The sequence below is a fragment of the Pseudomonas fluorescens genome, from assembly GCF_000802965.1.
In the GTDB taxonomy this organism is placed as follows: Bacteria; Pseudomonadota; Gammaproteobacteria; order Pseudomonadales; family Pseudomonadaceae; genus Aquipseudomonas; species Aquipseudomonas fluorescens_A.
The window spans coordinates 57672-173014 of sequence record NZ_JSAK01000002.1; the positions used below are offsets into that span (position 1 = coordinate 57672).

Here is a 115343-nt window from a genome sequence, read left to right on the forward strand (position 1 = left end):
CGGTTTCGGCGCGGGCCAGCACGGCGCTGGAGTTGAAGATGTTGAGACCCTTGTTCTCCATCGCGCCCATGTTGAAGTCATTCACGGCAACGATCATGAAGATGTCCAGGTCATACTCGCGACCGTAGACTTCTTCGTCCCAGCGCATGGATTTCTTCAGGCTGTTCATGGCGTGCTGGCATTTGTCGATGTTTTCCGGCTCGACATAAATGCGCAGCGCCACGGTGCGCTCGGTCATGGTGGTGAAGGTGTCTTCGACGCACCACAGATCGCCGGCCACCAGCGCGAACAGGTAAGCCGGTTTCTTGAACGGGTCTTCCCAGGTCGCCCAGTGTCGGCCGTCTTCGCCGGGACCGGAGGCAATCGGGTTGCCGTTGGACAGCAGCACCGGATAGCTGTGCTGCTCGGCGACCACCGTGGTAGTGAACGTGCTCATCACGTCCGGGCGGTCGAGGTAATAGGTGATCTTGCGGAAGCCTTCGGCCTCGCACTGGGTGCAGAACATCGTGCCGGACTTGTACAGGCCTTCGAGCGCGGTGTTGGTTTCCGGGTGGATCTTGACGCTGGTATCGACCGTGAACGTGGTGCTGGCCGGATGCAGGGTCAGGTGATTCTCGGACAGCTGATACTGCGCTGGAGTCAATTCCTGATCGGCCAGAGTGACCGACAACAGTTCAAGCTGTTGGCCATCCAGCACCAGCGGCGGCAAGCCCGGGCCGCGCTCTGGGTTGCGGCGCATCACCAGTTGCGCATGGACCAGGCTGTGGTCCTCGAACAACTCGAAGGTCAGGTGCGTTTCGTCAATCAGGTACTCAGGCGCCTGATAGTCCTTGAGGTAGATCATCTTCGGTTGTTCGGTGCGCATGCTGGAGTCCTTACTGATGCACGGCGAGCTGATAAGCCGTGTATTTACGAATGTTGATCACGCCGGTATCGAAAATCAGGTATTGGCCCTTGATCCCCATCAGCGTGCCTTCGGCAATCGGATTCTTGTCCAGGTTGAAGCTGACGATTTTCGCCGGGTACTGCTCGACCGGAAAGCGGATTTCGAGCGGTTCGACGTCGGCAATGGTCTGGATTGCCTGTAGGCCGAATCGTTCCTGCAACCCTTGCAGACCCTCAGCGCAGCTGTCGAACAACTGGTCACGGATCTGCGGCAGATCCACCGACACTGCGTCGCCCTTGAGCAAGGCACGCCAATTGGTCTTGTCCGCCACCTGGCTGCGGAACAGGTCTTCGACGAAGCCTGATTGCTGACGGGTCGCGACGCGCATGATCGGCAACGCCTGACTGGCGCCCTGATCGATCCAGCGGGTCGGCAACTGGGTGGCGCGGGTGATCCCGACTTTTACCCCGGACGAATTCGACAGATAGACGATGTGATCCGTCATGCAGAACGTCTGGCCCCACTCCGGCTCGCGGCAGGTGCCGGCGTCGAAGTGGCAGCGTTCCGGGCTCATGATGCACACATCGCACTGGGCCAGTTTGGTCATGCACGGGTAGCAGTAACCCTGGCTGAAACTGGTTTTGGTCTTGCGTCCGCAATGAGTGCAGTGGATCGCCCCCAGGTATTCCAGACGCACCGTGGTGCCGATCAACGGATTGACCGGAACCTCGACGTCGCCCAGGCGAAATGCGTATTGCACGTGCGGCCCGTCCAGGCGCGCCGACATTTTACTGATTGCACCGCGGCCAATCTCGATCAATGGATGGCATCCGACTTGAACAGGATATTCGGCACTTGAATCGACTTGGAGCTGCATTCCTGCGGGCCCATGTAGCCAGTACGCTCTTCCTCGGGAAGATTCTTGATTTCCCAGGCGATCATCGCTTGCAGCGACAGTTCGCGTTGCTCGGCGGTGAGTTTGCCACCGTCGGACCATTTACCGATTTCCACCGCCAGTTTCAGGCTCTGGTAGATGTCGGGGGTGATGTTTTTGATCATTTCGTTAAAAGAGGACATTGGGTCTCCGCGCTCTTTAATTCACATAACTATTCAGGCGGCCAGTTTACGGCGGTTGTACAAACCACCCAACAAACCGGTCAAGCATCCGACGAGCAACCCGCTGACATGGGCCGCGTTGGCAATTTCACCGAAGCCGATCATCGAGACCAGCCCGGACAGGCATAGCAGCAGCCAGATCAGCATCATCGCCAATACCCCACGGGGCAGGCGATAAGCGGTGTTCGGCGATAAAATCTGAAAGATCCAGCAGTGCCCGAGCAGGCCGTACAGCACCCCGGACAACCCGCCAAACAGGGTCGGGCCGCTGAAAACAAACTGGGCAAAATTGGAAACGAGGCTGAACAGCAAGGTCAAACCAATCAGGTTGACACTGCCCTGGCGCGATTCGATACGCCGTCCCAGCTCCCAGTACCACATGCCGTTCATGGCCAGGTGCAAGATACCGAAGTGGATCAGCATCGGCGTCACCAGTCGCCACCACTGCCCCGCCGCCAGGCTATCGGACAATGGCACGAAATGGATGTACTCACCGACGACGCGGTAATCAAGGAAGGTCAGCCAGCGCATCGTGTCGAGGTTGTCGCCCAACAGCGTCACTGCGCCGACGATAATGGTCAGCAGCAATACCAGTGTGGTCGCCTTGCCGTGCCGAACCTGCGAGGCGAAACTTGGCCGGCGTGTCGGATGCGTCACGGGAATGTTCAGTTTTTCATCGGGATCGCCCGCCGGAAAGCGCTCGTACAACACGCGCACGTCTTCGCTGATGTTTGCCGGCACCCACAACACTTGCTCGCCTGCCTCTTCGCTGACCCGATGCGGTACCTGCATACGCTGCAGCAGTTTGACGAATCCGCTCAAATCCACCGCCAGCGGCAGACGCAATACGGCGATGGCACTCATTGCAGTACCTCCGGTCGCTCGACATCGACCCAGACGAATTTATGTGGATCAAGACGGCTTTCCTGATCCAGGCGGTAGGCGACCAGCTTGCCGTAAAGCACGGCGCTGTAATCCAGGCAGGCCAGGTTCGGCCGGATTGGCGCCGGTTTGCCGCTGCGCCAGTAATGGCCGACGAACAGTAACGGCTCATCGACGCCATAGCGCAGCAAAGTGTTTTTCTCGGAAGACGTCAGTGGCGTACGGGCCACGGGGTCCGGCAAGGCGTCTGGCTGGAACACGATGTCTCCGTAAGTTTGCGGGTCGTCTTCCCAGAATTTGGTGCGGAAGAACGAACGCGTCAGGCCGTCGCCGCTGGTCATGGTCAGGCCATGGGGCAAGCGCATGTCGGTGCCGCGCAGCAACCGGTCGAACACGGTGCAGGCAAAACTGCCCGGGATGGCCGACGACTGAAGGAAATGTTCGTCGACGCACCCATTGGGGAACAGCGCCCGCAGCGGCTCGATCAGGCCGGCATCCCAGCAGGCGTGCACCACGCGGAAACGCCCGGCATCGACGAATAACGGTAGCTCATAGAACCACTGTTGGAAGTCGTGCCAGTCACCCGGGTGGTTTTCGAACTGAGTCAGGGTTTCATGCAACAAACGAGCATGGCGCGGGGTGTGTTCACGCACGAATTGTTTGCCACTGCCGGGCAGTGCCGGTGTGGCCCAGCCCAACGCGTTGAATTCATGGTTGCCCATGATGCACAACGCCTGACCGGCCTCGACCATGTCGTGAACAATGTGCAGCGCTTCGCGAATCCGCGGGCCGCGGTCGATGATGTCACCGACGAATACCGCCATGCGCGAGGCATGGCGCCAGACACCACCGTGTTTTTGATAACCGAGCCGGTCGAGCAAATGCTCAAGGGTCAGAGCGCAACCGTGCACGTCACCGATCAGGTCGTAGCTACGCGCGGGATCGAGCATCAGTCGCCTCCACCACCCAACTTGCTGCCCCAGCCGAGTTTGGTTCGGCAAACTTCATAGTAGTTGTGGTCGAGCGGGTGAATCAGCCGCAGCTTCTGGGCTTTTTTACTGACGGTGATGGTGTCACCGGGCGCGCAGGTGAAGTGGTTCTGCCCGTCACACGAGACTTGCGGGTAGATCTGCATATCCTTGGACACGACGATTTTCAGCTCACTGTTGCCATCGACCACAATCGGCCTACCCGACAAGGTATGGGGGTACATCGGCACAATCACAATAGCGTCGAGCTTGGGATGCATGATCGGGCCGCCCGCTGACAGCGCATAGGCGGTCGAACCGGTTGGCGTGGCGACGATCAGGCCGTCGGCCTTCTGGCTGCAGACGAACTGGCCGTCGATATACAGCTCGAACTCGATCATGCGGGTCGATTTGCCCGGGTGCAACACCACGTCGTTCAGCGCATCGCCCTGACCAATGGCCTCGGCGTGGCGGCGAACTTCGGCCTGCAAGAGAAAACGGTTTTCCACCAGATAGTGGCCGTCGAGCACTTCGGCGACTTTGACTTCCAGCTCATCAGGGCGGATGTCGGTGAGAAACCCGAGGCTGCCCCGGTTGATACCGAGCACTGGAATATTGTGCTTGGCCAGCGCACGGGCCGCGCCAAGCAAACTGCCATCACCGCCCACGACAATGACCATGTCACAGACTTCGCCGAGCATCTTGCGCGACGAGGTTTGCAAACCATGGCCCGGGAGCACTTCGGCGATGGTGTCTTCGAGGATCACGTGCAGGTGACGATCGAGCAGAAAGCGCTTCAGTCGGCGGACGGTATCCAGCACCTGAGAGCTGCCCAGGCGACCGATGATGCCGATATTACGAAATTGCTCCATGGGGCCCCTAAGCTCTGCGACGGCGAAAAGCTCGATTATGGGCGAAAGCGCGAGATAGACAAAATCCTTTCAGCCTCAAGGTGTGCTCGCGATTCGGGCTATGCTCGCAAGATGATCCTATTTCCAGATTTGCTGCAGTTACCCCACCAGTTGCGCCACCCCGAAGTGCGCGACCTGGCGTGGGTCATCCTGGCGCCGCCGATGCTCGGCGCCACGCCGTGGCCGCAACGTCATCCGCTGGCCGGCAGCGACTGGGTGCAGGCCCCGGAACGCCTGGAACACTGGCTGCGAAAGCTCGATCGCGACAGCTATGGATTGCTGCACTGGCTGGCCCAGGCGCGTACCCGGCGACTGGGTTTGTATTACGAACGGCTATGGCAATTCGCCGTGCAACACGCGCCCGGCATCGAGTTGATTGCCGCCAACATGCCGATCCGCCGAGAAGGCCACACGCTAGGCGAACTCGATATGCTACTGCGCGATCGCGACGGCGTGCATCACCTGGAGCTGGCGATCAAGCTTTACCTCGGCCCGCAGAACGGTGACGGACACGACACTGCCCAGTGGCTCGGCCCGGGTTGCCACGACCGGCTGGACCGAAAACTGGCGCACCTGAGCCAGCATCAACTGCCGATTTCCGCGCGCCCGGAGAGCCGCGAAGTGCTGGCGGCGCTGGATATCCAGCAGTTCAACGCCCATTTGTGGCTGGGTGGCTATTTACTCTATCCATGGCCGGGGCAGGCGGCCTCGCCCAATGGCGCGCACCCGCAGCACTTGCGCGGTCGCTGGCTGCATCAAAAGGATTGGCCCGAGTTTTCCGCGCAAAGTCCTCCCGGCCGTTGGCAACCCCTGCCCCGTCATGCCTGGCTGGCGCCGGCGCACTATCCTGCGGATCAAACCTGGAGCGCTGAACAGTTGGATGCCTGGCTGAATGAACTGGAGCCGCTGGCACCGGCGCAATTGCTGGTGCGACTGACGGAAAATGCTCTGGGCGATTGGGAGGAAGCGGAACGATTGTTTCTGGTGGCGGATCTTTGGCCGAATGTGCCTGGGCAAGGCTCTTGAAAGATCGCAGCCTCCGGCAGCTCCTACATGGAATGCGTACACCTGTAGGAGCTGCCGAAGGCTCGGGCCGCGTTCGGACGATCTTTTGATCTTGATCTTACATTTACAACCGAATCACATGCCCTTCCACCGGCGCAATCTGCCCATGAAACAAACGGGAAATAACCACCTGCGCCGCTTCGTAACCCTGACTTTCTATAACCTTCATTAACGGCGGTTCACTGCCCGTCACTTTCTTGAAAAACGCCAACAAGCCCGCACCAATATGCTCACTGACCCCTTCCGGCCCCCAATCGGCATTGCGCTTGCGGATCTGGATCGGCGCAAAAAAGAACACCGGTTGCGGTCCCTCTATGGCCGTCAACCGAGCCTCATCGGTACTTTGCGCGGAACCGGCGAAGCAGCTGTAGAGCAACTGCCCGGCAAAATGCTGGTGCACCCGATCGCGTAAATCGAGGTCGCCGGAAAAGTCCACGTACAGCGTCGGACGGTCATTGGGCAGGCTTGCCAATTGCGCGTAAGACACCGTTCGCTCATAACAACCAAGCGTTTCGACAAAAGCTTTATTGCCGGCGGAGGTCAGCGCGACCCGTTCCAGACCCGGATGATTACCCAGGCAAACCGCGGTGCCATAGGCGGTTTTGCTCGAGGCGCTGGAGAACACCAGTCGAGTGGCACCGAAGAACTGCTTGTCCTGCAAAAAATCCGCGAGCATTGAAGAAGTCAAAAACAGCGGTTTGAGCAGAATCTGCAGGTTTTCGGTTGCCGGGCTGTAGTACGAATCCCAACTGCAGCGGGTGTATTGGTTGTAGGCCGAGGTCAACCCGAGTCGATGCTCGGCGCCGTCGTAGAAACCCCGTTCCGTCACCCGTTCCGGACGCATCCACAAATGGCTCGCGATCGGGAAATACCCGTAGAAGCGCTCCCCAACCTTGATCCCGGACACGTCTGACGCCACGACATCAGCGAATCCCCAGGCCGGAACGTGGCCCCATTCCGCCAACCCTGTGGGAAAGAATCCCCAGTAGTTCATCGAATTGCCATAGGCGGCGTAGGTAATGTTGTTGGTCGTCAGTGCACAACGATCAATCTTCAAAATCACCTCGCCGGCCGCCGGAACCAGGCTTCGTTGCTCCTGTTCGATCCGGCTCTGATCGAGGGCGTTTTTACAGGTTATCAGCCGTGTTACCGTGCTTGAACTTTGCATCCTTCAGTCTCCTGCTGCGCAAATGTGGCGGGTAGCACCAGAGTAAAGCCAGCCGATGAAGAACGGGTTCGGAAACACCAAGGGCAGCGCGCCCACCCTCAATCCCCGTGCAAAACCGCTGAAACGGCCGACTCAGGCTAGGGCGATTTTCACTGTCGAAGCGATTTACCAGGCGTTTGTTCGGATTTGGCAAAGGGATGGCTGGACCGGTTTGACCACCCGGGAAGTGGCACTCGAAGCTGGGGTTGCGATTGGCACGCTGTACGACTATTTCCCGAGCAAGGAGGCGCTGCTGTCCGGTTATATCCGGCATCGACTGGATGCTTTGTTACGGCAGATGGATGAGTTGATTGTGCAAGCCAACGAGCTGGACTGGCGCACCCGGATCAAACGCCTGATACGTCTGACCTGCGATCCCGACGACGACCACCAGCCACTGTTCAACCATGCCGTGCTGCTCATCGAACACCAGTTCGCCGAACCCAAACATCATCGAAGGGTGTTCGATGAACTGTCGCAGAAATGGCACGAAGCCTTTGCGGCGTGCAGTGACTTGCCGGTGCCGCCCTCGCAAGCCACCGTCGACGCGTGGGTCATCATGGCTTGGGGCGGCCGGCGTTATTGCGTCACCACGCAACCCGCGGCGGGGCAAACCGCCGCATGGTTGTCGGAAATGGAAACGATGATCTTTAGCCGACTGGTCAGCGCTTCGTAAGCCGCAGCATCAAAGCTTTTTGTGCTGCTCGACCCACTTCCCGTAGGCATCGATGAATTTCTGCAAGAACGGTCTGACGGATTCGGACAGGTTACCCGCCTCGTCGAACGCCGAACCGGCACCACCGAGGTAGGCTTCCGGTTGCTGCATCATCGGTACATCAAGAAACACCATGGACTGGCGCAAGTTGTGATTCGCGCCGAATCCACCGACCGCTCCCGGCGAAACACTGATCACCGCACCCGGCTTGCCACTCCAGGCACTCTGGCCATAGGGACGCGAACCCACATCGATGGCGTTTTTCAACGGGGCTGGCACCGAGCGGTTGTATTCAGGGGTGACAAACAGCACTGCGTCGGATGAGCTCACCTGTTGTCGGAAAGTACTGTAGGCTGCCGGCGGTGCAGCACCATCGATGTCTTCGTTGTAGAGCGGCAGATCACCGATTTCGACAATGCTCAGCTTGAGGTTGGCCGGTGCCAGGTCCGCCAGCGCCAGGGCTACCTTACGGTTGATTGATGCTTTGCGCAGGCTGCCGACCACTACGGCGACGTTGTAGACATTGCTCATGGAAGACTCTCGATTGTCCGTGGGGGGAGCCTGTAGTTATAGATGATCAGGCGACGGTTCAACCAGTGAACGTAGGTATATCTGCGTCCTGATTATTTTTTTTATGTAGGAAAACTTACCGTACTCGGTGGCGGTCTATCCAACCGCACATTGAGTGATTTATCTCCAGAGGTTCTAAGCAGATGGCAGCAGTACTCGTCGGTCAGTTCCATGCAAGAGACGCGGAAGGCCGCATTTATTCCGTACATGAGTTCCAGGAATCCACCCCGCCGGCAGACGGATTCGCCCCCGTCACCACGTACAAGCTGGCCATTGGCGATCGTGTAAACAAGGTTGATGAAGATCAATTTCTGCTGGTGCAATCGGGCGTGACCATCATCCGTGAACCGGTTACGAACGTCACTTCATAACTCGACGTTATGAGCAGAAGTCATATGCGCAGACTTGGGTTAGGATTCAGCCACTGACTCCTTTCACTCGCTGAACATGGACTTCACGCATGCGCTTACGACATATCGAAGTGATCCAGGCGCTCCTGCAGACCGGTCACCTGGGCACCGCCGCCGAATGGCTGCAGTTGCCGGTGGCCGAAGTCGAGCGCATTTTGCGCGACGCCGAGGATCAGTTGGGTTTCATGCTGTTCTCCAGCGTTCGCGGACGCTTGCAGGCTACGCGTGAAGCCCGGGCGTTGCAGGTCGAAATGACCCGCGTCTACGATGCGCTCGAACCGCTGCAACGTCTGGCCAGCAGTCTCAAGCAATACCTCGCCCCGCCGTTACGCATCATCTGCACCCCGCCCCTGGCCCAACAATTGTTGCCGCAAAGCATCGCTGCGCTGCGCCGACGACTGCCCGACGCGCCTTGTACGCTGCAGAGCCAACCCACTCGCGATATCGTTCGCAGCTTGTTGCTGCGTGAAAGCGATCTGGGCCTGAGCCTGCACGATCCCGAGCACAGCGATATCCATTGTCAGGCGATTGCTCAAGGCAAGCTGCAACTGCTCGCCCCACACGGCTGGCTGCAACCGAAGCAGAAATACATCTCGCTACAGGACCTGGCGGGTCAAGCGATGGTCGGCCTTGAAGGTCATGACCCGCTCAGTCCGGCACTTGAAAACAAACTGCAGGCGCTGCGGCCGGCGCCGGTCATCCAGACCCGGGTTCAGACACACCAGATGATGCGCAGCATGGTCGAGGCCGGTGAAGGCCTGGCCATTGTCGATCCCTTCACCGCCCTCGGCGCCAAGTCGGCGGGGCTCGATGTTTGCCCGCTGGCGCCAGCGGTGCCGGTCACCCTCTACGCCCTGACCCTGAAGAACGACGAGCCCTCACCCGCCATTCAGAGCTTGCTGGCGATCATCACGGAACAAGCCGCGGCGATGCTGGCGAGCTGAGCGGATTTTCCAGCGGGTTATCGAACAATCGATACCAGAACAGCGCCACTTCGGCCGTATTGGGATCGATGCCGCGATAGCGCAGGTGATCAATGCCGCCAATCACATAGCCGCTGCGCTCATACAACCGACAAGCCCCAAGATTGTTGTTCTGGGTTTCGAGCATGATGCCCGGCAGCTTCTTCTTGCGACTCCAGAACTGCGCCACATCCAGCAACGCCTTGGCCACGCCATGGCGTCGTGCCGGGGCATGCACCGCCAATTCGTCGATGTGGGCAAAGCCGTTCCAATTGGTGCTGATCACCAGATGGCCCACGGGCTCATCGTCCAGATACGCCATGAAAATCGCACTGTCGGCGGCGTCGCGAAAGCTGCTGAACTCCTCGGGATCGATGCCATAACACTTGCGATAAGGGGTGATCGGCGTGACCCGCCACTGCTCCACCGGCTGACCTATTTCGGGTGTGCCGTAGGCGGCAACTTCAAAACTGAAATCACTGCCCCAGATATAAGCGGCAAAGCCTTCGTCGGCCACGCGCACCGACAGCCCTGGGTAATTCGGATTTATAACCGGTTGCATACTGGGAAAGGTCCTCATTCCTTGATGCAATCGACGGTGTAGTGCCGTCCATTGCCCTCGTCTTCGTGTTGCAAGCCGTGCACGTCAGCGACGAAACCGGGGAAGCTGCTATCGAACGTGCGAGCAAACGCCAGGTAGTCGATGATCGAGCGGGTCGACTCGGTAAAACGTTCGCCGGGCATGATCAACGGAATCCCGGGCGGGTACGGTACCAGCATGACGGCAGCGATACGCCCGTCCAGAGCATCGATCGACACCGCTTCGACTTCGCCACGCACCAGTTGATCATAGGCGTCAGCTGGCTTCATGGCGATTTCCGGCAGCACCGTGTACATGCGCTTGAGATGCTTGGCCGTGGCATTGCTGCGATAGCAGGCGTGCAGTTGATCGCACAAGTCGCGCAGGCCCATGCCCTGATAGCGCGCGACATTCTGTTGCGCCACACAAGGCAGGCAGGCGGCCAGACTGACGTTGGCGTCATAACTGCGTTTGAATTCGAGTAACTCGGTGAGCAGCGTGCTCCATTTGCCTTTGGTGATGCCCATGGAGAACAACACCAGGAACGAATAAAGGCCGGTTTTTTCCACCACCAGCCCGCGCTCCCAGAGGAATTTGCTGACGACGGCGGCCGGAATCCCACGCTCACTGAGTGCGCCGCCCGCGGTCAGTCCCGGCATCACCAGGGTGACCTTGATCGGATCGAGCAACACGTAATCGTCAGTGACGCCGCCAAAGCCGTGCCAGTCGGCCTCCAGTTGCAGCAGCCAGTCTTGGGTGACAACCCGGTCGATGCCTTCCACCGAAGGTGGCTGCCAGATGGAAAACCACCAGTCGTCAGCGGCGATGTGCTGGCGCAGATTGGCCAGCGCCCGGCGAAAACTCAGGGCCTCATCGAACATTTCCTGCAAGAGCGAACGCCCGGCCCCGCCTTCCATCATGGCCGAGGCGACATCCAGCGAGGCGATGATGCCGTACTGCGGCGACGTCGAGATGTGCATCATGAAGGCTTCGTTGAAGCGATCACGGTCAAGCTGCCGCGCGCCGCCGTCCTGCACATGGATCATTGACGCCTGGCTGAACGCCGCCAGCAGTTTGTGGGTGGAATGGGTGGTGAACACCAGCGGGCCGTCGTCGCTGCGGGACGTGCCCATACCGTAACGCCCGGCAAAAAACTCATGGAACGCCGCATAGGCGTACCAGGCCTCGTCGAAGTGCAACACCTCGACACTGTTGCCCAGTTGCTGCTTGATCAGCTCAGCGTTGTAGCAGAGCCCGTCGTAGGTCGAATTGGTGACGACTGCAAGTTTGACCTTGGGCGCCCGGCCTCGGGTCAACGGGCTGGCGTCGATCTTGGCCTGAATCGACTCCACACTGAATTCACTCAGCGGGATCGGGCCGATAATCCCCAGTTCATTACGTTCCGGACACAGGTACAACGGAATGGCACCGGTCATGATGATCGAATGCAGCACCGACTTGTGACAGTTGCGATCCACCAGCACCAGGTCATCGCGAGCGACCATGGAGTGCCAGACGATCTTGTTGGCGGTCGACGTACCGTTGATCACGAAGAAGGTGTGATCAGCGCCGAAATTCCTTGCCGCGCGGGCCTCTGCTTCTGCCAGCGGGCCGGTGTGATCCAGCAAGGAACCGAGCTCTGGCACCGACACCGACAAATCCGACCGCAGGGTGTTTTCCCCGAAGAACTGGTGGAACGCCTGCCCCACCGGACTTTTATGATACGCAACGCCACCGCCGTGACCGGGGGTGTGCCAGGAATAATTGGAGTCGGCGGTGTGTTGCACCAACGCCTTGAAGAACGGCGGCAGCAGGCCATCCAGATACTTGCGCGCGGCGCGGGCAACCTGGCGGGCGAGAAATGGCACGGTGTCTTCGAACAGATAAAGGATGCCGCGCAGTTGATTAAGCTCAGCCATCGCGTCGGCGGGGGCGTTTTCCAGGGTCACCTGTTCGCCCAGGGCGAAGATCGGCAGATCAGGGGCTCGCACGCGCGCCAGGCCAATCAGCTCGGCCATATTCTGTAACAAATGAGAATGGGCGCTGGCGTCTTCCGCTGCGATCAACATGCACGAAAGGCCGTGATGGGTCGAAGCCACCAGGCGCCCTTCGGTGTAATCCACGGCAGAGACAATGCTGAAACCTTCTTGCTCCAGCTCCCGGGCAATCCCCCGAACACGATCACCGGCGACGGTGTCGGCCTTGATGTCGCGGTGGACGATCAGGACCGGGAATTTCAAATCTTTGTACATGAGGCTCAGTATCCTGAGGCGGCAGACCAGAGCCTGCCAATCACCTCAGGGTAGAGGGTTGGAGCGGATGTGGCGAGCGGGATGCCCCATCCCGGACGATGAACGCACCCTTTTGTGGCGAGGGAGCTTGCTCCCGCTCGGCGGCGCAGCAGTCGTAAAACCTGCGAATTTTCTGTCACTGGAAAAAATGCGGGGGCCGCTTCGCGACCCAGCGGGAGCAAGCTCCCTCGCCACAAAAGCGTGTGCTTCTAAGCCTGAGCTTCAGCCTGAGCTTTGGCTTCAGCCAGTTGCACCCACAGCGCCGGAGCACCGGCGGATTTGGCAATGACTTCCATACGCGCCGCGTGTCGGGCCAGATCGTCTTCGCTGGCGCGGATGATGCGCGTTGGCTGACGGTCGGCTGGCAGGCGTCGGATTTCTGTGGCCGAGTTATCCGCACCTTCACCGGAGCCATTACCATCGGACGCATTCCCGGCCAACGACAGACTGGTCTGCCCGCCGGTCATGGTCAGGTAGACGTCGGCAAGGATCTCGGAGTCGAGCAAGGCGCCGTGCAGTTCACGACCGGAGTTGTCGACGCCATAGCGTTTGCACAAGGCATCGAGGCTGTTGCGCTGCCCCGGGTGACGTTCCCGGGCCATCATCAGGGTGTCGAGGATCGAGCAATGCTGCGTGATGTCAGCGCGATCCTGCTGACCCATCAGGGCGAATTCGTTGTTGATGAAGCCAACGTCGAACGCCGCGTTATGGATGATCAGCTGCGCGCCCTTGATGAACTCGAAGAATTCTTCGGCCACTTCAGCGAAACGCGGCTTGCCCACCAGGAATTCGTTAGTGATGCCGTGGACGCCGATGGCGCCTTCATCACTTTCGCGGTCCGGTTGCAGGTAAACGTGGAAATGCCGGCCGGTCAGGCGCCGACCGATCAACTCGACACAACCGATTTCGATAATCCGGTGGCCGTCGGTTACCGGCATGCCGGTAGTTTCGGTATCGAGTACTACCATCCTGTTAGCTACATTTTTGTAAACCGTCATCGATTCGCCGCCTCTAAATACGCGTCGAATCTTAACATATCGTCAGAGAAATACCGCAAGAGCTGAGGATCAGATGTAAACAGCGATTGACATTCTCTTCCACTACGCAGAGGTGTAAATATGAAATATACGATTAAGACCTTTATTGCGAATGGTGGCGAACGGTTCTCTCAACTCTACGACGCTGATACCCCTGGCTTCCCTTTGTTTTATCCAACCGCTTTCATTTCCCGCTCCATCAGGCCCTCCACTACGCACGAAACTCAAAAGGTATACCTTGCAGCGATAAAAAGAGTCTGTGAATGGGAATCCCGAAGGCACATTGATCTTTCCAAACGATTCCATTCCCGTAAATTTCTCAGCACCGCGGAGGTTGACGACCTCACAAGCTATCTGCGCGCCAGAAAATCTAGCGGCAAGGGAGATGTCATTAGCAACACTAAGTACAACACTTATCTTGCTTACGCAGCAGGGTATATCCGCTGGCTCACGCAAGAGGTTATAACCGACTTCAACACGTACGACGTTAGGGATGCAGTAAAGGAGCAAAACTCAAAGCTTCTGGGAAGAAAAAGGCGCAAGGCCGGTTCAAAAGCCGCAAGAGAGCAGCGAATTATCACGTTGAAACTACGTGCCGAATCTCGGAACCAACTGTTGGACCTGTTCGACCGCCCCTTTGACAACCTTCTGCTACCGCGAAATTCAGGTGCCAGACTTCGCAACGTTGTGATGCTGCGTGCTCTCTATGAAACGGGAATGCGGTTCGGCGAGCTACTAAGCCTGAAACTTAAGCATTTCATCGAAGCCGCTGGCGGCGATAGCGCGTACTTAGACATCGAGCGTAACCACCACGATGAGTTCGACACCAGGCTACATCAGCCAGTCGCCAAAACTCTGGGGCGCAGGGTACCAATCTCGGAAGGCCTCGAACAGCAGTTAATAGAGTATCGAAATAATTGGCGAGCAGAGATATTGAATGTTGGTTTTTCGGAAGAGGATTTCATTTTTGTTGTTCATCGTCGAGGGCGTAGTCAAGGTCAAGCGCTTCCTAAGACAGCATTTGGTACAGGCATTGCCAGCCTCAAGCGAGTTTTTAACGCGATTATTCCAGTTCACCCTCACCTCTTAAGACACGACTGGAACTACCGTTTTTCGCAATTAGTGGATAGCGAAGCCATCCCATTTGAAGAGGAGCGAACCCTGAGAGAGCAACTGATGGGTTGGGTACCAGGTTCGACCATGTCAAGGCGCTACGATCGCCGCCATATCGAGGAAAAGTCGCATGAAATAGGCCGAAAAATCGCTTCCGATACGGCGAGAACTCCAGCATGACCAGCAGAGGATCTTCAATAAAAACACCCCCACTATTTGATGTGGATACCAAGCGCACTGAACGTCCAGAGACGCAGGACGGAGTATTCTATTGGGATGGGGATACTCTTGTTTGTACGGGACAGCGCAGGTTCTTTATGGGCAAAGCACTTTCACTGCTGAACTCCTCCCTTAAATCTTCGTTCAAACAGAACATCATCTCATTTTTAACGAATGGCACTTATGGATCGCGTACTTGCGTAAGCATAACTGGGTCGCTTCTTACAAGTCTGAATGCATACCCTACCCGATCCTTTAACACTTCCTGGTTAGCAAAGGCATTAACACACTCGTCGTTCCTAAGAAGTAAAAAGGCTATAACACTTTTTTTTCTCCATTGGAAGGAGCACGACAGCAAGGTGATCAGCCAGAACGCTTTAAAATTACTGGATGATACTGCACCCTTTCGCGCAGGGCCGGGCAATGTACTTTCCGACGACCCGAATAAAAGCTGGCTCACCAACAATGAATATGACAGCTTGCTAAGAGCCATCTGGTATAACTACGACTGCAACACTGTCGGCACCCAAGCCACGCTCATGCGACTGCTGTCGATGCAATATGCAAGAAGACCCCTACAGTTTGCACACCTCAAGGTCGGTGACATATTTGACAACGACGGATCGGATATCTTTGCCCCTACAGGAAAAGTAATTAGCTTTCCTGGCGTTAAAGATCAGGGGGCCGAAATAGATTTTCGTGACAGCAAATTTGAATATCACGTTCTCGCGGATCACCTATGGAATTTATGCTTAGTTCAACGGCAAGAAATAAAAGAACTTTTTGAATACATGATAGGCTTCTCACTCACGAACGACCAACTACTCAACCTCCCATTTTTTTGCAGCGAATTACGGATCAAACAGGCTTTAGAGATCTTTGCAGACAAGCAACATAGTAACCTTATCGACAATTTAGACAACGCACTTTTTCACCTAAAAAAAATGCAGATCATTAATATTCTCTGCTGGAGAACTAACAGCCCTACTACCGACTATGGCGCAGCGAATCAAAAATTATCAACGTCGCGACCCCCTATCAGTCCACGCACAGGCCATACAATAATTATCAATGCTACGCGAATGCGTCATACACGGGCGCGACAACTCGCCCGAATGGGGATACCCAAATACATGCTTTCCCACTGGCTTGGTCATACGTCGGAGATGTCGTTGGCTGCCTATTACAACGATCCCGCGGAACAAGCGCGTCAACTCGATAAAGCAATGCAACCGGCACTTGCACCACTTGCAATGGCTTTTGCAGGAACCTTGATCGACTCTGAAGATCAGGCAACAAGGGCCAGCGACCAGACAAGCAAATTAGAATTCGTTCACCAAGGAGAACTGAAAAGCGTTGGCCATTGCGGCAAATACAGTTTCTGCGCAACGACCTCAGTGCCAATCCCCTGTTACCGATGCAAATTCTTCGAACCTTTGGTAAATGCTCCACACTCCGAAGTATTGTTTGCTCTTGAGCGGCGGCAAGCTGCGGAGGAACAAGTGTTAAAAATTGGCAGTCCACGGAACCTGTTAATCCCCATTGATCTTTCAGCAGACATTCGAGCTGTCAAAAATTGCATTGAGCACTGCAATGCGCGCAATGCCAAAAATGAGATAAATCCATGATCACCCAATTCAGGCCAAATCGCGAAATCTCTACGCAACACAACCTCACTAATTTCATCGCCATGGCCAGAGACAAGCTGACGCTGTGGTCTGATATAGACGGTTTCGCCTGGGATTCGTGCAGATGGCCAACAAATAAATCAACCATCCGCTTCTTCAACTTTGAAAATAGAGACCTGCCCCCTCGCAAGGCTCCTGAAACGCATCAAATGATGCATCCTGCTTTTGTTGACGTTGCTAAAGCTTACCTACGCTATACAAATACTGTGCGCCCTCAAAGCATGGTCACAGCTCAGATGCGAGCACTTCGAGTCATAGAGTTTGTCTTACGCAATGATATGCCAATACCTGACATAACCAAATTTGAAGAGCGACACTGGAATGCGATCATCAACACCGTTGAAGATCTACCTTCTCGAGCAGCTATTTGCGCTAAGACACTCAATGTACTTAATAAACTAGCCGAGCTTTTCATCCTAACTGCCGATCCGCGCTTTTGGACAAATCCTTACGTGGGTATGCAAAGTGACAAAGTCCTCAATAGAAAAAAGACGTTGGGCGAAACGGGATCGGATAAGGTACCAGATCAGGACGCCTTACTGGCTATTGCTGAGGTTTTTTCACAAGGCACAAGTGAAACGCAAAACCACACCGATGTGATGGTTACCTGTGTAACAGGGCTTCTGATGAGTGCCCCCATGCGCATTGGTGAAACCCTGCGCCTGCGCATCGACTGCTTGCGCGATGACATCGACAAAAATGGAGAACGCCAGTATTACTTCGCCTACTGGGTACCGAAATCGCGGCAATTTGCCCGCAAAGCTGTACCACTGACTATGACACCCGTCGCTATCGAATCCATAAAACGGCTGAGCGAAATAACAGAAGAAAGCCGATGTCTGGCCCGCTACATGGAGACTGAGCCACAGCATTTCTACCGACACTCAAACTGCCCAAATATTGCTGACGACGATGAACTCAGCAAAAATCAACTGATGCAAGCACTAGGCTATTCGACCCTAAGCAGCTGCCGAAGTTTTATAAAGAAACTCACCGGAAACTCCAAATTAACTGGCTTCACCCTGGATTCCTTATGGCAAGTTGTGCTTAAAGAGCACCATAGAATCAACCCGCATTTCCCTTACCAAGAACCCCCGCGCGATTCGAAGCAAGCACCTCTCCGCATGTCAGAATCCCTAATGTGTTTCCGTAGATATCAACTAACATGGTCTTATAAACCCAGCCCGGTACTACTCATACCTTACACCAATGGTACTTATGGAAGCTACTTGGAAACTGGAGACGCAAAAGCAAAAATAAGAAACTTCTTTCGCAGGAACGGTTACAGCACCATCAAGGTTAACTCCCACAGCTTCCGTCACCTTCTCAACAGACTCGGGCGTAACAACGGTATATCCGTTGAAATGCTTACCCAATGGAGTAGCCGCGCCACTATCCAGCAGACTCGAACTTATTTGTACGACGACCCAATAAAAGCTGCGGTGAAAGGCGCTGTCTTGCTAGGTTCAATTCAAGAGCAAGAACCTTTGAAACCGATCACGAATGAGGACGCAGAACTTTATGGACAGGGGCCTTTCCATCGCAGTCGCTATGGAATTTGCCGACGTAGTTGGAGAGCCGGACCCTGCAACAAGTTCGCCGACTGCCTCAATTGCTCAGAACTGCTTATGTGTAAAGGAGACAAGATAGCCGCCCAAATCATTCAAATGGATCGTGACAACCTCGTATGTACTTATACGGCCGCCCTACATGCAATAGCTCAAGGCGAGCGGGCTGCGTCGAGATGGACTGAAAAAGCAGGACCACAGATAGAAAAGCTCGATGAACTCCTGGCTATCTTGCATAATCCTGAAATACCTAACGGCAGCCCTATCGAAATAGCCGGGGAAGACTTTAGTCACGAGAAATTGATTGTGTCGGAGAAGGCTCAAGTAGCAGGCATAAAATTGCTAGAAAGACATGAATTGCGCAGCACATATGGCGATGACCTACTGGCATGCCTAGAGTTACTTCGGAGTAACGATAATGCCTAAAATAATCACAGAACAACATGAAATAAGAATCGCCCAGATGATCCGAAACTGGCCAGCCGAACATGCATTGGACTGGAACGCAGTCTGCGGTGGCGCTCAAGGCGTTTTGGGATGGGATAACCCGCCAACACGCCAGGCGCTCGACAAGAAAATAGCGATAAGAGTCGCCTATAAGAACAAGAAACAACATTTGAGGAAAGAAAAACAAAAGCTTTCGGAAATGCCAAGGCCACGGAGCACGCTGGATGCTATGAAGAAGATCTTCAAGCTTCAGGCAGAGAATGATGAACTGAAGGCAGAGATTGCCAAAATGGCCGAGATTGCAAACCGATTCATCTACAACGCAACTATTGCAGGCCTTTCACGAGAGCGACTGATGGCCCCTCTTCCGACAATCCGTGAGTCATTGCCACGCAAAATTTGAATTCAGCTATCTCGCTGAGCTTCTCTATCGCCCTACGATGAAGGAATCAAAGGTCACGCCTCTCACCTTTTTCGACGATTGATGGCGGATCCAGAAGTTGAAGCTCATCTTGCACGCGCGATAGAAATGTCCTGATATCGCCGGTTGCCTCTTTCCGCATATAGCACGCAGCCACCAAGGTGACCGGATGGATGTCGAGAGCGCTGCAAAGATCGTCCAGCTTATCAAGAGTTGGGCTCGTGCCACCTCGCTCGAGCAAGCTTACATTCGTCCGGCTGCTCACAAGCGCAAAATCCTCCTGCGTAAGGTTTTTCTGAAGGCGGACCTGTCTCAGCGTAGCGCCAAATGCTTTTCTCAGTTCCATTTTGCGATCTCACAAAAGGAACGATAAAGCGTCATTGCACAATATATGACTACAACATATATTTGTCATTTGTGATTCGGAGAGGCTTGCCATGAACCAAGAACGTGGACGATCGATGATCTTTTCCAGCCTATTCAATGACGATTTTCTAGCACGCCACTTCGTTCGACAGACAGTAATGTGTCCGTGGTTTTATCTGCAGGCGGAGGTTCGTGAAGGCAATGAATTCGTGGGGGAGATGCTCATGGTCTCTTCGTTTGATTCACTCAAAGACATCCTCGAGCAGCAGCATGACTCCTTTCGGGTCCGGTCAATCCAGTATGTCACCCCTGGTTTTGTCAACAAAACTGGGCAGTGGTGTATGGAGCCACTTCTGGAGGCGAGCGAAGCGCTCGGTCAGAGTGGAGAGCAGATACCCATTTTGACTGTTGCGGGTCGAACGTATTCGCAAATGGACATCAGCACTGAGACAGACTTCTCAAGCGTTAAGGTATTGTTCACCCACAAAACGGATAAACATGACTGATTTTCTGTAGGCAGCCTCTGCCTGAGTCGAAGAGGATTGCCTTGCCCTTTTAGCTCTGCCCTACTCAGATACGGTTTACAACAAAATCTTGTCCACAGCGATGCTGGGCACAAAAAAATGGTCACATAAACCAGGGATTCCTTATTTTTCAATCATCGGCAATCAGCCACGTGGCGAGGGATCGTCCAAATTCCCAGCGCGTTTCAAGGGCATGCCGGCGAAAGCGGTTCCTTCTACCTTGCTAAAAACATCAACAGCGTCGACGTTAAAAAAACTACGATACTTGGACGTTTTTTGCAGACGCTCAAGTTTGGCTCGGGCATTAGCTACGGTATCACTAGTGCTTTTAGAGCTCATTCATTGCTCCTCTTTGCTGTAAAGTACCGTAAAACAAAACCTGACGGAGATCATTCGATACGCGACTCGGAAATTAGGTCGTCCCAACATTCAAAACCGTCACTTTTTTCGGCGACGTACTCCTCGCGCAGTTAAATCAAAACTCAATCCTGCGAGTGGACCGCTAGGTTCTTGATCCGGATGAAAATGAAGCAGGCTTTCCAGTAACTTGTAATCCAGTTTATTAGGTCTATTGAGTAATTGGAGGGCCTCGCCGTCATCAACCTCCGCCTCTGATTCACTAACCCCGCCTTCCGGCACCAACGATTCAGGGCTAGTCAAATAAAGAGCGAGCAATTTATGGTGCGGGTAGCGGTTCTCAAAATGCTTGACCAGCCCCTTGAAAATGCTTTCACCCGTGGGTGTGCCAGCAACTCGGCGAATTACATAATCAGCGATTGCTAAGCGCACCTCGATCTCGTTTGAATCGAGTGGAAGATCCTCATACCCATCTTCAAACCGGCTATAGGGGCGATATCCAACGGGCTTGTCAGTCATCGTTCAGACCTCCTGCACGGGGTGATTTTGATAGGCCAAAAGGCCGAACACGAGATCCCGGCATTACGATTGGAGTGATCGCTTTTGCGGGATTTCGACGCTACCTGCAAAGTACTTCAACTCCGAAACAAATGAAACCACCGGAATCTTGTGTACGACCAGCGAAATCCAGCAGAGGACGCACTGCGCTCTCTTTCAAGCTGGAGGCTTCTGACACCCCATCAGCTTAGGTTTTCAACCAGCTAGTGGGGCGTCACATGGGTGATCTGAGCAAAACGTGCTGTAGAAGCTAGCTTTGACGAGATATTGATGATCAAGCGTCGAGCCAGGGACAGACTTGTTGATGCCGTGTACGCACTAGGTCGTGAAAGCCTTGAGCTTGCAGCGGATTATGTCAAAGCGGCTCCACATGGCATCTCACCAATTCCACGGCCACAACGATATAGCTGTTTCGAAAACGAGGAATTAATACCACGATAGCTCTACAAACTTATTAGCCGATAAATGGTAACTAATGGCTGAATTCCAGCGCCTGGACACCACTGAAAGGTTGGGTTTGCGAAAGCCAACCGTGTTGTGTTCATCCAAGTGTGCTCTCACCTACCTTGCTCAACGCAGGAACCATTATTGATGAGGCTCAAGCCAGCCCCTCCAACAGACCATCCTCGCGTAACATGTCAACTATCATCTCTTCTTCGATAGCATAGACACCCCGCGAAGTTTTCCAGACCAGTTTTTTTTCCTGCAGTGCCATGAGCGTTAGCTGCACATCTGACACCTCAACCACTGGGACGTTTGTAGCGACACCAGCTTTCTGTATCGCTTTGGCATACAACTCCATAGTCAAGCATTCGAAGGGCGCGAAACGCTCGCCCTTTGCACCCATCACACGAATGACTGCAGACTGCAATGGAGTGAGGCTATGAATCACCGTCTTAAAATTCGCGTTGAGTGCTACAGCTTGCGCTCGGACAAGCTCGGCAAAACGCACCAGGATGGTTTTGGTGTCCACGGTGACATCGAAGCGGATACCGTCTGCGGCTGCGCTGAGAAGCTCAGGCCGATAACCGCTCTCTCGAAACAACTGGAATACATCTGAAGAGTCGAGATCTTGTGGAAGTTCAAGTCCCTTGCAGTACCAATCAACGAAGTCTTCATCCAGCATTGGGAACTGCACCATTAAAGCCCCAAAAAACGCCTCATCGCTGCTGTTTCGAAGCATGGCAAGCTTATTTCGGTTCGATCCGATGCAAACGATACGAAGACCATAATGCTGCGAACTGTTAAGTTCGTCTCTGGCCGCCTTTAGCGCAAAAAGCGCTGCGACGCCTTCGTCTGACGTGATCGCATGTTGGGCTTCGTCGATTATCAGCACTATGAGTTGTTTCGACTCATCGGACAGTGCTTCAAACGCCTTGGTCAAATCAATTACTTTCCCGAGCCCAATGTTGTTCACGTCAAAATTAACGCGAGCGACACCTACCGTTCCCAACCCGGATGCAACCGCCAATTGGCTGATGAGTTTCTCGTTAAGTTCAATAGCTTCTCGGACAGTCTCGACGATGACAGTTCCTGGATCTTTCGTCAGGTCCTTCCAAAGATCGGCGTACAACACAATGGCTCCGGCGTCCTCCAAGGCAGGCCACAAATCTTCGCGGGCAAAAGTGGACTTCCCGGTTCGGCGTGGTGCTGTCAGAAAGACACCTGACCTGGCAGCACTGCCCACTACTACTTGCGTTATCAGCTTAGTGAGCCGTTCAGATAGCGCCCGTCGATGGTAAAAATTCTTCTGCGACATTGTTGGCCTTTGATGGGATCCATAGGGAATCAAAGAATTGAAGCCCTAATTTGAGCGGGATCTCGCATCGCGTCCAGTCAGCGTTGAAAGTAACTATATTTTAACGGTCAAAAAATCAGCAAAAATAATGGACTCAGTTCCACTTTATCTTTTTTTGACCAGACGCGCAGCGCTGACCAACCCCTCCAGCCAATCCTGATGCCCATTGATCATCGGGTTCGGTCGCGCCATGGCGAGTTCTTTGGCGGGTTTTCCCTTCTGGGTTTCTTGGGTGAGGATTCGAACTCGACCACCCGACAAATCTTCTATCAGCCAAGCATGGTGTACATCCAGGCGGGTGTCGCCCTCGCCCGCCCAGCCGTGCCAGGCTATCCGTCCCGGCTTACCTTCAACAGGCGGTAAAAACTCATTGCACTGTGCTTCAACAGGAAATCCGAAGGTTTCAAAGTAAAAGCGCGCACCGTCTTTCAGTTCAGGACCTGGGGCATTATGAAAATGGACGTTTGCGGAGTTGGCGTAATAGCTAGGCCACAGAGAAGCCTTGCTAAGGAGTGGCCAGATATCGGCAGCGCTGAGACCAGCGACGATGATTTCGTTAGAGGCAAAGTTTTCCGTGAAACCGGGTAGAAACCCTTCCGGCCAGATGATCTCGTTCATGTCCAACGCTCAAAATTAATGGATTGACACCATAATGAGTGCGAGCGTCATATAGAGCAAATCGCCATTCTAAATCTTGAGCATCATGAAATCTGATATCAGGCATCTCGATCTCAATCTACTCAAAGCCCTGGATGCACTGCTAGATGAACGCAGCGTTACCCGCGCCGCTGAGCGATTGTCACTGTCCCAACCCGCCGTTAGCGGCATGCTTACCCGATTGCGAGAAAGCTTTGGTGACCCACTATTCGTGCGAGCACAACGGGGCATTGTGCCCACTCTGCGGGCTGAGCAACTGGCTATTCCAGTCAAGCAACTGCTAAGTAATATAGAGTCTATCCTGCAGCCACAATCCTTCGACCCGCTCACTGCCACTATGACGGTATCGCTTGCTTCCACCGACTACGCCCTGCGCGCGATTGTTGTGCCTTTCCTTGGTTCTCTCAGAATGCTTGCACCACATATTCGTGTAGCCGTGCACCCCGTCGATACTCAACAACTCCTCGGTCAGTTGGATCGTGGTGTTATCGATCTGGCGCTGGTCACACCGGAAGACACAGCTTCCGGCCTACATTCAGCGCTGCTGTTCGATGAACGCTACGTCTGTGTCATGCGTACGGGTCACCCTGATGCGGTAGGCGAGACCCTTGCCTTGGAGCGTTTTTGTGCCCTTGATCATGTCCTGGTCTCCTCCTCTGGTGGATCTTTCCAAGGGGTGACCGATCAGGCACTCGCTCGTATCGGTAAGTCGAGGCGTGTAACCATCTCAGTGACCAGCTTCCTGGTTCTTTCCGAAATTCTGCGAACCACCGACTTGATCGCAGTGGTACCTCGGCGTTTGGCGATGCACTCCGCAGGTCTTGCCATTCTTGAACCACCGGTTGAGATTCAAGGCTTCAGCAAGACCGCAGCTTGGCATGAGCGTACCCATCACGACCCGGGTCAGAAATGGCTTCGCTCGCTGCTGATTGATATCTGTACAAAGCTGAATTGAGCTCTCAGGCAGCCCTTAGTTTCGCTACTAATAAAGTTCAAGGCCTAGGTTTCCGGTAGGAGCTAAGTTATCCACGTAGCGAACTATTACGCAGGCATAACGAAGAGTTCGTGAAAATAATTTTCCCGCTCATCGCGTTATCTTTTTTTTGCAAAAGCGTTGGCTGATTGGACAAAACTCTGACCAATCAGCGGATTCCATTGCACACCAGATTTGGCTTCTACACCTGGCTTTAGGCGCTGAGTTTCGTCGTAGTCACTCCATGGGTGCATGAACAAGGGCTCAGTGCTATCCAACGTCTCTAGGCGCTCCGCAAAGCCAGCGAGGTAAGCCACACGATCTTCAGCAGTCACACGGCCTGGCATCCATGCGGCAAATGGCGGTAGGACAGAGAAGCCGGTGTAAGCTAGGAGACCGTTGTGAATTGGCCAAAGTACATGCAGCAAATCCCCATCGATCCCGTTCGGCTCATAGAGCGTCGATGCTGTCCCAGTCGTCAGGCAAAGCATCGCCTTCTTGCCCTTGAACAAGCCCGTGTCGTATTTGCGACCGGCTGCATAGGCAAAGCCACGACTGAATACGCGATCGCACCAGCCCTTCAAGATCGAAGGCATTGAGAACCACCACACAGGAAAGTGGAACAACACCAGGTCAGCCTCAGCGACTTTCTGCTGCTCACGAACAACATCAGCACTTTGGCTATTCTGTACAAACGCGTTCTCTTGCTCACGTGAGAGATCCAAAAACTCCGCATTCTCTCGGTCAGCAAAATCTGCTGCAGACAGCACTGGATTCCATCCCATAGCGTAGAGATCGCTGACGACAACGTCGTGACCCAGGCCGGTCAACGTTTCCACCGCTGTGTTTTTTAGCGCTGCGTTGAATGATGCCTGCTCCGGGTGTGCATAAACGATTAGGGCTTTCAATGTGTACCACTCCGGCCTTGAAAGGAGGACTCAAAAACTTGAGCGATAAGCCCACACATGTCTGTAATGTCAATCGTTCAGCTTAAAGGCACGTCGAGCGTTCTCTGCTAAAAATGAGCGCTGCACGTCCTCTCCTAGATTTAATGCGCTAATCCCTTCCAAGCAGTCGGCAGGCGTCAACATAGGATAGTTAGTCCCAAACAATACCTTGTTTTTCCCCGCGCCTCGCATATATGCAACGAGCTCTGCAGGAAAACGTGATGCTTTGTAGGCTGATGTATCCACATAGACGTTCGGGTGTTTCATCATCAGAGAAATCATTTCAGACACCCAAGGAAACCCAATATGCCCGCCGACGATCCGCAGCTCCGGAAATTCATGCGCAACGTTATCCAAGTAAGGCATAGGCCGACCCGGTTCCGAAGGTCGCATCGGCCCTGCATGCCCGACTTGCAGGCAAAACGTAATGTCTAGCTCGATGCATTCGGCATACAACGGATAGTATCGGCGATCGTCCGGAGGCAATCCCCAAAGCCATGGGAGGACACGTAAACCCTTGAAACCAAGATCCCTGACACAACGGCGCAATTCTCTCACTGCGTCCATCGGTCGGCAGATGTCGACGGAGGCAATTCCAACGATTTGATCGGGATGCGCAAAAACTGAAGCTGCGATTTCATCATTGGTGATCATGGGGCCCAATGGCCCCCACCAAGCGCTAGCAAGTACTTTCGCCACACCTTGATCACGAAAGGTATCGAGCGCCTCGTCGAAGGTTATGTCCGGATTATCCTTCGCTAGCGCTTTCCAGGCCGTGGGCCATCGTCGCAGCGAATCGAACATAGGGTCCTGTAGGTATGCTTTGTTAGGGAACTGCATCCAGGCGTCGATAATTTCCAAAGCGTCTCACCTCTAAAATTTAAGATCGGTGGTTCCAGCAACGACCAAACAAAACAAGTCGGGTCCTTGAGACCCGCCCCGGGCCAGCTTTGTCTTGACATTATTGACGTGAGCGGTGCTGTTACATTTACTCAATTCAAAAGGCGAGCCGTGTTTCGATCAGATACCCATGATCTCCCGACGTCTTCTATCTTGCGCTCGACGATTGCCCTCCTCGCTCATCCCGGTTGGTAACTCCTGGTCTAGCAGGGTTGTTCGAAGCTCAATTTGTTGAATCACAGAGTCTTGCAAGGCCTTCTTGGACATAGCGTAAGCCACATTGCAATCAGGAGTGATGCAGCGGGCATAGGCGATTGCCGTGGAAAGCAAATCCTCCTCTTCGACCACCTCATGGAAGAACCCAAGCTTCTCGGCCTGTTCCAGAGAGTAGAGTTCGCCTTTGAGGGTGGTCAGAGCACCGACCTGGTTGCCCAGCGCGTATTTGATGATTTCAACATAGGCGGCGGGCATCGGAATGCCGATGGGAACTTCGTTTAAACCGAACTTGGCTTTTTTCCGAGCTGCAATCCGGAAGTCGCAATCCAATGCGGTAATCAGGCCACCCGCGATGGCATGCCCGTTGATTGCAGCGACCGTTGGTCTTGGGTATTGGAAGATTCGCAGATTGGTCGCACGGTATTCAGCGTACCACTGGCGAATACGTTCTTTGTTTTGGCTGCCGAACACGTCAAAGCTGTACTTGAAATCAATGCCGGCTGAAAAAACGTTTCCTTCTCCCGTCAGGATGACCGGCAACTCGCTAAACTCTTTTTCAAGCCGGTCGAAAGCGTCATGCAGATCCTTGAAGAAGGCGTCATTTTGCACGTTAACTTTATTGGTGTTCATGCGCACAACCGCGCACTCATCGACGACCTCAATTTGCCAAGCCATGTTAATTCTCCTCATCAGCTGCGCCTGCAAGCGGCGCAGTCATTAATTCACTCAAGTCCTAACTGATTGTGCGAGCATCTGGAAGTCATGCTGCGGTGTTAACACACCGCCAACGTGAGCTCCTCTTCCATCATTTCGCGCATCTTGAATTTCTGTACCTTTCCAGAAAGTGTCATTGGGAATCCGTCAACAAATCGTATATAGCGAGGGATTTTGTAACGTGCGATCTGTCCGTCGCAGAATGCTCGGATGTCGTCTTCACTGATCGACGCGCCCGCGCGCGGAACAATCCAAACGCATAGCTCCTCACCGTATTTCCGGTCAGACACACCAATCACTTGGGCGTCCTGGATGGCCGGATGTTTGTACAAAAATTCCTCGATTTCACGTGGTGAGATGTTTTCGCCACCACGAATCACCATGTCCTTGATGCGGCCTGTGATGCTGACATAGCCTTCTTCATCCATGGCGGCAAGGTCACCGCTGTGAATCCAGCCGTCGGCATCAATTGTCTGGGCGGTCTTTTCCGGGTCATCCCAATACCCCTGCATAAGCGAGTAGCCACGAACACACAACTCACCAACGGTGCCTATCGGGACAATGGCACCTGACTCTGGATTGATAATTTTCGCTTCCAGATGCGGGTGCACCCTACCAATGGTCGATACCCGCTTTTCAATAGGTGTTTCGCTAGTGCTTTGATAGCTGGCGGGGCTTGTTTCAGTCATTCCATATGCGATGGTCACTTCGCGCATGTGCATGTCACGCTCGACTCGCTTCATGACCTCGATCGGGCACGCTGTACCCGCCATGATGCCTGTGCGCAATGTCGACAGATCGAACTCCTGAAAGCGTGGATGATCGAGTTCTGTGATGAACATCGTCGGAACGCCATGAAGTGCCGTGCAGCGTTCGTTTTGGACTGCCTGAAGGACCGCCACCGGATCAAATGAATCGTTAGGATAGACAATGGCTGTGCCGTGGGTCAGAGCAGCTAGGTTGCCCACCACCATTCCAAAGCAGTGAAATAGAGGCACCGGTATGCAAAGTCGATCAGTCGAGGTCAGCTTCATGGCTTCCCCGAGGAAAAATCCGTTATTGAGTATGCCGCGATGCGTCAAGGCTGCGCCTTTCGGCGAGCCGGTCGTTCCGCTGGTGAACTGAATATTGATCGGATCGGTATTCTTAAGTGTTGCACCAATATGCCGGACGCTTTCATCTGCCGGATCGCCCGCAGCAATCAGGTCGCTGAAGCGCATGAAACCGGGAACCTGCTCTTCACTCAGTTGAATCACTGTTCGCAAGAACGGTAGTTTGACCGCATCCAGCATTCCAGGCGTTGCGCTGTCTATTTCAGGCGCGAGACTCCTGATCAACTCGAGGTAATTGGTGGTCTTGAAGGTCGACAGGGTTATTAGTGCCTTGCAACCCGCCTTGTTCAAAGCGTATTCGAGCTCGGAGGCCCGGTAAGCAGGGTTGAAATTGACGAGGACGAGGCCAATCTTGGCCGTCGCTAGTTGGGTAATCAGCCACTCGGCACTGTTGTTGGCCCATATGGCCACACGATCACCGGGCTTTAGCCCAAGGCTCAAAAACGAGCTCGCCAGCCGATTGGTCTCACATTGCAGCTGGGAATAGCTATACCGGATATTCTGATGACATGAGACCACCGCCTCATTTTCGGGAAATTTGGCAGCTATTTCGTCAAAAAAAACACCCAAGGTTTTTTCTATCAGTGGGATATCGGTAGCGCCACGAGAATAGCTGTCTTTTATTTTGCTCATTTTTATTGTCTCAACCTTGATTCACTTGAATTTCTAGTACTTCCCAATTCAGGTAGAGCGACAGCTCATTCCACTCATTGGTATCAACGAACATCCGGCTTAGAAATCGCAGCGTCCCACTTGCTTCAATGTACGAGTGTGGAAGGTCGTATAACATTGGCGATATTGACGTTTTTTGTGCCAGTTACGCCAAGCTAGAGCGCCGCTTGCGACTCGACTTGAATCTCGAGACCAGAGCATGGTTAGACATTCTCTGGCCGCGAGCACTCAGGGGTTACCAAAGTGGCAAGCTGTAGCTGACGATCAAACGGTTTTCATCCAGGTCGCTGAGGAAGTTGCTGCGTGTGGTGGCGTTGCGTAGCTTAAGTCCGAGGTTTTTCAGCGGGCCGCTCTGAATGACGTATCCAATGTCAGTATTGCGTTCCCAAGTCTTGCCTTCACTGAGCCCTGCGCCTCGATCGACGTTGTCACCGGAAAGATAACGGGTCATCAGTGTCAGCCCAGGCACGCCGAGGGCTGCAAAGTCGTAGTCGTAACGAACCTGCCAGGAGTGCTCGTCCTGGTTGCCGAAGTCGTTGATCTGGACCTGATTGATCAGCGCATCATCAGCACCGTTTACAAAGGCAAAGCCGGTGTCGCCGCTGAGGTGCTGGTAACCAGCACCGAAACCGTGCCCGCCGAGCTTGTAGGTAAACAGGGCTCCCAACGCATCGTTATCGACATTACTGCCGCCGTCACCGCCGGAATGGGCAAAACGGATATCAGACTTGAGGCTCTGCCCATCTCCTAACGGTAGCTGGTGCACCAGATTAACGAGGTGCTGTTTGTAGATGCCGTCGAGGCCCCCGTAGTAGTAACTGGTGGCGAGTGACGGATTCCATTGGTAGCGACCGCCACCGAACAGGAACTCATTGCTGCTCTTGGTCTGGCCCAGCACGATGTTTCGCTTACCACCGTTAAATACAGTGAGCTCCTCATTGTTGGAGGAATCCCGCTGATTGACTCGATCGATACGACCAAGATCCAGGTTCAAACCATCAATCTCATTGCTATTGATCCACGCACCCCGAAAGGTTTGTGGCATCAAGCGTGAATCGTTGCGCATCAACGGCGGTAAAATTGGCTGAAGGGTGCCGAGCTTGAGGGTGCTTTTTGACACGCGCAATTTGCCAGTCAGACCGGATTCGCCGTATTCGTCCTTTGCGCGCTTGGGCGCGCTGCTGTTGGTTTTGAGCAGACCTGTTCCGACCCGGTCGGGGCTGGAGTCAAGCTTCACACCGAGCATACCGATGGCATCAATGCCAAAACCAACGGGGCCTTCCGTATAACCGGACTCTAGGCGCAACATGAAACCTTGCGCCCATTCCTCCGCTTTGTTCTGCGCGGCACCAGCCTGGCGAAAATCACGATTCATATAGAAATTACGCAAATCGAGAGTGCCCTTGCTGTCCTCCAGAAAAGCTGCACTGGCTGACCCTGCGATGCCCATAGCTGTTCCCGTGCAAAGCATATGGATGATAGTTTTCAAGTTGTACTGCATGGAAAGTCTTCCTCTCGCTATTGTTATTGTTATTGCTGTTTTTTGTTGTTGTACGACCGATATGCACGTGCGAGCGCTGCCGAGATAACTTTCTCGACTTCACTTAAAACTCGAAATTCCATTTACTAATACAAGACATGAGCGTGAGCTCAACGGAATAATCCGGCCCTCAAATACTCGAATAACTTAATAGTTGAAAGAAACGATGTAGCGATACTTATTTTGCCGTCATCCGTAATGCTCCATCCAGGCGAATGACCTCGCCATTGAGCATCGGATTCCGAATGATTGATTCCACCAGTTGAGCGTACTCACTGCCACGTCCAAGGCGCGATGGAAACGGCACGGTCTTACCGAGGGAGTCCTGCACATCCTGCGGCAAACCCAGCAACATCGGAGTCTCGAAAATACCTGGAGCAATGGTCATGACCCGAATACCGAAACGTGCCAGCTCGCGGGCGATCGGCAGAGTCATGCCTACGACGCCTGCTTTGGACGCCGAATAAGCCGCCTGCCCGATCTGCCCATCAAACGCCGCCACTGAAGCCGTGTTGATGATTACTCCCCGCTCACCTTCTGCATTCGGAGTGTTTTTGCTCATCACCTCGGTGACCAAACGAATGGCATTGAAGGTGCCTACGAGGTTGATCATGATCCCGCGAGTGAAAGTGCTCAGTGCATGAGGGCCTTCCTTACCCAGAACCTTCTCCCCTGGTGCAACACCGGCACAACTGATCAATCCATGTAGAGCGCCGAATCGGGTCAAGGAAACATCGATGGCCGCTCGTGTTGAGTCTTCATCGACAACATCAGTGTGGACAAATAGCGCCGCGTGTCCCAGCTCATCCGCCAGCGCTTCACCGGCAGATACATTGAGGTCCGCGAGCACGACCTTGCCGCCGCCTTCCACCATTTTTCTCGCGGTAGCCGCGCCAAGACCCGAAGCACCACCGGTGATGAAAAAAACGGAACCTTCGATATTCATTAGAGTTCTCCAGAGGGGTTAAACAGATACGCCGAAGTTAGCTTTACGCCGCTGGCAAAAGGCGCTAACGCCTTCTTGAAAGTCAGAGGTCGCAGACATTTCAATAAACATTGCTTTTTCGGCTTCTAGCGCGGTTTGCAGGTCGTGATCCAGTCCGTCGCGCATCAGGCGCTTAATCCCAGCCTGCGCCGCAACAGGTCCATTGGCTAAGCGATGAGCCATGGCAAGTCCTGCCATCTGTAGCTCATCAGCTGGAACGACTTCAGCAACCAGTCCGATATCTTGTGCCTGGCGGGCATCCAGTTTCGGATTCAGCAGAGCGATCTTCATTGCCCTGTGCAAACCAACATGCCGTGGAAGGTGCCAGGTCCCACCGCCATCCGGGGTAGCACCAATGGCGCTGTATGCCATGAGAAAGCTTGCATCCTCTGCAGCCACAATCAGGTCGCAAGCCATGGCAAGCGAAAGGCCAAAACCGGCTGCCGATCCGCTGATCAAGCCCAGCACAGGACAAGGCAGTTGCGTCAGCCCGATGACGGCCTCATTTACAGCGCTGATGAGTTGCTCCAACTCTGCGGCGCAGGCGGCTTTCGAGACTTTGAGCAACGTATCGAAGTGCCGGACGTCCCCTCCCACCATGAAATGTGCCCCGCTACTGCGCAACACAACAACCCGAGGTGGATCGGTGATGAGCGTGCGTACAGCGTCTCTCAGGGCAAACCCCATGGAGAGATCGAAGCTGTTGCGCGTTTCTGGCCGATCGAGGGTGATAAAAGCGAGTGCCCCTTGACGTTCAAGGTGAACGAGCAAGCGCTTAGGCGTGGGAGTGTTCATTTTCTTCCTCACTGGCGTCACTGATTTGTGTTGCTGATGCGCTCGGCGAGCAGCTCAAGCCTGTCGCCGCCCCAAAAAAGCTCGCCGCGATACACGAAGGTGGGGGCTCCGAAAACGCCCATGCTCTCGGCTCTTTCGGCTGCCGCCGTTAAGTCTCGCTGTGCGTGCTGCTCGAGGTAACGGTGCCAATCCGAGGCCTTCAACCCCGCGCTGATCAGGGCTGCCTGAATCTGCGCTGCGGACTCCAGATCGAACTCCCGTTGCCAGAAAGCAGCCAACAACGGGTGACAGAACTCCCAAAGCCGATTCATCGACTTGGCGAACAACATTGCCTGGCTAGCAAGCGCCGCATCCCAGAGCTTTGTTGTTGCATGGATCGTGACCCCCTGCTGCTGAGCGAGCCGACGGCAATCCATATATAGATACTTCAATTTCGAAACTTCTCGACTCGAGCGCTGCTCTACCTCACCGCCATACGCAGAGCGAAAGTCGGTGATGTAAGGCCACCAGTCAAAGGTCACTCCACTGCGTTTTGCGAGCGAAAAAACCGGTTGTAACGCAAGGTAAGAGTAGGGACTTCGCAAATCGATAAACACGTCCACTACCGGATCATCAGGTTGGCTCATGGTCCGCTCCTACCCCGCCCGAAACAGGTTGTGCTTGGCTTGCTCCGAAGTAGTGACGTCGACCCAACGATCCTTCAAAAGCTCGATTGCTTGCCCGACTGCTGGCCGGCTACGCACCCTGCCGTACCAGGCTTTTACGTTCGGAAAGTCATCGAGCGTGATTCCCGTCATCTTGTGAACACGGATCCAAGGGAAGCACGCCATGTCTACGATGGAGTAATCACTGCAGATGTACGCTCTCGTTTCGAGCCGATCATCCAGGATCTTTAGAAGACGCTTGGTCTCGGTCTGATAACGGGTAGTTGCGTAGGGCACCTTTTCAGACGCATATCGAAAGAAATGTTGAGCCTGGCCCATCATCGGCCCCAGCCCTCCCACCTGCCAAAACAACCACTGCAGGACTTCTATGCGCTGACGCACATCCTGTGGCAGGAAGCGTCCCTCCTTCTCCGTCAGGTACATCATGATGGCTCCGCTCTCAAATACTGTTACCGGTCCGCCGCCATCAGAGGGCGCGTGGTCAACGATCGCTGGAATCTTCCCATTCGCGTTGATCGCCCTGTAGCTCGGCGTGTGCTGAGCACCGCTAGTAATGTCGATTGGTACAACCTCATAGGGGATCGCCAACTCCTCCAGCAGGATGTGCAATTTATGCCCATTAGGGGCTGGCCAGCTATACAGTTCGATCATGAGATTTCTCCAACAACAGATACGCGTTCTTCCCGCTGACAGTTCATGTTTGCTCTAGTCAGCTGCGACCGTTCAAGGCGGTCGCAGCAGATGATCAGCTACAAACTGAGGCGTTTAGCGGGCGCAGAATCTCGTCGTAATCATCCAACGAGGGAAACGTGAGCGACGGCCGTTGATCCAGCGTCAGCAAGTGCTGGCGGTACTGTTCCAGGTATTCCAGCCGCGCCTCTTGGCTGATGTAAGGCACGTGGAACGCCACAAAGGGTGGCAAGACGGTCAGGCCGACATACCCGAGCACGCCGCGCTGTATAGGCTGCAACAACGCTTCAAGTTCGCCATGCACCGCACCAGGACCGAACATATGGTCTTGACCTCCCAGAGAGAACGCGAGCATTGCTTTCTTGTCCTTAAGGCCACCACGGTCATAGATCCTGGCTCCTCCGTAGCAGTAGCCCGAGATGAAGACGCGGTCGAACCAGCCCTTCATGATCGCCGGCATGCTGAACCAGTAAATCGGGAAGTTGAAGATGATCAGATCGGCCCACTTGATCTTGTCCAGCTCTTCAAGAATGTCGGATGCCAACGTTCCGGTGCTGTAGCCGTTGCGTTGCTCCAGCGCATAAACAAGATGATCGCTATTAGCACGCTGGTGGAAATCGTCAGCGCTGGCCACGGGATTGAATTTCATTGCATATAAATCAGACACGATTACGTCGTGTCCCTGTCCGCTTAATGCTTCAACGGCAAGGTTCAGCATCGACGTATTGAATGACTGAGGTTCGTTATGGGCATGGACGATCAATACGTTCATGGGAGCTCCTGTGAGTGACTATGAGGTCACTGTACGGAACAGGCAGTCAGTGCTAAATTGGCATTATTGACTAATAACATGCGGATTTTGCCAACATGAAACCGGCTCCTCTTCGTGCAGCAATTCTTGCCCTTGATGGGTGCTATGCCTCGAGCCTCGCTGGTTTTGGCGATGTGCTGCATGTCACCAATGCCCATTTGAGTCGACATCAACATAAGACGGGCACTGCGATGGCACGCTCGTTTTCGTGGCAATTCGTTTCGCACAAAGGCAGGCCGGTAACCGCGTGCAATGGGCTTTCGCTAAATACCGCCGTACCGCTCCCTGAAGAAAAGCTCGATATCATCTTCATCCCTGGCCTGTATTACTCTGGGCATGATGGTTTCGAACGTATGCTGGAAGCGGCCGAGCCGCAGCGCGAATGGCTCAAGGCGCAATGGCGTGAGGGCGCAGCGCTGGCGGCGAATTGCACCGGCACTTTTCTGTTGGCAGAAACCGGACTACTGCAGGGTCGCCAAGCCACAACCACCTGGTGGCTGGAAAGGTTGTTTCGCGAACGCTACCCGGGCGTCAACTTGCAATTGAGATCAATGGTGACAGAGCAAGATCGTCTCTGGTGCGCAGGAGCCTCTGCGTCTTACTTGCTGCAGGCCGTGCGAATGGTGGAGCATTTTTGCGGCGCGAATACGGCCACGCTGACGGCCAAGACCATGCTGATTGATACTAGCCAGACGACTCAACTGCCCTATCTGCCGCTCCAGATGGAAACCGTGCACAGCGACACGATGGTTGCCAAGGCACAGCACTGGCTGCTGAAACATTTCGCCGAGGAAGTGAGCCTGCCAGAACTGGCCGCTGCGCTCTCTGTCAGCGTTCGGACCCTGATCCGTCACTTCAATAGCGTGCTCGGAACTACTCCCCTTACCTACCTACAGAACTTGCGCATAGAAATTGCAATGACCCTGCTCGAAAGTGGTGATCTCAGTATTGAGGAAATCGCAAATCAGGTCGGCTACCAGAATGCCAGTTCATTCACACGGCTGTTTCGCAAGCAGGTCGGGGCGACACCCGCGGCTTACCGCAGTCGGTTTACGTCAATGGCGATGGTTTAGCAGTTTTCATTCGGTACGGGCGAAATTGCGAATTTGCGCTCCACATGGCCACCCGCATGCATTCAGGCTGATCGGTCATTTGCACTATATTTCACCTATGCCCCGTAGTTTTGACCTTCATGCTCTACGGTAGAAGGCTCGACATCGCTGCCAATGGTGGCGACAGGCAGAGATCGGCTGATTCTGTTGAAAAAGTCGGATTTTCAAATGGCCTGAACTCAGGCACGACCACCACCGGAGAACCTACTCACCACATTGAGTGGTTTTTCGGCCCTTCGGTGACCTTTGCTGCTCTGTTATTGGGTTAATTTGAGGTTTTTTGCTTGGTGCAGGCGCACCTATCCCGTGACTGGTGGCCCTTGAGATGAAAATTTGGCCAGCCGTCGCAGGTTCTGCACCGCAGCGGCCAGCGTGAATTCATCCGTCGCGCCACTCATGCCACGTAGCCGCAGGCGATCCAATTTCAGGATGCGCTTGAGGTGGGCAAACAACATTTCGACCTTTTTACGTTCGTGGCGAGAGCGCTGATATGCCGGCGTTGCTGCAATGCGCCGAGCCACATCGCGAGCGGCTTCATGGACGCTGCGAGCGATCTTGCGGAACGCAGTGTTCGGGCAGCACTTGGCTTTCATCGGACACGTAGCGCAGTCGGTCTGCCGGGATCGGAAGATGATGGTGTTGGCTTTGGTGACGTGTGAACGCTCATTCTTGAAGGCTCGCCATTCGCTGCGCAATGGGTTGCCGGCCGGGCAGCGGTATTCCTCAGCCTCTTCATTCCAGTGGAAATCGTTACTCGAAAAACTGTCGTTCTTGCGCTCGGTTTTGTCCCACACCGGCACATGCGGCTCGATGTCTTTTTCCTCCACCATCCAGGCCAGCATCGGAGCTGTACCGTAAGCGGTGTCGCCGATGAGGCGCTCTGGCTTGATGTCGAACTGCGCTTCGACCCGTTCGATCATGGTCTTGGTGCTCTCGACTTCTGCGGTTCGATGAGCCGGTGTGGGTTCCACATCCATGATCACGCCGTGCTCGGTATCGATCAGATAATTCGTGGAGTAAGCGTAGAAAGCTGGGCCGCCTGGAGCAGCGGTCCAGCGGGCTTGAGGATCCGTCAGCGACAGGCGTTTCGGTAGCGTTTCGGCCAAAGCCTCTTCATCGAGGCTTTCAAGGTACTCACGCACGGCGCGGGAGCTCAAGGCCGGATCGCTCCAGTTGACCGGTTCATCACCCGGTACGCCGCGCTGCCGACTCGCATCCGCTTTGATGATGCTGGCGTCCACGGCAAAGCCTTCGCCCTTGACCAGGCCGGCGTCCATGCAGCGACGCAACACTTCATTGAACAACCAGCGAAACAGATCGCTGTCCCGAAAACGGCCATGTCGATTTTTCGAAAACGTCGAGTGGTTGGGGACTTCATCTTCAAGGCTCAACCGGCAGAACCAGCGATAAGCCAGGTTCAAATGGGCCTCTTCGCACAACCGCCGTTCGGAGCGGATGCCATAGCAATAGCCGACGATCAGCATGCGAATCATCAGTTCTGGATCAATCGACGGACGCCCAATCGGGCTATAGAAATCGGCGAGGTAATGGCGCAGGTCGCTCAGATCAAGACACTGATCAATGCTGCGCAGAAGGTGATTGGCTGGGATGTGATCTTCAAGGTTGAACGAGTAAAACAGTCGCTCCTGCCCACTCGATAACTGTCCCATCATGCTGTGTGATCCCCCTCCGGCCAATGCGGAGATTTTGCCGGAGGCCAGCCAGGGGAGCTACTTTTTCAACAGAATCGGCTAAAAGCTGACACTCACTCCATTGCGGGACAAGGCCGCGGCATGGAAAGTCAGTGCCAGCAGGGTACCCATGTCATAGCAAATTGGGAGACGATGTACGTATACACACGCTCGCCCTCGTCGGGTTCCTGCTCTGACCGCAGGGGCTGTTGTTACGGAGATGAAATGACGTTTCCCCCCTTGCACAATTTTAAAGTGTTCGAAAGCGTAGCCCGCTTGGGCAGTCTGGCAACAGCCGCGATTGAGTTGCACGTCACCACTGGCGCAGTGAGCCAGCAAGTCAAAGCGTTGCAGGCCAGCCTCGGAATAGAGCTGTTCGAGAAGCGCGGTCGTCAACTTGTGCTGACCGCCAACGGTCGACTCCTACAAAAGCATGTAGCGAACGCAATGAGCGAAATCAGCAACGCGGTGGCATCAATGCAGACCGGTTCCGCTGCAGAGCAAGAGGTCGTCGAGATCACCTTGTCCATTCCCCCTGCGGAGGGAGTGGAGTGGCTGACCACGCCGCTGCTGCGCTTCATGGAGGCGTCGCGCTCGGTGCGGGTGAGCGTGATCACCGCCCCGGGCATACCGCAAGTAGACTGGCGTCGCGCCGATATCGCGGTGGTCTACGGTTCTCCGCCATGGCCAGGCTTATGGTGGCGTCTGCTGCACGGCATTCGCATGACGCCAGTCTGCAGTCCGCAATTCTTGCGAGGGCCGAAAGCCATTCGGGAAGTGCCTGACTTGGCTCGACACCGCCTTCTACACGAAGACAATGAGCGCCAGTGGCAGCAATGGCTGGCCGATGTTGGCATCAGTCGTATCGGCGAAGAGGATATCTTCTTTGAAGATTTCGGCATGGTCTTGCAGGCAGCACGGGACGGTTTCGGCGTGGCGCTGAGCGATGAACTCGTTTCCGCCCGCGATCTCGATGAAGGACGATTAGTGCGACCGCTGTCGATCACCGTGCCTGCGCTGCACAATTACTATGTTACCTGTTCCGAAGCAGCGCGCGAACGCCCGGAAATCCGGGCGTTCATCGACTGGTTACTCGCTACAGCCGGGCAGCCCGATCAGTAACCGTAGCCACGACCATCAGTAAACTGGATGTTGGTGAGAATGCTGATGTCCTTCTCCACCTTGTAAAGCTCGGAACTCTTGATCAGTTCCGGATCGCTGAACGCTTCACCCTTTGCGCGCCCCGCCAGGATCAGAGCCATCTTGTCGCGAATCGCCTGTACGTCCGCGTAGGTCATGGCTGGCACCTTGGTTGGATCCTCGTCCGCATGAGCGCCATAGATGGCGGTCTTCTCATTGATAACCTTCAGCGTGGCGTCGAGAGAAGCAACGTAGTCTTTGAGATTTCCTGCCAACAGCCAGGACGGGTAGACGTGATCCCCGGCCAGCAAAATGTTGTGCGTCTCATCGAAGAGTGCCACTTCGTCCCGCGTGTGACCGGGCACGCTGATCAGACGCACCTTCAGACCACCAAGGTCGATGGTCTCGTCTGGCTGTATTAGCCGCGCTACCTTGAAGGGCGGTACGACCATGTGATCGAAGTTGCCCAGGTAAACCGGCTCAGGAACACGGTAGAAGTCATCCTTTCCCCTGAACTGACGAGTGAAGGGCGTATCCACCAAATAGATGCTTTTAAAATTGTGCAGGCCGCCAAGGTGATCGAAATGCAGGTGTGAGGGCAGCATCGAGAGCGGCTTGTTAGTGATTTTACGAGCCACCGAAGTGATGTCTTCTTTCTGATTGGCCCCCGAATCAAACATCAATGCCTGATCCTCCCCCACCAGCAAATACGAAAAGTTCTTCTGGTAGTAGTTGGGTTCGCCGATGGCGTAGAGGAAGTTCGATAACTTATGCACCACAAAGGCCGGGCTTTGCGCAGTGGAGGCTTCCTGGGCCTGTATGGCAAATGGCGCGGAGAGGATAACGGAGGAAACTAGGGTCAGGACTTTTACGAGTTTGCGCATGGCGTGCGAACCTTTTCTCTTATTGTCAGCGGATGGCAGAGTGCTTTCTGCAGTGCCTATCTGACTGGCTACCGGTGCGCACATCAATGGATGATTTTTAAAGCAGGACACTTCAGTTCAACTAAAGCGTGTGTCGAACCGTCAGCTACCTTTTCGATCTCTGAAAGTAAAAGTCGAAGATCGACCCCGTTCAGTCTACTGAGCGCAGCTGAGATAGAAGGCATCGCCCCTTCAAATTATCCATCATATGAATAATGCATGTGAAAACATGTGATTTCCATAATTCCTGTGGATTGGAGAGTATTTGCCCATCGAAACCAGCCATCTCCAAAGGGGAATGCCATGTTCAGTAAGGCAGTAGCTCTCGCACTTATCCCGGTGGGTACCGCATTGCTGGCAGGCGCAGTCCTGCCCTTCCAGGCCGCCAGTAACGCAGCCGTGGGCCGAGCGTTAGGGCACCCGCTTTGGGGGGCGTTAACGTCGCTGTTCGTCAGCTCCGTTGTGGTGGTGATTGCACTGTTAGTCATGCGGGTAGCTGCGCCGGATGTCGGCAAGGCTTTGCAGGGATCCTGGTGGTTATGGATCGGCGGCATTTTGGGTGCCGTGTACGTAGGCAGCGCAACGGCCATCACTCCCCAGCTAGGGGCTAGCGGATTTCTACTGCTCGTCGTCGCGGGACAGATTTTGGCTTCCGTCCTGGTTGACCATTACGGATTGATGGGACTTCCCAACAAACCGATCACTTTCACTCGACTGGCAGGGGTCGTGCTCATCTTTGGAGGTGTATTGATGGTTCAGGGTATCGGCACTCCAACGGTTGATAACAGCGCTACCCAAATCAGCAAGTAACCCGCTCTACCCGTTTTATGTAAACCCGCAACGCAACCGCAACTTTCTGACTCACGATAGGAGATACAAAGATGAACTTCGTAAAACTTCAGTTCAGCGATGGCCGTCCCGATGTTGAAGGTATCGATAGCGTCAACGCTGTCTTGCGCAGCGTGGGTGTGCGCGCCAGCACTGTCTCGATTCCCGAAGAAGCCAAGCCGATTCTCAAAGGATCGCTAATTAACGCCATCAGTGAAGAAGATCAAAACAAGCTGCTTTCAATATTCAGTCTCAACCGTGCTGAACTGTTGGAGCAAATCCACCTCGCAGGCCGTACTCCTGAGGTGCACCGTGGTGGCTACCTGGGTACTCGTGAGGGAGATACCGCGCCCTATCCAAAAGTTTACGACATGAAAGCCATGACCCCAGAGATGCGGACTTGGGCTCTGAATCGTTATGGTCGTCTTCATGTAAACACTTCGGAAAATGGCGCGGGCATTGATGAAGTGATGACGGTGGTATCCGGTGGTGCTTTCACCTGGATGTTTGTGCTGTCAGATGGCGTCCTCGCACGTCTGACTGTGCATGAGATCAATCCTGAAGGGCCTGCCGTGCGCCTCAGCTATCCAGGCTTCGGCATGCACGCCGGCTACATGGATCCGCACCAAGGCGTTATTGTTGCCTACGCCCATGGGCCGGAAAGCTTCACCATTCGCTTCGATGAACCCAGTGTGGCGCATGCCGAGTTGCTCAATACCAATCCTTGGGTCGACTTCTCGGGTGAGGTGCCTCAACTGTTTTCGAAGGTCAACTGAGTCGTCGAACTTGGTGCACGCATCGTGAAGAGTGCCCATCTGAAGATTCGAAACTGGATGGGGACTCAAATCAGTGATCCGACAGGAGTGATCGTAATGCGCAGTTTTTCAATTCAACGTATCGACCATGTTGTACTGCGGGTGCAGGACATTGAGCACAGCCTGGCTTTCTACACATCCGTACTGGGATGTGATGTCAAAAAGCGCCGTGACGACCTTGGCATGATTCATCTGAGCGCAGGGACATCCATGATTGACCTGGTTGATGTGAACGGGCCGATCGGTCGTCAGGGTGGGCAGCCGGCGGGTAAGCAAAGACACAATGTTGATCACTTCTGCCTTCGCGTTGCGCCGTTTGATGAACAGGCCATTCTCCGCCACTTGGCTGCTGCCGGTGTCTCTGCTGAAGAGGCCGTGATGCGGTATGGGGCGGAGGGAACAGGTTTGTCGATTTATCTCAATGACCCCGATGATAATCAGATCGAGCTGAAAGGCCCTGCCCTGCAACCCTGACGGGATGTCAGCCTGGCTGAGAGCATTCGAAAACTGCTTCGCGCAGCCAGCGATGTGCGGCATCCCCCTCTTTCCTGGCGTGCCAAGCCTGCTGATAGGCGAATCGGGGGATATCAATGGGCGGGTCGAATTGCCGCAGCGATTTGTGATTTCGCATCGGGCCTACCGCGCGACTGGCGACCGTAAGAATCAAATCAGTACCTGCAAGCACGTCGACTGCAGCGCTCCAGTGGGGCAATGCCAAGGCAATGTGACGCTTCAAACCTTGGGTGGCCAACGCCCGCTCAATCTCATCGTTCGCATCAGGGCGCAGCGCGAGCATGACATGCGGGCGAGATAGCCAATCATCCAATGAAAGCCCCCCTTGCGCGGGCAGTACTTTTTTGTCGGCGAGACAGATGAATCCTTCGGAAAAAAGATCTTGTAGCGCAATGGCACCCGGAACTTCGGGGAAGATGCCCAATGCAAGGTCGAGCTCACCGTCCAGAAGCTGAGAAATCATCATTTCTCGACTGGCCTGGCTGATGGCCAAATCAATTCCCGGCGCTTCATGGCGAATTTTCCGGGTAAGCGGAGGCAGAAGGATTCGCGCGGCATAGTCCGATAGCGACAATCTGAAACGACCCTTTGCCGTTGATGGCTCAAAGGCGGGAGCGCCCAACAGCGAGTTCAGGTTGCCCAATGCATCCTGAAGCGGCTGAGCCAAACTTTGTGCCCTTGCCGTTAAAACCAATGACCCGTTGCGCCGTATGAGCAAAGGGTCATCGAAATGGGCTCTGAGCAAGCCGAGAGCATGACTGACTGCCGGCTGGCTTTTATGCAGCCGGACAGACGCTCGCGTGACGTGTTTTTCGGCCAATAACGCATGAAGTGTTACCAGCATATTGAGGTCAATCCTGCGCAGTTCATCCATTGAATGAATACTCGAGTCGCTAGGTAGTGAATTCAATCAATTTAACACATGAACAGGCACGTACGCCGAACGCTGAGCGACCTGTCTAACGGAGAAATTTATGGTAGGCAAAACAGCGCTTTATCTTTTTTTACCAATGCTGACAGCCTTCATGGCGGGCACGCTGATCCCGATACAAGCCGCTAGCGGCGCCACGCTGGGACGCATGCTCGGCCACCCTTTATGGGGAGCCGCTGTCGCGCTCAGCATCGGCGTCGTTGCGATAATGATAGTGGTCGTCCTTATGCGCTTGCCCGTGCCTGACTTCCAAAGTGCAGTACGCGGCCCGTGGTGGATGTGGATCGGTGGTGTGACAGGGGCCGTTTACGTGGCTACTTCCTTAGCGCTACTACCAAAAGTCGGAGCGAGCGGGTTCCTGCTGTGTGTAATAGCCGGGCAGATGATTGCAGCGCTGCTACTCGACCACTTTGGCCTGCTCGGATTGACGGCAAAGCCAGTCAGTTTTGGGCGTTTGATGGGTGTGGGAATCATGCTGCTTGGCCTGGTCGTCGCACAGCTCTGCAGTCTTGGTGTTTCACAGTCTGCATGGAAGGACAAAGAAGTGCTTACAGAGCAAGTGTCGGATAGAAATACGTTGAATTAAGGATGCAGGGGCATCGCTTGAGTCGACTGGCGGCTCTGCACCCAGCTAATCGAAGCCCCCTGCTCCTATCGTCCGCTTTGGCCGTTTTCTGTCAGTGCTGACAGGCAGCTATGGGTCCAGGCTGTGTGAAAACTCCCGCAATTGTCTAATCTTCTGATCGTCGAGATCGTAGCGGGGGCGATCATGAAGCGATTTATTGAAGGTGAGGCTCGGACGCAAGTCACGTTGCTGCCGGAGTGCCTGGACGATTACGTGACCCAAGAAAATCCAGTCCGTGTGGTCGACGTTTTCGTCGATGAACTCGACCTGGGCGCACTTGGTTTTGAGGGCATCGATCCTGCCGCAACGGGTCGTCCGGCCTATCACCCAGCGGTGTTGCTGAAGATCTATATCTACGGCTATCTCAATCGGATTCAGTCCAGCCGCCGACTTGAACGTGAGGCCGAGCGCAACGTCGAGTTGATGTGGCTAACGGGGCGTTTGGCTCCGGACTTCAAAACCATTGCCGACTTTCGCAAAGACAACGGCAAAGCCATTCGCAGCGTATGCCGCCAGTTCGTAGTTCTTTGTCGCAACCTCAATCTCTTCTCCCAATCGATCATCGCCATCGACGGCAGCAAATTCAAAGCCGTCAATAATCGCGACCGCAACTTCACTCAGGGCAAGGTGAAGGCACGCATGCAGCAGATCGAGCAGAGCATTGATCGATATCTGGCGGCTATGGATTCGGCGGATCGGGCAACGCCCGAAGTGGCCGAGGCCAAAGCAGAGCGGCTTAAAGAAAAGATAGAAACACTGAAAAAAACAGATGCAGAAACTCAAGGAAATCGAGGCGCAGCTCCACGAAAGTCCAGACCAGCAGATCTCCCTCACCGATCCAGATGCACGCTCAATGGCCACGAGCGGCCGAGGCACCGGAACGGTTGGCTACAACGTACAAACCGCTGTCGACGACAAACACCATTTGATCATTGCCCATGAGGTGACCAACGTTGGCAATGATCGCGGGCAGCTGAGCAATATGGCGAACCAGGCGCGTGAAGAAATCGGAGCTGAATCGCTAACGGTGGTGGCCGACCGAGGCTATTACAAAGGTCTGGAAATCCTTGCTTGCGAGCAAGCTGGCATCACTACCTTCGTACCGAAACCCCTCACATCTGGCAGCAAAGCGGAAGGCAGATTTGGCAAGCAGGACTTCATCTATCTTGCGGCGTCGGACGAGTATCGATGCCCTGCGGGGCAGTTACTAACCAGGCGACATTCGTCGACGGAAGACGGCATGTTATTGCATTGTTATTACTTCACAGGCTGCCAGTCCTGCTCAATGCAAAAGCAATGTACGACGGGTAAGGAGCGCCGTGTGAAGCGCTGGGAACATGAGTCGGTAGTCGACGCGATGCAGGTTCGGCTAGAACATGATCCAGCGATGATGAGGGTTCGTCGACAGACCGTTGAACATCCTTTTGGAACGCTCAAGTGCTGGATGGGAAGTACTCACTTCCTGACCAAAACCCTGCCGAGGGTGAGCACTGAGATGAGCCTTCACGTGCTCGCCTACAACCTCAAACGAATGATGAGCATCTTCGGCATCGCAGGACTGCTTGAGGCGATCAGGGCGTGAACCCAGCCGCTTGGCTCGCAAGTTAGAAGCCGTTTGGGCCGCTGACGCGGCCCAAACGGCATTACGAACGTCTACGTCACTAACTAAGCTAATTCGCGCTTTCGCCCGCTGATTCCATAGGCAACCCTCGCGACTCTCATTTTTGAGGTGTTTAGCGCGTTTTCACACAGCCTGGGTCGACTCCTGCCCCTTCACGACAGGCAGAACTCGGCCGATTCTGTGGAAAAATTCGAATTTTCAGTTGGCCTGAACTCAGGCACGACCACCACCCAAAACCGACTCACCACGTCGAGTGGTTTCTCGGCCCTCCGTTGATCTTTGCTGCTCGACTATCAATCAGACAACTGGGCAGTCTGAGTTCTATTGCCGAGATATTGCTCGATCCGCGCCACTGCTTCAGCCAGTCGCTCAATGCTAGTGGTATATGAAAAGCGGACGTATCGCTCCGGCTCATTCGCACCAAAATCCAGACCCGGTGCAATAGCTACCGACGCCTGCTCAAGTAAGGTCATTGCGAAATCAAAACTGTTGTCCGTGAATGCGGAACTGTCAGCGTAGATGTAGAACGCGCCTTCAGGCTTGGCTACAACTCGAAATCCTATCCTTGTCAGTTCGGCCGACAGGTAGTCCCGACGGCGCTTGAACTCCATCCGCCGCGTCTCGATTAAATCCAGGGTTGCGGGCTCAAAAGCGGCCAGCGCTGCGTACTGAGCCGGTGCGGAGGGGGAAAGAAACAGATTTTGGGCAAGTTTTTCAATATGCCGGGTGAATTCTTCCGGCACCACAAGCCAACCCAAACGCCAGCCTGTCATCTGAAAGTACTTGGAGAAACTTTGTACGATCCACACATCGTCACAGCATTGCAGCGCGGTGGACGTCTCATGGTCGTAGGTCAAACCCTGGTAAATCTCGTCGAGTATGAAATGCCCGCCTTTCTCACGGATACAATCTGCGAACGTTTTGATCTGATCCAGACTGAGCATTGTGCCTGTCGGATTGGCCGGAGAAGCAAGTAGCACCCCGGCAGTGGCTTCGCTCCAGTTTTCTTCGATATCCGCAAGCATTGGCTGGAAATTGCTTTCTTCGCCTACAGGGATTGACTTCGGTACGCCCTCAAAGATACGAACAAAATTGCGATTGCAAGGATAGCCAGGATCCGTCAACAGCCATTCTTTGCCCGGTTCTGCCAGGCAGGCCAATGCGAGCAGCAATCCGCCCGAGGCTCCAGCCGTCACAATAACGCGCGACGCAGGGACTGTTACGCCATATCGACTCTGGTAGTAATCAGCAATCGCCTCTCGCAGCTCAGGGATACCAAGTGCGGGAGTGTACGTAGTTTTGCCATTGGCAATGGCAGCCTGGGCGGCGGCGATGATAGCTGGCGGTGTAGCAAAGTCAGGCTCACCGACTTCCATGTGCACTATATCCAGCCCTTCTGCTTCGAGTCGTTTCGCTCGCGTCAGGATGTCAATGACGTGAAAGGGGGCGACATCGTTCATGCGCGTAGCAACGAGCTGTTGTTCAATAGATGATTTCACACTTTATCCTCCGTAGAGATAGGTCGGGTGCAGGGCAGACTTTCAGTCTGAGCCTGCACCCAATGCTGACGCCCTCCACTTTCACCAAGCACTTGCTGCTCAACGATTTGGTGGTCACCAAGCGTCTGCAGGGTCATTCGGAAAAAGTAGAAACGGCAGCTTCTGGACGCCTAGCGTTCAGGCCACTTTTTTCAGTGCGATCACACGGCCTCGCACGACATCCAACAACACGGCTTCACGTTGAGTTGCCAGCTCCATGGCCTTGGCCCTGACATGGCCGTAACCGCGGATCTGTTCAGGCAACGACGCAAGTTCAACCATCGTGTCGTAATGAGAAGAACTTCTGCCCTCTTCCAGCACCGACAGGATTTCGGCAATCACCGCTTCGTAACGTTGAATCAACGCGCGCTCCTGGCGCCGTTCGGCGGTGTAACCGAATACATCCAGCGGCGTACCTCGCAATCTCCGCAGTTTGGCAAGCACGCGGAAAACCGGGACGATCCATGGTCCAAACTCGGTTTTCTTCGGAAGTCCAGTGTCTGGATCGCGACGGGCCAGGAGCGGCGGTGCAAGGTTGAATACCAGCTTGTAGTCACCCTCAAACTGCTGGGAAACACGATCAAGAAAACCGCTTTCGACATGAAGACGGGCAACCTCGTACTCGTCTTTGATCGCCAACAGTTTGAAGTAGTACCTTGCCACTGCTTGTGTCAGGTCAGTACGCCCTGCAAACAGCTTTTGCTCGATCCTGCGTACACGCTCCAACAAGTCGGTGTAGCGTTGCGCATAGGCGGAATTTTGGTACTCCACCAAGAACTTGCGCCGCGTTTCGATCACTTCGTCATCGGACTTCACAGGAGCAGGCGACACACCTGCGCGCTGCGTTGTTTGTTTCGCGGCGAGCAATTGCTCCACGGCTTTTGGGTTTACAGCGGCCTGACGTCCCCAGCGGAACGCTTCCGTGTTCATTTGTTTGGCGGCACCATTCAGATCAATAGCCGATTCAATGGATGTCGCGCAGAGCGGTATCAGTCCGCGCTGATAGGCAAAACCGAGCATGAACATATTGGCTGCAATACTGTCACCGAGCAGCGCGGTGGCTATACGTCCCGCATCAACAAACTCGGTGTGTTCCTGCCCTACTGCGTCGACGATATTCCGGCGAAGATCATCTGCGGGGTATTGCAGATCCGCGTTACGAGTAAATGCCCCAGGCATTGTTTCCTGAGTGTTGGCCAGTATGAAGGTATTGCCGTGACGCGTTGCTGCCAGAGTTTTGGAGTTGCCCGCAACAATCAAGTCGCAACCCAGGACCAGATCCGCGCCCCCCGCTGCAATGCGGATGGTCTTGATCGATTGTGGATCTGGTCCGAAGCGCAAATGGCTCCATACCGAACCACCCTTCTGAGCCAGACCGGCCATGTCGAGCAAACCGCAACCTCGACCTTCGAGGTGAGCCGCCATTCCCAGAATGGCTCCAATAGTGACGACGCCCGTGCCGCCCATCCCAGCCACTAGAATGCTATAGACCCGATCGTCGATGCTCGGGCGAACCGGTTCTGGTAGCAGTGGTGCGGCCTGACCTTGCGTTGCGCGCTCGGGCTTGCTCAGGCTCCCCCCGACCACACTGACAAAGCTGGGGCAGAAACCGTTGACGCATGAAAAGTCTTTATTGCAGGAAGATTGGTCGATCGTCCGTTTGCGACCGAATTCCGTCTCCAGCGGCTGCACCGATACGCAATTGGATTTCACGCCGCAATCTCCGCACCCTTCGCACACCAAATCATTGATGACGATTCGTTTGGCTGGATCAGGAAAGGTTCCGCGCTTACGCCGGCGCCGTTTCTCAGCGGCGCAGGTTTGGTCGTAGATTAGAACCGAAGTCCCTTCCACTTCTCGTATTTCACGCTGGACCTTGTCCAATGTATCCCTGTGATGGAACGTCACACCCGCCGGCCAGGCTGTGTCCAGGGGATACTTGTGTGGCTCGTCGCTCACCACGACAATCCGCTTCACGCCCTCAGCACTCACTTGGTGGGCAATGGCTGGAACATTCAGCGTACCGTCATGCTTTTGCCCTCCCGTCATCGCGACAGCATCGTTGAACAATATTTTGAAAGTAATGTTTGTGCCGGCTGCCACCGCGGCCCGGATGCCTAGATAACCCGAATGGAAATAGGTGCCATCGCCGATGTTCTGGAACATGTGTTTGCGCTTGGAAAAAGGCGCCTCCCCTACCCAAACCATTCCTTCGCCGCCCATGTGGGTATAACCCAACGTTGAGCGCTCCATCGACTGCGCCATCCAATGGCACCCAATACCGGCGTAGCCCTTGCTGCCTTCTGGCAGCACCGTAGAGGAGCTGTGAGGGCAACCACTGCAAAAATAATAGCTACGTGCCAAAAGTGCGGTATCACCCTTGACCACCTGGTAAGAGCGCAACTCTTCAATGCGTTTGCGCAGACTGACATTGTCCCCCAGCTCAAGGAGGCGCTCGCCTAGCGCAATGCCTATCTGGTTCGAATCCAGCGCCATTTCCGACTGGAACATCGTTTGGCCTGCTTCATCTTGTTTACCGACAATGACTGGAGCATTTGCGCGACCGTAAAACTGCTCTTTCAGTTGGAACTCGATCAGACTCCTTTTTTCCTCCACCACCAATATCTTGTCGAGCCCCTCTGAAAAGTGTGCCGCACCTTCAGGTTCGAGTGGCCAAACCATCCCGACTTTGTAGATACGCAAGCCCATCTCGGCGGCGGCTTTTTCGCTGAGGTTGAGATCATCCAAAGCCTGCAAGACATCCAGATAGCTCTTGCCATGGGTAATGATCCCCAACTTGGCAGCCGGTGCACCAAGGACAATTCGATCAAGTGCGTTGTGACGGGCGAAAGCACGAACCGCATTCAATTTGTAGCGGTGTAAACGGGCCTCTTGTGCGTGCGGGGTGTCAGGCTGACGAATGCTGAGCCCATCTGGCGGCAGTGCGAAATCCTGAGGAATCTGAATTTTCACGCGATTGATGTCGACATCAATGGTGGCCGTAGCCTCCACCGTGTCCTTGACACACTTCATCCCGACCCAGCAGCCACTGTAACGAGACAATGCCCATCCGATCAGGCCAAAGTCGAGAATTTCCTGGACACCAGCTGGGCTGAGCACCGGAATCATGGCGTCCACCATTGCGAATTCGCTTTGGTGGCATGTGCTTGAGGACTCGCAGGTATGGTCATCGCCCATCAACACGAGAACCCCACCGAGATTTGCCGTACCGGCGAGATTGGCATGCCGAAACGCGTCACCGGTGCGATCAACGCCAGGACCTTTGCCGTACCACATGCCGAAAACGCCGTCGTATTTACCTTCGCCGCTCAGGTGCGCTTGTTGTGCGCCCCAGATTGTGGTCGCTGCGAGGTCTTCATTGACGCCAGGAACAAAAAGGGTGTGATGCTGCTCGAGGTGTTTTTTGGCTTTACCAAGCTGGTCATCAAGTCCGCCAAGGGGCGATCCGCGATAACCGGATATGTAGCCAGCGGTGTTGTGGCCAAGTTGTTGATCTCTCTGCCGCTGCGTCATGGACAGGCGGACAAGGGCTTGAGTCCCGGTAATGAAAATACGCCCTTGAGTAAGGGTGTATTTGTCGTCGAGCTGGACGGTCTTCAGGTTCATCATTCACTCCGCCCCTGTGGTGGGGATTTATTGTTCTACTTCTAAGCGGACTTACCCGTTATGAAAGTTACACTCTGTCAAGAGTGTTATTACGCAGCTTTATTAACGCGTAATCAGGCCATTCATTAGGATTGTCAATTCAAGTAACTTTTAAAGCGTGGGAGGCGAATGCACTACGCGCTTTTTTACGACTCATTCAAGTCAAGGGCGGACGGCAGAAACTTCTATTTCCACGAGAAACCCAGGGTTCGCCAGACCAGACACCTGGAAGACCGATCGGGTCGGCAGATTTTTTTGAGCTCCCGCACCGAAAAACTGTGTGTAGCCTTTCATGAAACCTGCATAGTCCATCTCGCCGTCATTACTTGCTGTGCCAACCAAATACACTTGCATCTTCACTACGTCGCCGAGTGAAAGACCTAGCCTTTTCAAAGTATTCTCGATACTTCTGAGCGTGCTGACAGTCTGTGCCTCGGTATCACCGTAGGCAGCAATGCTTTTTGGATCGGCCTTACTGTCAATTATGGATGGAACGGCTCCACTGAGATTAACAAGTGTCGCGCTAGCAGGAATTTCGACAGCCAAGGAAATAGGGAAGTCGGAGTTTGGAATTTTGTGGCGAATTACCGAGTCAGCGCTCGCATGGGTGGACAACAGCCCACTCAGCATCGAGACAAGGAATATAGTGCGTGCGTTTATTGTCGACATCAAATGATCCTTTTGCGTGTAAACAATTGGGGCGGCGTAGCTCACCCTCACTATGATCAGCGTTGGCTTACAGTTCGGACATCTTCAACCGTGACGGTGTCAGAATAGTTATTTCCAAAGTGAGTGCGTACATAGTCGACCACCCATGCTATTTGTTGGTCAGACATGTATTTTTTGAATCCTGGCATGCCGCCCTGCCCAGACGTCACCATGTAAATGGGGTATATCTTTGCTCCCAGCTTTACGTTTGATGCTAAAGCGGGATAAGCCCCTGCCCCGTGCGAACCCTGGGCTTCGGACATATGGCAGCCCTGACAAACTTGTTGAAACAGCGCTTCACCACTTGTCTGATCAAACGAACCTGAAGTTGAGACCTGAATGGTGTCAGCGGCCAAAGCGGATGCACTGGCCAGCAAGCTCAGCAACAAGCCCGTTGCAAGAAAGTTGTGCATGATGAACTCCGGTCTCAAGCAGCCTTCGGGCTGGCGACAATGTGGGTGTGCAAGCGTTTGATGGCATCCAGCGACGATAGGATTGCACCCTCCATCCACGCCGGGATGTAGGAGGCATGCTCGCCGGCCAGGACAATTCGGCCGTCAATCTGGCAGAGGTTTTTGTAGTGCTGCTGACGAGACTCCTCAGTCCACAAACCATAGCAGCCGTTGGTCCAGGGCACCCGGTGCCAACCAACTGCAATGCCATTCTCGAATTCGCTGGTGTACTGGGGGTGGACTTGGGCGCCGTACTCGACGGCTTTCTGCACGCGCATTTCCGGTTTCATCGCGGTGAATTCATAGGCATTCGGTCCGAACAGGTATCCTCCCAACAAAACACCCTTCCCCGGCTTGCCGTAGTCGGTACTTGGGTAGCTGATCCTACCGATAGGGGTATCGGTGTAGCTGATGCCACCATAGATATGCTCGTCCTGCTCCCAGAAGCGCCGCTTGAACTGGAGTCCAACTTTCACAGAGGCTTCGTAAGGCACAGCACGGATAGCGTTCATCATGGGTGGGCTGACATCGATCGGCAGTTGACCGAGGATCGACAAAGGTAGTGTGCAGACGCACCAGTCCGCGGTTTCCTGTAACGGACCGCCAGTGCCATCAGTATTCTGATAAGTCACTGTGACCCGTTTGTCACCCTGCTGAATTCGAGTGATTTTGGCGTTGTAACGAATGAGATCGCCTACCTGCTTTTCGAAGGCTCGAGCGATCATGTCCATCCCTCCCACAGGCTGGAAGATGCTGGTCTGAAATTCGTATTCCTGACCCGTTGCAATGCTTTTCCAGAGATTGGAATCGAGCAGGGCCTTACGATCCAGTGGCTCTGATGGCACCGCTTCAGGCATCAATCCGCCGCCTACGTCTACTGCGAATCCTCGACGCAGACTCGTCTCGAGCGACTTGCGATAGCTGCTGTTAGCGTCCAGTGCACCCCAACTACTCATAACCTCCAGCAAGCGCTCTCGATCTTCTCGAGTCAGGGCCTGATCCAGAGCATTCTGATTGACCGCCTTGCTCAGCAACTCAGCCACATGGCCTTGAAAGTCTGCCTGCACTTCACGATAACGTTGTGGTTTACCGCCGAACGCTTTAGTGGAGTGAACCATGGCGTTGTAGTTGACTTGAACAAATGGCTCAAGAGCGACGCCGAACTGATGGCAGTAATCAAGCACTGCGTGGTGGTGGTAGGGAATTCGCCATGGGCCAGGGTTCAGGTATAACCCTTTATCAAACTGGCAATGCTGAGTAGCCCCTCCCAACTCAGTGAATCGATCGCCTCCACGCAATGTCCAGCAACGACCACCAGGCTTTGCATTAAATTCAAGAACCTTGACTTTGTAACCCGCTTTACGAAGCTCGAAAGCTGCGGTCATTCCTGCAAGTCCTGCACCTAGAACCAATACATTGGTCCCCATAGGTGCACCGCTTAATGCAAATGTGCGGTCGTAGTTTGACTCTGCTGCGAAACTCAGCGAATTCATTGCCTGATACATGGCCGCAGCGCCTGCGGTTACACCGATCCAGTTCAGTACTTGGCGTCGAGTTAAAGCCATTCCGTGTTCTTGCATATCAATGCCTCATCAGGATAAAAACCAATGGCAATCGAAAATTTCGGCAATTAACGGGCATCGACGCTTTCTGTTTAATCTCCTTCAGCAGAAGTGGAAACGTCGTGCCAACACCGAGACTTTTGAAGACGAATGGCAGAGTGACCGCTTCTTGGGTGACCAAGTTGACAAGCGGACACTGGAAGTTATTTTTATTATCAGAAGGCGCTAAATTTTCCTCTTGCTCATATAGTTGAGCACGTAGCGCCTTCGTTATAGTCTTTTTTATTTAGAAAGCTTATATGATTTCAAGCCGGCGATCGCCACATGTAGTACAACACCATTGTTGAAAAAAAGCCGAAGGCTACGCCAGTTACAAGCGAGATTTTGTTCCCCATGACGCAACCGAAAGCACCACCTACAACAATGGATAAAAGTAAAAACAGTGTATCGCCACCCTTAAAATCAGGACGAATAACCAAGCTCGAAAAACGATGCACAACAGCCTCCTACATCAGTGACAATCAGGTAAAGATGTTCAGATTTAAGCTGACTGTATCGCTTGCCCTATCTGTTGGATTGTACGTTTGTAGGTGATGGTGTTTTTAATCAAATATCGGTGTACGTCGTGCAATTAGATCGGTGCGTTGCCCGGGCGCCTATACGCCCCTGGTGTACTGCCTGTCCAGCCACGAAACGCGCGGTGAAACACGGCGTTGGAGTCAAAACCCAAACCCAGCGCGATATGGCTGATAGAGAGATCGGTGTGAATGAGCTGCTGCACGGCGATATCCCGACGCAACGCATCCTTGACCAACTGGTAACTAGTGCCCTCCTCTTTGAGTCGACGCGTTAGCGTACGGGTGGACAGCAACAATGCATTGGCTGCGCTTTGGATGCTGTCGTCACGCTTGAGGTTCGTGAGCAAATACTGACGAACCTGCTGCGCCACCAGGCGCTCCTTCAAGGTGGTGAACAGCCAGTAGCGCGGAGCTGCCTGCAGGAACGGCAGCAGCTCCGCCTTGCTGCGGCGAAACTGCGTCTCTGCCCACTCCACACCAAAGCACAACGCCGTACAGGGCTGATCAAAGCTGATCGGCGCGGGAAATATATGCATGTATTCCGAGGCGTACACAGGCTTGGCAAAGGAGAACATCACACTATGAAGCGGAATTTCCTGGCCAGCCAACCACGAAGCGACTCCATGGGCCAGCTTCATCATCAGCTCATGCCCCCAGCGTTGTGCGTTGGCAGTGGTGTCGCGCGCCTCCAAGGAAATCACCACCTGCCCCGACTGTTCTCTGTAGTCGAGCTGATAGTCATCGAGCAGCAAGTTCCAGAATCGAGTGAAGCGGTACATGGCTTTACCCAAGGAGCTTGCATCAAGCAGGCTCGAGCACAGGTATTTCAGGGTGCCACTGCGAATACGACGGGAGAATTGCCCCATCACCTCGTCATCCGTACCCAATGCCACCTGCTGATACAAGCGCACGAACTGATCGTAAGTCACCCGTGCGCCTGGCGCCTCCAGCAAGTGGGTTGCAATGCCCGCTGCACTGACGAAAGTCTGAATGTCAGCAGCACTGCTGATGTTCAACGCCCCTTGTAAAAGCCCCTGAACGAAGGTCATGGGCAGCGTGTTGTCCACTGAATGATCCACCTTCTTCGCTCCTCTGACCACAACTGAACTGGCGTGATATGCAAACTAATCGGCGGATCGGGTTATTTCAAGCCCGATGGTGCGCTGGCTAAGCTAGGCCCATATCGCGAATCAAAGCAACCTTGATCGAAAGACGGCTTGAACCAACCCTCAAAAAAAATGGCCGTTAATGCAAGTCAATGGAGGCCGCAGCGCCTTTGTTCAGCCTTCGTCAGATCAAGAAAAGCACTCAGATATTGCCACCCACCAGGCACCGGCAAACCGACTATCCCACCTGATAACAAGGGCCTCATCGCCCCGGAAGAGAAAACAATGGCTGATAATAGCGTCCCAACCGTAAAGCTCCTGATCAACGGCAAGCTGGTCGAATCCAAAACCACTCAATGGCGTGATGTGGTCAATCCGGCTACCCAGGAAGTGTTGGCCCGAGTGCCATTTGCCACCACCGACGAAATGAACGCCGCCGTGGCCAGCGCCAAGGAAGCGTTCAAGACATGGCGCAAAACGCCAATCGGAGCCCGCTCCCGAGTGTTCCTCAAGTATCAGCAGTTGATCCGCGAAAACATGAAGGAACTGGCGGCGATTCTCACGGCGGAACAAGGCAAAACACTGCCGGATGCAGAGGGGGATGTGTTCCGCGGCCTAGAAGTGGTCGAACATGCCGCCAGCATCGGCAACCTGCAGCTGGGTGAACTGGCCAATAACGTGGCCGGCGGTGTGGATACCTACACCTTGCTGCAACCGTTGGGCGTCTGCGCAGGTATTACCCCATTCAATTTCCCCGCGATGATCCCGCTGTGGATGTTCCCAATGGCCATCGCTACCGGTAATACCTTCGTCCTAAAACCGTCCGAGCAGGATCCAATGGTCACGATGCGCCTGGCAGAACTGGCGATCGAAGCCGGCGTTCCACCAGGCGTACTCAACGTGATTCACGGTGGTGTGGAAGCAGTCAATTTGATCTGCGATCACCCCGATATCAAGGCCGTTTCCTTTGTCGGTTCGACCAAGGTCGGTACACACGTTTACAACCGCGCCACGTTCAATGGCAAACGTGCACAGTGCATGATGGGCGCGAAGAACCACGCAATCGTCCTGCCTGATGCAAATAAGCAGCAGACGCTGAACAATTTGCTTGGCGCTGCATTTGGTGCGGCCGGCCAACGCTGCATGGCCTTGCCTGTTGTGATCCTGGTCGGCGAAGCACAGAGCTGGCTGCCAGATCTCATCGAAAAAACTAAAAGCCTGAAGGTCAGTGGCGGCGCCGAGCCTGGCACAGATATTGGCCCGGTAGTGTCCTGTTCGGCACTGGATCGAATCAGCAGCCTGATCGCCACTGGCGTTGAACAGGGCGCAACACTTGTGCTGGATGGCCGCAATCCAGAGGTTGCAGGCTATTCCCAAGGGAACTTTATCGGCCCGACCATCTTTTCCGACGTCACCACAGATATGGCCATCTACCGAGAGGAAATCTTCGGTCCGGTGCTCTGTGTATTGCATGCCGATACCCTAAATGACGCCATCGAGCTGATCAATGCCAACCCAAATGGTAACGGCACTGCACTCTTCACCCGCTCAGGCGCGGCTGCCCGACATTTCCAAGAAGAAATTGATGTCGGTCAGGTTGGGATCAACGTACCGATCCCGGTTCCAGTCCCACTGTTTTCCTTCAGTGGCTCACGTGCGTCCAAGCTCGGCGACTTGGGCCCGTACGGCAAGCAAGTGGTGCAGTTCTATACCCAGACCAAGACCATTACCGAACGCTGGTTCGATGAAGACGAGGTCAGCGGCCCAGTGAACACCACCATCACTCTGAAATGAAGCACTAGGCCGGCGCCCTTTCCGCGCCGGCCTGGTCGGGGAGCCTGCGTCATGCAATTCGAAACTCTGTTGTTGGAAATCCACGAGCGCGTGGGTCTGATCACCCTGAATCGGCCTAAATCACTTAATGCCATCAATAGTCAGGTGATCGCCGAGCTGAACCAAGCCTTGGACCATTTGGAAAAAGACCCGTCAATCGGCTGCATGGTCATTACAGGGTCCGCCAAAGCTTTCGCCGCGGGGGCGGATATTAAGGAGATGGTGGAATTCACCTATCCCCAGGTGTTCCTTGATGATTTCTTCTCTGCTGCCGACCGTATCGCCAGCCGACGCAAGCCGTTGATTGCTGCTGTCGCCGGTTATGCCTTGGGGGGCGGTTGCGAACTGGCACTGATGTGCGACTTCATCTACGCCGCCGACAACGTCCGGTTCGGTCTGCCGGAAATCACATTGGGTGTGCTTCCAGGAATCGGTGGCACTCAACGTCTTGCCCGCGCAGTGGGCAAGGCCAAAGCCATGGAAATGTGCATGAGCGGTCGCCAAATGGGCGCCGAAGAGGCCGAACGGTCTGGCCTAGTCGCCCGCATTATCCCAGTCGACAGCCTGCTGGACGAAACCCTCAAGACCGCCAGCGCGATTGCTGAGCGGTCGCTGCCGGCGACCATGCTGGTGAAGGAAAGCGTGAACCGGGCCTTCGAGTCCAGCTTGAGCGAAGGTGTGCGCTTTGAACGTCGGGTATTCCACTCAATTTTCGCCACAGCCGATCAGAAGGAAGGCATGGCAGCCTTCGTCGAAAAACGTCCAGCACAGTTCAAGCACTGCTGACATCCGCCTATTCACAAGGAATAACCATGAAAATTGGCTTCGTAGGACTCGGCAACATGGGCGGGCCAATGGCTCTGAACCTGATCAAAGCCGGTCATGTAGTAACCGTGTTCGACTTGTCGGCTGCCTCATTGGCGCGCCTGGTTGAGGCAGGGGCAACGGCCGCGGAATCGCCAGCTGCCATCGCCCAAGGCGACGTAGAGCTGATCATCACCATGCTGCCCGCTGCTGCACATGTGAAATCCGTTTACCTGGGCGCCGAAGGCATTTTGGCTCATGTCCGCCCCGAGGTTTATCTCGTCGATTGCTCGACTATAGATCCACGCACTGCTCGAGAAGTGGCCAAGCAGGCGTTGGAAAATGGCAATCCAATGGTCGACGCACCTGTCTCCGGCGGCACCGGGGGTGCCAGTGCCGGGACATTGACCTTTATGGTGGGTGGTTCAAACGCTGATTTCGACCGTACTTGGCCGATTCTGGCGGCGATGGGCAAGAACATTGTGCACTGCGGCGATTCCGGCAACGGCCAAGTCGCCAAGGTTGCCAACAACATGCTGCTCGGTATCTCGATGATTGCAGTTTCCGAGGCCATGGCGCTTGGCGTTTCTCTGGGGATGGACGCTGGTGTGTTGGCCGGCATCATCAATACCTCCAGCGGGCGTTGCTGGAGTTCGGACACCTACAACCCTTTCCCTGGTGTGCTTGAAAATGCACCTGCGTCTCGTGGATACACCGGCGGCTTTGGCACCGACCTGATGCTCAAAGACTTGGGGCTTGCAAGCGAAGCGGCACAACAAATAGGCCAGCCGGTCCTCCTTGGCGCGTTTGCCCAGCAGCTCTATCAAAGCTTCAGCGCACAAGGCAATGGCAGTCTGGACTTCTCCGCAATTATTAACACGTACCGCAAGGACGCCTGAACATGAGCGATGTCGAAGCGCCCGTTCTGGCTGCCGTACGCAACCGCATCGGCCACCTGACACTGAATCGTCCAAGCGGCCTCAATGCATTGACGCTTCCCATGGTTCGCCTGCTCCAGCAGCAGCTGCGGTCCTGGGATCAGGACCCTGAAGTAGTTGCCGTGGTACTGCGTGCAGCGGGAGAGAAAGCATTTTGCGCCGGCGGAGACATCCGCATGCTTTACGAAAGCCATAAGTCAGGCAACGGTCTGCATGAGCTTTTCCTCGAAGAGGAATATGCGCTCGACGAATACATCCATAACTACTCAAAGCCTCTTTTGGCCTTAATCGATGGTTTGGTTCTTGGAGGGGGCATGGGGTTGGTGCAGGGGGCAACCCTGCGGGTTATCACCGAACGCACGCGCATGGGCATGCCCGAGGTGGGTATTGGATTTTTCCCCGACGTCGCTGCCAGCTATTTTCTGCCACGTTTGCCTGGTGAGTTGGGGATTTATCTGGGGGTCACCGGAATCCAGATACGCGCCGCCGATGCCCTTTACGCAGGCCTGGCCGACTGGTGTATCACTAGTTCTCAAATACCCGAACTCGATCATTGTCTCAACAACATGAGTTGGACAGACAATCCACTACCGGCCTTACAAGCACTACTGGCTACATTGGGCGTCAACAAGTTCCCTGGCTCGGAGCTCAGGGCGATGCAGCCCGCCATCGATCGGCACTTCGCCGAGCCTGATGTTGCCTCGATTCGTGCGGCACTCCTGGCAGAAACCTCCCCCCAATACCTGGACTGGGCTGAGGAAACCGTTGATGTACTGGACAGTCGCTCTCCCCTGGCGATGGCCGTCACTCTAGAGCTGCTGCGTCGTGGTCGGCATTTGTCCCTTAGCGAATGTTTTGCCCAAGAACTCCATCTGGATTACCAGTGGTTCGACAAAGGCGATCTGATAGAAGGCGTTCGTGCCCTGATCATCGACAAGGACAAGAACCCGGTCTGGAATCCGCCGACCTTGGCCGAGCTTGATCCGGCACGGGTAGAAGCCTTTTTCAGTGACTTTAAGTCCACTACCTGCGCGCCACAGCGGCTTGTCACTGTTTAACCCCTTAATAAGAGAGATGCCCGATGCACGACCTCGAATTGACTGAAGAGCAGCGAATGATTCGCGACATGTCCCGCGACTTTGCCCGTCGTGAGATCGCGCCCAAAGCCGTACACATGGAGAAAGCCGGCTGGATCGACGACGCTCTGGTGAAGCAGATGGGCGAACTTGGTCTGCTGGGAATGGTGGTCCCTGAAGAATGGGGTGGCACTTACATCGACTACGTAGCCTATGCCCTGGCCGTGGAGGAGATTTCGGCCGGCGATGGTGCCGTCGGTGCACTGATGAGTATTCACAACTCTGTCGGTTGTGGTCCGATTCTGAAGTTCGGCACGCAGGCACAAAAGGATTTCTGGCTGGCGGATCTGGCTAGCGGGCAAGCAATCGGCTGCTTCTGTCTAACCGAACCGCAAGCAGGATCAGAAGCGCACAACCTGCGAACACGTGCAGAACTGCGCGACGGCCAATGGGTGCTCAACGGCGCAAAGCAGTTCGTGAGTAACGGTAAGCGCGCCAAGCTGGCCATCGTCTTTGCAGTGACCGATCCGGAGCTCGGCAAGAAAGGTTTGTCGGCGTTCCTGGTACCCACCGACACACCAGGCTTCACGGTCGACCGAAGTGAACACAAGATGGGCATTCGCGCTTCAGATACCTGCGCGGTCACCTTAAACGATTGTCGAATTTCCGAAGGCAACTTGTTGGGAGTACGTGGAAAAGGTCTATCGATCGCCCTCTCCAACCTCGAAGGGGGGCGCATTGGGATCGCAGCTCAGGCGCTCGGTATTGCACGTGCTGCGTTTGAAGCAGCATTGAATTATTCACGTGACCGGGTGCAGTTTGGTAAGCCGATATACGAACACCAAAGCATCGCCAACATGCTAGCTGACATGCACATGCAGCTTAACGCTGCACGCCTCATGACCCTGCATGCAGCACGACTGAAAAGCGCCGGCCACCCATGTTTGTCAGAGGCCTCGCAGGCAAAGTTGTTCGCATCAGAGATCGCTGAACGGGTGTGCTCAAACGCCGTACAGATTCATGGTGGCTATGGGTATCTGGAGGACTATCCGGTAGAGCGCTATTACCGGGATGCCCGCATTACCCAAATTTATGAAGGTTCTAGCGAAATTCAGCGGCTACTGATTGCTCGCGAACTGGCGCACTACACGATCTAAAAGTCTCGATGCACGCGGGAGCCGGCACACGGTTGAGCTCACTCGGATCTTCACCTAACAAGAACGGAGCCCACAATGGCCCTAGCAGAAGTTTTTTTCGTAGGTACGGCACGGACTGCCATCGGTAGCTTCGGCGGAGCCTTAAAGGATATTCCCCTGGGCGATCTGGCCACCGCTGCAGTCAAAGGAGCCCTCACCCACGCAGGCATCGACGGCCAACAGGTTGATCATGTGGTGATGGGTAACGTGATCCCAACAGCGCCTCGGGACGCCTACCTGTCAAGAGTTGCAGCAATCGGGGCAGGTATTCCGAAGGAAACGCCAGCGTTCAATGTTAACCGCTTGTGCGGCTCCGGCTTGCAAGCAATCGTTTCTGGCGCGCAGGGCATCCTGCTCGGCGATTTTGGGGTTGCCGTAGCGGGTGGCGCAGAATCCATGAGTCGCGGACCTTACCTCATTCCAGGGCTGCGCTGGGGTAGTCGGCTGGGTGACAGTCAGGCCGTGGATTACATGAATGGGATTCTTCACGACCCTTGGAAAAGATCCCACATGGGTATTACTGCTGAAAACATTGCCGAACGATATGGCATTTCACGCGAAATGCAGGATCAGTTGGCGCTTCAGAGCCAACATCGGGCTGCACACGCCATCGCAGAGGGCCGCTTCAAGACGCAAATCGTGCCAGTGGAAGTGCAGGTGAAGAGAAGGACTGTGCTGTTTGATACAGACGAAAACGTACGCCACGACATCGACATCGAACAACTGACCAGGATGCATCCAGTCTTCCAACAGGGTGGTACTGTGACCGCCGGCAACGCGTCCAGTCTCAACGATGGAGCAGCAGCCCTCGTTCTCGCTGATGCTAATGCAATCAAGCAACACAACCTTAAGCCGATTGCCCGTCTTGTAGCCTATGCGCATGCCGGCGTTGATCCGGATTACATGGGTATTGGTCCCGTACCTGCCACTCGCATGGTACTGAAGCGTGCTGGACTCAGCATTCAAGACATTGATGTCATAGAGTCAAACGAGGCTTTTGCAGCGCAGGCTTTGGCCGTGGCTCAACAGCTAGAGTTCGACCCAGCGAGGGTCAACCCCAATGGTTCCGGTATTTCACTCGGACATCCGGTTGGTGCCACGGGGACAATCATTACGATCAAGGCTATTCATGAGCTGCACCGCACAGGCGGACGGTATGCGCTGATAACGATGTGCATTGGCGGCGGACAAGGCATTGCAGCCATTATTGAACGGGTTTAAGTCGACCACGAACCAATAAATTTCTGCAAGGGGCGTAACTGGAAACCACCGGTCCGCTCCTCCACCTAAAATCGTCGTCCCCCCCCCTAATTTACAAACCACCAACCACAAACGTACAAGCCTCACATGACCGCGTTTGCTTATGCTCTGAATAATCTCTGCAGGCGACGTGTCGAGACGAAGGCCGCACTGCAAATACATCGCATGAGTCTCTTCCTGTAGCACTAATTTTCGGGTGTTTCCAAGGCCGAATTATTGCCGAAATCGACCATGCTATTCTGAATCGCGTTTTATATTGCAATCGCACTGGTGCGCCACTATGCAAGACGACCAATCGAAACGGGACTGGGTGATACATGCGCCTCTGACCTCGAAGGTCGAGCGGTTTGAGGCGTTCTTTGGCTCACATGCCTTCGACCCACATCGACATGATACTTATGCCATCGGGCGTACGATTTCTGGTGTCCACCGGTTTCATTACCGCGGTGAGTCGAAGCTGTGCTTGCCCGGTGAAACCATGATCATTCACCCGGATGAAGCACATGACGGTTGCGCTGGTTCCGAAGCAGGATTTCAGTATCGCGGCGTGTATGTTCCACCGTCCCTGGTCCAGGACATTGTGAAGGGCGCTCCCCTACCTTTTCTTGCCGCCGGCATCACACGTGACCCTCGCTTGGCCGCTGCCGCCGATGTGCTGCTCAATACCCTGGACGCCGATCTGGACTCGTTGGCGGAGGCTGATGCTCTCTACTGCTTCGTCAGTACTTTGGCAGAAGTCGCCGGGCATCCCATGACCAAAGCCTCCCATCATTTTGCGGCAGCCGCCCTCGCCCGCGAATACATTGATGACAACCTCGATCAGCCGATCACGCTCGACGACCTTGCTGACTGCGCGGGGCGAGATCGCTGGAATCTATCAAATGATTTTCGCGCGTTCTTCGGCACCAGCCCACACCGGTACCTCACACTTCGGCGCCTGGACCGTGTGAAAGCGCTCGTTCTGGCGGGGCAAGCGTTGTCGGACGCCTCAATAGAAGCGGGATTTTTTGATCAAAGCCATATGACCAGGCATTTCAAAAAGGCATTCGGACTTTCGCCTTCGCGCTGGTGCGGTCCTCGAAAGGATTAGTTAATCACTGACTCCGTCACAAGCTCGCCCTTGAAGCTCATGCCCACGCAAGTTTCGCTGAGGGGGCCTGCCCGCTCGTAACCGAAACGTACTCCCGCTTTCTCCCGCGGAACACTGTTACAAGGACTTTTTCAATGCCAGATATCACCCTCACCACTCTGCATGGCCTCAAAGCTCGCGGCGAAAAAATTGCCATGCTGACCTGCTACGACGCCACCTTCGCGCAAGCGGCAAGCTCTGCCGGTGTGGAAATGCTCTTAGTAGGTGACACGCTGGGCATGATTTTGCACGGACACGACAGCACGCTCCCTGTGCTGGTAGAGGACGTTGCCTACCATACCGAGTGCGTCAGACGTGGCAACGCCGGCGCCTTTATCGTCGCGGATCTTCCGTTCATGAGTTACGCCACCGTTGAGCAGGCTCTGCAAAGCGCCGGTCGTCTCATGAAGGCCGGCGCGCACATGGTCAAGCTGGAAGGAGATCGATGGTTGGCGGAATCGGTCAAACGACTTACCCAAAACGGTGTGCCGGTATGTGCACACCTCGGTCTGACGCCGCAATCGGTCAACGTTCTCGGCGGCTTCAAGGTCCAGGGGCGAGACCCGATTCGGGCACGTCAGTTGATAGAAGACGCGATCACATTGGAAGAAGCTGGCGCTGCAATGTTGTTGGTCGAATGCCTGCCTAGCCCATTAGCCGAGCAACTCAGTCAAGCCGTAAGGATCCCGGTAATCGGCATCGGCGCGGGCGCCGGTACCGACGGCCAAGTGCTGGTACTTCACGACATGCTTGGTCTGTCCCTGACCGGGCGCACCCCAAAATTCGTGCGCAATTTCTTGGCGGGACAGGACAGTATCCAATCCGCGTTGCAGTCCTACGTGACTGCAGTTAAAAGCCGCGAATTTCCAGGCGCTGAGCACGGATATGCAATGTGACGACATTGTTCTCGAGCACCGTAAAAATCAGTGGGAGACGCAGACCGCCTGCGGGCTGGTTCTCATTACGGGGAGTGGCGTGATTTGCAAATTAATCGGCGGATCGGGTTATTTCAAGGCTAACGGGTCACTGGCTAAGCTAGTCCCAAGATCCAGTTAGCCTGATTGGTCCACCTTTTTGGGTAAACAACGCACGTTGGCCGCTAATGCAAATAATCTGAGGATTATAAAATCGGTAACCAGCCGCCAAGTGAGCGGTCAACCTAGAATAATAAACGGAAGCGCGGAATACCTAGACCCGATAACGCGGCACACTCTCTTCGACATTTCATCTTGAAGCTACATTCACGCACCACTTCAGTTGCCACGAGGTAATCAAGACCGGACACGACGTCCATAGCACCTGAGAGAGTTGGTTCATCGAGCAGTTTGCTGCGCACTTGAACTCTCTCGGGTTGCCCTGCAGCACCTGCCATTCAAGAGCATGGCAGACCCATAACAAAAAAACTCCAGCCAATAACAATTAAAGTTTAAGGAGCTCAAACATGTCATCGCACCCCGTCTATCAGGCCCTGCGGAGTCATCCACAGTATCAAACGCTGGTTCAACGCCGTAGTCGTCTCGCCTTTACCCTCAGCGCCATTGTGTTAGGACTTTACTCACTGTTTGTCGCTGCGGTCTCGTGGCATCCGCAGCTACTGCTGCATGTTCCTCTGGGAGGTGGTCTCACCACCGGCATTTGGTCCGCACTCATCCTTATCATCGGCTCCTGGTTACTGACTGGGCTGTATGTTTTTCGGGCGAATAATCTGTTCGACAAGCTGACCCAAACGCTGTTGTCGGAGGTGAAAGCATGAAATCGTTCACACGACTGTTGTTAGTACCGTTGCTCTGCTTCACCAGCATTGCGGCCATTGCACAAACAGTCCAACCAGGCACTCACGGACCAAACATGACAGCGATCGCGATTTTCTTGGCGTTCGTGATCACGACCATCGGCATTACCTATTGGGCGGCCGGCCGAACACGCTCTGCCTCAGATTTCTACACCGCGGGTGGCGGTATCAGTGGTGTACAAAACGGCTTTGCCATCGCAGGAGACTACATGTCGGCAGCCGTATTGCTTGGCGTCTCCAGCATGGTATTCGCCACAGGATTCGATGGAATGATCTATTCGGTGAGCGCTATTCTTGGATGGCCACTGATCATGTTCTTGATGGCCGAACGCTTACGAAACCTTGGACGCTACACCCTCGCGGATATCATTGCCTATCGTCTTGATCCTGTGGGCACCCGCCTATTTTCGGCCTTCAGTTCCTTTGTCATCGTGTGCTTTTACCTGATTGTGCAGATGGTCGGAGCCGGGCAGTTGATCAATCTTCTGTTCGGTCTCGACTACGAAATTGCTGTTATTTGTGTTGGCGTGTTGATGGTGGTCTACGTAACGTTTGGCGGCATGGTCGCTACTACCTGGGTGCAAATCATCAAGGCAGTATTACTGCTCAGCGGGGGGATACTGTTAACGCTACTGGCCTTTGAGCACTTTGACTTTAGCATCGAGCAGATGATCGACAGTGCCGTAGCCAACCACCAAAGTGGCAAGCAAATTCTTGGCCCCTTGAAAATCGCCACCGACCCGCTCTCGATGATTTCGCTGTCTCTCGGCCTGGTCTTCGGTATCGCCGGCCTGCCACATATCATGATGCGCTTCTTTACCGTACCTGATGCCAAGGCCGCCCGTAAGTCTGTGCTCGTAGCCTACGGCCTAATTGGATTGTTCTTCATTCTGGTCTGCATTCTAGGCACCGCTGCGATCAGCATCGTGGGTCAAGATCCGCAGTACTTTGAACAAGGCGTTATTGGCGGCCCGCTTCTTGGCGGCGTCAACATGGCAATCATGCACTTGGCTCAAGCCTTGGGCGGCGATCTAATGTTCGGATTTCTTGCCGCTGTTGCATTCGCCACCATTCTCGCCGTGGTCTCAGGTCTGGCTCTGGCCGGCGCCTCCGCCATTTCCCATGACCTGTATGCCAATGTTTTGTGCAAAGGCAAACCCGACAGCAAAAGTGAAATGCGGGTTAGCCGCTGGGCAACCATCGGTTTAGGAATCGTCGCTGTCGCTCTGGGGATTCTCTTCAAAGGACAAAACGTCGCGTTCCTGGTCGCATTGGCCTTTGGGATTGCCGCCTCTTCCAACTTCCCGATCCTGCTGTTGGCCATGTATTGGAAAGGACTGACAAGTCGCGGCGCGATTTGGGGCGGGTTGAGCGGGCTGGTCAGCTCCTTGGCGTTGGTCTTGCTGTCTCCGGGTGTTTGGGTCAAAGTCCTGCATCACCCCGAGGCGCTTTTCCCCTACGACTACCCTGCGTTGTTCTCGATGCCATTGGCATTCGTTATTGCCTGGGCGGTCTCATGCCTTGATCACAGTCCGAGTGCCAATGCTGAGCGTGACGCATTCGAGCAACAAAGCGTACGTGCCGAAACTGGATGGGGCGCTGAAAAAGCCGCGCAGCACTAAATGGCTTAGTAGTTTAAGACTAGGGCGTGGCAATGGCCTTCACCACGCCCTTCCCGCAACGGTGTAAAAGGAGAACACCGTTAACTGATATGAGGATCATCAATGCAGGTTTCCATTACCCAGAAAGACCATTGGGTTAATACACCTTACGGACAGGTGTTCGCCCGCAGCTGGCATCCCCTCAATGATGAGCCAGCGCAAAACACAGCCCCTATCATCCTCTTCCATGATTCACTTGGCTGCGTTGAGCTATGGCGCGATTTCCCTACCCGTTTGGCGAAAGCAACCAAAAAATGCGTGGTTGCCTATGACCGATTGGGGTTTGGTCAGTCAGATCCACATCCGGGCGATTGGTCCTATCACTTCATTCGTGAAGAAGCGCAGCGTTATTTTCCCTTCGTACGTTTCAGTCTCGGCATTGATTGCTTCATCGCCTTCGGTCACAGCGTGGGGGGTGCGATGGCGACAAATTGCGCCGCGTTGTTTCCAGAACAATGTCAGGCGTTGATTACCGAATCTGCCCAAGCTTTCGTTGAGGAGCGAACAGTCTCGGGGGTGCGCAGTGCAAAAGAACAGTTTCAACAACCTGGTCAAATCGAGCGGTTGCAGAAGTACCACGGTGACAAGGCCCAATGGGTGTTGAACGCTTGGACCCAAACCTGGCTTTCGCCCTCTTACGCAGATTGGTCCATCGAGAAGGGGTTGCCGGCGATTCAGTGTCCGCTGTTGGTTATCCATGGCGCGCAAGACGAGTTCGGTTCAACGCTGCAAGCTCAGCGATTCGCCAACCTTGGCCACAAGGAAGTTGAGCTGCTCATACTTAGCGATTGCCAACACGTGCCCCACAGGGAAAAGCCGCAAAGTGTCATTGACGCCGTTGGACGCCTGTTATGAAGGCATGAGAGCAAGATTGGCGTTTGGCAGACGCCCATTAGCCGCAACTGGTTCACAAGGGCAGCGAACGATCTTGAATGACACGCTTCATCACCAGGGTTGTAGTCAGCCGCTGAACATTGGGTAGCGTCGACAGGCAATCATCATACAGCTGATGGAACGACGGTAGATCACGTGTAATAACGTGAAGTAGGTAATCAGGTTCGCCAAACAGCCGTTGAGCCTCGACGATCTCTGGTACCGCCAAGAGCGCGGCTTCGAACGCTTCAACCGCTAGATGATCTCCCTCGCGTAGAGTCGCAAAAACCATCGCTGAAAAATTCAAACCTAACGCGCTGGGCGAAAGCTGAGCGCGATAGCCCTCGATCACTCCGGATTCCTCAAGCGCACGCACCCTGCGATGGCAAGGGGACAGGCTCAGACCGACCCGCTCAGCCAACTCTGTGACCGACAAACGTCCGTCAGACTGGAGCTCCGCAAGTATTTTTCGATCGGTGCTATCCATATAGAAGAATCTACCTTAATTCAGTGATTAAGCCGCAATAATAGGGAAAACATTTTAACCGTTTTCAATTATTCTTTTTCAAACTTTATTACCACTGGTCATCCGTATTTGTCCGAGCCAGGACTGATATCGGTTGTATGTCTGTGAGAGAGAAAAATGCACCCCGTCATCAGTAGCGATCAATCCAACAAGGTGGAAGCCGTCATACATGGCTTTCGCCACCCAACCACAACATCATCCATCAATGCGAGGTTGGTATGAGTCTTAGTATTTTCGCCGCGTTCTGGGCTGTGTCTTTTTTATTCGTGATTACCCCTGGAGCAGATTGGGCGTACGCGATTTCGGCGGGATTGTTTGGTCGCGTCGTGATGCCCGCGGTGGCTGGTTTATTGATTGGCCATGTGTTGGCGACGCTGATTGTGGCTGCAGGAGTTGGTGGCCTGGTAGCTAGTAACCCCGTCGCACTTTCGGTGCTCACTGTTGGAGGCGCGGCTTACCTGATCTGGCTCGGAATCAACATGCTTTTACGCCCTTCGGTACCACAAGCCGGCGAGACGCAAACCACAGGCTCCTGGGCACGCTGGACTCTCAAGGGGGCCTGCGTGAGCGGCCTCAATCCCAAAGTTTTTTTGCTTTTTCTCGCTTTGCTGCCGCAGTTCACTGATCCAACGGCAGCATGGCCGGTGCCAATGCAGATCGTTGCACTGGGCCTGCTGCACGCCTTCAGTTGCGGCGTGATTTACCTGGCTGTGGGTTTTGGTTCTCGAGCGGTGCTGCAGGCTCGTCCGGTGGCAGCCAAAGCGGTGAGCCGGCTCTCGGGGGCTATCATGATTATTATCGCCGTGCTTTTGTTGATTGATCAGATCCTGCACTAACTACCATCTGCTTCAGAAATAGGCAAAAGTAAACCTATGTTGAGAAGCTCTGCAGGGATGTTCCGTTAGCTTCGTAAAGCTTTCGAGTGACTGCTTCGACCGCTTATTGCCCGTCACTGATACCAGCTTTCGCGGGCAGGCAAGCTGACGAAGCTTTTAACGGCCACTCTTGAATGAGATGAAAAAAAGGGGCCTCGAAGGTCCCTTTTGTACTCAAACCAAAATCACTTGGTCAGCCAAGATTCCACGGTCGTGGAGCCGTGTTCTGCTTTCCATTCTTTCAGTGTTTTGTGATTGCCGCCTTTGGTTTCGACGACTTCGCCCGTGTGAGGATTCTTGTAAACCTTCATTTGGCGTGGCTTACGGATGCCAGCTTTAGAATCGACGGCAGGAGCGCGACGGCTCGCTTGCGGATCTAACAGGTTGACTACGTTCGGTAGGCTGTAGCCGTACTCAGCCAGCAGTGCACGCAGTTTGGTCTCGAACTCGATTTCTTTCTTGAGGCCAACGTCCCCTTTCAAGGCTTCGAGAGCTTGGAGCTGTTCAGCCAAGTGCTTTTCAAGCTGACGAAATTCTGCGAGTTTTGACATTTTAATTCTCTACGTAGTTAGACGACTAACAGTACACCAAAAACCACAATTTTAATCTAGGCTCAGCGAGCACCGTGTCTGTGAGTCTAGGTTCGCGGCCTTGATTTATTCGTCCTCCGCCAAGAGCAGTGTGTTTTGAGGTCACATCAATCTGATCGACTAGCGTAATGAACCAAGCGACAAGACGCGTATCCGCAGGAAGCATTCTCCCCGGAGACCAGCGGCTAATAGTTCGAAAATTCTAAGCGCCCACCAAGCGTCTCTCCGAAAGCCGACATTAACCTTCTTTACAAAGCGGTAATCAAGGACGCCCAAGAAACTTTTAATGATATTAGCACTGAAGCAGAGTACAACGAAGAGGATAGCACTACCAGTCACCTTAACGGGAATGCCAGTTCCCTGACTCAATGTACCAAGCATCATTTAATCGAAATCGTGCATATAAGCGTTAGCAAAGAAGCCACTTGCGACTTACCCCTGTGGCAACCCTAACGTCAGATCTTCGAGACCAGCAGAATCGGCCGGCTGCCACTGCCAGTGAAGAATCTTTTCCACAGACTGCCAAAACGGCTCTGCTTCTAATGCCACATATGGCACGGAGAATCTGGACGCGTAGGTCTGGTATAGGGTGCGTAAGCGCCCCACGACACCAGGCACGCTCACACGGTCGTAGAACTTGGCAAGATCGAGCTTAACCACGAAAAGCCGCTCGTCCTGCAGCGTAGAAAGCGCTTCACGGCAAACCTCGGCGGGTCGCTCAAGGAAACGCTCATAGTCAACAAAGAACTGAGTGTAGGTTGTGGCGTTACCCCAACGAAACCTCGCCTGCTGGCGGCCGTCCGGGTCATTGAGCCAGTCACAGAAAAGCAGGTTTCCATAACTGCATACTTCCTGCCTGGATCTCGCCTTGCTTACATAGGTCGTAGGATCTGTATTTCCCTGCAGGGTTTCCACAGCATCCGCGACGCATAACATCACGGCAGATGCCATCACTTACTCACGAATGCTGACATGAGCGAGCGGACGTAGATCCGGCTGGGGCTGTAGCGATTTGTCGGTCTTAAGCGTGGGAGTGAATGTCCAGCCACCTCCGTCTTTTTTGGGAGGAAAATGCCACTTACCGTTTTTCGGGGCCGGAACTAATCGTAGGGGATTGGCAGCAGCATGCACGCCGAGCTTAATCTGCTCCTGCCAAACCCGTAGAGTCTGCGGAAGCAGTAGCGAAACTTGCTCCAAGTCTAGAATATCAGCGTACCAGTTATGTCGCCGAATATAGGCATCGGACTTTTTCCATGCTTGAGCGAAGACAGCCTCATCAGCGAGCAGGGAGAGCGATGGTCCCAGACGCTCGTAACGACGATCAACGATACTCACGCAGCTATCTCCAAGGCAGGTTGGGTGTAGGTTTACGGTTGTCTGAATTACAAAAATGAATCGAGGCGGAGGTAGCGAGGTAAGCGAGAACTGTCCCTCATAAGACCTGACCAAAAGCGACCCACATTCTAAAACCACGTATGTGAAATAGAAGCGCTACTTCGAACTTCCCACATGGTCATCACCGCAAAGCCGTGGTCGCATCGTAGGCGCCGCAGGCGTTGCGCGGGCACGCTGATTAATCAGTGTTTTCCTTCTCATCTCAACCTCCATTCGTACATCCCATGTTATGGCATGCGTAGCTGGATTAATGCTTTCGTCTTGACAATGCGGTGGCAGGGAAAGCACCGACCTCGCTTCGCACTCAACTCTATGGCGAAGCAGCTATCCATAAACAAAACCGATTCCGGTATCAACTTAACCGCCGCGACAGCATTGGGGCCAGGCGATAAGTTACTCCCGACAGTTAGGCCCCTCGAGGCCATATAAAAAAAAGCGGAGATTAGCCCCCATGCTGCAATCCACTCCTCGGCCAGCGCGCGCCCGCGGCCAGGCGATGGCCGACCATCGCACCCCTCTGATCAAGAACTGCTGGTATGTCGCCGGCCTCAGCCATGAGGTCGGTCGCCATCTATTAGAACGTCGGCTGTTGGATACCTCAGTGGTGATGTACCGCACTGAAGCAGGTGTTCCGGTTATCCTCAACAACCGCTGCGCACACCGCTCCTTCCCCCTGAGCAAGGGTCGTCTGGACGGTGACGACGTTATCTGTGGTTATCACGGCATGGTTTACGCTCCGTCCGGACAATGCGTCGGCATGCCCGCACTGCCAAACCCACCAAGTCATGCCTGCGTCGCCAGCTATCCGGTGATCGAGCGCGCTCCTTTCATCTGGGTGTGGATGGGTGACCGTGAAAAAGCGTCTCCAGATCTGGTGCCGGATACTCACTGGTTCGCCCATCCGGAATGGAAAACCCTCGGCGGCGATTTCCAGTTCCACACCAACTATGTGGCGATGCACGAGAACCTGCTGGACCAGACTCACTTCTCGATCCTGCATGCGAAAACCGGTATCGGCACCCCTGCCTATGTCCGTTCGGATCTCGACGTGCGTGCCGAAGGCGATAAGGTCATCATCCTACGAGCGCTAAAGAACTCTCCGCCGCCACCGGTTTACGCGGTTCCCATGAAGCTTGAAGGCCGTGCCGTTGACCGTTTCTCTGATGCCCGCTTCGAGTCACCGGCGATCCACATCGCACATGCCAAAATCGTGAATCTGGAACCACGCGAAGGTGAGGCCGAGGAGTACCTAGTCAACATCACGCACGCATTCACCCCAGAGACCCAGAACACCCTGCATTACTGGTGGTTCAACAGCCGTAACTTCCATCACGTTGATGACGATATCGACCAGTACGTCCTCGACAGCCATCGCGCGGCGTATCAGGAAGACGTGGAAGCTCTGACCTGGATTCAGGAGCTGCTCGACCGCGAGCCTGGCGCCGTAGAAGAGCTCAGCTTTGCACCCGACCGTCCGGGCATCATGTGCCGTCGGACCCTGCTGCGTCTTTCGCAGCTGGAAAACGGTATTCCGGTGAAAGAGCAGTGACGGGGAGTACAGCCATGATTGAAGTTATTGTGGGCCGTAAGCAAACAGAAGCCGAAGGCATCTGCAGCTTCGAACTCAGCCGTGAAGATGGCCAACCGCTGCCGGCATTCAGTGCCGGCTCGCATATCGATGTCTATCTGGGGGAGAAACTTATTCGACAGTACTCCCTCTGCAATAGCGTCAAAGAGACGCACCGTTATCAGATCGCAGTGCTGAAAGAGCCAGCATCTCGCGGCGGCTCCCTGCATATGCACGATGTCATCCAGGAGGGTCATCGCCTACAGATCAGCGAACCGCGCAATCTGTTCCCGCTGGAAGCCAGTGCACAGCACTCGTTACTGTTCGCTGGGGGTATCGGCATCACGCCAATCCTGTGCATGGCGGAGCGACTCAGCCTCGCAGGCGCACCTTTCGACTTGTTTTACTCGGTTAGAACCCGCAGCCGTGCTGCTTTTGTAGAGCGTTTGCATAGCAGCGAATTCTCAGACCAAGTCACCCTTTGTTTCGATGATGAACAGCCACTGGATGCCAAGGCAGTGCTGGCAAATCCTCAACCAGGTACTCACCTGTACGTCTGCGGTCCAGGTGGTTACATGGACTTCATCCTCAATACCGCGCGCGAGGCTGGCTGGCCTGAAGAGCAACTGCACCGCGAGTATTTCAGCGCCTCGGCGGAAGCGCTTGCGCCCGGTGACGCCTTCGAAATCGAAATTGCCAGCTCTGGGGAAGTGCTACGGGTCGAAGCCGATCAAACGGTCATTGACGTGCTCTACGACGCTGGCATCGAAGTCCCCGTTTCGTGCGAGCAAGGTGTTTGCGGAACCTGCGTAACCCACGTGCTCGGCGGTATTCCGGAACACCGGGATAGTTTTTTCACTGCCGCGCAACGTGCACTGAACGATCAATTCACGCCGTGTTGCTCCCGGGCGAAGACGCCCCGTCTCGTTCTAAATCTTTAAAGCCGGCCGGTTCGCCGGCCACTCACATCAGCCTGACAAAAACAAAAAGACAGGACTATGAACAAAAAAATAACTGCGCGTGCATTCGCAGCGGGCGTGTGCGCTTGGCTGTCCACTTACGGCTGCGCGTACGCGGACGATGTGTTGGCTCCCCCCGACGTTCAGAACGCAAGACCTCTACGTCCTGGCATAGGACGGCCAGCTGAAAATTACAGCTTTCTGCAAGATCCGACCAAGCGAACCGATCCTTTTGACCCCATTCGGTATGTGCCCTTTGGTGACGGCAACTGGGCTCAATTTGGTGGAGAGGTACGCTATCGTGCCGACAGCATTCAGGAACCATTTTTTGGCCTGCGTGGTGTGGACTCCAACAGCTACCTCCAGCAGCGTCTGCAGTTGCATTCAGACGTACACCTGTTTAATGACCAGTTGAGAGTTTTCACCCAGTTACAGGACACCCGTTCGTGGCGAAAAGCCATTTTCTCCCCGAACGACCAGAGCGAGACTGAAATCAGCCAGTTGTTCGTTGACTGGAACGCTGCCCTGCCAGGCGGCTACAAGCTAACAACTCGTGTCGGTCGCCAAGAATTGATCTATGGCAACCAAGTGCTGATCAGCGACCGCGATGCGCCCAACCTCCGGCTCAACCTCGACGGTTTCAAGCTGATGTTGAAAACGCCCAGTGGCTATCGCATCGACGCCTTCGCGCTTCGCCCAGTAGCCTACGGCCTCAAGTCGTTCGATGATGAGTCCAGCGATGACATCGTTTTTGCAGGCGTCTACAGCACGTTCAACTTCACCAAAACCTGGAATTTCGATGCGTACGCGCTGGATTTGGAAACCAAGAACCGCAGCCTTGCAGGCGTTAGCGGCGACGAAGTGCGCTATACCGCTGGCACACGCATATTCGGCAAGGCCGGTTACTTCGACTGGACGTGGGATGTAGCCGGTCAGTTCGGACACCTCGGGGACGCCGATATCCAAGCATGGGCCGTGGCCGGGAGTAGTGGATACACCTGGGACACTGCATGGAAGCCTCGGCTTGGCCTGCGGACTGACGTTGCCAGCGGCGACAGCGGACGGGGTGATAACCGGGTGGGAACGTTCGACCCTCTGTATGGCAAAAACGGCTACTACGGTGAAGCAGGTGTGACCACGCTTTCCAACCTGATCGTGGTTGGTCCTCAGTTCGCCTTTTCTCCCACACCGTCATTGCGTATTGAGCCCGCCGTGTACGGTGCATGGCGGCAGAGCACCAACGATGGCGTTTATTTCACCGGTATGGGACTGGCACCCGGCACCGCAGGCGCATCAGGGAGTCGCGTGGGCACAATTTACAAGACATACATTCGGTGGCTTCCCACTCGCAATCTGACCGTCGACTTGGACTGGGAATATTTCGACGTCAGCAGTGCCCTGACAGAGGTAGGTGGCAAGAGCATGCACTTCGTCAGCGTACGACCAACATTGCGCTTCTAATCAGTTCGCCTTTGAATAACAACAATAGAGAGTACCGCCATGACAACGCCAACCGTGGACATTCGCCAGTGGATCGACTCACGCCCTATGACGCGCTATCAGTGGGGCATATTGTTCATGTGCTTCTGCATCGTCGCCCTGGACGGATTTGACGCTGCCATCATGGGGTTCATTGCCCCGGCCATCCTGCAGGAATGGGCCATTTCCAAAGCCGCATTTGGACCGATCATGGCATCTGCCATGGTGGGACTTGCCGTCGGTGCATTGGTATCCGGGCCTTACTCGGATCGTATCGGTCGCCGTCGTGTACTGATCGCTTCAGTCGTGACATTCGGATTATTCAGCCTATTGAGCGGGTTCGCGCAGACGCCAGTGCAACTCGCTACGCTGCGCTTCCTCACTGGTCTGGGACTCGGCGCGGCTATGCCCAACTGCACCACACTACTGTCAGAGTTCATTCCTGCACGCTTGCGTGGCACGCTGGTCACCCTAATGTTCATGGGGTTCGGACTTGGTTCGGCGATGGGCGGATTCGTATCTGCGTGGATGTTGCCACACTGGGGCTGGACCTCACTGTTGACCCTAGGCGGCGTGATGCCATTGGTTCTCGTGCCAGTGCTGTGGCGCTCACTGCCAGAATCTGTGGAATTCATGGTCAGCAAGGGGGAGTCTTCAGAGCGCATTGCCCAGGCACTTCGTCCATTAGGCGCAGCGTTTGACGGTTCGACCCAATTCGTTCTCAACAGCCACGCACCTGAGCAGGCCGTAAAGAAAGGTGTTGCAGCGCTGTTCGGGTCAGGATTTCTGCGCATTACTCTGAGCCTGTGGAGCACCTACTTCATGGGGCTTCTGGTGATCTATCTGCTCACAGGCTGGCTGCCTACGCTGATCAAAGAGGCAGGTTTGCCAATCGAGCGCGCGGCCATGATCACTGCGCTTTTTCAACTCGGTGGTCTGGCTGGCATTCTGCTGGTGGGATACGCCATGGACCGTGTCAACCCCAAAAAAATCATTGCCTCAGCCTATATCGGCGGTGCTGCGTGCGTTTTCACCATCGGCTTGATGGCCGTGGATAGCAGCTTGCTTGGGGTGTTCGTGTTGCTGGCAGGTTTCTGTATCAATGGAGCGCAGACCGGCCTGAACGCTTATGCCCCGAGCCAGTATCCCACCGCATTCCGCGCAACTGGCGTGAGCTGGATGTTGGGGATGGGCCGGTTTGGCGGTATCGCAGGCTCGATGATCGGCGGTACGCTGCTTAGTCTTGGTCTGTCGATGAACCTGATCTTTGCAGTCTTGGGCGTGCCGGCGATCCTCGCTGCGATCGCCCTGGCTTCAGGCCCCAAGCCAGCAACCACTCGCGCTGCCCTCTCGATGGAACATTGATCGCTCACGGGATCTTCGCCGCTACCGCGCGTATCGATGCGATCAGCGCGGCAGCCGGCGGCGTATGCAGGCATTGACGTCGGGTCATCAGGCCAATCGCTCTTCTGGTCTGCTCAAGCCTGACATTAAGGGCGACAACCTCACCGCTCGCGATATCAGTCTCGAACTGATGGCTCGACACGATTGCCAGCATATCCGTACGTGCGAGAAGTCCTCGAATGATCGCCATATCACCCGATTCAACTGCCGGCGTTGGCACTGGCAAACCGACTTCTCGAAAGCACCGATCAATCAATAACCGCGCCGGGCTCATGGCTCTGGGCATTATCCATTGCTGATCGATCAATGATTCGAGATTGGATGAGTGCCCTATGAACGGATGACCTGATCTGACGAGCACAATTAAGTTTTCTTCAATCAGCGTCTCGCTGACCAGATCATTGCTGCCGCCCAGGCGCAACGCACCTAGTACAAAGTCCAGATCCCCGGACCGCAGGTCTGACTGAAGCTGCTCGAAACTGCCTTCTGACGTTTTTACCTGCACATGAGGATGTTGTGCCAACAGGTCGGCGATGGCTTCTGGAACGATGCGTGTACGACTTAATGGCAGCGCGCCGATACGAACCATGCCGCGAACCTCTCCTGCCAATGCTGCAAGATCCGGCTGTATATGTGTCAGTTCGTTCAACGCACGGCGGATCGCGGGCAGTATTGCCAGCGCGATATCGGTCGGATGTACCCCTCTGGAGCGACGCTCGAACAGCACCTTATTGGTGCCCGCCTCCAGCGCTTTGACCATGCTGCTGACAGCAGGCTGTGAGATGTCCATCGCTTTCGCAACCCGCCCCATGTTCTTCAGTCTACATAGCTCCACAAATGCCGACAGACGTCTGACATTGAGCAGGTACAACTGCTCGTGAACAGTCACTGGAGGTTGGTCAAGCATTGCCGGCAATACGGCGAGCTCCGCCAGTATTCGCCTAGCCCGGATTAACACGCACCTCCCCTCGACGGTGAGGGTGAATTTGTCGGGAGTGCGTTCGATCAAGCGCACTCCCAACTGCCGTTCGAGCTCACGGATGCCGTCATGGACGACAGACGCTGCCCGCAGCATTTTTTTTGCGGCGCTGGCCAACGTCCCGTAGTCGGCGACGCGGACAAGAGTGCGCAGATGCAAAAGGCTAGGCGGATCCGAGAGATCAGGTTTATGCATGAGCAACCGAGTTGGAGCAGTAGGTACAGGAGTATTTGAAAACCGGTTGCCTGCCATTTACACGAGGGCGATGGCAGGCCTACCTGCATGAGCAAACTGATTCTAGAACAGTATCAGCGTGTTCAGACCTAATACCAGTGCAGAACCTCGATCGGAACCACTGGGGTGGATGATCCACTGCAGATTCGGCCGCAGGTTTACGCCGGGCATTGGCGACCAATTGTAGAAAGCCTCGGTCTCATACTAGCCGTTGAAAACCCTTACCGGGGGCATCGGGATTCATTTCGTTGTAGTCGCGTTGGTACGCAGCAAAGCGAGGATTTCCGTGAGTTGCTCCGATACACAAACCGACGAAATCAGAGGGTCGATCGAACACGCCTTTGTATTGGATCGTGAAGGTCATCTGATGATCCATGTAGGACGTGTCCTTATCGGCGACGGCGACGTTGAAAGTTGCACTGAGTCCTTTTTCAGCCGTGCCTGGTCAGTTGCTGCTGCGCGGTGAAGTAAACGCCGTACCGCCCGCTGCGATGGAGAGGTTCGCCGCCCTGACTCCAGAAGCGCTTCTTTTTTGTTTTTCTGCTGAACACTGATCAGGCCATCAGCAAGCAGTTTTTTAACTACGTTGTTGATGGTGCCTTTCGACAGCGAGGTCTTGCGAGCCAGGTTAGCCTGGGAGCAGGCACCTTGAATGCGCAGAACTGCGAGCACTAATTCCACGCTCCCCGTTCGTGAAACAGGACTGGGATCTGAGGCGGAATCGTCGTTCATTCACAGGCTCATTCAGAAATTGGGGCGCGACTTATAGTAGGGATGACGAATGAGCGAAACAACGGGCGGCAATGCGAACCGCCCGCTAATGAAGCTTTCAGGCGGTGAAGGTTACGCCGCGCTGAACAGCTTGTGGGGGTCGATCACGAATTTCTTCGGAACGCCGGCATCGAACTCACCGTAGCCGCGTGGTGCGTCGTCCAGGCTGATGACCTGCACGCCCACCACTTCGGCGATATTGATGCGGTCCCACATGATGGCTTGCATCAGGGCACGGTTGTACTTCATCACCGGCGTCTGGCCGGTGTGGAAGCTGTGGGACTTGGCCCAGCCCAGGCCGAAGCGGATGCTCAGACTCCCAAGCTTGGCAGCAGCGTCGACAGCGCCCGGATCTTCGGTCACGTACAGTCCGGGAATACCGATCTTGCCAGCCACCCGCACCACTCCCATCAGCGAGTTGAGCACGGTGGCCGGCGCTTCGGCTTGGGCGCCAGCATGACCGTGCCCCCGGGCCTCGAAACCGACCGCGTCGACGGCGCAATCAACTTCCGGCTCGCCCAGCAGCGCAGCGATGTGCTCGTGCAACGGAGTGTCTTTCGACAGATCGGCGATTTCAAAGCCCTGTGCTTTGGCATGCGCCAGGCGTACGGGATTGACGTCCCCTACGATGACCACCGCGGCGCCTAGCAGACGTGCCGAAGCGGCTGCAGCCAGACCGACAGGGCCCGCACCGGCGATATAAACAGAACTGCCAGGTCCGACTCCGGCAGTTACCGCTCCGTGATAACCGGTTGGCAGAATATCGGAAAGACAGGTCAGGTCGCGAATCTTGGCCATGGCCTTGTCGCGATCCGGCAGTTTGAGCAGGTTGAAGTCCGCATATGGCACTAGCACGTACTCGGCCTGGCCACCGGTCCAGTCGCCCATGTCGACATAGCCGTAGGCACCACCGGCGCGGGCCGGGTTAACGGTCAGGCAGACGCCAGTGTGCTGCTCCTTGCAGGACCGGCAGCGACCGCAAGCAACGTTGAACGGAACAGAGACCAGATCACCAATCTTAAGGCTTTCAACGTCGCGGCCTTTTTCGATCACTTCACCGGTGATCTCATGACCCAGCACCAGGCCGACCTGAGCCGTGGTGCGGCCACGGACCATGTGCTGATCGGAGCCACAGATGTTGGTGGATACCACACGCAGAATCACACCATGCTCGATCTTGCGACCGCGCGGATCCTGCATTTTCGGATAGTCGATTTTCTGTACCTCGACCTTTCCCGAGCCAAGATAGACCACACCACGATTACCGGACATTTTTTACCTCACTGGTTTGTTTTATTCGCTCAATGACGCATAACTTTTTCGGCGATGCGCCGTATCGCTCTGGTCGCTTTCCGCTGAAAATCCTGAATGACAGGCACGACCGCCCCACAAGGTGGCGTAAACGTCAGATACTGTGCGGGCTTTGGATGCACACCATCCCGTCGAAGAGCAACCGAGCGGTTCGTAGAAGTCCACAGCCAACGATCGATCCCTGGCTGAGCTGCATTTCTACAGTGAACTCACCGGTCGGGTGCTCAACGGACAGCTCCAGCAAGTCCGAGGACGGGATGCGAGCCAAAGGCTGCGCGACTGATCCGTGGATCAGGCATGCTGTCGCAACGCTCACGGCTCCAAATACGCCAATTGAGGCGTGGCAGGTATGCGGGATAAAAGTGCGGCTATTGATGGAACCGTCTAAGGCAGGCGCAGAGATCAGGCTCATTTTGGGCACAGTCCGGTGTGTGACATCACCCAGATTCATCCTCGGACCGGCCTGCAGGCGAATGGATTCCAAGCGACGTCTCAGCTCAACGTTGTTGTTGAGCTCGTCTCGGGACTCCTGGCCACTGAGCCCAAAGTCCTCGGCCCGAAGCAAAACGACCGGCATGCCGTTATCGATGCAGGTCACCTCGACCCCGTCGAAACGGTCCAGCACGTTGCTCGTTGGCAGCAGCGAACCACAGCTGGATCCGGCGATATCATCAAACCGTACAATCACAGGCGCCGAGCTACCTGGCACACCATCAATCTGTGCATCACCGTCATAGCTAACCACGCCATCCGGTGTCTGCACCAAGGCAGTCGCCGTCTGACCTGTGTTCTCCATATAGATGCGCACAGATGTGACACCTGCTTGCACGGGGATCAGCTTACGTTCAAGCGCAAATGGCCCCACTCCAGCCAGAATGTTGCCGCAGTTCTGACCGTAATCCACCCGAGGCTCGTCAACCACCACCTGCGCGAACAGATAGTCCACATCGATACCCGGACGCGAGGAAGCGCGAATAATTGCGACTTTGCTCGTCAACGAAACGGCTCCGCCGATCCCATCGATTTGCCTAGCGTCGGGGGAGCCCATCGCCGCCAGGAGAACGCGGTCACGCGACACAGGATCATCAGGCAGGTCGTCTGCCAGGAAGTAGGCGCCTTTCGACGTTCCGCCGCGCATCATCATGCATGGAATACGGGTCTGCGGCATGCTCACCCCTCCAACTCGTCGAGACTGTCGTAGTACTTCAGGCCCTTCTCCACCAAACGCTCACGCATGCTGTAGATATCCAGCCCCAACTCGCCGGAGGCCAGGCGAAGACGTTTCTGCTCTTCGAGATCGGCACGCTTGCGGCTCGCGTCTACCACGCCAAGCAGCTCTGCACGACGCACAATGACGACTCCGTCATCATCCGCCAGCACCACGTCTCCCGGGTTAACCAACTGCCCGGCGCAGATGATCGGAATATTGACCGAGCCCAGGGTTTCCTTGATGGTGCCTTGCGCGTGAACAGCACGCGACCAGACAGCAAAGCCCATTTCGCGCAGCGTATGAGTATCGCGAACACCGGCGTCCAGTATCAGGCCATGAACGCCGCGTGCCTTGAGGGACGTAGCCAGCAGATCACCAAAAAAACCGTCGGTGCAAAGCGAACTCGGCGCGACCACAAGGATGTCGCCAGGTTGGCATTGCTCAACCGCCACATGAAACATCCAGTTGTCGCCCGGTGCGACTAGCACGGTCACCGCTGAACCGCTGAGTGCGAAATCCTGCTGGATCGGTCGAATGGAAGATGCGAGCAGGCCTTTTCGTCCTTGCGCTTCATGCACAGTAGCTACGCCGTACTGCTTAAGCTCGGCGATGAGTTCTGCATCTCCTCGCAGAATGTTTCGAACGACAACTCCATTTCTACCGATGAGGCTCATCCCAGGTTCTCCGTCACGCGTGGAAAGATACTTTGGTAGCCTTCCCCGTACACAATGTTCTTCTTCGACGTAATCCCGATGTTTCGCTTGGCCTGCACACCACGCTGCAGCGCTACACGTGTGTAGTATTCCCAGAGGTGCTCCTGGCCGGCCATGCACTGAATGGCGGCGTACTTCTTGTCCCAGACCTCGGTGATGTCCAGCAACACATCCGGCTTCCACTCGCATTGCTCGGGCTGATGGGGCTCGAAACTATAGACTGGTGGCGCGCCGACGATCTTCTCACCGGGCTTATAGCCCTCTGCCTGAGCGATGATGCGAGCTTCTTGGGTCAAATGGATCGCCAGCGGGTGATCGTAGTTGTAAGGGTCTTTTAGTGAGTGGCTGAGGACGAACTCCGGCTGCACCCGTCGGAAGACGTCGGCAAGGCGGAAAAGCGTTTCCTTGTCGGCACGCATCGGATAGTCGCCGATGTCGAAGAACTCAACGGTGGCACCAATAATGTCGGCAGCCGCTTGGGCTTCTTCGCGGCGTGCAGCCTTGACCTTGGACTCGGTCATTTCGGCGCCCTTGCGCCACAACTTGGCGGACTCTCCACGCTCGCCGAACGACAGGCAGACGATATGGACGCCATACCCCTGAGCCGCATGCAATGCGATGGCGCCGCCGGCGCGCCAGACGAAATCGGCAGAGTGAGCGCTGACTACCAATGCGTTTTTTGCTAGGGTGCTGTTCATGCAAAGACTCCTGCTTGACGTTGGAGCGATGCTGTCATGCGTGATCCCGCCGGAATAATACCTAGAGCTAAGGCTGGTATACTTTTTGTTTATCGAGCCACGCCAACGGCTCGTATTCAGGGAAATGTTCATGGAAGCACGCGCATTGCCAGCACTCATGCATATCCGCGCTTTTGTGCGTGTGGCCGAGCAAGGAAGCATTTCCAGAGCCTGCGAAGTATTACTGCGGGCGCAATCCGTGATCACTCGCTCGCTTCATGAGCTTGAAGATCGCCTGGGTGCTCCGCTGTTCGAGCGCCGCCCAAGCGGCATGCTCATGACTCCTCACGGCAAGGCCATTTTGCCTCGCGCCCAGAGAATCCTTGCTGAGCTTGACTCCATTCCAGCTCTCTTGGGGCGCACCGGGCACGAGCCTGTATACCTGCTGCAAAGCAAGCGTCTGGAGATTTTCGTCAAGCTGTGTGAGACCCACCATATGCAGACAGTTGCGAAAGCATTCGGTCTGACTCAACCCGCTATAAGTGCGGCGTTGAAAGTGCTGGAAAGCGGAGTAGGAAGAGCACTGTTCGAACGCTCCAGCCGAGGACTGCAGCCGACTCAGGCGAGCCAGGAAATCCTCTACCCGATTCGTCGGGCTTTGAATGATTTACGACGCCTGGATGCAGATGTCGCGGCCATCACTGGTGCGGTGCAGGGATCTGTAATGGTGGGAGCACTGCCACTCGGGCGTACGCGCATCCTGCCGCAGGCAATCATCAAGGTGCTCGCAAGACATCCCGGCATACGTGTTGCAACTAATGAAAGCCCCTTCAGTATGCTGGCAACTGAACTGCGTGCCGGGGATATCGACTTTGTGTTCGGAGCGCTTCGGGACAGCGACTACGCAACAGACCTTCAGAGTGAAGAGCTAGTCACTGAGGAAATGGTGGTCCTGGTTCGCAAAGGACACCCGTTGATGTCAGCTTTCGAGGGTATGGAAGATTTCGACGGGGCAAATTGGATTTTTCCCAGAGCCGACACACCAGCCCGGGTGTTGCTAGATACGCATTTCAGAGCGTTTGGATTCCCCTCACCAGTGCCTGTCGTAGAGACAGGTGATTTGGCGATTATCCGTGGCTTGCTGCTGCACTCTGACATGTTGGCTGTCGTGTCGGCGCACCAACTGGAACATGAGATTGCCAGCGGCGAATTACAAATTTTGCCACTTGGGCTAGAAGACACGTCACGCCCGATTGGTCTGATCTACCGAACCAACAGTTTGCCCTCACCGGCGGCTATCGCGGTGATGGAAGCCATCCGGTCAATCACGAAAAAGCCCCGTGAAAGGTGCTAGCACGATCGTGGCGTGCTGGCCCCCTTCACGGCTTCAACTTCAAAGTGCGAGCATTACTGCTTGCCGGCGACAGAATAGATAACTTGCTGGTTCCGCGTCTTCTGGAACTCCTCCAGCGTCATGCCCTTCATAGCTGAGTAGATATGAAGGTTGGACACACCAACCACCGCCCCGAGCTTCTCCAGCAAGAAGAAAATCGCGCCGTACTGAATGAGTCCTTGCCAGTTGCGATCGCTGACGAGCCGGCGCTCCTCAGCTGTCAACTTGTGCTCATCAAACAGCTCTTCGGGCGTTTCAAGGAAGCGCTTGCGCCAATCTGGTTGAATCAACTGATGAAGGAAACGATTCAATCGATAGCCCTTGTGGCTACGCTCAAGCGTGAATGGATACGTACCCTCTAGTAGCTCGATTCCTGCAAGTTGGTGGTGCATTTTCTGGCGATGGCGCTCTTGGGCGTCGACCGGGATCTCGCGAGATTGGTTCTCCAGCAACAGGGTTGCGATACCGGTCATCGAGGGCAGGTAGTAGTCCTGATGAAGCTTGGTCACGTTCGCTGACAACGCACCGCGCATGATCAGCCAAGTGATGACTTCGGAGCCTTCCATACCTCCAAGGGTCGCGTACTCGGCCAATGTGATTTCCGTGAGTCGCTCAGGATCATTCACGAACAGATCGAGAAACTGATGATCCCATTCGGGATTGTTGAAACCACAACGTTCACCATGAACCTGATGAGATACCCCACCGGTCGCAACAATCGCCACGCTCAGATCTTCCGGATAACTTTCAATGGCGCGACGCAGTGCTTTGCCAAGGTTGTAACAGCGACGAGCAGTCGGGATCGGGAACTGCAGAACACCCACTTGCAACGGCACAACCTCAACCGGCCAGCCATCTTTGAATGGCATCAAAGCCGACATGGGAGAAAACAGCCCATGGTCGATAGGCTTGTCACGGAAGAACGACATGTCGAACTCATCCGCCATAAGGCTTTGGCCGATGTGTCGAGAAAGCGCTGCATGACCGCCGATCGCCGGCAAATCTCGCTTACCTCCACCCTCATCCGCCACGTCGTAGTGATCATCAACACCGAGAGCAAATGCTGAATAGTGGTCAAAGAAGAACGATGTGACGTGGTCGTTGAAGATGTAGAAAAGCACGTCCGGCTTGTTATGCGCGAGCCAGGACTTGATCGGCTCGAAGCTGGCGAAGATCGGCGCCCAGGCCGCCTCGCTTTGCTTGTCATGATCCACTGCAAAGCCAATGGTCGGAGTATGGGAAACGGCGAGACCGCCGATGATGCGTGCCATTTATACGTCTCCAGGACGACAGAATGAATGGATGCCCGCAGGGCCACGCCCTACACAACACCATCGCCCCTTCACAGGGGGAATAGGCCGAGCATAGGTGAAGCCGGGCCGAAAATCGTCTGTCTAATCTTTAAAACGGTATCGGTTTTATTGATGGCACTGATTTTCAGACGGAGACTCCGTACCCATGGGGACAATCTGTTGTTCACCCCTTGGAAATAATGAATGTCAGTTTTGCGTCGACTTCTAGTCCCTTCAGATTGATGGCGGGCTCTTGAGGATCCCGTCCAGGAGACTCGTTCGAGTCCCGTTCTAGCTCTGCCTTCGACACCCATCGAGAGGCTGACTGGTTGACGGCGTTCAAATAACGTATTGAGCTAATGTCAGATGGAGTATTAAACATCTGACATAGCCTTCAAGTGAACCTATCGATGCCTTCCTTACCTGTAGCGATTCAGGAAAAAAGTCTGGCCGTCCCTGAAGGCCACGTCCTGAGCCCCAAGGAGTTTCTGCATTTGGGCAGCCGGGCCGCAGTGGATCAAGCATTTTCGCGTTTGGCCAACGCCGGAAGCCTCTTGCGCATCGCTCGTGGTATCTACGTTGCTCCCGCGCAAGGGAAAGCGGAAACGCAAACTTCGCGGACAGAGGCTATTGCACTTTCAATTGCGGCTAAGGGAAAGGTGGCGATTACAGCTAGTGGCGCTGTAGGTGCAAAATCGTTTGGACTGGTCTCGCGGGCTCCGGATGAAGTGATTTTTCTAACTACAGGCCGTAGCAAACTGCTGACCGTGGATGCGGTAAAAGCCTCCCTGCAACATGCACCTTATTGGATGTTGGCACTGGGAGGTACAAGGGCCGGCGACGCGGTTCGGGCATTGGCCTGGATGGGAGAAAATTGCGCTGAGCATACTGCGTCACTGCTTCATAGCCAGCTTTCAGACTCCCAATAGGAGGCTCTTTCTTCCGTTCGGGCTAGTCTACCCACCTGATGGCTGTTGCTGTCAGCAAGGCTGCCATCTACGGTGGAATACGCGAGGGAGGCGGCGCTACTGACCAACGGCCACGCATTTAAGGACGTATCTAAGGGTATCAACAGGTCTTAGCGATTAAACTAATTGGATGAAAAAGGTAGAAAAACATGGCTAGCGGCGAGCATCTAAAAGCGCTTTTTCGCTGACGCATCAAAGGAGATGACAGTCATTTCCTTGCCGTCGCCATGCAGATGGCTGCACATGAAGCCAAGCAAGGACATGGAAAGCTTGCTGAGGATTTACGCACCCTGATTGACTCTGCCCAGTCCAAACGAAAGCTAATGCCATCTGCCCTACCGGTTCCCATCGGTCAGCCCAGAGGTGAACTGAGCAATCTGCTATCTGTTGCTCTTCCGCAGACTCGTTTCTCAGAAATGATTCGGGGCGACGCCACCCATGGCCGGCTGGCACGAATAATCAGCGAACAACGCAACTTCGAAAAAATACGCGCCCACGGTCTCTCACCCCGCCGTAAGTTGCTTTTGGTCGGCCCACCTGGAACGGGTAAAACAATGACTGCTTCCGCCTTGGCTGGTGAGCTCGGCATCCCGTTGTACATCGTGCGCCTGGATAGCCTGATTACCAAGTTCATTGGTGAAACAGCGGCCAAGCTTCGGCAGGTTTTCGACGCCATTCGAGATACTCGAGGGATATACTTCTTCGACGAATTTGACGCAATTGGATCTCAGCGTGGCCTGGCCAATGACGTTGGTGAAATTCGTCGTGCACTCAGCAGCTTTTTGCAGATGATTGAGCAAGATCAGTCAAACAGCTTGATCATTGCAGCCACGAATCATCCGGAAATTCTCGACTATGCCTTGTTCCGGCGCTTTGATGATGCTATCGAATACGGGCTACCCAACCAGGAACAGATTTGCGCTGTTTTTAAAAATCGGCTCGTAAACTTTTCGAAATCGATTAAAAGCTGGAAGGAGCTCACTATTGTTGCGAGTGGCCTGAGCTACGCAGAGCTGGTTCGGGCAGCAGATGACGCTATTAAAGACGCGATCATTCATGATCGTGGCGAGGTCGACGCTAGGGACGTGGCAAAGCATCTCGAAGAACGGAAGGCTTTCCACGGAAGACAACGATTATAAGCCGGTAGAGCTTTTCGATGACGGAACCAAACGCAGGGCAGCGACGACACTTTCATTTACAACGCACAGGGCGACCGGAACGATACCAATCAACCTCGTCCCCCAACCCGAGATCCAATCTTCCCTCCACGTGATTGAAGAGGACATGGCGCAAGGTTGCTGAGCCAACCGGAGCAATTCCGAGGACGAATGGCAAAAGCTGTTCAGCTGCAGCGCTCTGAAGGTCAGGAAAGTGGCTTTGGCTTGCAACTTGAGTTTGTAAGTGAGCCAGGCTTTGAACTGGCATTTGAGGGGCTGGCCCGAGGTCAGCAGCGAATTGAGTTGTTGAATCTACGCTACGACGGAGCCACCCAGACTCATTTCGCGACTGTTTCCGTTCCAGACGGAAAGCTGAGCGCGTTTGAAGGACTGGTGACGCAATATCTGAACGTCAATCCGCACCGCAGGAATGATCCTAGACGTACCTTTGGAGGGGAAAGAGCCTATTTTCAGCCACGGACGATACGCCTCACGTTCGCCGCTACCGACGCCACTTTATTATCAGCTTGTCGAGGTACTCCCTAGTGACCAGCTTGCCTCGACGCGAATTGAACGCTGATGGAAGAGACGGGGGCTGATTGGGAGTCATTGCGGGATTGACCTTAGGGCATAAAACCGATTCGGATCAATGCTTACGCTACTGATGAGCCGACGCAAGCCGCTGATTTTACGCCCTGTACCCGGTTGTCATATACTTATTTTCGTTTGTCACCTGCTTTATTATGAATGTCACCCGCTTATTTACAAAACAACAACACTCATATATTCCGATGCTTGCACCGTGGATAGGCCTCTGCACTTAAAACACTCCATGCGTTTTAAGTGCTTTGGCTGGTAGCCCCATATAGGCAAGCAGAGTCCCATCGCCGTCGTGCGGTAGATAGTTTGGGTAGGAGCAACAATCGGACAACCCTCAGCAGAATTGGATTAGCTAAGCAATAGATGATTTGAGCGCGCCCACTCAGTTTTAGGCTGCGTAACGGGTTGGTAAGGTTACCTGAAATAAAATCCCAATCACGAGACAAAAAGGCACAACACGACACTGGTCTCCAGCGGGCTTTCACTAGGAATGGGAAACTACGCTGATTCTGCACCGAAACAGGGTCTAAATCCCCTTTTTCAAAATGTAAACGATGGAGATACAAAATAGCCCACCGTTTACATATTTGGCTCATCCTGGCTACAAACTCCCCCCGGCAGAATTATCAGAATTTGCCGTATGTCACATGATTTCAATACCTTAAACATGCTAAATAGCACGCTAACCATGCTGTTTACAGAGTTGACAAGTAGTCAGAAGACTCGTACGGATCTGGTGGCCATCTAGTGCTCAGCTCTCAATCGGTCAATCGTGCAAAAGCGCGGATCTTATCATGCGGAACACCGTCCCTGTAGGAGCTGCCGAAGGCTCCGATCTTTTGATCTTCGTTTGTAAAATCAGGATCAAAAGATCGCAGCCTGCGGCAGTTCCTACACGGATCGTCGTCAGGCTTGTTTGTAGCCGCGCACTTCATCCACCCCACGGTTGGCCAACTGGTCGGCCCGTTCGTTACCGTGGTGACCGATGTGCCCGCGCACCCACTTCCAGGTGACGTTGTGGCGATTGACCTGTTCGTCGAGCATCTTCCACAGGTCGGCATTCTTGACGGGCTCTTTGGCCGCGGTTTTCCAACCGCGTTTTTTCCAGTTGGCCATCCACTCGTTGATACCTTTCATCACGTACTGGGAGTCGGTCACCAGCAGCACCTCGCAGGGACGCTTGAGTTCTTCGAGGCCGCGAATCGCGCCCATCAGTTCCATACGGTTGTTGGTGGTATTGGCTTCGCCGCCCCAGAGTTCTTTTTCAACGCCCTTGCATACCAGCAATGCGCCCCAGCCGCCTGGGCCGGGGTTGCCTTTGCAGGCGCCGTCGGTGAAGAGTTCTACGCTATCGCTCATGCCATCTATCCAGAAAATGCGTTGGCTCGCCAATCAACGATCGACGACGCCCGAGACCGGGGCAACCCCGGCCGAAAATAAAAGTGTGTATTACGGTTCGATACGACGACGGTTGACCTTGGCCATCGGCAACGGAATCAACTTGCCCATCGGTTCGCGGCGTTCTTGTCGCACAGGTCGCAAGCCGACCACGATTTTGCGCGCCACCAATAAATAGAAGCCGCCACCCGACAATTGCCAGTCACCGGCCTTGCGTTCCCAACCGGCCAGACGGGTCTGCCAAGTGGGCGAAGCAAGCGGCGGACGATAGCATCCGAAGCGGCGTTTCTCCAGCGCGAAGCCCAGCAGGTTCAGCCAGTCGGCCACCCGCGACGGAGAAATGCAGCGGGCTTTTCGCAATGCATCATGAGCAAACACATGACGCAGGCCCCAACTGCTCCAGGGATTGATCCCGATGATCAACAGGTGCCCGCCGGGCCGCACGCTGCTCGCCGCTTCACGCAGCAATCCGTGGGGCGACAGGCAGAAATCCAGGCCGTGCTGCAGCACCACCACATCGGCGGCATGCTCGCTCAATGGCCAGGCCTGCTCCTCGCAAACAATCTCGACCCCCGGCAACGGCGCACCCAGGCGCACATTGCGCTGAACCTGCGGTGCCGGTGGCGGCGTCTGCGCCGACGGACCGTAGTGCACCAGATAGCCGCCGAAGAAGCGCCCAAGCTCGTCTTCGAGCATGCGCCGTTCTTCATCCAGCAAAAACTGCCCGAGGGGACCGGACAGCCACTCGCGGGCGGCGCTGATCAACGCCAGCCAATCAGGATCGGCCTGAGCGAACGCTTTATCAGTCATTGCATTCTCCAACGCGCCAGGAAGTTCTAAGATGCGCCATTGTTTACCGCTTGGCGAATCCGACGATGATACAGATCACAGCCCTGCCCGCCTTCACCGACAACTACATCTGGTTGTTACAAGACACCGACACCCAGCGCTGCGCGGTGGTCGATCCGGGCGATGCCGCGCCGGTGCAAGCCTGGCTCGCGGCAAACCCGCAATGGACCCTGAGCGATATTCTGATCACCCACCACCATCATGACCATGTCGGCGGTGTCGAACAGCTGAAGAAAGCGACAAACGCGAAGGTCTACGGCCCGGCCAGCGAAACCATCCCGGCGCGGGACGTTGCGCTCAAGGATAACGACAGCATCAATATCCTGGGCCATGACTTCCAGATCATCGCCGTCCCCGGCCATACCCTGGGGCACATTGCCTATTATCATCCCGACCTGCTGTTCTGTGGCGACACCCTGTTCGCCGCTGGTTGCGGTCGTTTGTTCGAGGGCACACCTCAACAAATGTACTCCTCGCTGTCGCGCCTCGCGGCCCTTCCCGAGGAGACAAAGGTCTACTGCACCCACGAATATACGCTGAGCAATCTGCGCTTCGCTGCTGCTGTCGAACCGGGTAATCCGGACACCCTCGAACGTCTCGCTGACGTCACTCGGCAACGGGAAGCCGGGACCATCACACTGCCTTCCACGATAGCCCTGGAAAAGCGCACAAACCCGTTTTTGCGCACCGGTGAAACATCCGTTAAAGAAAAAGCAGATGAACGGACCGGCACCGATAACTCCGCGCCCGATATAGTTTTTGCTGCTCTACGAGCCTGGAAAGACAAGTTTTGAGCGACTTGCACGATGGTCCTAAAATTCTGAATGGTTGACCGCCGGGGGTGCGCTTTCTAGAATCGCCCGACATTTTTGCCCGGAACTTACTTCCAGCCAATGTCGTCATCTATTCGTAAAGCCATCAACTCGGACGCTTTGTCCCGCCTGGCGCAAGCCATAGCGGTGGCTGTGTCCGCGACATTGGCAGGCTGTTCAAGCCATGTGCCGCAAACCGACGCGGCACACACTCCGAATATTGCCGCGCGCGCCAAGCAGAAGCCCGTCTGGCTCAGCGAAAAGCCGAGCCCGCAGATTCCGCAGGACGTCTGGGAGCGCATGCGCCAGGGCTTCCAGTTGCAAGACGGGCTGGGCGTCAACCCACGCATCGAGCAGCAGCGCCTGTGGTTCGCCAGCAATCCTTCTTTCCTGGAAAACGCCGGCGAACGCGGCAGTCTCTACATTCATTACATTGTCGAACGCCTTGAAGAACGCAACATGCCGCTGGAGCTGGCGCTGCTGCCAGTGATTGAAAGCGCCTATAACCCGATGGCCTATTCCCGAGCCAATGCGGTTGGCTTGTGGCAATTCATCCCGTCCACCGGGCGCTACTTCAACCTTCGTCAGACACGCTTCTATGATGGCCGTCGCGACATCACCGCTTCGACCAACGCCGCAATGGACTACCTGACCCGTCTGCATGACATGTTCAACGGTGACTGGTTGTTGGCACTTGCCGCTTACAATGCGGGCGAAGGTACGGTCAGCCGAGCCATCGAGCGTAACGAAAGGCTTGGCCTGCCAACCGACTACTGGAACCTGCCGCTGCCCGCCGAAACCCAGGCCTATGTGCCGAAGTTGCTGGCCCTGTCGCAAGTGGTCATGGCGCCTGAAGCCTACGGCGTAAACCTGAATCCGATCGCCAACGAGCCGTATTTCCAGGTCGTCGAAATCAACCAGCGGATGGACCTGTCCAAGGTTGCAGAAGTCGCCAACATCGACGAAGACGAACTGTTTCAGCTAAACCCGGCATTCAAGCAGCGCACCACCCTCGATGGCCCTCAGCATCTGCTGGTGCCGACATCCAAGGCGCAATTGCTGACCACCAGCCTGCAAACCATGCGGCCTGAAGAGTTGATCAGCAAGAAACAGCTCAAGCCGGTTTTCGAAGGTGCAAACGATACCCAGCTGGCCAGTGCCAAACGCAGCTACCGGGTCAAGCGCGGCGACAACCTCGGCTCCATCGCCAAGGCCAACAATGTCGACGTCAAGGACTTGCAGCGCTGGAACAAGCTGAGCGGCAAGAACCTCAAGCCTGGTCAGACGCTGGTCATGCAGGACACCAGCAAACGCAACTCCGGGCGTATCAACACCGTTGTCGCAGCCAAGTCCAAGAGCAAGGACAAGAAACCGCAGTCGCAATACAAGGTCCAGCAAGGCGACTCGCTGTACATCGTGGCCAAGCGCTTCAACGTTGAAATGCAACACCTCAAGCGCTGGAACCCGCGCGTTGGCCAGGCGCTGAAGCCTGGGCAGATGCTGACGGTGTCCAACCCGCATTAAAAATGAGCCCCTGATTCCAGGGGCTTTTTTATGTTCAATCCTGTAGGAGCCGGCTCGCTGGTGATGGGTGCGCCGCGTTTAACCTGTCACAACGCGTCATCGTTAACGACCATCACCAGCAAGCCGGCTCCTACGGAAAATCGCAAATCCTGACCCGCTGACATTACCCTTCAAGCCTCCGTCTTTTTCCTGTCCATACAAGCTGTTACTGTACCGACCACCAAGCCCAAGCCGCCCGGATCGGATTCCTTATTTGAAGCGTCCCCTCCTCCTGCTCCTGATCAGCCTGGCCTTGAGCTCCACCGCAAGCGCGTCGATCAGCGAAAGCCATGGTTATGCGCAGTTCGGCACGCTCAAGTACCCGGCCAGATTTACCCATTTCGACTGGGTCAACCCGCAAGCGCCCAAGGGCGGTACGTTGCGGGTGATGGCGTTTGGCACCTTCGATACGCTCAACCCGTACACCTTCAAGGGCACCAGCCCGGTTGCCACACCCAACTTCCTGCAATACGGCATCAACGAGCTCAACGAACCGCTGATGGTCGGCACCGGCCAATACGCGCCATCCGGCGACGAACCGACTTCCAGTTATGGCCTGATTGCCCAATCGGTTGAGTACAGCGAAGACCGCAGCTGGGTGGTGTTCAACCTGCGCCCGGAAGCGCGCTTCCACGATGGCACCCCGATCACGGCCTACGACGTGGCGTTCTCCTACCGCTTGCTGCTCAAGGAAGGTCATCCGCAGTACCGCACCAATCTTCAGGAAGTGTTGCGGGTCGACATCCTCAACCCGCAACGCATTCGCTTCGTCTTCAAGCGTGCCGGCAATCCGCTGTTGATCCTGCGCCTGGGCGAGTTGCCGGTGCTGCCGCAGCACTACTGGAAAGGACGCGACTTCAAGGCCACGACCTTCGAACCGCCATTGGGCAGCGGACCGTATCGCGTAACGTCGGTGACTCCGGGGCGGCAGATCGTTCTCGAGCGGGTCAAGGACTACTGGGGCAAAGATCTGCCGGTCAACCGTGGCAAGTACAACTTCGATCGCATGGAAGTCGAGTTCTACCGCGACAGCGACGTGGCCTTCGAAGCGTTCAAGGCCGGCGAATTCGACATCTACATTGAGCACCAGGCAAAGAACTGGGACACCGGCTACAACTTCCCGGCAATCCGCCGTGGCGAGGTGATCAAGGCGCAAATTCCGCACCAGATCCCGACACAGACCCAAGGCCTGTTCATGAACAGCCGCCGACCGACGTTCGCCGAGGCCAAGGTGCGTGAAGCGTTGGGATTGATGTTCGACTTCGAGTGGACCAATCGCACCCTATTCAGCGGCGCCTATAAGCGCGCCATGAGTTACTACCCCAACAGCGAGTTTTCTGCCACCGGCCTGCCGGTCGGTCATGAATGGCTGATGCTCAAACCGTTTCGCGAGCAATTGCCCGCCAAGCTGTTCATCGAGCCTTTCAGCCTGTCGCAGACCCAAGGCCGCGGCATCCCCCGGGAAACCATGCGCAAAGCCCTGGCCCTGCTTGCCGAGGCCGGCTGGAAGCTCAATGGCCAGCGTTTACAGGACGCGACTGGGCAACCGTTGCGCCTGGAGATCCTGCTGGTCAACCCGAACCTGGAACGCATTCTTCAGCCTTACGTCGAGAACCTCGCCAGCATTGGCGTCGACGCCAAGCTGCGCACGGTCGATCGCGCCCAGTACAAGCAGCGCCTCGACCAGTTCGATTTCGACATGATCCTGATGACCCTCAACCAGACCCTCAGTCCCGGCCTGGAACAATGGCAGTATTTCCACTCCAGCCAGGTCGGGGTCAAAGGCAGCAAGAATTACGCAGGCATCGCCAACCCGGTGGTCGATCATTTGCTCGAACAATTGCTCGCAGCGAAGAGTCGCGATGAGCAAGTCGCCGCCGGCAAGGCCCTCGACCGGGTGCTGCTGTGGCAGCACTACATCATTCCCAACTGGTACCTCAATTATCATCGCCTGGCCTACCGAAACCGGTTCGCCTTTGTCACCACGCCGCCCTATACCCTGGGCCTGAGCGCGTGGTGGCTGAAGTCTTCGGAGAAAGATCAATGAAACCCGCAAGTGCCCTGCTCCTGCAGGCCAGCGCCCTGTTGTTCGCCGGGCTGGCCTGTGCCGCTCCGCAGCATGCGTTGACCCTGTACAACGAGCCGCCGAAATACCCGGCCGATTTCAAATACTTCGATTACGTCAATCCGGATGCACCCAAGGGCGGAAAATTCCGTCAGGCCGGTTTCGGTGGCTTCGACAGCCTCAATCCGTTCATCAGCAAGGGCGTCGCCGCCGACGACATCAATTTGATCTATGACACCCTGGCCAAGCAGGGCCTGGATGAACCGTTCACCGAGTACGGTCTGGTCGCCGGCAAGATCGAAAAGGCTCCGGACAATTCCTGGGTGCGTTTCTATCTGCGTCCGCAAGCGCGCTTCCACGATGGCCATCCGATCCGTGCCGAAGATGTGGTGTTCAGCTTCCAGACCCTGATCAAGGATGGCGCGCCGATGTTCCGCGGCTACTACAGCGACGTCGAAGACGTGGTTGCCGAAGATCCGCTGACGGTGCTGTTCAAGTTCAAGCACAACAACAACCGCGAGTTGCCGCTGATTCTCGGCCAGTTGCCGGTGCTGCCCAAACATTGGTGGGCCAGTCGCGATTTCAACAAAGGCAACCTGGAAATTCCGCTGGGCAGCGGTCCCTACAAAGTCGCCGAAGTAAAGGCCGGACGCTCGGTGCGCTATGAGCGAGTGAAGGACTACTGGGGCAAGGACCTGCCGGTCAACCGCGGGTTCTACAACTTCGACGTGATGATCACCGACTATTACCGCGACAACACCGTGGCGCTCGAAGCGCTGAAGGCCGGGCAGTTCGACTACTGGCTGGAGATGACTGCGAAGAACTGGGCCAATGCCTACAACATCCCGGCCGTGACCGAAGGCCGGCTGATCAAAGAGCAGATCGCCAACGGAAACCCCACTGGCATGCAGGGCTTCGTGTTCAACTTGCGGCGTCCGGTATTCCAGGACGTGCGTGTGCGCCAGGCCCTGACCCTGTTGCTGGACTTCGAATGGACCAACAAGCAGTTGTTCAACGGCGCCTACGCGCGCACCCGCAGTTATTTCGAGAACTCGGAAATGGCTGCTACGGGCCTGCCGGATGACGATCAACTGGCGATTCTCGACCCATTCCGCGGCAAGATTCCGGAGCAGGTGTTCAGCGAAGCCTTCCAGAACCCGATGACCGACGGCAGCGGCATGATCCGCACCCAGCAGCGCAAAGCCTACCAACTGCTGCAAGAGGCTGGCTGGCGCATCGTTGATGACAAGATGGTCGATGCCACCGGCAAACCAGTGAGCATCGAATTCCTGTTGGCGCAAACCGAATTCGAACGGGTGTTGTTGCCGTTCAAGCGTAACCTCAGCGACCTGGGCATCGATCTGGTGATTCGCCGGGTCGACGTCTCGCAATACGTCAACCGCGTGCGCTCGCGGGACTTCGACATGATTGTCGGCAGCTTCCCGCAATCCAACTCGCCGGGCAACGAACAGCGCGAGTTCTGGATGACCGCCGCCGCCGACAAACCTGGCAGCCGCAATTCCATGGGACTCAAAGACCCGGTGGTGGACCAACTGGTCGAGCAACTGATCAATGCCGATTCGCGCAAAAGCTTGGTGGCCCACGCCCGCGCACTGGACCGGGTGCTGCAATGGGGCTATTACGTGATTCCCAACTGGCACATCAAAACCTGGCGCGTGGCCTACTGGAACCACATCGGTCATCCAAAGGTCTCGCCTAAATATGACATCGGCATCGCCACCTGGTGGGTCAAGCCCGATGCCAAACCGGCTATAGAGATCGAAACCAAATTGCAAGCCGACCCTGCGGGCACGGAGTAATCAGATGCTGGCGTATATTTTTCGGCGACTGCTGCTGATCATTCCGACACTGTTCGGCATTTTGCTGATCAACTTCGTGATCATCCAGGCTGCCCCCGGTGGGCCGGTGGAACAGATGATCGCCAAGCTCGAAGGCTTCGAAGGCGCCACCAGCCGCATCGCTGGCGGTGGTGCCGAAGTGTCCGTGGCCGGCTCCGCCTATCGCGGCGCGCAAGGCCTGGACCCGGCGCTGATCAAGGAAATCGAGCACATGTACGGCTTCGACAAGTCGGCACCGGAACGCTTGTGGATCATGGTCAAGAACTACGCGTCGCTGGATTTCGGCGACAGTTTTTTCCGCGACGCCAAGGTTATCGACCTGATCAAGGAAAAGATGCCGGTGTCGATCTCCCTCGGGCTGTGGAGCACCCTGATCATGTACCTGGTGTCGATCCCGCTGGGTATCGCCAAGGCCACGCGACACGGTAGCCACTTCGACGTCTGGACCAGTTCGGCGATCATCGTCGGCTACGCGATTCCGGCGTTCCTGTTCGCCATCCTGTTGATCGTGGTGTTTGCCGGTGGCAGTTACCTCGACTGGTTCCCGTTGCGCGGGCTGACCTCGAACAACTTCGATGAGCTGAGCATGGGAGGCAAGATCCTCGATTACTTCTGGCACCTGGCGCTTCCCGTGACTGCACTGGTAATCGGCAACTTCGCGACCATGACGCTGCTGACCAAAAACAGTTTCCTCGATGAAATCAACAAGCAGTACGTCGTGACCGCCAAGGCCAAGGGCCTGACCAACCATCGCGTGCTTTACGGCCACGTGTTCCGCAACGCCATGTTGCTGGTGATTGCCGGGTTCCCGTCGGCGTTCATCGGGATCTTCTTCACCGGTTCGTTGCTGGTGGAAGTGATTTTCTCCCTCGACGGACTCGGCCTGATGAGTTTCGAGGCGGCAATCAACCGCGATTACCCGGTGGTGTTCGGCACACTGTTCATCTTCACCCTGCTCGGGCTGGTGGTGAAGCTGATCGGTGACCTAACCTACACCTTTGTCGATCCACGAATTGACTTCGAAAGCCGGGAGCATTGAGATGAACCTGTCCCCTCTCAATCGCCGCCGCTTCGAACTGTTCAAGGCCAACAAGCGAGGCTGGTGGTCGCTTTGGCTGTTCCTGATTCTGTTCGGTGCCAGCCTCGGCGCCGAGTTGATCGCCAACGACAAGCCGCTGGTGGTGCATTACGACAACAACTGGTACTTCCCGGCGCTCAAGCGTTACCCGGAAACCACCTTCGGCGGCGAGTTTCCGCTGGAGGCCAACTACAAGAGCCCGTACATCCGCGAACTGCTCAAGGCCAAGGACGCCTGGGTGCTGTGGGCGCCGATTCCCTACAGTTACCAGAGCATCAACTACGACCTGAGAGTTCCGGCTCCGGCCCCACCGTCCACCGACAACCTGTTGGGCACTGATGATCAGGGTCGCGATGTGTTGGCCCGGGTGATTTACGGCTTCCGCGTTTCGGTGTTGTTCGCCCTGACGCTGACCATTCTCAGCTCGATCATCGGCGTCATCGCGGGCGCCTTGCAGGGTTTCTATGGCGGCTGGGTGGATCTGGCGGGACAGCGCTTCCTGGAGATCTGGTCGGGGTTGCCGGTGCTGTATCTGCTGATCATCCTCGCCAGTTTCGTCCAACCGAACTTCTGGTGGCTGCTGGGGATCATGCTGCTGTTCTCCTGGATGAGCCTGGTGGATGTGGTGCGTGCCGAATTCCTGCGTGGGCGTAATCTGGAATACGTGCGCGCTGCACGGGCCCTGGGCATGCAAAACGGTGCCATCATGTTCCGCCACATTCTGCCCAACGCCATGGTCTCGACCATGACCTTCATGCCGTTCATCCTGACCGGCGCCATCGGCACCCTGACGGCACTGGATTTCCTCGGCTTCGGCTTGCCGGCAGGCAGCCCGTCACTGGGTGAACTGGTGGCCCAGGGTAAATCCAACCTGCAAGCGCCGTGGCTCGGAATGAGCGCGTTTGCCGTGCTGGCGTTGATGTTGAGTTTGCTGGTGTTCATCGGCGAGTCCGCTCGCGATGCCTTCGACCCGAGGAAGTGAAATGAATCAGGACAATCTGATCGAAGTGCGCGACCTCTCCGTCGAATTCGTCGTCGGTGAGCGCTCGCAACGTGTAGTCGAGGGTGTCAGCTTCGATATCAGGCGCGGTGAAACCCTGGCGCTGGTAGGTGAAAGTGGTTCCGGTAAATCGGTGACGGCGCATTCGATCCTGCGCCTGCTGCCCTACCCGCTCGCCCGGCATCCGTCCGGCACCATCGAGTATTCCGGGCAGGATCTGCTCAGCCTCAAGGAAAAAACCATCCGTCACATCCGCGGCAACCGGATCGCGATGATCTTCCAGGAGCCGATGACCTCGCTCAACCCGCTGCACTCGATCGAGAAGCAGATCAACGAGGTGCTGGGCATCCACAAGGGTCTGGTCGGCAAAGTGGCGACTAAACGCACCCTTGAATTGCTGGAGATGGTTGGCATTCCTGAGCCGGAAAAGCGCCTCAAGGCCCTGCCACACGAATTGTCCGGCGGCCAGCGCCAGCGCGTCATGATTGCCATGGCCTTGGCCAACGAGCCGGAACTGTTGATTGCCGACGAGCCGACCACCGCACTGGACGTGACCGTTCAGCTGAAAATCCTCGAATTGCTCAAGGAATTGCAGGCCCGTTTGGGCATGGCGTTGCTGCTGATCAGCCACGATTTGAACCTGGTGAAAAGAATTGCGCATCGCGTATGTGTCATGCAGCGCGGTTGCATCGTCGAACAGGCATCGTGCGAAGAGTTGTTCCGCGCGCCGCAGCATCCGTACACTCGGACCCTGCTGGCAGCGGAGCCAAGCGGCGCACCGGCGACCAACGTGATTGGCCCGCCATTGCTGGCGGTCGAGGACTTGAAAGTCTGGTTCCCGATCAAGAAAGGCTTGCTGAAAAAGACCGTGGATTACGTCAAAGCGGTCGATGGCATCAATTTCAGCCTGCCTCAGGGCCAGACCCTGGGGATTGTGGGAGAAAGCGGTTCCGGCAAATCGACTCTGGGTCTGGCGATCCTGCGGTTGATCGGCAGTACCGGCGCCATCCGGTTTGAAGGCAAGCAGCTAGACTGCCTGACGCAGCAGCTGGTTCGACCGCTTCGGCGGGAGATGCAGGTGGTGTTTCAGGACCCGTTCGGCAGCCTGAGCCCACGGATGTGCGTGAGCCAGATCGTTGGCGAAGGCCTGCGGATCCACAAAATGGGCACCGAGGCGGAACAGGAACAAGCGATAATTGCAGCACTCAAGGAGGTAGGCCTGGACCCGGAAACCCGGAACCGCTACCCCCACGAATTTTCCGGCGGGCAGCGGCAGCGAATCGCCATTGCCCGGGCACTGGTGCTAAAACCGGCGTTGATTCTGCTGGACGAGCCGACGTCGGCCCTCGACCGCACCGTGCAACGCCAAGTGGTGGAGCTTTTGCGTTCACTGCAAAGCAAGTACAACCTGACGTATCTGTTTATCAGCCATGACCTGGCTGTGGTGAAAGCGCTGAGCCACCAGCTGATGGTGGTCAAGCATGGCCAAGTGGTCGAACAGGGAGACGCGCAAAGCATTTTTGCCGCCCCCCAACATCCGTATACACAGCAGTTGCTGGAAGCCGCTTTCCTGGCTCCAGCCACTGCGCAATAACCTGAAAAGAGGAGCAACACATGGGTTTTCTCGCCGGTAAGCGCGTACTGATCGTCGGTGTCGCCAGCAAGCTGTCCATCGCATCCGGCATCGCTGCCGCCATGCATCGCGAGGGCGCTGAGCTTGCCTTCACTTATCAGAACGACAAACTCAAGGGTCGTGTCGAAGAGTTCGCACAAGGCTGGGGCTCCAGCCCTGAGCTGTGCTTCCCGTGCGACGTAGCCAGCGACGCCGAAATCGCCAAGGTCTTCGAAGAGCTGAGCAAGAAGTGGGATGGCCTGGACTGCATCGTGCACTCCGTGGGCTTCGCCCCGGGCGACCAACTGGACGGCGACTTCACCGAAGCCACCACCCGTGAAGGTTTCCGCATCGCTCACGACATCAGCGCCTACAGCTTCGTAGCCCTGGCCAAGGCCGGTCGCGAAATGATGAAAGGCCGCAACGGCAGCCTGCTGACCCTGTCGTACCTGGGCGCCGAGCGCACCATGCCGAACTACAACGTCATGGGCATGGCCAAGGCTTCCCTGGAAGCTGGCGTACGTTACCTGGCCGGCTCCCTGGGCCCGGACGGCACTCGCGTCAACTGCGTGTCGGCTGGCCCGATCCGTACCCTCGCGGCTTCCGGCATCAAGAACTTCCGCAAGATGCTGGCCGCCAACGAAGCGCAAACCCCGCTGCGTCGCAACGTCACCATCGACGAAGTCGGCAACGCCGGCGCCTTCCTGTGCTCGGACCTCGCATCCGGCATCAGCGGCGAAATCATGTACGTGGACGGTGGCTTCAACACCACGGCCATGGGCAATATCGAAGAGTGATCTTCGGTTAGCCAATAAAAAACCCGCCTGCCTGGCGGGTTTTTTATGTGTTCAAGATCAAAAGATCGCAGCCTTCGGCAGTTCCCCTGTAGGAGCTGCCGAAGGCTGCGATCTTTGGAGGTTTACGCGACGGTCTTGCCTTCCCGATGATCAGCAAAGAACGCCTTGCCCTTGCTGACCCGGTCGGAAGCCTTGGGCATGTTCACGGCCTGGGTGTCCTGCGTATCTACATACCAATAGCAATGACTCACTGCCCGGGTAATACCGACGTAAGCCAGTCGCAATATCTCGTCTTTCTGCGCGTTGTCGTAAGGCTCGCTGTCACCCGACTTGCCCAAACCCGCCATGCGATACACCTGGTTCTTGTACGGTGAACTTGTCAGATGCTGACAATCGCCGAGCAGAAACACCGCATCAGCTTGAAGGCCTTTGGCGCTGTGATAAGTCAATTGTTTCAAGCGTCGAGATTCATACGGCAAGCTAGAATCAACATTAACTACCGACTGAATATGCTCTTCAATCAATAACTTATCGCTACTTTTTCGATAGAGCATCAAGATTGAATCGCCCTTGCGGTAATGCTCGATCAGACGTTTGGCCATGCCTTGATCGTCCCGGTCCAGCACGTTGACTGGCAGCAGGTCTTTCAGCTCGCCACTGGCTTTGGCCTTTTTGCCCGCGATGGCTGGCGCAGCTCGCACGATGTGCTCGGCGGCGTCGATGATGTATTGGTGGCTTCGATAGTTGTCGCTGAGCATGACCTTAGTGGTGCTCGGCGACGAAAACTCCTTGTTGAACTCCATGAAGTAACTCGGTGAGCTGCCGCGCCAACCGTAGATCGATTGCCAGTCGTCGCCCACGCAGAGCAACGACGAGCGCTGGGCCCCTCGCCCGACGTGCATCGCCGGGCCACGGCTACGGATTTCGGCCAGGCTGGCGCGGATCCACGACACGATTTGCGGCGATACATCCTGGAACTCGTCGATCATCAAGTGCGACAGCGGCCTGAGCAACTCATCACTGAGCAGTTTGAGGTTTTCCGGGGAATGCTCGCTGAACAGCGCAAACATCCGGTTGTACGTCATGATCGGTGGTTTCTGGTCGAGCAGATGATCTTCCAATGCTCGCCAGTACAGGCTCAATGCCTCGAAGAAAAACCGGTCCGGGTCGTCTTTTGAAAAGCTCATCTGGCCAACGGCGGTCGGCACATCCAGGCCAAGGTTTTCGATAAACCCGGCGGCGGCGACGAAACTGTCCAGCAAAGGTGCGGACGCGAGTTCACCTTTCACCTTGTAATCGAAGCCCGGCCCAGCGCTGGCATCACCCGCAAGAGAGGCCAGAACACGTTTTGATGAGTCGTAACTATCCAGCCATATCAATGGCTTACGGCAGAAAGCTTGAAACAGTGTGCGCTTGACTGCCCATTCCGCGCGGACAGTCAGCTTGGCGTTTGGACGGGAGACCTGGGCGTTTTCCCGAGGATCGAACCCCAATACCACCCAGGCGTCGAGGGAAGGAATGTAGCCGTGGCAATGAAAGGTCGAGCCGTTGATATCGAAGGTCTGACGATTCGGTTCTATGCCTTTGATCGGCCAGGCCCCGGCGCGAAACCACAAATCCTCAACAGTGTCGCAAAGTTCCTCATCACGTTTGGCGGCCAGCTCGGTCACCGCCATGCGTTTCTGCACGTCCGGGTGGTCACGTTCCAGTTCTTTGAGCTGTAAGGCGTGGCGCGACAACGGCTTGATCAGTTCACGGAAACGCTCATCACGGGTGTGCAAGGCGTGATAGCAGGTATTGAGCTGTTGGCGTTGTGCGTCGTTGATGCGCAGGTCGAACAGATTGCTGTCGACCTCTTCATCGCCGCTTTGCGCGCGGTGGCTGAGATTCTCGAAGGCTTGCAAGCGTTCGAAGCCCGGCAGGCTGCGAACCATCGGCAGGATCCGCGAGTGGAAGGTACGCACCAGGTCGCGCGCTTCCTTGTGGCTGAGCGCCCGTCCCCACAGCGCAAACAGTTCGATCAGTTTGTTGATGAAGTCCTTGCGCGACTCACGGGTGAAGGTCACCACGGTCATGGAGCTCAGTTCAAAGCCCAAATAATGTGTCAGCAACACAATGCGCAACACCAGGGTCGTCGACTTGCCGGCACCCGCACCGGCAATCACTGAAGTTGACGGCGTATCACTGAAAATCATCTTCCACTGGTTGGCGCTCGGTTGGGCGTGAGGAGGCAGCAGCCGGGCGACATCGGCCTTCATGCGCTTCTTCAACTCCGCGGTCAATGGCAGGCGCCAGTCGTCGAACAGATGATCATCAACGTTGGGTGGCCGATGCTCGGTCGAGCGCGAATCGCGTATCAGCAGGACCTGTCGACCTTCCTCCAGCCCTTCGAGCTTGCCTTCCTTGTAGCCGTAATCCACGCCGGCGATGTGACCGCTACGAAAGCCATCCGCCTGCCCGTGCAACCAGGATGCACGGTGTTGTGCACGCAGGCGCGTCAGGCCGTGACCAAAAAATCGTGCGGCCAGGCGTTTGAGCAGCGGCATGTCGGCAAGAGGACGAAGTTCAGGCGGAAGATCGGGGGTGTGTTGCGGCACGCGGGCTGACTCCAGGGTGTGAGGCTGTTGAGGGCTATGGTGTCTGCATTTGCTTCTGAGTTCTAGTGAAATGCTTATGACTCATTGGCTTAGGTGATGAACTGAAGGCTGAATAATAATGTTTCGAGGCGACTTCGTATCAATTGATTCGATTGTTATGAGGCATTTTTTACGCTTTTTATCGATCAGTGCCTGATGGATGATGCCCACCATCAACCACCGGTCTCGCTTCGTGGCCCAGGCGCACTGCCCCATGACGAACCTTTTCAGGAGACGATCATGCTTGAACTCAGACCTTTCAATTCGCTCGGTGGTGCTCACCATGGCTGGTTGGATGCCCATCACCATTTTTCGTTCGCCGAGTACCACGACCCGAAACGCATGAACTGGGGCAACCTGCGGGTCTGGAACGATGACGTGATCGCGCCCGGCACCGGTTTCCCGCAGCACCCGCATCGGGACATGGAAATCATCACCTATGTCCGCGAAGGTGCAATTACTCACCAGGACAACCTGGGCAACAAGGGTCGCACTGAAGCGGGTGACGTTCAGGTCATGAGCGCCGGCACCGGGATCGCTCACAGCGAATACAACCTGGAAGCGGCACCGACGAAGATTTTCCAGATCTGGATCATTCCTAACGAATCCGGCGTGGCACCTTCCTGGGGCGCCAAGCCGTTTCCGAAAGGCCAGCGCGAAGGTTTCGTAACCCTCGCCAGCGGCAAGGCCGGAGACGATCAAAGCCTGCGAATCCGCGCCGATGCGCGCTTGGTGGCGGCGAACCTTAAGGCCGGTGAAACCGCTGAATACCAGCTGGACAGCGGCCGTCGCGCTTACCTTGTACCAGCCACGGGTGTTATTGAAGTCAATGGCTTGCGTGCACAAGCTCGAGACGGTGTTGCGGTTGCGCAAGAGCAGGTGTTGCGGGTGACGGCGATCGAGGACAGTGAGATCGTGTTGGTGGATCTGGCTTGAATCGGTAAATGCGGGGCAAAAAAAGGGGCGACCATGTAGGTCGCCCCTTTTACTTTGTTCTACACACCACCTGTAGGAGCTGCCGAAGGCTGCGATCTTTTGATCTTGCTTAGAGATCTGAAGAATGCTGAAGATCAAAAGATCGCAGCCTTCGGCAGCTCCTACAGGGGAGCGTGCCCATAAAAAGGTCAGCCCGCCCCTGCAGGAGAGCAGGCCCCTTAACTATTTGGCGGAGATGGCGCCATCCACCAACGTCTGCGCCTCAGCCACCAACTGCTTGAGGTGGTCGTCGCTGATGAAGCTTTCCGCATAGATCTTGTAGATGTCTTCGGTGCCCGAAGGACGCGCCGCGAACCAGCCGTTTTCGGTCATGACTTTCAGACCGCCAATCGCCTGATTGTTACCCGGTGCGTGGCTCAGAATGCTCTGGATCGGTTCGCCCGCCAGTTCGGTCGAGGTGACCTGATCCGGCGACAACTTGCTCAGCAGGGCTTTTTGTTCGGGGTTGGCCTTGGCATCCACCCGCACCGAGAACGGTTCGCCCAGTTCATCGGTCAAGGCACGATAAGCCTGGCTCGGGTCACGACCCGTGCGCGCGGTCATTTCAGCAGCCAGCAGAGCCGGGATCAACCCGTCCTTATCGGTGCACCAGACGCCGCCATCCTTGCGCAGGAACGAGGCACCGGCGCTCTCTTCCCCGCCAAAACCCAGCGAGCCGTCGAACAGACCATCGGCAAACCATTTGAAGCCGACCGGCACTTCGTACAGGCGACGACCCAGACGCTTGGCCACGCGATCAATCAAACCGCTGCTGACCACGGTTTTACCCACGGCCGCATCGGCACGCCATTGCGGACGGTTCTGGAACAGGTAGTCGATGGATACCGCGAGGTAGTTGTTCGGCGCCAGCAGGCCACCGGACGGGGTGACGATGCCATGACGGTCGTGATCCGGGTCGCAGGCAAACGCCACATCGAAACGCTCTTTCAGACCAATCAGGCCCTGCATGGCGTGGGTGGACGATGGGTCCATGCGGATCTGGCCATCCCAGTCGACAGTCATGAAGCGGAAGGTCGAATCGACCTGCTTGTTCACCACCTCCAGGTCCAGACGGTAATGCTCGGCGATCGCCGACCAGTAGCGCACCCCTGCTCCGCCCAGCGGATCGACACCCAAACGCAGCTTGGCGTCACGGATGGCGTCGAAGTCGATCACGTTGATCAGGTCGGCGACGTAGGTGTTCAGGTAATCGTGACGATGGGTGGTACTGGCCTTCAGGGCTTGCTCGTAGCTGATGCGTTTGACGCCCGCAAGCTTATTGCTCAGCAGCTCGTTGGCCTTGGCTTCGATCCACTTGGTGATGTGAGTATCGGCCGGGCCACCGTTGGTAGGGTTGTATTTGTAGCCACCGCTTTGCGGTGGGTTGTGGGACGGCGTAATGACGATGCCGTCCGCCAATCCTGAAGTTCGCCCACGGTTGTAGCAAAGAATCGCATGGGAAATCGCCGGGGTCGGGGTGTATTCGTCGCCTTCGGCGATCATCACGGTGACGCCATTGGCGGCGAGCACTTCCAGGGCGCTGGCACCGGCCGGCGTGGACAACGCGTGAGTGTCGATGCCGACAAACAGCGGGCCGTCGATACCTTGGGCCTCGCGATACAGACAGATCGCCTGGCTGATCGCCAGGACGTGCCATTCATTGAAACTCAAGTCGAATGAGCTGCCCCGGTGCCCGGACGTACCAAAGGCAACCCGTTGGGTCGAGACGGCGGCGTCGGGCTGGCCGGTGTAATAAGCCGTTACCAGTCGCGGGATGTCGACCAACAATTCTGCCGGTGCCGGTTTGCCCGCAAAAGGACTGAGTGTCATGCAAAACCTCTGGAATAGAGTGGTTCAGGAGTAGGATCGCAGTTTACTGGCACTTTGACCGTAGCGCGATGGGATCGATCCATCAGTCTGGACGATGTTTTACCGCCCTGCTCAATCGATCGCTTCCAGGCGCAAGGCGTCCCCTAACAACCCCAGTGCAGCAGCGAGGTCGTGATCGCCGCCGAAGGTGTGACTCAGGCGCAGGTGTTGCGCATGCAGGCCCCGGAGACTGAAGAGTTCTCCCGGGGCAATCACCACCTGTTGTTTGAGCAGGCGCAGGAACACTTGACGCACATCGACACGGCGCAGCGAGCGAACCCAGATCGTCGCGCCCCCTTGCGGCTCGACAAAGTGCAACGCTTCACCCAGCCGCTCCCGCAACAACTGTGTCATCTGCGCTTTGCCGTCCTTGAGTCGCCGCCGTAACACTTGCAGATGCTGGTCGATACGTCCGTTGCTGTACAAGCGGGCAATGGCTTTCTGGCGAATCGGTGACAGGCGAAAGGCGCGAAACAGAAAGTGTCGCTGCAATTCAGCGCTCAGATGGCGTGAGAGCAAAAACCCGTAAGGGGCTTCCGGGCCGATAATTTTCTCGAACGTGGAGAACACGATCAGCCGCTCAGGCGCCAGAAGTTCACGAAACCGCAGGCCATCCGGCTCAAATCCGAGTTCACCGTAACAATCGTTTTCCAGTACCCAAGTGTCGTGCCGTTCCAGCAAGTGCGCCACGGACAGCCGGTTTTCGTCGGACGCCCTGCTGCCCCGGGGCATGTTCAGCGCGGACGAGACCATCACTAACCGCACTGATTCGGTTTCCAGTAGTTCTTCAAGGTGATCGATGTCCAGGCCGCCGTCAGCCAGGACTGGCCATTCGATCACCCGCACGCTGGCGGATTGAAGCAAGCGCAATATCACCCAGTCACAGGGCGACTCGACCACCACCGTGGTGTCCTTGAGGGCTAGCACGTCGATCAATATTTCCAGCACACCGCGAAGGTCCGCGCCAATGAAAACATCATCGGCGTGCCAGCAACGCACGGCGGACGTGGTGTAGCGCGCAGCCAGCGCTGTGCGCAACTCCAGTTCGCCGCAAGGTTGCGAAACCGGCTGCGGCGCACGCGGGTACTGGCGCAGCAGCTCTCTTTCCAGCAACAACAACGGGCTGTCGAGTGGCTGTAACAACGCGGGCTCGTCGGCACTCAGGACCAGCATTCCAGGGCGACGGGCATTCACATAAACGGTTTCGAGCAAGTCGTGACCACTGTAGAGCGTGTTGATGGCGGGCATAGGCAGTGCGAAGTAACCGGACTTGGCCACCGAATAGACGCGCCCCTCCTTTTCCAGCAGGGAATACGCGTACTGAATGGTCGAGATGGACACATTCAAACGCTGCGCCAGCTGCCGCAACGAGGGCAATCGTACGCGTGTATCGCTGACGGGCTCACTGATCAGAGTGGTGAGGTAACGGTACACCGCCTGGTACGCGAAGTCGGTTTCACGCGGGCCTTTCATGGCGAGGGGCCAAATGCCTGACGACTGACATTCACTTTCAACGACCTGCTGACTTTTCACAGCTCAAGGAGGTAGCGTCGTCGGCTTCGATCAGCACTCCGGTATCGCCGCTCGCCGCATCAATGACCTGTCCCTGGCACGCGGATACCGGCCCCATTTGGTAGATCCTGCCGATCTGGCTGACAGACAGACCGCTGACATCAACCATCCATTGCATGATCTGGTCTGCCACCAATTGCCCCTGCATGGCCCGGTGCAGTTCCGGCATGGCCACGAGCATGCCCGGATGGCACTGGCGCAAGAAGCGTTCAAGCATCGCGCCCTGCTCGACAAATGGCGCAAACAGCAGGCACACCCATTGGGCCTCGTTCAAGCCGAAGGTGCGTTGAGCTTCGGAAGCTGTCCGCACTCGCTGTTCTGCCAGCATCGTCGAATGCCCGAAGGCGTCCACCACTTGTTCACACAAGCGTTCCGGTAACTGTTTGCGGCGCATCATCACCAGTGCTCGTTGCAGGTATTGCGCCACACCTGCCTCGTAGGTACTCCCCTGCATGAAGCAGGCCTGCAACCCCTGAATATGCGCCGCGACAGAGAAGCTGACGAATTCGTTATCGCTGAGTTGTGCCGCCAACTCGTCAGCCTTGAATCCGAGGAATTCAGTGAGCAGCGGCCAGCGTTCTTCCAGGTTGCTGACCAACAGGTCGTGAATGCCGATGAATGTGCTACGACGACACGCTTCAAACTGTCCTGCGGGGCGCCAGGGCGCCTGGTCTTGTTCCGGATACAAGCCCTGATACCAATCGTTACCCATGGCGTCGAGTAGCGGGAATAGTGCGCCGTAGCCCGGCTCATCGTGATCCGGTGTATCGATTCCGGCCTTGGCGGCCGCACGTTTCAACCCTTCGATAAACTGCTTCTGCTGGCGCGGCGTGTCACCGCTGAGTAACGCATCGACACCATGATTCCAACGGGCGATTTGCCCAAAGAACTCACCCGTGGCCAGATACCCATCATCCGCCAATTCAAGCATCCCGAGCGAAGCCTGGCGATGTCCCATCATCAGCAGGTTCATCCGGTTGGCCTCGCGTCCAGCATCGGAAATCGGCGCCAGATGGTCGAACGACAAGACTTCGCGGTGATCAACCATCAGCACTTCGACCCGGGGATCGTCGTAGACGAACAACGCGCTGTAGGTGCGATGGATGTTTTCCAGCGCTGTCGGGCTAGTGCCATTCAGGCGCAGCGTCGCCACCCGCAACTTGAACGTTGCCGGCGTGCGACTGGCGATAGTCAACTGTGCAGCGCGCAGTAGCGCCAGGGTGTAACAACTGTCACGGGAACCGGACTGGATCGCCAGCACCTTGAAATCCCCTATACGGTCCATGCCGCCGGCGGCCATGGCCAAGCGTTGAATCAACAACTGCAATGCCGTGCGCTCGGCGCGGGAAAAAAAACTCAGCAGGCGCTGCAGCACTTGTTGATACACATAGTTCATCGCTTGATCATGGATGTTCGTCATCTTGATTTACCTGGTGCTCATAGTTTCGAAACGGTACAAACAGCTGCACGCACAGAACAAGGGATTGTCTGGGCATGTTTGAAGTACTGGACTTTACTGCCGGATGCTAACACTTAAGTTTTTAAGGCAACATTTGATTTATTTGACAGCGACTGGAGTGTCGACCACGCTCAGGACTGCCGAAAAGCCCGGCTGGCGCGGTTCGATGCGAATACACTCTGCGTCCTAGGAAATGTCCGACACAGTCCCACAGACGTTTAGTACAAGAAATAAAGAAAGAAGTTATCCGATCTTCGGACACTTCGAAGAAGCCCACTAGTTGTTGATTATTTATCAACAGTGCGCATTGAAAAGTATCAGCCTGATACCCAGTCATGGCTCATTCCTTGAGATGAAAGTAATCATCCAATTATCAGGGCTTGGATATTGATTAGAAGCTACAGATCGAGAGCAAAAACCAGTTCAGTTGCTGAACCGGCCCATCGACAGGTCAATGGGACGTCTCGTGGTGGCAGGGGCTAAAAACAAAAAAGTCCGTGCGGGCACGGACTTTTTGAGGGGCTTAGGCCGGTTCGACCTGAAGGGCAACCCGTTCGCGGCATGGACATTCGTCCATGTAGCGGTGTGCTTCGACCACCTCGGCAAACGGGAAGACCCGAGTCTTCAGCGGCAGCAGCACGCGGTCAGCGGTCAGCTGGTTGATGTCACGCAAGGCACGTTGCAGTGCGACCTGGTCCTGGATAATGCCCAGTTCCGGCTTGCCAGTGAAGTTGCCGATGCAGTGCACAAAGAACTGAATGTTCTTCTGGAACGCCGCACAGGCCGGGAATGGCGTCTGGTTGCCGCCTTGCAGGCCGTACAGCACCAGACTGCCGCGCGGTGCCAACACATCGCCAAGCAGCGACATCTGCGGGCCACCCAAACCATCGAACACCACATCCACGCCGCGGTTATCGGTGATTTTATTGATCCGCATAAGCAGATCTTCTTCTTCGGTGACGATGACTTTCTCGGCACCCAGCGACAGCAGGTAGTCACGCTCATCCGCCGTTTTAGTGGCAGCGATCACCCGCACACCCAAGGCTTTGCCCAGTTGTACGAACGATGGTCCGGCGCAGTGACTGGCGTCGGTGACCAGGGCAAATTGCCCAGGCTTGACCCGCGCCAGATCAACATAGCCGAAATAAGCGATCAACAGCGGCGTGTAATGCACGCTGGCTTCGATCGGGCTGAGCACGTCCGGGTAACGGGTCAGCGACGAGCGCGGCAGCACAATAAGCTCGCCGTAGACCGGGTAATCATTCGGGCTTTGAGCCGGGAAACTGGCGACCTTGTCACCGACCGCGAGGTCATCGACGCCTTCACCGACCGCAGTGACGATACCGGCCATTTCCTGGCCAATACCGGCCGGCAGTTGAGCACGGGACGACGCCAGGTTCTGACGCCAGAGGGTGTCGTACCAGCTGATGCCAATGGCTTCGACGCGCACCTGCACTTCACCCGGTGCAGGCAGAGCAGCCGCATGCTCTTCGCATTTGAGCACCTCGGCCGGACCAAACTTGTGAAAACGGATCGTGCGGGACATCGCAAACCTCGCCAAATAAACCTCTAATGCCATGAACTCTAGCTGGGCTTTTAACCCAACACTATCAGTGGCTATTAATAGTCGACATGCCTGTCATTGATTCCGCAGCGGCGGCAACATCGTCAAATGTCGTAAGAAACCGAAGCAGCCTTTGTAGGAAAACTGAATTACTCGGTGCAGAGTACCAGCCTTTCCCCGTAATATTCTTGCTGGCCATTGTTCTCATATGGCCGCTCACGTCAAGTTTGCTGACTCTGCCAGGACTCCAGATGAATCGTAATGACCTGCGTCGTGTCGACCTGAACCTGTTAATCGTATTCGAAACATTGATGCACGAGCGCAGCGTGACGCGCGCGGCCGAGAAGCTGTTCCTCGGCCAGCCAGCCATCAGTGCCGCGCTTTCACGCCTGCGCGGGTTGTTCGATGACCCGTTGTTCGTGCGTACCGGCCGCAGCATGGAACCGTCCGCCCGAGCCGTGGAGATCTTCGCCCTGCTGTCTCCGGCACTGGATTCGATCTCCACCGCTGTCAGTCGTGCGGCCGAATTCGACCCGGCTACCAGCACCGCGGTGTTTCGCATCGGTCTATCGGATGATGTGGAATTCGCCCTGCTGCCCATGTTGCTCAAGCGCCTGCGTGCCGAATCCCCGGGGATCGTGCTTGTGGTGCGACGGGTCAACTACATCCTGATGCCGGGGTTGCTGGCCTCGGGCGAAATTTCCATCGGGGTCAGCTACACCACCGACCTGCCGGCCAACGCCAAGCGTAAAGTGCTGCGCCGCAGCTCGCCCAAACTCCTGCGCGCCGATACGGTGCCAGGGCCTTTGAGCCTGGACGACTTCTGCGCGCGCCCGCATGCGCTGGTGTCGTTCGCGGGTGACCTGAGCGGCTTTATTGATGAAGAGCTGGAAAAGCTCGGGCGCAAACGGCATGTGGTGCTGGCGGTTCCGCAGTTCAACGGGTTAAGTACGCTGTTGAGCGGCACTGATATCGTCGCCACCGTACCGGACTACACCGCCGACGCGCTGACGGCGGCTGGCGGTGTACGGGCTGAAGACCCACCGCTACCGGTGCGCAGCTTTGAGCTGCACATGGCGTGGCGCGGGTCCCAGGACAATGATCCGGGGGAGCGCTGGTTGCGGTCGCGGATTCAGATGTTTTTTGGGGATCCGGATAGCCTGGCTTGAATTGATGGTTGTGCTTTCTGACGCCATCGCTAGCAAGCCAGCTCCTACAGGATTTGCGCAAAACCTGTAGGAGCTGGCTTGCTAGCGATGGGCTCGACTCGTCTCAAGCCAATTAATGCTTTTTCAGCAACACAGAATTTCCATCAATCAAGTTGATCAACCACTGAGAGAAGGCGCAGGCTAGAGAGCTGCCAAGGCCTCTCCTATCATTCCGAATGATAGTTACCTTCGCCCCGTTCGATTCGTCCGATACAACCCCGCCGCGCATGATTCGCCAATCTCAACACATTGGCGGATGCATCCATGGAACAGTCACTCAAACATTTGCGCTTCCCGTTGGCCGTTTTGGCCGTACTGGTGATGAGCGCCTGCGGCAAGGCTCCGGAAACTGCCGCCACCCTGCCCGCTGCCAAAGTCAGCGTCGCCAAGGTGCTGGAGCAGCCGGTCAACGAGTGGGACGAGTTCACCGGTCGCCTTGAAGCGCCGGAAACCGTAGAAATTCGTCCACGGGTCTCGGGCCAGATCGACGAAGTGGCGTTCACTGAAGGCGCACTGGTCAAGAAAGGCGACTTGCTGTTCCAGATCGACCCCCGTCCGTTCCAGGCCGAGGTCCGCCGCCTCGAAGCACTGGTTGCCCAGTCCCGCGCCAACGCCACCCGCAGCGAAAACGAAGCCCAGCGCGGTGAACGCCTGCGCACCAGCAACGCGATTTCTGCCGAGCTGGCCGATTCGCGTACCAGCGCCGCACAAGAAGCCCGCGCAGCCGTTGGCGCCCTTCAGGCGCAACTGGATCTGGCCAAACTGAACCTGAGCTTCACCCGCGTCACCGCGCCCATCAGTGGTCGCGTCAGCCGTGCGGAGATCACCGCTGGCAACCTGGTGACCGCCGATACCACCCCGCTGACCAGCGTCGTCTCCACCGACAAGGTTTACGCCTACTTCGACGCTGACGAGCGTGTGTTCCTCAAGTACACGCAACTCGCTCGCCAGGGCAAACGCGGCGCCACTACCCCGGTTTACATGGGCCTGTCCAACGAAGACGGCAACCCGCACCAGGGTCAGATGAACTTCATCGACAACCAGGTCAACCCGAAAACCGGCACCATCCGTGGTCGCGCCGTGTTCGACAACAGCGACGGCAGCTACACGCCGGGCCTGTATGCACGGCTGAAACTGGTGGGCAGCGGCACCTACAGCGCCATGCTGATCAACGATGAAGCGGTTGGTACCGACCTGGGCAAGAAGTTCGTGCTGGTGATGGATGCCGACAACAAAACCGCCTACCGCGCGGTTGAACTGGGTCCGAAAATCGAAGGCCTGCGCATCGTGCGCAGCGGCCTGAACAAGGACGACACCATCATCGTCAAGGGCCTGCAACGGGTACGACCTGGCTCGCCAGTCACTCCTGAAGTGATCCCGATGGCCAGCGAACAAACACTCGCGGCCCTCGCCCAACAACGACAAGCGCTGGAAGCCAGCAACCTGCCTCAAGTCGCGCCTGCCAAGGTCGCGCCGGGTACGGTTGTGAAAGTGGCTGCTGCGACTCCACGCGGTTAAGGGATAACGACTCCGATGAATTTTTCCCAATTCTTCATTTCACGGCCGATCTTCGCCGCGGTGCTATCGCTGCTGATCCTGATCGCCGGTGCCATCTCGCTGTTCCAGTTGCCGATCAGCGAATACCCGGAAGTGGTGCCGCCGACCGTGGTGGTCCGCGCCAACTTCCCGGGTGCCAACCCTAAAGTCATCGGTGAAACCGTGGCCGCTCCGCTGGAGCAAGCCATCACCGGCGTCGAGAACATGCTGTACATGTCCTCGCAGTCGACCGCTGACGGCAAGATCACCCTGACCATCACCTTCGCCCTGGGCACAGACCTGGACAACGCGCAGGTGCAGGTGCAGAACCGCGTGACCCGGACCGAGCCGAAACTTCCCGAGGAAGTGACGCGCATCGGTATCACCGTGGACAAGGCGTCGCCCGACCTGACCATGGTTGTGCACTTGACCTCGCCGGACAAACGCTACGACATGCTGTACCTGTCCAACTACGCCCTGCTCAACATCAAGGATGAGCTGGCGCGTCTGGGCGGTGTCGGCGATGTGCAGTTGTTTGGTATGGGCGATTACTCGCTGCGGGTCTGGCTCGACCCAAACAAGACCGCTTCGCGCAACCTGACCGCAACCGACGTCGTGACCGCGATCCGTGAGCAGAACCGTCAGGTCGCGGCCGGTGCGCTGGGTGCGCCGCCTGCGCCAAATGCCACGGCGTTCCAGTTGTCGGTTAACACTCAAGGACGTCTGGTGTCCGAGGAAGAGTTCGAGAACATCATCATTCGCTCCGGCGACGACGGTGAAATCACTCGCCTGAAAGATATCGCTCGCGTTGAACTGGGCTCCAGCCAATACGCCTTGCGTTCGCTGTTGAATAACCAGCCGGCAGTGGCGATCCCGATCTTCCAGCGTCCAGGCTCCAACGCCATCGAAATTTCCAACCAGGTTCGGTCGAAAATGGCCGAGCTGAAGAAGAACTTCCCGGAAGGCATGGATTTCAGCATCGTCTATGACCCGACGATCTTCGTGCGCGGCTCCATCGAAGCGGTGGTTCATACCCTGTTCGAAGCGCTGATCCTCGTTGTCCTGGTGGTGATCCTGTTCCTGCAAACCTGGCGCGCCTCGATCATTCCGTTGGTGGCGGTGCCGGTTTCGCTGATCGGTACGTTTGCCGCGATGCACTTGTTCGGCTTCTCGTTGAACGCCTTGTCACTGTTCGGCCTGGTACTGGCGATCGGGATCGTGGTCGACGATGCGATCGTGGTGGTGGAAAACGTCGAGCGAAATATCGAACTGGGACTGACGCCGGTCGAAGCCACCAAGCGTGCCATGCGTGAAGTGACCGGACCGATCATCGCCACGGCGCTGGTGCTGTGTGCGGTGTTTATCCCGGCGGCGTTCATCTCCGGGTTGACCGGGCAGTTCTATAAGCAGTTCGCCCTGACCATCGCGATTTCCACGGTGATCTCCGCCTTCAACTCGCTGACCCTGTCGCCGGCACTGGCTGCCGTGTTGTTGAAAGGTCATGACGCACCGAAAGACCGTTTCTCAAAGGTACTGGACAAGATCTTCGGTGGCTGGTTGTTCCGTCCGTTCAACCGCTTCTTTGAAAAGGCCAGCCATGGTTATGTCGGCACCGTTGCCCGCGTGATCCGCTCAAGCGGTATCGCCCTGCTGCTGTATGCCGGCCTGATGGTCCTGACCTTCTTCGGTTTCTCCAGCACCCCGACCGGTTTCGTACCCGGCCAGGACAAGCAATACCTGGTGGCCTTCGCGCAACTGCCGGACGCCGCGAGCCTGGACCGTACCGAAGACGTGATCAAGCGCATGTCTGACCTGGCCCTGAAACAGCCTGGTGTGGAAAGTGCTGTGGCCTTCCCTGGCCTGTCGATCAACGGCTTCACCAACAGCCCGAACGCCGGCATCGTGTTCGTGACGTTGAAACCGTTCGATGAGCGCAAAGACCCGAGCATGTCCGCCGGCGCGATTGCCGGTGCCTTGAACGGCCAGTACGCCGGGATTCAGGAAGCCTACATGGCGATCTTCCCGCCGCCGCCGGTACAAGGCCTGGGCACCATCGGTGGTTTCCGCCTGCAAATCGAAGACCGGGGCAACCTGGGCTACGAAGAGCTGTACAAAGAAACCATGAACATCATCACCAAGAGCCACAGCGTTCCGGAACTGGCCGGCCTGTTCACCAGCTACACCGTGAACGTGCCGCAGGTCGATGCCGCCATCGACCGGGAAAAAGCCAAGACCCACGGCGTGGCTGTCAGCGACATCTTCGACACCCTGCAGATTTACCTGGGTTCGCTGTATGCCAACGACTTCAACCGCTTCGGTCGCACCTATCAAGTCAACGTTCAGGCTGAACAGCAGTTCCGCCTCGAATCCGACCAGATCGGTCAGCTGAAAGTGCGTAACAACAAGGGCGAGATGATCCCGCTGGCGACCTTCATCAAGGTCAGCGACACCTCTGGCCCGGATCGCGTCTCGCACTACAACGGTTTCGTCACCGCAGAAATCAACGGTGCCGCAGCCCCGGGCTACAGCTCCGGCCAGGCAGAAAAAGCCATCGAGAAACTGCTCAAGGAAGAACTTCCGAACGGCATGACCTACGAATGGACCGACCTGACCTACCAGCAGATCTTGTCCGGCAACACCGCGCTGTTCGTGTTCCCGCTCTGCGTATTGTTGGCGTTCCTGGT

At 55.7% G+C, this 115343-nt stretch carries 103 protein-coding genes and 2 pseudogenes (2 of these 105 cut by a window edge); 49 read left to right on the top strand and 56 right to left on the bottom strand.

The genetic code is table 11. The features are described 5' to 3' along the window. The 6 genes in view from pepN to NL64_RS01865 are tightly spaced (at most 33 nt apart) and all read right to left on the bottom strand, a layout consistent with a single transcriptional unit that may run on beyond the window. Positions 1–865, bottom strand: the 5' portion of a protein-coding gene (pepN, locus tag NL64_RS01840) for an aminopeptidase N (RefSeq protein WP_034146459.1). The gene continues 1793 nt to the left of window position 1, outside the view; the window shows 865 of its 2658 coding nt (coding positions 1–865); the start codon lies at positions 863–865; its stop codon lies off the left edge, out of view. A gap of 10 nt (positions 866–875) precedes the next feature. Then, positions 876–1706 carry a DUF2797 domain-containing protein gene (locus NL64_RS01845; RefSeq protein WP_034146460.1) on the bottom strand — a complete coding sequence of 277 codons (831 nt, stop codon included), beginning with the start codon at positions 1704–1706 and terminating at the stop codon, positions 876–878. Beyond that, positions 1703–1963, bottom strand: a complete 261-nt coding sequence (locus NL64_RS01850) for a YeaC family protein (protein ID WP_020799300.1) — start codon at positions 1961–1963, stop codon at positions 1703–1705. The genes NL64_RS01845 and NL64_RS01850 overlap by 4 nt, the downstream gene beginning before the upstream one ends. Positions 1964–1996: 33 nt before the next feature. Then, entirely contained in the window at positions 1997–2866 is an 870-nt protein-coding gene (locus NL64_RS01855) for a rhomboid family intramembrane serine protease (RefSeq protein WP_034146461.1), read from the bottom strand. Next, positions 2863–3834 carry a metallophosphoesterase gene (locus NL64_RS01860; protein WP_034146462.1) on the bottom strand — a complete coding sequence of 324 codons (972 nt, stop codon included), beginning with the start codon at positions 3832–3834 and terminating at the stop codon, positions 2863–2865. Before NL64_RS01860 ends, NL64_RS01855 begins: the two co-directional genes overlap by 4 nt. Beyond that, a complete protein-coding gene (locus NL64_RS01865) occupies positions 3834–4724 on the bottom strand; it encodes an NAD(+) kinase (protein ID WP_034146463.1) in 891 nt (296 codons plus the stop codon). The genes NL64_RS01860 and NL64_RS01865 overlap by 1 nt, the downstream gene beginning before the upstream one ends. Before the next feature lie 111 nt (positions 4725–4835). Between NL64_RS01865 and NL64_RS01870 the strand changes: the two genes are divergently transcribed. Continuing rightward, a complete protein-coding gene (locus tag NL64_RS01870; RefSeq protein WP_034146464.1) occupies positions 4836–5789 on the top strand; it encodes a DUF1853 family protein in 954 nt (317 codons plus the stop codon). A 103-nt stretch (positions 5790–5892) separates the two neighbouring features. Here the strand turns inward: NL64_RS01870 and NL64_RS01875 are convergent, their stop codons facing one another. Continuing rightward, positions 5893–6996: a DUF2855 family protein gene (locus NL64_RS01875; RefSeq protein WP_034146465.1), complete on the bottom strand. Its 1104-nt coding sequence runs from the start codon at positions 6994–6996 to the stop codon at positions 5893–5895. A 55-nt stretch (positions 6997–7051) separates the two neighbouring features. Here NL64_RS01875 and NL64_RS01880 point away from each other — a divergent pair, with 55 nt between their 5' ends. Continuing rightward, a complete protein-coding gene (locus NL64_RS01880) occupies positions 7052–7711 on the top strand; it encodes a TetR/AcrR family transcriptional regulator (protein WP_034146466.1) in 660 nt (219 codons plus the stop codon). A gap of 9 nt (positions 7712–7720) precedes the next feature. Here the strand turns inward: NL64_RS01880 and NL64_RS01885 are convergent, their stop codons facing one another. Further along, entirely contained in the window at positions 7721–8281 is a 561-nt protein-coding gene (locus tag NL64_RS01885) for an NADPH-dependent FMN reductase (protein ID WP_034146467.1), read from the bottom strand. A gap of 182 nt (positions 8282–8463) precedes the next feature. Between NL64_RS01885 and NL64_RS01890 the strand changes: the two genes are divergently transcribed. Continuing rightward, positions 8464–8691, top strand: coding sequence for a hypothetical protein (locus NL64_RS01890; RefSeq protein WP_034146468.1), 228 nt, complete (start codon positions 8464–8466; stop codon positions 8689–8691). Positions 8692–8780: 89 nt separating this feature from the next. Then, positions 8781–9674 carry a LysR substrate-binding domain-containing protein gene (locus NL64_RS01895; RefSeq protein ID WP_034146469.1) on the top strand — a complete coding sequence of 298 codons (894 nt, stop codon included), beginning with the start codon at positions 8781–8783 and terminating at the stop codon, positions 9672–9674. On the opposite strand, the gene NL64_RS01900 is transcribed toward NL64_RS01895, so the two are convergent. The 3 genes from NL64_RS01900 to dnaQ form a co-directional block, all read right to left on the bottom strand. Then, positions 9640–10254, bottom strand: a complete 615-nt coding sequence (locus NL64_RS01900) for a GNAT family N-acetyltransferase (RefSeq protein WP_034146470.1) — start codon at positions 10252–10254, stop codon at positions 9640–9642. The genes NL64_RS01895 and NL64_RS01900 overlap by 35 nt on opposite strands. 14 nt (positions 10255–10268) lie before the next feature. Then, entirely contained in the window at positions 10269–12524 is a 2256-nt protein-coding gene (locus NL64_RS01905) for an Orn/Lys/Arg decarboxylase N-terminal domain-containing protein (protein WP_034146471.1), read from the bottom strand. A 248-nt stretch (positions 12525–12772) separates the two neighbouring features. Continuing rightward, positions 12773–13561, bottom strand: coding sequence for a DNA polymerase III subunit epsilon (gene dnaQ / locus NL64_RS01910; protein WP_034146472.1), 789 nt, complete (start codon positions 13559–13561; stop codon positions 12773–12775). Between the two features lie 120 nt (positions 13562–13681). Between dnaQ and NL64_RS01915 the strand changes: the two genes are divergently transcribed. The 4 genes from NL64_RS01915 to NL64_RS01930 are packed head-to-tail and all read left to right on the top strand — an operon-like array spanning position 13682 to position 19038. Further along, positions 13682–14893 carry a site-specific integrase gene (locus NL64_RS01915; RefSeq protein WP_034146473.1) on the top strand — a complete coding sequence of 404 codons (1212 nt, stop codon included), beginning with the start codon at positions 13682–13684 and terminating at the stop codon, positions 14891–14893. Next, the gene (locus NL64_RS01920; protein ID WP_216594557.1) at positions 14890–16560 is read left to right on the top strand and encodes a site-specific integrase; all 1671 of its coding nucleotides are present in this window, start codon (positions 14890–14892) and stop codon (positions 16558–16560) included. The genes NL64_RS01915 and NL64_RS01920 overlap by 4 nt, the downstream gene beginning before the upstream one ends. Then, positions 16557–18614, top strand: a complete 2058-nt coding sequence (locus NL64_RS01925) for an integrase (RefSeq protein WP_034146474.1) — start codon at positions 16557–16559, stop codon at positions 18612–18614. Before NL64_RS01920 ends, NL64_RS01925 begins: the two co-directional genes overlap by 4 nt. Next, the gene (locus NL64_RS01930; protein WP_034146475.1) at positions 18607–19038 is read left to right on the top strand and encodes a hypothetical protein; all 432 of its coding nucleotides are present in this window, start codon (positions 18607–18609) and stop codon (positions 19036–19038) included. Before NL64_RS01925 ends, NL64_RS01930 begins: the two co-directional genes overlap by 8 nt. A 46-nt stretch (positions 19039–19084) precedes the next feature. On the opposite strand, the gene NL64_RS01935 is transcribed toward NL64_RS01930, so the two are convergent. After that, positions 19085–19402 carry a helix-turn-helix domain-containing protein gene (locus tag NL64_RS01935; RefSeq protein WP_034146476.1) on the bottom strand — a complete coding sequence of 106 codons (318 nt, stop codon included), beginning with the start codon at positions 19400–19402 and terminating at the stop codon, positions 19085–19087. Positions 19403–19493: 91 nt separating this feature from the next. Here NL64_RS01935 and NL64_RS01940 point away from each other — a divergent pair, with 91 nt between their 5' ends. After that, on the top strand, positions 19494–19928 hold the full coding sequence (locus NL64_RS01940) for a hypothetical protein (RefSeq protein WP_034146477.1): 435 nt from the start codon (positions 19494–19496) through the stop codon (positions 19926–19928). A 162-nt stretch (positions 19929–20090) separates the two neighbouring features. On the opposite strand, the gene NL64_RS01945 is transcribed toward NL64_RS01940, so the two are convergent. From NL64_RS01945 to NL64_RS01960, 4 genes are all read right to left on the bottom strand, one after another. Next, positions 20091–20285, bottom strand: coding sequence for a hypothetical protein (locus tag NL64_RS01945; RefSeq protein WP_034146478.1), 195 nt, complete (start codon positions 20283–20285; stop codon positions 20091–20093). 99 nt (positions 20286–20384) lie between these two features. Beyond that, positions 20385–20822 carry a hypothetical protein gene (locus NL64_RS01950; RefSeq protein ID WP_034146479.1) on the bottom strand — a complete coding sequence of 146 codons (438 nt, stop codon included), beginning with the start codon at positions 20820–20822 and terminating at the stop codon, positions 20385–20387. A 637-nt stretch (positions 20823–21459) separates the two neighbouring features. Beyond that, positions 21460–22620: an ATP-binding protein gene (locus tag NL64_RS01955; RefSeq protein WP_034146480.1), complete on the bottom strand. Its 1161-nt coding sequence runs from the start codon at positions 22618–22620 to the stop codon at positions 21460–21462. A 144-nt stretch (positions 22621–22764) separates the two neighbouring features. Continuing rightward, positions 22765–23277, bottom strand: coding sequence for a polyketide cyclase (locus tag NL64_RS01960; protein WP_034146481.1), 513 nt, complete (start codon positions 23275–23277; stop codon positions 22765–22767). An 85-nt stretch (positions 23278–23362) separates the two neighbouring features. On the opposite strand from NL64_RS01960, the gene NL64_RS01965 reads away from it, so the two are divergent. Further along, positions 23363–24271 carry a LysR family transcriptional regulator gene (locus tag NL64_RS01965; RefSeq protein WP_034146482.1) on the top strand — a complete coding sequence of 303 codons (909 nt, stop codon included), beginning with the start codon at positions 23363–23365 and terminating at the stop codon, positions 24269–24271. Positions 24272–24408: 137 nt separating this feature from the next. Here the strand turns inward: NL64_RS01965 and NL64_RS01970 are convergent, their stop codons facing one another. The 10 genes from NL64_RS01970 to NL64_RS02015 form a co-directional block, all read right to left on the bottom strand. Continuing rightward, positions 24409–25197, bottom strand: coding sequence for an NAD(P)H-dependent oxidoreductase (locus tag NL64_RS01970; RefSeq protein ID WP_034146483.1), 789 nt, complete (start codon positions 25195–25197; stop codon positions 24409–24411). Between the two features lie 69 nt (positions 25198–25266). Continuing rightward, positions 25267–26097 (bottom strand): amidohydrolase family protein, encoded by an 831-nt coding sequence (locus tag NL64_RS01975; RefSeq protein ID WP_216594558.1) that lies wholly within the window; start codon positions 26095–26097, stop codon positions 25267–25269. A gap of 159 nt (positions 26098–26256) precedes the next feature. Beyond that, positions 26257–27027: an enoyl-CoA hydratase/isomerase family protein gene (locus NL64_RS01980; protein ID WP_034146484.1), complete on the bottom strand. Its 771-nt coding sequence runs from the start codon at positions 27025–27027 to the stop codon at positions 26257–26259. 98 nt (positions 27028–27125) lie between these two features. Next, the gene (locus tag NL64_RS01985; protein WP_034146485.1) at positions 27126–28811 is read right to left on the bottom strand and encodes an AMP-binding protein; all 1686 of its coding nucleotides are present in this window, start codon (positions 28809–28811) and stop codon (positions 27126–27128) included. A gap of 274 nt (positions 28812–29085) precedes the next feature. After that, positions 29086–30321, bottom strand: a complete 1236-nt coding sequence (locus NL64_RS01990) for an OprD family porin (RefSeq protein ID WP_437176906.1) — start codon at positions 30319–30321, stop codon at positions 29086–29088. A gap of 247 nt (positions 30322–30568) precedes the next feature. Further along, on the bottom strand, positions 30569–31336 hold the full coding sequence (locus NL64_RS01995) for a 3-hydroxyacyl-CoA dehydrogenase (protein WP_034146487.1): 768 nt from the start codon (positions 31334–31336) through the stop codon (positions 30569–30571). Positions 31337–31354: 18 nt separating this feature from the next. Continuing rightward, positions 31355–32170 (bottom strand): enoyl-CoA hydratase/isomerase family protein, encoded by an 816-nt coding sequence (locus NL64_RS02000; protein WP_034146488.1) that lies wholly within the window; start codon positions 32168–32170, stop codon positions 31355–31357. 17 nt (positions 32171–32187) lie between these two features. Continuing rightward, on the bottom strand, positions 32188–32796 hold the full coding sequence (locus tag NL64_RS02005; RefSeq protein ID WP_034146489.1) for a DsbA family protein: 609 nt from the start codon (positions 32794–32796) through the stop codon (positions 32188–32190). 9 nt (positions 32797–32805) lie between these two features. Continuing rightward, positions 32806–33486, bottom strand: a complete 681-nt coding sequence (locus NL64_RS02010) for a glutathione S-transferase N-terminal domain-containing protein (protein WP_034146490.1) — start codon at positions 33484–33486, stop codon at positions 32806–32808. A gap of 94 nt (positions 33487–33580) precedes the next feature. Further along, entirely contained in the window at positions 33581–34297 is a 717-nt protein-coding gene (locus tag NL64_RS02015; protein WP_034146491.1) for an NAD(P)H-dependent oxidoreductase, read from the bottom strand. Positions 34298–34392: 95 nt separating this feature from the next. Here NL64_RS02015 and NL64_RS02020 point away from each other — a divergent pair, with 95 nt between their 5' ends. Continuing rightward, positions 34393–35409, top strand: a complete 1017-nt coding sequence (locus NL64_RS02020) for a GlxA family transcriptional regulator (protein ID WP_034146492.1) — start codon at positions 34393–34395, stop codon at positions 35407–35409. 338 nt (positions 35410–35747) lie between these two features. On the opposite strand, the gene NL64_RS02025 is transcribed toward NL64_RS02020, so the two are convergent. After that, the gene (locus NL64_RS02025; protein WP_034146493.1) at positions 35748–37121 is read right to left on the bottom strand and encodes an IS1182 family transposase; all 1374 of its coding nucleotides are present in this window, start codon (positions 37119–37121) and stop codon (positions 35748–35750) included. A gap of 243 nt (positions 37122–37364) precedes the next feature. Here NL64_RS02025 and NL64_RS02030 point away from each other — a divergent pair, with 243 nt between their 5' ends. After that, the gene (locus NL64_RS02030) at positions 37365–38261 is read left to right on the top strand and encodes a LysR substrate-binding domain-containing protein (protein WP_034146494.1); all 897 of its coding nucleotides are present in this window, start codon (positions 37365–37367) and stop codon (positions 38259–38261) included. Here the strand turns inward: NL64_RS02030 and NL64_RS02035 are convergent. After that, complete coding sequence (locus NL64_RS02035) at positions 38255–39163, bottom strand: MBL fold metallo-hydrolase (RefSeq protein ID WP_034146495.1); 909 nt, start codon at positions 39161–39163, stop codon at positions 38255–38257. The genes NL64_RS02030 and NL64_RS02035 overlap by 7 nt on opposite strands. 342 nt (positions 39164–39505) lie before the next feature. Between NL64_RS02035 and NL64_RS02040 the strand changes: the two genes are divergently transcribed. The 3 genes from NL64_RS02040 to NL64_RS02050 all read left to right on the top strand — a co-directional run bounded on the left by NL64_RS02040 (position 39506) and on the right by NL64_RS02050 (position 41319). Then, entirely contained in the window at positions 39506–40012 is a 507-nt protein-coding gene (locus NL64_RS02040; RefSeq protein WP_034146496.1) for a DMT family transporter, read from the top strand. A 71-nt stretch (positions 40013–40083) separates the two neighbouring features. Continuing rightward, the gene (locus tag NL64_RS02045) at positions 40084–40806 is read left to right on the top strand and encodes a hypothetical protein (protein ID WP_034146497.1); all 723 of its coding nucleotides are present in this window, start codon (positions 40084–40086) and stop codon (positions 40804–40806) included. A gap of 96 nt (positions 40807–40902) precedes the next feature. Next, a complete protein-coding gene (locus tag NL64_RS02050) occupies positions 40903–41319 on the top strand; it encodes a VOC family protein (protein ID WP_034146498.1) in 417 nt (138 codons plus the stop codon). A 7-nt stretch (positions 41320–41326) separates the two neighbouring features. Here NL64_RS02050 and NL64_RS02055 read toward each other — a convergent pair whose 3' ends face one another. Beyond that, complete coding sequence (locus NL64_RS02055) at positions 41327–42232, bottom strand: LysR family transcriptional regulator (protein ID WP_034146499.1); 906 nt, start codon at positions 42230–42232, stop codon at positions 41327–41329. Between the two features lie 100 nt (positions 42233–42332). On the opposite strand from NL64_RS02055, the gene NL64_RS02060 reads away from it, so the two are divergent. Together NL64_RS02060 and NL64_RS02065 are read left to right on the top strand one after the other, a co-directional pair. Further along, the gene (locus tag NL64_RS02060) at positions 42333–42875 is read left to right on the top strand and encodes a DMT family transporter (RefSeq protein WP_080757829.1); all 543 of its coding nucleotides are present in this window, start codon (positions 42333–42335) and stop codon (positions 42873–42875) included. Between the two features lie 183 nt (positions 42876–43058). Further along, positions 43059–44496: pseudogene (locus NL64_RS02065) on the top strand (IS1182 family transposase). A 332-nt stretch (positions 44497–44828) separates the two neighbouring features. Here NL64_RS02065 and NL64_RS02070 read toward each other — a convergent pair. The 7 genes from NL64_RS02070 to NL64_RS02100 form a co-directional block, all read right to left on the bottom strand. Next, positions 44829–46034 (bottom strand): pyridoxal phosphate-dependent aminotransferase, encoded by a 1206-nt coding sequence (locus NL64_RS02070; protein ID WP_080757831.1) that lies wholly within the window; start codon positions 46032–46034, stop codon positions 44829–44831. Between the two features lie 177 nt (positions 46035–46211). Next, entirely contained in the window at positions 46212–49700 is a 3489-nt protein-coding gene (locus NL64_RS02075; protein ID WP_034146500.1) for an indolepyruvate ferredoxin oxidoreductase family protein, read from the bottom strand. A gap of 201 nt (positions 49701–49901) precedes the next feature. Continuing rightward, positions 49902–50408 (bottom strand): RidA family protein, encoded by a 507-nt coding sequence (locus NL64_RS02080; protein ID WP_007948278.1) that lies wholly within the window; start codon positions 50406–50408, stop codon positions 49902–49904. Positions 50409–50464: 56 nt separating this feature from the next. Then, positions 50465–50860 (bottom strand): c-type cytochrome, encoded by a 396-nt coding sequence (locus tag NL64_RS02085; protein ID WP_007948279.1) that lies wholly within the window; start codon positions 50858–50860, stop codon positions 50465–50467. A gap of 14 nt (positions 50861–50874) precedes the next feature. Continuing rightward, positions 50875–52404 (bottom strand): flavin monoamine oxidase family protein, encoded by a 1530-nt coding sequence (locus tag NL64_RS02090; protein WP_034146706.1) that lies wholly within the window; start codon positions 52402–52404, stop codon positions 50875–50877. 362 nt (positions 52405–52766) lie between these two features. Continuing rightward, entirely contained in the window at positions 52767–52958 is a 192-nt protein-coding gene (locus NL64_RS29990) for a hypothetical protein (RefSeq protein ID WP_155292704.1), read from the bottom strand. A 134-nt stretch (positions 52959–53092) separates the two neighbouring features. After that, positions 53093–54118 carry an AraC family transcriptional regulator gene (locus tag NL64_RS02100; protein ID WP_052321192.1) on the bottom strand — a complete coding sequence of 342 codons (1026 nt, stop codon included), beginning with the start codon at positions 54116–54118 and terminating at the stop codon, positions 53093–53095. A gap of 312 nt (positions 54119–54430) precedes the next feature. Here NL64_RS02100 and NL64_RS02105 point away from each other — a divergent pair, with 312 nt between their 5' ends. From NL64_RS02105 to NL64_RS02155, 11 genes are all read left to right on the top strand, one after another. Further along, entirely contained in the window at positions 54431–55939 is a 1509-nt protein-coding gene (locus NL64_RS02105) for a CoA-acylating methylmalonate-semialdehyde dehydrogenase (RefSeq protein WP_034146502.1), read from the top strand. A 51-nt stretch (positions 55940–55990) separates the two neighbouring features. Next, positions 55991–56764, top strand: coding sequence for an enoyl-CoA hydratase (locus tag NL64_RS02110; RefSeq protein WP_034146503.1), 774 nt, complete (start codon positions 55991–55993; stop codon positions 56762–56764). Positions 56765–56790: 26 nt separating this feature from the next. Beyond that, on the top strand, positions 56791–57681 hold the full coding sequence (mmsB, locus tag NL64_RS02115) for a 3-hydroxyisobutyrate dehydrogenase (protein ID WP_034146504.1): 891 nt from the start codon (positions 56791–56793) through the stop codon (positions 57679–57681). Positions 57682–57683: 2 nt separating this feature from the next. Continuing rightward, complete coding sequence (locus NL64_RS02120) at positions 57684–58778, top strand: enoyl-CoA hydratase/isomerase family protein (protein WP_034146505.1); 1095 nt, start codon at positions 57684–57686, stop codon at positions 58776–58778. A 23-nt stretch (positions 58779–58801) separates the two neighbouring features. Then, entirely contained in the window at positions 58802–59953 is a 1152-nt protein-coding gene (locus NL64_RS02125) for an acyl-CoA dehydrogenase family protein (RefSeq protein ID WP_034146506.1), read from the top strand. A gap of 75 nt (positions 59954–60028) precedes the next feature. Continuing rightward, positions 60029–61213: an acetyl-CoA C-acyltransferase family protein gene (locus tag NL64_RS02130; RefSeq protein WP_034146507.1), complete on the top strand. Its 1185-nt coding sequence runs from the start codon at positions 60029–60031 to the stop codon at positions 61211–61213. A 319-nt stretch (positions 61214–61532) separates the two neighbouring features. Further along, a complete protein-coding gene (locus NL64_RS02135) occupies positions 61533–62342 on the top strand; it encodes a helix-turn-helix transcriptional regulator (RefSeq protein ID WP_034146508.1) in 810 nt (269 codons plus the stop codon). 134 nt (positions 62343–62476) lie between these two features. Continuing rightward, a complete protein-coding gene (gene panB / locus NL64_RS02140) occupies positions 62477–63277 on the top strand; it encodes a 3-methyl-2-oxobutanoate hydroxymethyltransferase (RefSeq protein ID WP_034146509.1) in 801 nt (266 codons plus the stop codon). A gap of 545 nt (positions 63278–63822) precedes the next feature. Further along, positions 63823–64134, top strand: a complete 312-nt coding sequence (locus tag NL64_RS02145) for a DUF485 domain-containing protein (protein WP_034146510.1) — start codon at positions 63823–63825, stop codon at positions 64132–64134. Then, positions 64131–65795 (top strand): cation/acetate symporter ActP, encoded by a 1665-nt coding sequence (gene actP, locus NL64_RS02150; RefSeq protein WP_034146511.1) that lies wholly within the window; start codon positions 64131–64133, stop codon positions 65793–65795. The genes NL64_RS02145 and actP overlap by 4 nt, the downstream gene beginning before the upstream one ends. A 102-nt stretch (positions 65796–65897) precedes the next feature. Next, positions 65898–66689 (top strand): alpha/beta fold hydrolase, encoded by a 792-nt coding sequence (locus NL64_RS02155; RefSeq protein ID WP_034146512.1) that lies wholly within the window; start codon positions 65898–65900, stop codon positions 66687–66689. A gap of 52 nt (positions 66690–66741) precedes the next feature. On the opposite strand, the gene NL64_RS02160 is transcribed toward NL64_RS02155, so the two are convergent. Next, the gene (locus NL64_RS02160; RefSeq protein ID WP_034146513.1) at positions 66742–67194 is read right to left on the bottom strand and encodes an Lrp/AsnC family transcriptional regulator; all 453 of its coding nucleotides are present in this window, start codon (positions 67192–67194) and stop codon (positions 66742–66744) included. Between the two features lie 257 nt (positions 67195–67451). Between NL64_RS02160 and NL64_RS02165 the strand changes: the two genes are divergently transcribed. Further along, positions 67452–68069: a LysE family translocator gene (locus tag NL64_RS02165; protein ID WP_034146514.1), complete on the top strand. Its 618-nt coding sequence runs from the start codon at positions 67452–67454 to the stop codon at positions 68067–68069. Between the two features lie 224 nt (positions 68070–68293). Here NL64_RS02165 and NL64_RS02170 read toward each other — a convergent pair whose 3' ends face one another. The 3 genes from NL64_RS02170 to NL64_RS02185 form a co-directional block, all read right to left on the bottom strand. Next, positions 68294–68659: a histone-like nucleoid-structuring protein, MvaT/MvaU family gene (locus NL64_RS02170; protein ID WP_034146515.1), complete on the bottom strand. Its 366-nt coding sequence runs from the start codon at positions 68657–68659 to the stop codon at positions 68294–68296. A gap of 471 nt (positions 68660–69130) precedes the next feature. Next, positions 69131–69649, bottom strand: a complete 519-nt coding sequence (locus tag NL64_RS02180) for a hypothetical protein (protein ID WP_034146517.1) — start codon at positions 69647–69649, stop codon at positions 69131–69133. 3 nt (positions 69650–69652) lie between these two features. Then, a complete protein-coding gene (locus tag NL64_RS02185) occupies positions 69653–70033 on the bottom strand; it encodes a hypothetical protein (RefSeq protein WP_034146518.1) in 381 nt (126 codons plus the stop codon). 511 nt (positions 70034–70544) lie between these two features. On the opposite strand from NL64_RS02185, the gene NL64_RS02190 reads away from it, so the two are divergent. The 4 genes from NL64_RS02190 to NL64_RS02205 are packed head-to-tail and all read left to right on the top strand — an operon-like array spanning position 70545 to position 75463. Continuing rightward, a complete protein-coding gene (locus NL64_RS02190; protein WP_052321193.1) occupies positions 70545–71642 on the top strand; it encodes an aromatic ring-hydroxylating dioxygenase subunit alpha in 1098 nt (365 codons plus the stop codon). Between the two features lie 14 nt (positions 71643–71656). Continuing rightward, on the top strand, positions 71657–72601 hold the full coding sequence (locus NL64_RS02195) for a PDR/VanB family oxidoreductase (protein ID WP_034146519.1): 945 nt from the start codon (positions 71657–71659) through the stop codon (positions 72599–72601). Between the two features lie 57 nt (positions 72602–72658). Beyond that, the gene (locus tag NL64_RS02200; RefSeq protein WP_080757833.1) at positions 72659–74080 is read left to right on the top strand and encodes an alginate export family protein; all 1422 of its coding nucleotides are present in this window, start codon (positions 72659–72661) and stop codon (positions 74078–74080) included. Positions 74081–74119: 39 nt separating this feature from the next. After that, positions 74120–75463, top strand: coding sequence for an MFS transporter (locus NL64_RS02205; RefSeq protein ID WP_034146520.1), 1344 nt, complete (start codon positions 74120–74122; stop codon positions 75461–75463). A gap of 4 nt (positions 75464–75467) precedes the next feature. On the opposite strand, the gene NL64_RS02210 is transcribed toward NL64_RS02205, so the two are convergent. The 8 genes and pseudogenes from NL64_RS02210 to galB all read right to left on the bottom strand — a co-directional run bounded on the left by NL64_RS02210 (position 75468) and on the right by galB (position 81418). Continuing rightward, positions 75468–76676 carry a LysR family transcriptional regulator gene (locus NL64_RS02210; RefSeq protein WP_034146521.1) on the bottom strand — a complete coding sequence of 403 codons (1209 nt, stop codon included), beginning with the start codon at positions 76674–76676 and terminating at the stop codon, positions 75468–75470. A 102-nt stretch (positions 76677–76778) separates the two neighbouring features. Then, a pseudogene (locus tag NL64_RS30935) lies at positions 76779–76904 on the bottom strand (carbohydrate porin); the annotation flags it as partial. 10 nt (positions 76905–76914) lie between these two features. Then, positions 76915–77091, bottom strand: coding sequence for a carbohydrate porin (locus tag NL64_RS30940; protein ID WP_080757837.1), 177 nt, complete (start codon positions 77089–77091; stop codon positions 76915–76917). Then, complete coding sequence (locus NL64_RS29300) at positions 77076–77447, bottom strand: MarR family transcriptional regulator (RefSeq protein WP_080757839.1); 372 nt, start codon at positions 77445–77447, stop codon at positions 77076–77078. Before NL64_RS29300 ends, NL64_RS30940 begins: the two co-directional genes overlap by 16 nt. 111 nt (positions 77448–77558) lie before the next feature. Continuing rightward, positions 77559–78758 (bottom strand): formaldehyde dehydrogenase, glutathione-independent, encoded by a 1200-nt coding sequence (gene fdhA, locus NL64_RS02215; protein ID WP_034146522.1) that lies wholly within the window; start codon positions 78756–78758, stop codon positions 77559–77561. Between the two features lie 133 nt (positions 78759–78891). After that, a complete protein-coding gene (locus tag NL64_RS02220; RefSeq protein WP_034146523.1) occupies positions 78892–79965 on the bottom strand; it encodes a 4-oxalomesaconate tautomerase in 1074 nt (357 codons plus the stop codon). 2 nt (positions 79966–79967) lie between these two features. Continuing rightward, positions 79968–80681: a 4-carboxy-4-hydroxy-2-oxoadipate aldolase/oxaloacetate decarboxylase gene (locus tag NL64_RS02225; RefSeq protein WP_034146524.1), complete on the bottom strand. Its 714-nt coding sequence runs from the start codon at positions 80679–80681 to the stop codon at positions 79968–79970. Then, positions 80678–81418, bottom strand: a complete 741-nt coding sequence (gene galB / locus NL64_RS02230) for a 4-oxalmesaconate hydratase (protein WP_034146525.1) — start codon at positions 81416–81418, stop codon at positions 80678–80680. The genes NL64_RS02225 and galB overlap by 4 nt, the downstream gene beginning before the upstream one ends. 130 nt (positions 81419–81548) lie before the next feature. Here galB and NL64_RS02235 point away from each other — a divergent pair, with 130 nt between their 5' ends. After that, positions 81549–82751, top strand: a complete 1203-nt coding sequence (locus tag NL64_RS02235; RefSeq protein ID WP_034146526.1) for a LysR family transcriptional regulator — start codon at positions 81549–81551, stop codon at positions 82749–82751. Between the two features lie 53 nt (positions 82752–82804). Here the strand turns inward: NL64_RS02235 and NL64_RS02240 are convergent, their stop codons facing one another. Continuing rightward, positions 82805–84061, bottom strand: coding sequence for a gallate dioxygenase (locus tag NL64_RS02240; protein ID WP_034146527.1), 1257 nt, complete (start codon positions 84059–84061; stop codon positions 82805–82807). Positions 84062–84492: 431 nt separating this feature from the next. Here NL64_RS02240 and NL64_RS02245 point away from each other — a divergent pair, with 431 nt between their 5' ends. The 3 genes from NL64_RS02245 (at position 84493) to NL64_RS30540 (ending at position 86753) form a co-directional block, all read left to right on the top strand. Continuing rightward, complete coding sequence (locus NL64_RS02245) at positions 84493–85011, top strand: DUF6088 family protein (protein WP_253277050.1); 519 nt, start codon at positions 84493–84495, stop codon at positions 85009–85011. Positions 85012–85241: 230 nt separating this feature from the next. Further along, a complete protein-coding gene (locus tag NL64_RS02250) occupies positions 85242–86189 on the top strand; it encodes an AAA family ATPase (RefSeq protein WP_253277052.1) in 948 nt (315 codons plus the stop codon). Between the two features lie 189 nt (positions 86190–86378). After that, a complete protein-coding gene (locus NL64_RS30540) occupies positions 86379–86753 on the top strand; it encodes a hypothetical protein (RefSeq protein WP_034146528.1) in 375 nt (124 codons plus the stop codon). 960 nt (positions 86754–87713) lie between these two features. Here NL64_RS30540 and rnhA read toward each other — a convergent pair. Beyond that, positions 87714–88166 (bottom strand): ribonuclease HI, encoded by a 453-nt coding sequence (gene rnhA / locus NL64_RS02260; protein ID WP_034146529.1) that lies wholly within the window; start codon positions 88164–88166, stop codon positions 87714–87716. Between the two features lie 90 nt (positions 88167–88256). Further along, positions 88257–89015: a methyltransferase domain-containing protein gene (locus tag NL64_RS02265; RefSeq protein WP_034146530.1), complete on the bottom strand. Its 759-nt coding sequence runs from the start codon at positions 89013–89015 to the stop codon at positions 88257–88259. 65 nt (positions 89016–89080) lie between these two features. Here NL64_RS02265 and gloB point away from each other — a divergent pair, with 65 nt between their 5' ends. The 8 genes from gloB to fabI all read left to right on the top strand — a co-directional run bounded on the left by gloB (position 89081) and on the right by fabI (position 99840). After that, the gene (gloB, locus tag NL64_RS02270) at positions 89081–89848 is read left to right on the top strand and encodes a hydroxyacylglutathione hydrolase (protein ID WP_034146531.1); all 768 of its coding nucleotides are present in this window, start codon (positions 89081–89083) and stop codon (positions 89846–89848) included. Between the two features lie 99 nt (positions 89849–89947). Continuing rightward, a complete protein-coding gene (locus tag NL64_RS02275) occupies positions 89948–91390 on the top strand; it encodes a transglycosylase SLT domain-containing protein (RefSeq protein ID WP_034146532.1) in 1443 nt (480 codons plus the stop codon). Between the two features lie 271 nt (positions 91391–91661). After that, a complete protein-coding gene (locus NL64_RS02280) occupies positions 91662–93476 on the top strand; it encodes an extracellular solute-binding protein (protein WP_437176907.1) in 1815 nt (604 codons plus the stop codon). Next, on the top strand, positions 93473–95314 hold the full coding sequence (locus tag NL64_RS02285; RefSeq protein ID WP_034146534.1) for an extracellular solute-binding protein: 1842 nt from the start codon (positions 93473–93475) through the stop codon (positions 95312–95314). Before NL64_RS02280 ends, NL64_RS02285 begins: the two co-directional genes overlap by 4 nt. A 4-nt stretch (positions 95315–95318) precedes the next feature. Beyond that, positions 95319–96392, top strand: coding sequence for a microcin C ABC transporter permease YejB (locus NL64_RS02290; protein ID WP_034146535.1), 1074 nt, complete (start codon positions 95319–95321; stop codon positions 96390–96392). Position 96393: 1 nt separating this feature from the next. Beyond that, positions 96394–97413, top strand: a complete 1020-nt coding sequence (locus tag NL64_RS02295; RefSeq protein ID WP_034146536.1) for an ABC transporter permease — start codon at positions 96394–96396, stop codon at positions 97411–97413. Between the two features lies 1 nt (position 97414). Continuing rightward, the gene (locus NL64_RS02300) at positions 97415–99025 is read left to right on the top strand and encodes an ABC transporter ATP-binding protein (protein WP_034146537.1); all 1611 of its coding nucleotides are present in this window, start codon (positions 97415–97417) and stop codon (positions 99023–99025) included. A gap of 20 nt (positions 99026–99045) precedes the next feature. Next, the gene (gene fabI, locus NL64_RS02305; protein WP_034146538.1) at positions 99046–99840 is read left to right on the top strand and encodes an enoyl-ACP reductase FabI; all 795 of its coding nucleotides are present in this window, start codon (positions 99046–99048) and stop codon (positions 99838–99840) included. A 122-nt stretch (positions 99841–99962) separates the two neighbouring features. Here the strand turns inward: fabI and NL64_RS02310 are convergent, their stop codons facing one another. Further along, positions 99963–102437, bottom strand: coding sequence for a UvrD-helicase domain-containing protein (locus NL64_RS02310; RefSeq protein WP_034146539.1), 2475 nt, complete (start codon positions 102435–102437; stop codon positions 99963–99965). Positions 102438–102716: 279 nt separating this feature from the next. On the opposite strand from NL64_RS02310, the gene NL64_RS02315 reads away from it, so the two are divergent. Next, a complete protein-coding gene (locus NL64_RS02315) occupies positions 102717–103412 on the top strand; it encodes a pirin family protein (protein WP_034146540.1) in 696 nt (231 codons plus the stop codon). Between the two features lie 222 nt (positions 103413–103634). Here NL64_RS02315 and pgm read toward each other — a convergent pair whose 3' ends face one another. The 4 genes from pgm to NL64_RS02335 all read right to left on the bottom strand — a co-directional run bounded on the left by pgm (position 103635) and on the right by NL64_RS02335 (position 109897). Continuing rightward, positions 103635–105281, bottom strand: a complete 1647-nt coding sequence (gene pgm, locus NL64_RS02320; protein ID WP_034146541.1) for a phosphoglucomutase (alpha-D-glucose-1,6-bisphosphate-dependent) — start codon at positions 105279–105281, stop codon at positions 103635–103637. Between the two features lie 111 nt (positions 105282–105392). Beyond that, positions 105393–106793, bottom strand: coding sequence for a PLP-dependent aminotransferase family protein (locus tag NL64_RS02325; RefSeq protein ID WP_034146542.1), 1401 nt, complete (start codon positions 106791–106793; stop codon positions 105393–105395). Between the two features lie 37 nt (positions 106794–106830). Continuing rightward, a complete protein-coding gene (locus NL64_RS02330; protein WP_034146543.1) occupies positions 106831–108312 on the bottom strand; it encodes a hypothetical protein in 1482 nt (493 codons plus the stop codon). A gap of 562 nt (positions 108313–108874) precedes the next feature. Continuing rightward, positions 108875–109897, bottom strand: a complete 1023-nt coding sequence (locus NL64_RS02335; RefSeq protein ID WP_034146544.1) for a zinc-dependent alcohol dehydrogenase family protein — start codon at positions 109895–109897, stop codon at positions 108875–108877. Positions 109898–110166: 269 nt separating this feature from the next. Between NL64_RS02335 and NL64_RS02340 the strand changes: the two genes are divergently transcribed. From NL64_RS02340 to NL64_RS02350, 3 genes are all read left to right on the top strand, one after another. Continuing rightward, the gene (locus tag NL64_RS02340; protein ID WP_034146545.1) at positions 110167–111084 is read left to right on the top strand and encodes a LysR family transcriptional regulator; all 918 of its coding nucleotides are present in this window, start codon (positions 110167–110169) and stop codon (positions 111082–111084) included. A gap of 303 nt (positions 111085–111387) precedes the next feature. Next, positions 111388–112641 carry a multidrug efflux RND transporter periplasmic adaptor subunit MexE gene (mexE, locus tag NL64_RS02345; protein ID WP_034146546.1) on the top strand — a complete coding sequence of 418 codons (1254 nt, stop codon included), beginning with the start codon at positions 111388–111390 and terminating at the stop codon, positions 112639–112641. A 15-nt stretch (positions 112642–112656) separates the two neighbouring features. Then, positions 112657–115343, top strand: the 5' portion of a protein-coding gene (locus NL64_RS02350) for an efflux RND transporter permease subunit (RefSeq protein ID WP_034146547.1). Its footprint extends 502 nt past the window's final position; the window shows 2687 of its 3189 coding nt (coding positions 1–2687); its start codon is at positions 112657–112659; the stop codon falls past the right edge of the window.

Excerpts from the sequence above, each read along its gene's own strand:
- NL64_RS02315 (WP_034146540.1), top strand. The coding sequence starts at position 102,717 with ATGCTTGAACTCAGACCTTTCAATTCGCTCGGTGGTGCTCACCATGGC.
- NL64_RS02120 (WP_034146505.1), top strand. The coding sequence starts at position 57,684 with ATGAGCGATGTCGAAGCGCCCGTTCTGGCTGCCGTACGCAACCGCATC.
- NL64_RS01960 (WP_034146481.1), bottom strand. The coding sequence starts at position 23,277 with ATGAACGAGATCATCTGGCCGGAAGGGTTTCTACCCGGTTTCACGGAA.
- NL64_RS02325 (WP_034146542.1), bottom strand. The coding sequence starts at position 106,793 with ATGAAAGGCCCGCGTGAAACCGACTTCGCGTACCAGGCGGTGTACCGT.
- NL64_RS02290 (WP_034146535.1), top strand. The coding sequence starts at position 95,319 with ATGCTGGCGTATATTTTTCGGCGACTGCTGCTGATCATTCCGACACTG.
- NL64_RS02285 (WP_034146534.1), top strand. The coding sequence starts at position 93,473 with ATGAAACCCGCAAGTGCCCTGCTCCTGCAGGCCAGCGCCCTGTTGTTC.
- NL64_RS01950 (WP_034146479.1), bottom strand. The coding sequence starts at position 20,822 with ATGACTGACAAGCCCGTTGGATATCGCCCCTATAGCCGGTTTGAAGAT.
- NL64_RS02225 (WP_034146524.1), bottom strand. The coding sequence starts at position 80,681 with ATGAGCCTCATCGGTAGAAATGGAGTTGTCGTTCGAAACATTCTGCGA.
- NL64_RS01885 (WP_034146467.1), bottom strand. The coding sequence starts at position 8,281 with ATGAGCAATGTCTACAACGTCGCCGTAGTGGTCGGCAGCCTGCGCAAA.
- NL64_RS01880 (WP_034146466.1), top strand. The coding sequence starts at position 7,052 with ATGAAGAACGGGTTCGGAAACACCAAGGGCAGCGCGCCCACCCTCAAT.
- NL64_RS01945 (WP_034146478.1), bottom strand. The coding sequence starts at position 20,285 with ATGAGCTCTAAAAGCACTAGTGATACCGTAGCTAATGCCCGAGCCAAA.
- NL64_RS30940 (WP_080757837.1), bottom strand. The coding sequence starts at position 77,091 with ATGGATCATCAGATGACCTTCACGATCCAATACAAAGGCGTGTTCGAT.
- NL64_RS02085 (WP_007948279.1), bottom strand. The coding sequence starts at position 50,860 with ATGCACAACTTTCTTGCAACGGGCTTGTTGCTGAGCTTGCTGGCCAGT.
- NL64_RS01935 (WP_034146476.1), bottom strand. The coding sequence starts at position 19,402 with ATGGAACTGAGAAAAGCATTTGGCGCTACGCTGAGACAGGTCCGCCTT.
- panB (WP_034146509.1), top strand. The coding sequence starts at position 62,477 with ATGCCAGATATCACCCTCACCACTCTGCATGGCCTCAAAGCTCGCGGC.
- NL64_RS02170 (WP_034146515.1), bottom strand. The coding sequence starts at position 68,659 with ATGTCAAAACTCGCAGAATTTCGTCAGCTTGAAAAGCACTTGGCTGAA.
- NL64_RS02035 (WP_034146495.1), bottom strand. The coding sequence starts at position 39,163 with ATGCGCAAACTCGTAAAAGTCCTGACCCTAGTTTCCTCCGTTATCCTC.
- NL64_RS02080 (WP_007948278.1), bottom strand. The coding sequence starts at position 50,408 with ATGTCGACAATAAACGCACGCACTATATTCCTTGTCTCGATGCTGAGT.
- NL64_RS02335 (WP_034146544.1), bottom strand. The coding sequence starts at position 109,897 with ATGTCCCGCACGATCCGTTTTCACAAGTTTGGTCCGGCCGAGGTGCTC.
- NL64_RS01940 (WP_034146477.1), top strand. The coding sequence starts at position 19,494 with ATGAACCAAGAACGTGGACGATCGATGATCTTTTCCAGCCTATTCAAT.
- NL64_RS01925 (WP_034146474.1), top strand. The coding sequence starts at position 16,557 with ATGATCACCCAATTCAGGCCAAATCGCGAAATCTCTACGCAACACAAC.
- NL64_RS02020 (WP_034146492.1), top strand. The coding sequence starts at position 34,393 with ATGAAACCGGCTCCTCTTCGTGCAGCAATTCTTGCCCTTGATGGGTGC.
- galB (WP_034146525.1), bottom strand. The coding sequence starts at position 81,418 with ATGAACAGCACCCTAGCAAAAAACGCATTGGTAGTCAGCGCTCACTCT.
- NL64_RS01920 (WP_216594557.1), top strand. The coding sequence starts at position 14,890 with ATGACCAGCAGAGGATCTTCAATAAAAACACCCCCACTATTTGATGTG.
- NL64_RS02235 (WP_034146526.1), top strand. The coding sequence starts at position 81,549 with ATGGAAGCACGCGCATTGCCAGCACTCATGCATATCCGCGCTTTTGTG.
- NL64_RS02245 (WP_253277050.1), top strand. The coding sequence starts at position 84,493 with ATGCCTTCCTTACCTGTAGCGATTCAGGAAAAAAGTCTGGCCGTCCCT.
- gloB (WP_034146531.1), top strand. The coding sequence starts at position 89,081 with ATGATACAGATCACAGCCCTGCCCGCCTTCACCGACAACTACATCTGG.
- NL64_RS02010 (WP_034146490.1), bottom strand. The coding sequence starts at position 33,486 with ATGATCGAACTGTATAGCTGGCCAGCCCCTAATGGGCATAAATTGCAC.
- NL64_RS02295 (WP_034146536.1), top strand. The coding sequence starts at position 96,394 with ATGAACCTGTCCCCTCTCAATCGCCGCCGCTTCGAACTGTTCAAGGCC.
- NL64_RS01985 (WP_034146485.1), bottom strand. The coding sequence starts at position 28,811 with ATGAGCAAAATAAAAGACAGCTATTCTCGTGGCGCTACCGATATCCCA.
- NL64_RS02040 (WP_034146496.1), top strand. The coding sequence starts at position 39,506 with ATGTTCAGTAAGGCAGTAGCTCTCGCACTTATCCCGGTGGGTACCGCA.
- NL64_RS02195 (WP_034146519.1), top strand. The coding sequence starts at position 71,657 with ATGATTGAAGTTATTGTGGGCCGTAAGCAAACAGAAGCCGAAGGCATC.
- NL64_RS01955 (WP_034146480.1), bottom strand. The coding sequence starts at position 22,620 with ATGTCGCAGAAGAATTTTTACCATCGACGGGCGCTATCTGAACGGCTC.
- fabI (WP_034146538.1), top strand. The coding sequence starts at position 99,046 with ATGGGTTTTCTCGCCGGTAAGCGCGTACTGATCGTCGGTGTCGCCAGC.
- NL64_RS02045 (WP_034146497.1), top strand. The coding sequence starts at position 40,084 with ATGAACTTCGTAAAACTTCAGTTCAGCGATGGCCGTCCCGATGTTGAA.
- NL64_RS02190 (WP_052321193.1), top strand. The coding sequence starts at position 70,545 with ATGCTGCAATCCACTCCTCGGCCAGCGCGCGCCCGCGGCCAGGCGATG.
- NL64_RS02180 (WP_034146517.1), bottom strand. The coding sequence starts at position 69,649 with ATGGCATCTGCCGTGATGTTATGCGTCGCGGATGCTGTGGAAACCCTG.
- NL64_RS02055 (WP_034146499.1), bottom strand. The coding sequence starts at position 42,232 with ATGGATGAACTGCGCAGGATTGACCTCAATATGCTGGTAACACTTCAT.
- NL64_RS02135 (WP_034146508.1), top strand. The coding sequence starts at position 61,533 with ATGCAAGACGACCAATCGAAACGGGACTGGGTGATACATGCGCCTCTG.
- NL64_RS01855 (WP_034146461.1), bottom strand. The coding sequence starts at position 2,866 with ATGAGTGCCATCGCCGTATTGCGTCTGCCGCTGGCGGTGGATTTGAGC.
- NL64_RS01980 (WP_034146484.1), bottom strand. The coding sequence starts at position 27,027 with ATGGCTTGGCAAATTGAGGTCGTCGATGAGTGCGCGGTTGTGCGCATG.
- NL64_RS02165 (WP_034146514.1), top strand. The coding sequence starts at position 67,452 with ATGAGTCTTAGTATTTTCGCCGCGTTCTGGGCTGTGTCTTTTTTATTC.
- NL64_RS29300 (WP_080757839.1), bottom strand. The coding sequence starts at position 77,447 with ATGAACGACGATTCCGCCTCAGATCCCAGTCCTGTTTCACGAACGGGG.
- mexE (WP_034146546.1), top strand. The coding sequence starts at position 111,388 with ATGGAACAGTCACTCAAACATTTGCGCTTCCCGTTGGCCGTTTTGGCC.
- NL64_RS02205 (WP_034146520.1), top strand. The coding sequence starts at position 74,120 with ATGACAACGCCAACCGTGGACATTCGCCAGTGGATCGACTCACGCCCT.
- NL64_RS02005 (WP_034146489.1), bottom strand. The coding sequence starts at position 32,796 with ATGAGCCAACCTGATGATCCGGTAGTGGACGTGTTTATCGATTTGCGA.
- NL64_RS02155 (WP_034146512.1), top strand. The coding sequence starts at position 65,898 with ATGCAGGTTTCCATTACCCAGAAAGACCATTGGGTTAATACACCTTAC.
- NL64_RS01865 (WP_034146463.1), bottom strand. The coding sequence starts at position 4,724 with ATGGAGCAATTTCGTAATATCGGCATCATCGGTCGCCTGGGCAGCTCT.
- NL64_RS01890 (WP_034146468.1), top strand. The coding sequence starts at position 8,464 with ATGGCAGCAGTACTCGTCGGTCAGTTCCATGCAAGAGACGCGGAAGGC.
- NL64_RS02340 (WP_034146545.1), top strand. The coding sequence starts at position 110,167 with ATGAATCGTAATGACCTGCGTCGTGTCGACCTGAACCTGTTAATCGTA.
- NL64_RS01870 (WP_034146464.1), top strand. The coding sequence starts at position 4,836 with ATGATCCTATTTCCAGATTTGCTGCAGTTACCCCACCAGTTGCGCCAC.
- NL64_RS02275 (WP_034146532.1), top strand. The coding sequence starts at position 89,948 with ATGTCGTCATCTATTCGTAAAGCCATCAACTCGGACGCTTTGTCCCGC.
- actP (WP_034146511.1), top strand. The coding sequence starts at position 64,131 with ATGAAATCGTTCACACGACTGTTGTTAGTACCGTTGCTCTGCTTCACC.
- rnhA (WP_034146529.1), bottom strand. The coding sequence starts at position 88,166 with ATGAGCGATAGCGTAGAACTCTTCACCGACGGCGCCTGCAAAGGCAAC.
- NL64_RS01850 (WP_020799300.1), bottom strand. The coding sequence starts at position 1,963 with ATGTCCTCTTTTAACGAAATGATCAAAAACATCACCCCCGACATCTAC.
- NL64_RS02110 (WP_034146503.1), top strand. The coding sequence starts at position 55,991 with ATGCAATTCGAAACTCTGTTGTTGGAAATCCACGAGCGCGTGGGTCTG.
- NL64_RS01895 (WP_034146469.1), top strand. The coding sequence starts at position 8,781 with ATGCGCTTACGACATATCGAAGTGATCCAGGCGCTCCTGCAGACCGGT.
- NL64_RS30540 (WP_034146528.1), top strand. The coding sequence starts at position 86,379 with ATGGCAAAAGCTGTTCAGCTGCAGCGCTCTGAAGGTCAGGAAAGTGGC.
- NL64_RS02200 (WP_080757833.1), top strand. The coding sequence starts at position 72,659 with ATGAACAAAAAAATAACTGCGCGTGCATTCGCAGCGGGCGTGTGCGCT.
- NL64_RS02090 (WP_034146706.1), bottom strand. The coding sequence starts at position 52,404 with ATGTATCAGGCAATGAATTCGCTGAGTTTCGCAGCAGAGTCAAACTAC.
- NL64_RS01905 (WP_034146471.1), bottom strand. The coding sequence starts at position 12,524 with ATGTACAAAGATTTGAAATTCCCGGTCCTGATCGTCCACCGCGACATC.
- fdhA (WP_034146522.1), bottom strand. The coding sequence starts at position 78,758 with ATGTCCGGTAATCGTGGTGTGGTCTATCTTGGCTCGGGAAAGGTCGAG.
- NL64_RS01915 (WP_034146473.1), top strand. The coding sequence starts at position 13,682 with ATGAAATATACGATTAAGACCTTTATTGCGAATGGTGGCGAACGGTTC.
- NL64_RS01995 (WP_034146487.1), bottom strand. The coding sequence starts at position 31,336 with ATGAATATCGAAGGTTCCGTTTTTTTCATCACCGGTGGTGCTTCGGGT.
- pgm (WP_034146541.1), bottom strand. The coding sequence starts at position 105,281 with ATGACACTCAGTCCTTTTGCGGGCAAACCGGCACCGGCAGAATTGTTG.
- NL64_RS02050 (WP_034146498.1), top strand. The coding sequence starts at position 40,903 with ATGCGCAGTTTTTCAATTCAACGTATCGACCATGTTGTACTGCGGGTG.
- NL64_RS02000 (WP_034146488.1), bottom strand. The coding sequence starts at position 32,170 with ATGAACACTCCCACGCCTAAGCGCTTGCTCGTTCACCTTGAACGTCAA.
- NL64_RS02210 (WP_034146521.1), bottom strand. The coding sequence starts at position 76,676 with ATGCATAAACCTGATCTCTCGGATCCGCCTAGCCTTTTGCATCTGCGC.
- NL64_RS02220 (WP_034146523.1), bottom strand. The coding sequence starts at position 79,965 with ATGCCGCAGACCCGTATTCCATGCATGATGATGCGCGGCGGAACGTCG.
- NL64_RS01930 (WP_034146475.1), top strand. The coding sequence starts at position 18,607 with ATGCCTAAAATAATCACAGAACAACATGAAATAAGAATCGCCCAGATG.
- dnaQ (WP_034146472.1), bottom strand. The coding sequence starts at position 13,561 with ATGACGGTTTACAAAAATGTAGCTAACAGGATGGTAGTACTCGATACC.
- NL64_RS02130 (WP_034146507.1), top strand. The coding sequence starts at position 60,029 with ATGGCCCTAGCAGAAGTTTTTTTCGTAGGTACGGCACGGACTGCCATC.
- NL64_RS02025 (WP_034146493.1), bottom strand. The coding sequence starts at position 37,121 with ATGATGGGACAGTTATCGAGTGGGCAGGAGCGACTGTTTTACTCGTTC.
- NL64_RS01965 (WP_034146482.1), top strand. The coding sequence starts at position 23,363 with ATGAAATCTGATATCAGGCATCTCGATCTCAATCTACTCAAAGCCCTG.
- NL64_RS01860 (WP_034146462.1), bottom strand. The coding sequence starts at position 3,834 with ATGCTCGATCCCGCGCGTAGCTACGACCTGATCGGTGACGTGCACGGT.
- NL64_RS02160 (WP_034146513.1), bottom strand. The coding sequence starts at position 67,194 with ATGGATAGCACCGATCGAAAAATACTTGCGGAGCTCCAGTCTGACGGA.
- NL64_RS02265 (WP_034146530.1), bottom strand. The coding sequence starts at position 89,015 with ATGACTGATAAAGCGTTCGCTCAGGCCGATCCTGATTGGCTGGCGTTG.
- NL64_RS02145 (WP_034146510.1), top strand. The coding sequence starts at position 63,823 with ATGTCATCGCACCCCGTCTATCAGGCCCTGCGGAGTCATCCACAGTAT.
- NL64_RS02240 (WP_034146527.1), bottom strand. The coding sequence starts at position 84,061 with ATGGCACGCATCATCGGCGGTCTCGCCGTTTCCCATACTCCGACCATT.
- NL64_RS02030 (WP_034146494.1), top strand. The coding sequence starts at position 37,365 with ATGACGTTTCCCCCCTTGCACAATTTTAAAGTGTTCGAAAGCGTAGCC.
- mmsB (WP_034146504.1), top strand. The coding sequence starts at position 56,791 with ATGAAAATTGGCTTCGTAGGACTCGGCAACATGGGCGGGCCAATGGCT.
- NL64_RS02015 (WP_034146491.1), bottom strand. The coding sequence starts at position 34,297 with ATGAACGTATTGATCGTCCATGCCCATAACGAACCTCAGTCATTCAAT.
- NL64_RS02075 (WP_034146500.1), bottom strand. The coding sequence starts at position 49,700 with ATGAACCTGAAGACCGTCCAGCTCGACGACAAATACACCCTTACTCAA.
- NL64_RS02125 (WP_034146506.1), top strand. The coding sequence starts at position 58,802 with ATGCACGACCTCGAATTGACTGAAGAGCAGCGAATGATTCGCGACATG.
- NL64_RS01990 (WP_437176906.1), bottom strand. The coding sequence starts at position 30,321 with ATGCTTTGCACGGGAACAGCTATGGGCATCGCAGGGTCAGCCAGTGCA.
- NL64_RS02330 (WP_034146543.1), bottom strand. The coding sequence starts at position 108,312 with ATGACGAACATCCATGATCAAGCGATGAACTATGTGTATCAACAAGTG.
- NL64_RS02060 (WP_080757829.1), top strand. The coding sequence starts at position 42,333 with ATGGTAGGCAAAACAGCGCTTTATCTTTTTTTACCAATGCTGACAGCC.
- NL64_RS02105 (WP_034146502.1), top strand. The coding sequence starts at position 54,431 with ATGGCTGATAATAGCGTCCCAACCGTAAAGCTCCTGATCAACGGCAAG.
- NL64_RS01900 (WP_034146470.1), bottom strand. The coding sequence starts at position 10,254 with ATGCAACCGGTTATAAATCCGAATTACCCAGGGCTGTCGGTGCGCGTG.
- NL64_RS01875 (WP_034146465.1), bottom strand. The coding sequence starts at position 6,996 with ATGCAAAGTTCAAGCACGGTAACACGGCTGATAACCTGTAAAAACGCC.
- NL64_RS02300 (WP_034146537.1), top strand. The coding sequence starts at position 97,415 with ATGAATCAGGACAATCTGATCGAAGTGCGCGACCTCTCCGTCGAATTC.